Origin of the sequence: Pseudoramibacter faecis (genome assembly GCF_036289405.1) — a bacterium.
GTDB classification, from domain to species: Bacteria; Bacillota; Clostridia; order Eubacteriales; family Eubacteriaceae; genus Pseudoramibacter; species Pseudoramibacter faecis.
In genome coordinates this window covers 1-102,707 of the sequence record NZ_JAYFFI010000006.1, presented here as the reverse complement: position 1 = coordinate 102,707, position 102,707 = coordinate 1, and the positions used below count along the sequence as shown (strand labels likewise).

Below are 102,707 nucleotides of genomic sequence, written 5' to 3'. Positions count from 1 at the left end.
CTGGAAGAGCTCAAGAAGATCGCCAAATATCTGGCGGGCTTCGACGGGGTGGACTGTCCGCGATACGAACGGGCGACGGCGACGCCGCGGGCCATGCTCGACCGCTTTAAGAAAACGCAGAAATAGCGCGCCCATGTCCCGGGACGAGGCTGCGCTTCGCCCCGAGACAAGTATGCTCTGGCTCGGTGCAAATGCCTTAGGAGAGAGAAAATGAACGCAGAATATAAGACATTTGAAAGTAAAAAAACCCTGTATTATATCGCGGGGCTGGTGGTTTGCTTTATCTTGGGGATCGGGTATACCTGGTCTGTCGTCCAGACACCCTTCGTGCAGGCGCTGGGCGGCGAATCGGTGACGGCGACGGTGGCGCTTTGCTACACGCTGACGGTCTTATGCTCGACCATGTCGCCGACGATCTTGGGCGGCTTCACCAAGCATTTAAAAGCGAATCAGCTGGTGGTGATCGGCGCGGCGCTCTTCGGCGTCGGTTATATTTTAAGCGGCTTTGTGGCGAACATCGCGATGCTCTTTGTCGTGTACGGCCTGATGACCGGCGTCGGCACCGGGCTGATGTATCCCACGATGATGGGCTATTCGGCTTCGGTCTTCCCGGAAAAAACGGGGATCGCCTCCGGGCTTTTCGCTGGGGTTTACGGCGGATCGGCCATGATCTGGTCGCCGGTGCTCGCCAATATGATCGCGGGCCAGGGCATGCGCCAGGCCTTTATCGTCATCGGGGCGGCCTGCCTGATTGTCCTCGCGATCTGCGGGGCGATCATCCGGCCGGTGCCGGAGGGCTATGTGGAATACAAACGCGCCCAGGGCAGCGGCGGCGCTGACAAGGCGGCAGACGCCGACGATGTGCCGAAGACCCGGATGGTGAAGGACTTAAACCGGGGCCAGATGGTGAAGACCAGCATGTTTTATGTGGCGGCGGTGACCTTCGCCTTCGGGCTGACCTCCGGGATGATGGTCATCAGCCAGTGCACACAGATCATGAGCAGCGGCTTCGGTCTGACGATGACGCGGGCCGCGATTTACGCTTCGCTGCTCTCTTTCATGAGCATGATCGGTCGGATCCTGTGGGGCGCGGTGACGGACCACACCGATAAATACGTGACGATCTGCATCATCTGCGCCATTCCGGCGGTAGCGATGGGGCTTTTGGCCACTTCGCCTTCAAAGACGATGACGGTGGTGTGCATGGCGCTGGTTGCGCTTTGCTACGGCGGCTTCGGCGGGACGATCACCCCGATCACGGCCGACTTGTTCGGTTCAAAATACATCACCGAAAACTACGGCGTGATGTATTTGATGTTCGGGATTGCCGGTCTGATCGGGCCGCGGGTCGCGGTCACCATGAGTCACGGCGGCGACTATTCGGCGGCGTTCATGGTGGGCTGCGTGCTGGCGATCATCTCATTGATCGCAGCATTTGTCGTCAGAAAGAAAGTGAAGAGCAACGGATAGGCCCGCGAAAAATAAGAAGGGAATTCCAATGGAAACATGTCATCGGTCTAAAGATTTAACCGAGCATCCGGAACGTTTTGAGCAATGGACGTTTTGCGAATTGCTGAAAGCGACGGTCAGGTGTTACCCGGATAAAATTGCGGTGAAGGAGGCCAATCGCAAACTGACCTATCGACAACTGGAGGAAGAAACAAACGCATTGGCCTACGCGCTGGTGGAGGCCGGCATGCAGCCGGGAGAGATCGTCGGCATTGCGGCCGGGCAGTCTGTTTGTTCCGTCGTGGCCATGATCGGCATCTGGAAAGCCGGCGGCGCGTATACCTATATCGATTATAATTATCCCGCCGAGACCAAGAAAAGGATCGTGGAAGAGTGTCGCTGTCGCTTCATTTTGGATAAAGATTTTTATCGCCGGGTGGACCCTTCAAAAAAAGAACACATTGATTTATCGCTTCGCGACGGACTGGCCGTGCTGATTTATACGTCCAGCACGACAGCCAGTCCCAAGGGCGTGATGATCGAACATCGCAATGTGATGGCGTCCATCGGCAATTTTGATCGGTTTGGGTTAACGGATGACGACATCTATGCCATTTTCCCGAGTTTTAGTTTTGTCGCGTCGGTCTTTGATTTGTATGCCGCGCTGTGTCTGGGATGCACGGCCGTGATCATTCCCCGAGAGGTGAGAAGACATATCGACGAACTGCAGCGGTTTTACAAATCGGAAGCGATCACCATCACCTTTTTGCCGCCCCACATGGCCGTCAAGTTTCAACAGATTGACGACGGCCAGACGAAGCTGCGCCTTTTGATCGTGGGCAGCGAGATGGCCAGAAATTTAAAGAAAGCCTCCTATCGCATCCTCAATGTTTACGGCTCGTCGGAGCTGACGGCCATGATCGCCGCCTACGAAATTACCGACACCCGAAGTGCCTACCCCATCGGCCGATTAAATGATGATATTCGCGGCTACGTGGTGGATGCGTCTGGGGTCCCGGTGCCAGCCGGGGCAGAAGGCGAATTGTGGCTCGCTTCGGAACAAGTGGCTCGGGGCTATCTGCACAACGAAAAGAAGACGGCGGAGCATTTTATTCGCAACCCGTTTTCTGACGAGCCGGCCTTCAGCTGGCTCTACAAAAGCGGCGATATTGTGCGGGCGGATACCGACGGCATTTATCATTATGTTTGCCGAAAGGACAACATGGTGAAGATTCGCGGGTTTCGCGTCGAGATCGACGAGGTCGAACGGCAGGTGCGCCAGTTTGAGGGCATCGGCGAGGTCTGCGTTAAATCCTTCACGGACAGAGGCGGCACCAATATTCTCTGTGGGTATTTTGAAGCAGACACGACACTCGATGTGAAGGCGATCAAAGCCTTCTTGAAGGAAAAAATGCCCTATTACATGGTGCCGACGGCGCTCTTCCAGTTGGAGCGCCTGCCGCGGACGCCAAATGGCAAAATCGCCCGCCGGGCTATCGCGGCGCCGGCCGAGCTCGACGACCATCGCCTGCTGAAGGAGCGGTATTAAAAAATCATGAAGACAAGGATCACGGAACTTTTAGGCATCGACTACCCCATTTTGCAGGGCGGCATGTTTTATGTGTCGACGCCGGAGCTGGTCGCCGCGGTTTCAAACGCCGGCGGCATGGGGTTTTTGAGCTCGGCGATGTATCCGAAGGCGGAAGCTTTTCAAAATGCGCTTCAAAAAACGCGGGCGCTGACCGACCGGCCCATCGGGGTCAACATGAGCTTTTTGCCGGATGCCGACCAGCGGGAGGCCGCCCGGGCGGTGATCGCAGACTGCAAGGCGGCCGGGGTGACGGCCGTCGAGACCTCCGGGGTCAAGCCGGATTTTATCGAACCGCTCATCCACGGCGCGGGCCTGATGCACATCCACAAGGTGCCGGCGGCTCGCTACGGGCTCAGCGCGGAAAAATGCGGCGTCGACGCCGTGTCGGTGGTGGGATTTGAATGCGGCGGCCATCCGGGAAAGGATGAAAAGGGCACGATGGTGCTCATCGACGAAGCGTCCCGAGCGCTTTCGGTGCCGGTGATTGCCGGCGGCGGCATCGTCGACGGGCGGGGTGTCGCCGCGGCGTTGATGCTCGGGGCGGATGCCGTCGTGATGGGCACGCGCTTTCTGGCTTCAGAAGAAGCGCCGATCAGCGAAGCCCACAAACAATGGCTGTGCGCGGCGGGCGAACGCAGCACAGTGATCGTCCAGAAGAGCGTCGGCAACATGGCGCGGGTGGCCAACAACGCCGCCGCGAGGCAATGCCTTGCGATGGAGGCTCAGGGCGCGAACTTTGAAGCCCTGCAAAGCGTGACATCCGGCGCGCGCACGCTTAAAGCCTATCAAACGGGAGATGTCGATGGCGGCATCAATCCGGTGGGGCAGGGCGTGAGCCTGATCCGAGAGGTGAAAAGCGTCTTGGCGATTGTGCAGGAATTGGTGGCGGAAACGCAAACCCAATTCAAACGCTTTGAACACATTTTGTCATAAACATTCATCAAGACAGTGATTCGAATTCATTTTCAATATTTTTATAGGGAGGACATTCAAATGGCCAATGAAGCATACGCATTACCAAAATTTGACTTAACGGGAAAGGTTGCCATTGTGACCGGCGGGACCAAAGGTTTGGGCCATGGCATCGCGCTGAAATTGGCGGCGGCCGGCGCCAAGGTGGTGGTGACCAGCCGCCATCAGGACGATTGCGACGCGGTGGCCAAAGCCATTAACGAGTTGGGCGGCGAAGCCATCGGCGTGAGCACCGACGTGCAGCAAGTCGAGGCCATCAAAAATTTGGTGAAGCAAACCGTGGCGGCCTTTGGCCGGCTGGACATTATGGTGAACAACGCCGGCGTGGCGCTGACCAAGAAGGTCAAAGACATGTCGGAATCCGATTGGGACCGCGTGCTCGACTCCAACTTGAAGGGCGTTTTCTTCGGCTCGAAAACCGCGGCCGATCAGATGATCGCCCAGGGTGACGGCGGCAAGATCATCAACATGTGTTCTATCGGCGGGATCAAGGGGAACAACGGCCTCTCGGCCTACGGGGCCTCCAAGGCCGGCGCCATCAATCTGACTAAAACCCTCGCCTGGGAATACGCCCGCTACGGCATCCACGTCAATGCGATCTGCCCGGGCTACGTCAAGACGGCGCTCAACGCGGATACCCTGGAAAATCCGGCCTTTAAAGAAAAAACATTGAAAAAGATTCCGGAAAGACGCTTCGGGACGGTGGACGAAATCGCCAATCTGACCCTGTTTTTGGCCTGCGGGTTGTGCGACATGCTCGACGGCGAATATATCGTGGCCGATATGGGGGCAACCCTCGGCGGCGATGTCTAAAGTGAATCGGCTTTAATGGGGGCGTCCGTGGCGGCGGCCGCCATCCCAAACGGATCAGTGACATTTTTGGAGCAAACGTGGAGAGAGAAAGGAAAACGCGACATGCAGGATTTTATTTTAACGGATGAACAAAAGGATTTGGTGGAAGTTGCGAAGGATTTCGCCGAGCGAGAACTCGCCCCCGTCGTCGAAGAATGCGACGCCAAGGGCGAATTCCCGATGGATGTGTATCAAAAATTTGTGGAACAGGGCTTCTCGACCATGTTCATCCCGGAAGCATACGGCGGCATCGGGGCCGGAGCTCTGGATCTGGTGTTGGTCAACGAACAATTCGCCAAGGTCGACGCCGGGTTTATCGTCTCGGCGACGACGGCGGAATTCGGGGTGACGCCGCTGCGCATCGCCGGCACGGAAGAACAGGTGAAGTATTACTTCGAGCGCGTGATGGACGGTCAGCTCGGCGCCTTCTGCCTGACGGAAGCCGACGCCGGCTCCGACGCCTCCGCGACACGCACCACTGCAGTGCGCGACGGCGACGACTATATTTTAAACGGGAGCAAATGCTTTATCTCCAGCGGCGGCATCGCCGACATGTTCACGGTGTTTGCAGTGACGGATAAAGAAAAGGGCGCCCACGGGATTTCCTGCTTCCTCGTCGAAAAGGAACGGGAAGGCGTCAGCGTCGGGAAAGAAGAAAACAAAATGGGCCTGCGCCTGTCCAACACCACGAGCTTAAGCTTCGACGATGTGCGCATCCCGGCGAAGAACCTCATCGGCGAGGAAGGCCAGGGCTTTATGATCGCCATGCAGTCCCTCGACAGAAGCCGCGGCGTCAATTCCTACGGCTGCCTCGGGATCGCGGAACGCGCCATCGACGAAGCCACCAAATACGCCATGGTCCGCAAGACCTTCGGCAAGCCCATCATCAAAAACCAGGGCATCTCCTTCATGCTGGCCGACATGGAAATCCAGACCACGGCTGCCCGCACCCTGCTCTATCACTGCGCCGATATGATCGACAAGACCGGCCAATACGACACGCGCCTCGGCTCGGTCACGAAGACCTTCGTGTCCGACGTGGCGATGAAGGTTACCACCGACGCGGTGCAGATCCTCGGCGGCTACGGCTACAGCAAGGAATATCCGGTGGAAAAATTGATGCGCGACGCGAAAATCTTCCAGATTTTCGAAGGCACCAACCAGATTCAGCGGATGGTCATCGGCCGGGAAATGCAGCGCCGCTACAAAGTCTGAGCGACCTTTTAAAATTCCCTTCATCCACAACGGCACTTCGCGTGTCGTTGTGGCTTTTTTATATCAGCAAACCGTTTTGAAAAGTGAAAGGAGTGAACCATGCCATATCAGAATATTACTTATGACGTGAAGAACGGCGTCGCGCGCATCGCCATCGACAAACCTCAAACGATGAACGCGATCAACGACGATGTGATCGAAGAACTTTGCCGGGCCTTTGACGCGGCGGAGCGGGACGATGCGGTGCGGGTGATGGTGCTCACGGGAACGGACAAGGCCTTTTGCGCCGGCGGCGAGCTGGACAGCTTTAAAGCCGGACTGGAGGACGGGAGTTTAGACATGGCGGCGAACATGGATAACTCCGCCCGCCTGGTGTTCGCGATGAAGATTTCGGCAAAGCCGATCATTGCGGCGGTGCGCGGGGCCGCCGCCGGCGCCGGCTGCAGCCTGGCGCTGTGCAGCGATTTTTGCATCGCTGCGGAAAGCGCCAAATTTATCGAGGCCTTTGTAGGCGTCGGCCTGATCCCGGATACCGGCGGGCTTTACGCTCTGGCTCAAGCCGTCGGCGTGAGCCGGGCTGTGCAGCTGTGCATGACCGGTGAAGCGGTGGACGCCGAACGGGCCATGGCGATGGGCATGGTTTACAGGGTGGTGCCCGACGACGAGCTGGAAGCGGCTGTGGAAAAATTGGCCAGAAGGCTCGCCGCCGGGCCGTCGAGCTGCTACGCGGCGATCAAGCGCATCGCCTGGGAAGTCGAATGGCGGGACTACCGGGAATACCTGGCCATCGAAAAGCGGGAGCAAGCGGCTTGTGCGGCGTCGCCCAACTTCAGGGAAGGGGTGTTTGCCTTTTTGGAAAAACGGCGCCCGGTGTTTGAATAGCATTTGGCTCAATGCCGGAAGAGGCACTGCAAGACAAGAGAAAGGAGTGCGTCATGATCGATCATTTAAAAGGAATTTAAGTGGTTGAATTGGGAACCTATGTGGCCGCGCGCTTGGTTGGCGCTGATAACGCGGCCGTCTTTACAGCCTTGGGTTATGCGCCGGAGGCCATTGCCGGATTCACAAAATAACCACCGCATAGCACCAAAAAAGCGCCTGCCGATCGGCAGGCGCTTTTTTGGCTTTTTCGGGCTCACGCCCAGTCAACGGTGACCTCCTCTTTGTCCCCCGCTTCAAAAAAGGGCGTAGTGGTAATGGTGTAAAGACAAGGGGCATCGGTCTCGTTTTTAATCACGTGCACCTCGCCGGGATCCATGTGGATAAAGTCTCCGGGTTTGCTAACGTGGGTCTTTCCGTCGATAATAAAGGTTGGATGCCCCTCCAGCACATAAAAATCCTCTTCCATCCGCGGATGCCTGTGGGCGGTGTACACCTCGCCGGGCAGCACCCGAGCGATGCCGAAATTGAGCTTTGGCCCGTGGATAAAATACTTCGGGCCGGAATCGCCATGGCGAAACGCATGATCTTGTTCATTGGTAATAAACATCGGAACCTCCTTGCCAATGATGGCCGCTTTAATCCTCATGGCTATCATAGCCGATGCGGCGACAAAAGAAAAGACAGAAAGAATTTGCGATATCAACAAAGCCGAAGATCCGGCATCGGTTTTACCGTCGCGCGCGCATTCCGGAGAGAAATTGCAGCTTGGTCTCGGAGATGATGACGGCGAGGAAAATGACGGTGAAGCCGATCACCAGACGCAAGGTCAGGTGCTCGCCGTAAAAGATCAGGGAAAAAAGGACCCCGAAGACACATTCCAGGCTCAGGATGATGGCCGCGGCGGCGGGTTCCTCGTGCTTGAGGCCGAAGTTCTGGCAAAGATAGGCCAAGGTCGAGACGAAAAGCGTCAGGTAAATCAATTCGCCGAGGACAGATCCGGGAATCTGCGGGGGAAAGCGCTCAAAAGCGAGGGCGCAGACCCAGCAGCAAACGGCGGCCACGGCAAATTGAAAAATCGTCAGCACGATGAGATCGATCTTCTGGCTGAACTTGGCCACGGCGACGATGTTGCAGGCGAAAAAGAAGCCGCAGACGAGGGTTAAAGCGTCGCCCCAGCCCATGGACAGATCGCCGTCGAGACTCACGAGACCGATGCCGAGCATGCACAAAAAGGCGGCGGCGATATTAAAGCGATCCGGCCGTCTCCGGTCGATCAGCCAATACAAAAAAGGCACGATCACGCAATAGATGGCCGTCAGAAAGGCGTTTTTGCCCGGTGTGGTGCCGGTGAGGCCAATGGTTTGAAAGGCGTAGGCGATGAACATTGTGCCGCCGACCGCAAGTCCGGCCAAAAGCGTTTGGCGGCCCGGGCGGTACAGCCGTTTGCGAAAGATTATGGCCAAAAGCACGGCGGCGACCGTGAAGCGGATGGCCAGCAGATAATGGGTGGGGAAGACGGCGACCACATGTTTCATCATGAAGAATGAAGACCCCCAGATCAAAGCGGCGGCGAAGAGCATGGCCCGTGGCAGCGCGGGATGTTGGGTCAGTCGGTTGGGCATAAAATCTCCTTTCTGTCAAATGACGGCGCACATTTTTTGAGCGATCCGCGAAATGTCGACGCCGGTTCGAAGCGCGAATGCCCTGCGGGTTGGCGCCGGTGCTGAGCCTTTATTATAACGAATAGGCGTCTCGGCGTAAAGACGGCGCGGACCGTCCGGCTTAAAAGATCTCGGCCGATGCGCGGGAAGGCTATACAATCGGGATGAAAAAGAGTATAATGAGGGCGATTTAACCGGTGCGCGAAAGCGCAGCGAAGATCAAGACGAAGACGAACGGGAGGATGGCCATGGCCTATATGGCGTTGTACCGCAAATACCGTCCCCAGACCTTTGACGAGGTGGTCGGGCAGGATTTTGTGACCCGCATTTTAAAAAATCAGATCATCAGCGACCGCGTCGGCCATGCCTATCTTCTAACGGGGATCCGGGGAACCGGCAAGACGACGATCGCCAAAATTTTCGCCCGTGCCATCAACTGCACGGACAATCACGACGGCAATCCTTGCAATGCCTGTGCGGTGTGCCGCGAAATCGAGAAGCCCGGCGTCATGGATATCATCGAAATCGACGCGGCATCCAACCGCGGAGTCGATGAGATTCGGGATATCCGCGAGAAGGTGAAATACCCGCCGACCCTCGGTGCGTACAAAGTGTATATCATTGACGAAGTGCACATGCTCACCCGGGAGGCCTTTAACGCCCTGCTCAAGACGCTGGAAGAGCCGCCGGCTCACGTGGTGTTTATCCTGGCGACGACGGAGCCCAACAAGCTGCCGATGACAATTTTGTCCCGCTGCCAGCGCTTTGATATCCGCCCCATCGATCAGGAGATGATCGCCGATCGGATGCGGATGATCCTGCAGGATATCGGCGTGGCCATGGACGAAGATGCGCTGCAATTCGTCGCGGCCCGGGGGGATCACTCTATGCGCGACGCCCTGAGCATCCTGGATCAGATCATCGACATCCGGGAAGACGGCGCGGCCATCACCCAGGAGCAGGTGCTCGCGTTTCTGGGCATGGCCGACCGGCAGACGATTCTGGCGCTGGCCCGGGCGATGATTGACGGCGCGGCCGATCAGGCGCTGCTGACGCTGCAGACCCTGCGTGCGGAAGGCAAGGATGCCGCGCTGATTTTGGACCAACTGATCACCTGCTTCCGGGAGATGCTGGTGGCGGCGACCGCCGGGCCGGCAGCCATGCGCATTCTGGGTATCGGCGAAGCGGCATTTGAAACCCTCTCGGCTACGGCGAAAGCCGCAGGAAAAAATCGGCTGTTCACCATGGTCGACACCCTTCTGGGCGATCAGGAAAAGCTGCGTTACAACGATATGAGCGCCGTGATTCTGGAAATGAGCGTGCTCAAAGCCTGTTCGGGCTATGTGCCGGCCGCGGAAGCAACCGCGCCGCAGTCTGCCCGCCCGGCGACAGCGCAAGCGGCACCTGTTCCGCTCGAAACGTCTGTGCAGCCGAAGGCAGCGGCCGATCGCCCAATGGCTCATTCAGTCGCGAAGGGAAGCGCCCCACAACCGGCGGCGGACGAAGCGCCTTCGGCGCCATCCAAACCGACGGGGTCCCGAACGGCGAAACCGGAAACGCAATCAGATGATTCGGCGGAGATCAATGCGGACCGCCTTTTCCGTTTGATGCACGACCAGCTGGCCGAGACCAATCCGCTGCTGCAGCACTTTTTCAGCGAAGGGCGGCTGGCTCAGGTGTCTGGACATCACCTGGAGCTGCGCTTTGCCGGTTCCAATGCGGCGATGCAGGCCGATATGCTGGGGCGGGAAAAGGCAAGTCTTGAAAAGATGGCACAGACGCTTTCCGAGAATGTCAATCTCACATTGGATATCTGCGTGGTAAAAAAAAACGCTGAGATCATGAGCTTTGCCGAAAAAACGGCGGCCATTGTCGGCGACGTGCCCACTGAATCGCAATGAGAAAGGGCATTAAGAATTGAGGCATCGAACGATTTTAGGCTTTTAAACCCAGGGATAAAAGTGTTATAATAAAATGAAAAGGAAAACAAACGAAGGATAAAGGAGAATCTCATGTCGAGAATGAAAAGACGGGCGCCGCGGAGCGGCGGCAAGGTTAACCAGAAAAATATGATGAAGCAGATCCAGCAGATGCAGGCGCAAATGCAGCGTGCCCAGGAGGATCTGGAAGAACAGGAAATCGAAGGCAGTGCCGGCGGCGGAGCGGTTAAGGTGGTGATGACGGGGGCGAAAGTCGTTAAATCAGTGAAGATTGATCCGGATGTTATCGACGAGGACGATGTGGAAATGCTCGAGGATCTCATCGTGGCCGCCGTCAACGAAGCGAACAGCCGCGTGGACGAACTGACCGGCTCAGAAATGGGCAAACTAACCGAGGGCATCGGCATGCCGGATATTCCGGGGTTGTCCTGAGTTGGGACTGTATCCGAAGGCGATTGAGCGGCTGGTTGCCGAGCTGTCCAAATTGCCGGGCATCGGCGAGAAAACGGCCCAGCGGCTGGCCTTTCACCTAATTGATGCCCCAAAGGAAGATATCACCGGGCTATCCAGGGCTCTCCTAGATGTTAAAGAGAAGGTTAAACTTTGTCCCGTTTGTTTTTCGATTACGGACGGGGATCGCTGTGATATCTGCGCCGACGCATCCCGGGATCGCTCTGTGCTGTGCGTGGTTGAAAACACGCGGGATATTTACGCCATCGAGCGCACGCGGGAATATCACGGACTTTATCATGTGCTCCACGGTGTGATTTCCCCGCTGGAGGGGATCGGCCCTCAGGACATTAAAGCCAGAGAGTTGATGTTGCGCCTGGCGGACGGCACGGTGACGGAAGTGATCATGGCGACTAATCCAACGCCGGAGGGCGAAGCGACGGCGGTTTACCTGGGCAATCTGATTACGCCGATGGGCGTGACGGTAACCCGGTTGGCCAAGGGCATTCCGATTGGCGCCGATGTAGAATTTACAGACGAGGTCACTTTGATTAAAGCTTTTGAAGGCCGAAAACAAATTAAATAAGCAGCGGTCATCAGATAAAGAATAAACTTTGGATGGGAGCAGAATATGATTAAAAAAGGGATTAATGCCTCGCCGGGGATCGCCATTGCCAAGGCGATTGTTTATGTCAAAAAAGAATTGGATATCGTGCGCAGGCAAATCGATGATGTGGTTGCAGAATGTGCCCGTTTCGATGAAGCCGTGGCGCAAAGCCGGGAACAGCTGAGCGCATTGCAGGCAAAAACAGCTTGGGAACTGGGTGAAGAGGAAGCGGCGATTTTTGAAGCTCACGCCATGTTCCTGGACGATCCGGAATTTGTCGGCGCGATTAAAACGAGCATCGAAAGTGAACAGCGAAACGCGGAGGCCATCACTCAGCAGATTGTCGATCAGTTTTATGCCATGTTTGATGCGATGGACGATCCTTATTTCAAGGGGCGTGCAGCCGATATCCGCGATGTGGGAAACCGGGTACTGCACAACTTGATGGGCATCGACATCATGGATATCTCCAATCTTTCGGAGGATACGATCATCATCGCTGAGGATCTGGCGCCTTCGGATACGGCGATCATGGATAAAGCCCATGTGAAAGGGTTCGCCACCGATATCGGCAGCCGCACCTCCCACTCGGCGATCATGGCTCGCGGGCTTGAAATCCCAGCGATTCTCGGCCTGGGGGACATCACGGCCACGGCTCAGGATGGCGACACGGTGATTGTAGACGGCAGTGCCGGTGTGATTGTCGTCAATCCGACGGCAGGCGAGCTTGCCATGTATCGGGATAAGCAAAAGGCCTACGAAGTTTATATGGTGGAACTTGCCCAGCTGAAGGATCAAAAGGCGGTGACCACCGACGGGCATGAAGTGATTTTGAGCGGGAACATCGGCAATCCCAAAGATGTCGAGGGCGTCAACCACAACGGCGGCATGGGTGTCGGTCTTTACCGCAGCGAATTTCTTTATATGGACGCAGATACCATGCCCAGTGAAGAAAAACAATTTGCGGCCTATAAAACCGTGGTGGAAGATTTTAGGAATCGTGAAGGGGTGATCATCCGAACCCTGGATATCGGCGGCGACAAAAAACTGCCTTATCTGCCGCTGGAAGAAGAAATGAATCCCTTCCTCGGCCTGCGGGCGGTCCGACTTTGTTTTGCAAAGGAAGATCTTTTCCGCACGCAACTGCGGGCGATTCTCCGGGCTTCGGCCTTCGGCAAGACCCGGGTGATGTTCCCGATGATCGGCAACGTGTCGGAAGTGCGTCGGGCCAAGGCGCTGGTGAAGGCCTGTATGGCCGAGCTCGACCGCGAAGGCATAGCCTACGATCGCGATCTCGAAATCGGGATCATGGTGGAAATTCCTTCGGCAGCGCTGACGGCGGACATCATCGCGAAGGAAGTGGATTTCTTTTCCATCGGCACCAACGATCTCTGCCAGTACACATTGGCGGTGGACCGGATGAACCAGACGGTGTCTTATCTTTACGATCCGCTGCATCCGGCGATTTTGCGCCTGGTGAAAAACGTGATCGAGGCGTCTCATAAGCTGCCGGATAAATTTACGGGGATGTGTGGCGAAATGGCCGGAGATCCCAGCGCGACATTGATTCTTCTGGGGTTGGGCCTCGACGAATTCTCGATGAGCGCTTCGTCCATTCCCCAGGTGAAGAAAATTGTGCGTTCGGTTAGCTTTGAGGAGGCCAAGGCCATTGCCGATGAAGCACTGACCATAGAAACCGGCGATGAAATCCGGGCGATGGTCGAAGCCAAGATGGCGGCACTGGGCATTCAGATTTTATAAACGCTGGCAAAATCAGGGAGGAGTTGTGCCGATGAAACGAAAACAAATCACGATTATCAACAAAACAGGATTACATGCGAGAGCTGCGTCTCTTTTCGTCTCGGCGGCCGGCGGATTTTCCTCGGATATTGATGTGATCAGCGGGGACACCCGGATTAATGCCAAAAGCATCATGGGCATTATGTCCGGTGGCATTGCTCAGGGCGATCAGGTGATCATCGAAGCCGACGGCGACGATGAGGACGAAGCCCTGGCAGCCTTGGTGGCGATGATAGAAGACGGTTTTGGCGAAGCGTAATAATTAAAAATACAATAGATATGTTATAGATTTAAGAGAGGAATGACATGGCAAATAAAGAAGGTTATTTTATCGGCGGACTTTTCGCCGGGGCAATGATCGGCGCGGCGGCGGCTCTGCTTCTGGCGCCGGCATCGGGAGAAGAAATCAGAGAAAACCTGCAGGAACATATTCGTGGGACTTTTGGCGATGTGCACGATCAGGCGCTGGAATATACTGAGAGCCTGAAGGGGCAGATTCAGGATGCGGCGGATACCTTGACAGATCGCGTCAACCAATACAAGGCTCAGATTGAAGACAAGATCGAGGAAATTCAGGACGATGTTTCGGCCAGCATCGACGAGCTCAATGACGAGCTGGAAGCGATCAAAGCTGAAGACGAAGAAATGCCGGAAGCTGAAGCAGAAGATGACGGGGAACCGGCATGATCCATATCAGTATGCATTGGTGGGAGCTGGCGCTGATCATCATCGCCATTGCAGTGATTTACGGCACAGTTCATCTGGTGAGGGTGTTTAAGAATCTGGCCGAAACGCTCAAGAAGGTCAACCGCCTGCTGGAGGACAATGAAGAGCAGGTGACCCATATTGTCACGAATGTGGATTCCGTGATGGAAGATGCCAAGACCTCGGTTGATACGGTTAAAAACGGTGTGATTGAACCTTTGTCGGCCAATGTCGGCAAGTTCGTCAGCATTCTCGGGCGGCTTAATGCCAGTGGCGAACGCAAGGCTAATAAACGCGAAAAGAAACTTGAAAAGGCAACTCGCCGTGCAGAACGCGCGGCGGCGCGGCAAAAACAAGCTTAATAAAAACGGGATGCATTGGAAGGCACCGGCGAACGCCGGTGTCTTTTTTATGGGAAGTCGTGCATATCGGCGAAAAATGAGAAATTTAATCGGACGGAAAAAGGGGCGATCCAGGAGATGATGCCCTTTACATTTTTCAGGAATTACATGTTGAAAACAATGACAATATTAGGTACAATGATAACGTAATACTAGAAAGTTGACCAGCAAGGGGGAAATTGCATGAAGACTTATCCGACAAGCAATGTCAGAAACGTTTTGCTTTTAGGCCATGGCGGCTCCGGGAAGACCTCACTGATCGAAGCGATGGCATTCAATGCCGGCGCCATCGACCGAATGGGCAGAATCGACGAGGGCAATACTTTATCCGATTTTGACGAAGAGGAAAAACGCAGAATGTTTTCCATTTCTTCGACGATTATTCCGGTAGAATACGGCGGTCACAAGATCAATTTGATCGACTCACCGGGCTATTTTGACTTTGTCGGAGAAGCGGCGGCGGCCCTGCGCGCTGTTGACGCCATCATCGTCGTGGTGGATGCGCTGGCCGGGGTGCAAGTCGGCACCGAGAAAGCCATTGACATGCTCAAGCAGATTGATGTGCCAGCCTTTTTTGTCGTGAACAAGATGGACCGGGAAAACGCCAAGATCAGCAAGGTAATGGATCAATTAAAGGAAGCTTTTGGCAACAAGGTAGTGCCTTTTATCCAGCCTTGGGGCGAAGGGGAAGAAATGCACGGGATTGTCAACGTTGTCGACATGAACGGCCGCGAACGCAAGGACAACCGTTGCTTTGACGCCGAAGTGCCGGAGGATCTGAAAAATACCCTGGCGCCTTATCGCGAAATGATCATGGAAAGTGTGGCTCAGACATCCGAAGATTTAATGGAAAAGTATTTTGACGGCGAAGAACTGACCACCGAAGAAATTCACTATGGGCTGCGCACCGGGGTGCTCGCCGGCGATCTGATCCCGGTGATGTGCACCTCCGCGGTGCAGAACATCGGGGTGGAAACTGTTGAGAACATGATTATCGACTATCTGCCCGCACCGGACGACGGAGAAGGCATGGTGGGCACAGATCCGCGGGATTCTCGAGAGATTGTCCACAAGTGTGAAGCGTCGGTGCCGTTTTCGGCTCAGGTATTTAAAACCGTGGTGGACCCCTTTGTGGGCAAGCTGTCGATCTTTAAAGTGATGAGCGGCGTCCTCGAAAGCGGCGCTGAGGTGGTCAACGCCAACAAAGACACCCGCGAAAAGACGAACCATATTTACGTGTTGCGGGGCAACAAGCAGATTGAAGTAGACAATCTGATCGCAGGGGATATCGGCGCGTTCAGCAAATTGAACGACGTCTCCACCGGGGACACCCTGTGCGATGCATCCAATCCCATCGTATATCCGCCGATCGATTTCCCGAAACCGGTCATTTCCATGGCGATTGAAGCCACGAACAAGAGCAATATCGACAAGCTCTCCACCGGCCTCCACAAACTTATCGAAGAAGACCCGACGATTAGTGTCACGCGCAATCCTGAAACCAAACAGACCATTATCTCCGGTCTGGGAGAAATGCAGCTGGAAATAGTCAGCCATCGCCTAAAACAAAAATTCGATGTGGACGTTACCCTTGAACCGATGAAGGTGCCCTACCGCGAAACCATCCGCAAATCGGCCGACGCGGAGGGCAAACACAAAAAACAATCCGGGGGCAGCGGTCAATACGGGCATGTCTTTGTGAAATTTGATCCCCTGCCGGATGCCAACGACGATTTCCGCTTTGTGGACAAGGTGGTCGGAGGTTCGGTGCCGCGCAATTTTATCCCTGCGGTCGAAAAGGGGCTGGCGGACTGCATGGCCAGCGGCGTGCTCGCCGGCTACCCGGTGACCGGGGTGCAGGCCACCCTTTACGACGGGTCCTATCACGCGGTGGACTCCGACGAAATGTCCTTTAAAATGGCGGCGGCGCTGGCGTTTAAGAAGGGGCTCAAAGAAGCGGATCCGATTTTGCTTGAGCCGATTTACAGTTTGCGCATCAGCATCCCAGAAGTCTATATGGGCGATGTGATGGGCGATCTGAATAAAAAACGCGGCCGCATCCTCGGGATGGAACCGGCGGATAATGGCAGACAGATCATTACCGCGGAAGCGCCGCTTTCGGAGCTGGCCAAATACGCTACGGAGCTGCGCTCGATGACCCAGGCCCGGGGCTCCTTTGAAATGAGCTTCGCTCGCTATGAAGAAGCGCCGGCGACGGTGGCCGAAAAAGTGATCGCGGCGGCAAACGGCGACGATGGCAAAGCGTTGAAAGACAAGGATTACAAAAAGAAAAAATAATGGCGGATGATGGCCAAAGCGGTTTTAAACGGCGGTGCCCGGCGGCACGGCCGTTTTTTATGTATGAGCGCGCTAAGTTTTGCCAAACGCGGCACAAACGGGTATAATGGGAAAAATGAAGCATAAGGGGAAACATATGTCAGAAGCATCACAACAAGCCGCAGCGACTGCGGCAAAAGACAAAAAAATTATTTACTCCGCCATTCAGCCGTCGGGGATGTTCACCATCGGCAATTATTTCGGCGCCATGAAAAACTGGGTGACGCTGCAGGATCAAAACGACTGTCTGTTCGCTCTGGCCGATCTGCACGCGATGACGGTGTTCCAGGTGCCGGCGGATCTGCGGCGGCGCACCTACGAATGCCTGGCCCTTTTGATGGCCATCGGCATCGATCCGGCAAAATCCATTCTTTATGTGCAGTCTCAGGTGCCGGCCCATTCGGAGTTGGCCTGGATTCTCAACTGCAACAGTTATATGGGCGAGCTTTCCCGAATGACCCAATACAAGGCCAAATCCCAAAAGCAGCAAAGCCAAGGCAGCAATATCCGCGTCGGGCTCTTCGATTATCCGGTGCTGATGGCGGCGGACATCCTGCTCTACCAGACGGACCTGGTGCCGGTGGGCAGCGATCAGAAACAGCATGTCGAGCTGGCCAGAGACATTGCCGGCCGCTTCAACCAGACCTACAGCCCTGCCTTTAAAATGCCGGAGCCCTGGTTCGGGACCGCCGGGGCACGAGTCATGAGCCTGCAGGATCCCGCGGCGAAGATGAGCAAGTCCGATGATAATCCCAACGGCTTTATCTCGATGATCGACGACCCGAAGACCATTGTGAAAAAATTCAAGCGCGCCGTGACCGATTCGGAAACGGAGGTGCGCCACGACCGGGAAAACAAGCCGGGCATTGCCAATTTGATGGAAATTTACGGCTGTGCCACCGATCGGAATATGGCCGCCATCGAGCGGGAATTTGCCGGCAAAGGCTACGGCGATTTCAAAACGACCGTCGGCGAGGCCGTGGCCGAAACCCTGCGCCCGATCCAGGCGGAATTTGGCCGATTGATGGAAGACAAGGGCTATCTCGAATCGGTGATGGTCGCTGGGGCCGATCAGGCAGCGCGCATCGCGGGAAGGACCCTCTCAAAGGTGCGCCGCAAGGTGGGCCTGGTGACGCCGAAGCGCTGAGCAAAAAAAGTGACCGTTAAAAAAGCTGAGTTTGAGACTCAGCTTTTTTTTTATTGCCGGTTATTCTTCTTGGTTGTCGTGTTCGCGGTGCCACGCCTTGATTTGGGCCAGGCGATTTTTAAACGAGCCCTCCCGCCCCTCTTCGGTGGGAAAATAATATTCGTGGCCGATGAGTTCATCCGGGAAGGTCTGCATGGCGGTGAGCTTATCCTCGAAATGGTGAGCGAGCTGATAGCCGCGGCCGTAGCCCAGCTCGCGCATCAACTTGGTGGTGCCGTTGCGGATGGCCATGGGCACGGGGGCATTCATTGTGGTCTTCACATCCTGGGCAACGTTTAACGTCGCTTTATAGACCGCGTTGGATTTGGGCGCCAGGGCGAGATAAATCACAGCCTCGGTGAGGTGGACGTTGCACTCTGGCATGCCGATAAACTGACAGGCTTGGAAGACGTTAACGGTCAGGTTGAGGGCGCCGGTATCGGCCAGGCCGATGTCCTCGCTGGCAAAGCGGATCAGGCGGCGGGCGATATAAAGCGGGTCTTCGCCGCCCTCGAGCATGCGGGTGAGCCAGTAAATCGCCGCGTCGGCGTCGCTGTTGCGCATGGATTTGTGCAGGGCGGAAATCAGGTTGTAATGTTCTTCGCCGTCCTTGTCATAGCGGAGGGTCTTGCGGCCTAACAGCTGGGCGAGCAGGGCTTTGTCTGCTGCAAGCCGGCCGTCGGTGACCGGGCTGTTGTCGACGAGCATCTCGAGGGTATTGAGCGCCGTGCGGGCGTCGCCGTCGGCAAAGGCGCCGATGGCGCGCAGGATTCCGGCATCGGCGGTGAGGGGCGTGTCAAAGCCTTCGGCCAGGGCGCGGGTCAGCAGGGTGACGATGGCCTCTGGCGTCAGCGGCTTGAGCAAGAAAACCCGGCAGCGGGAGAGCAGCGCCGCATTGACCTCGAAGGAGGGATTTTCTGTCGTGGCGCCGATGAGCACAATGCTGCCGTCCTCGACATAGGGCAGAAAGGCATCCTGCTGGGCTTTGTTGAAACGGTGGATTTCGTCGATGAAGACCAGGGTGCGCCGGCCGAAAGCGGCGTGGGTCCGAGCGTCGCCCATGATCTTCTTGATGTCTTTGATGCCGCTGTTCACGGCGCTGAAGGCAACGAAGGCAGCCGAGGTCTGCCGGGCGATAACCTGAGCCAGGGTGGTCTTGCCGACGCCGGGCGGCCCCCAGAGAATCATCGAGGGGATGTCGTCGCGGTCGATGAGGCGGCGCAGGGCTTTGCCCTCGCCGAGTAGATGCTCCTGGCCGACAATGGCGTCGACGGTTTGCGGGCGGATGCGGCTGGCCAAAGGCTCGTGGATCGAATGCGGGAACAACGATTCCTGATGCGGTTTAAACATAACTTTTCCTTTTTTTGAATTAATAAAATAATAAATGTCCGCAAAATGATGATATCCATAGTGTATCCCAAAAGAAAGGGCGGTTGAATAAAAATTTGAAAAAATTAGCGATCGATGAGCTTTCTTTAAATTAAAATAAATCGGTTCGGAAAACGAAAAAAATGACCGCTTAGCGGTCATTTAGAAGTGGTCGTTCCCCGAAGCTGCGAAAAAGACGGCACGACGCCGGCCCATTTTCAGGACACGCCCAGGAAGGCAGCGATTCTTTTCGCCACCGCCGGGGGATCCAGCGCCAACTCCCGAAGCAGGGTGTCGGGAGCGCCGTGCTCGACAAACCGATCTTCAATGGCGAGAATTTTGATGGTGGCCCCCGGGACATTTTCGGTAAGCCAGGCCGCTGCCCGCTCACCGAAGCCACCCGCCCGTATGTTGTCTTCCAGGGTGATCACCGGGCCGATCTTCGCGCAGGCTTTGAGCATCTCCTCATCCATCGGCTTTAAAAAGCGCACGTTCGCCAGGCCGCAGGCAATGCCGTACGTCTGGGCGAGCAGCCGCACGGCCTCTGCCCCGACGGCGTTCATGTGACCGACGGCCAGAAGGGTCGCGTCTTTCCCCGCGAGCAGCGGCTCCGAGCGCTGCCCGGTAAAGGGAAGGCTTCGGTCGGCAAAGACCTGGGATGCGGGCCCCCGCCCGTAGCGGATTGCGACCGGGCCGTTGCACGCGTGAATCGCGTAATGCAGCGCCGCTTCAAGTTCCGGGGCGTTTTTCGGCGCGATCACGGTCATATTGGGCATTTCGGAAAGAAAACCGACGTCAAAAATGCCTTGGTGGGTCTCGCCGTCCTGCCCGACGATGCCGGCCCGGTCGATGGCGAAGACCACGTGAAGCTTCTGAAGGCAGACGTCTTCGAGGATCTGGTCGTAAGCCCGCTGAAGAAAAGTCGAATAAATTGCGACGATCGGGATGCGTCCTGCGGCGGCGAGCCCCGCCGCAAAGGTCACCGCGTGCTCCTCCGCGATGCCCACATCGAAAAAGCGTTCGGAGAAGCGGCGCCCGAAAGTCTTCAGGCCGGTGCCGTCGGTCATGGCCGCCGTGATAGCCGTAAGTTTTTGGCAGGTCTCGGCCTCTTTTATCAGCGCATTCGCGAAGACATCGGTCCAGCTGGGCGCACTTTTTGCCTGCTTCGGCTTCCCGGTTCGAATATCAAAGGGCGCAATACCATGAAACCGATCTGGATGGCGCTCGGCCAGAGCGTAGCCGCGCCCTTTTTGGGTGACAGTGTGGATGATCACGCTTTTGTTCAGGCGGCGAGCATCCTGCAATGTGTGCACCAACTGATGGATATTGTGGCCGTCGACCGGCCCCAGATAGGTAACGCCGAGGTTTTCAAACATCATCTCCGGGAGGATCAGTTTCTTGATGCCTTCCTTCATGTTGCCGATCCCGGCGGTCATTGGCTCTCCGACTCTAGGAAGGCGGGCCAAGTTCTTTTTGATCTGATTTTTCAGATCGTTATAGGAAGTGGCAGTGCGCAGGGAGCTCAGATAGCAGGCCAGGCCGCTGAGGTTTCGGGAGATCGACATTTCGTTGTCGTTTAAAATGATGATGAAATTGCTTTTCAGGCGTCCGGCGCAGTTGAGGGCCTCATAAAACATACCGCCAGTCGAGGAGCCGTCCCCGATAACCGATACGACGGCGTAATTTTCTCCGGCCAGATCGCGGGCACAGGCCATGCCGAGTCCTGCCGAAACGCTGTTGCCCCCGTGGCCCGTGTCGAAGCAATCGGTCGGGCTTTCCTTTTTTTTCGGAAAACCGCTCAGTCCGCCGTACTCGCGCAGGGTGTCAAAAGTATCTTTCCGGCCGGTCAGAATTTTATGGACATAGGCCTGGTGGCCCACATCCCAAACGATTCGGTCTTTTGCAAAATCAAAGACAAGGTGCAGCGCCATCGTCAGCTCCACCACCCCGAGATTGGAGGAAAGATGGCCGCCGTGGGCACTGACCTTTTCGATCAAGAAGCGGCGGATTTCGGCCGCCAGATCCCCGAGTGCCTCCGGCGGGATGTTACGGATATCGCCGTTTTTACAGATTCGCTTGAGCAGCGGCTTTTCCTGCGAATGTGGCTTCGCAGTATCGTTTAATTTCGTTTTCAATGTTCACTATTTCCTCGACGGTCGGCTCAGGCACGATACGGTGCCGGTCCATGACCTGTTCAATCACGTCATAGATCTCCAGAAAGCGGATCCGGCCTTTCCGGAAGGCCGCATTCGCCCATTCATTGGCAGCATTCAGCGCACAAGGCATGGATCCCCCCGTGCGAATCGCCCGAACGGCGAAGGGGATCCCCCGGAAAGTGTCGTTGTCCGGAATTGCGAAGTCAAGCTTGGTGAGCGTCTCAAAATCAAGGGGCGCCGCGGGTGAAGGGAGATGGTTCGGCCAGGTGAGAGCGAACTGGATGGGAATGCGCATATCCGAGCTTCCGAGCTGCGCAAGAATCGATCCATCTTCATAGGCCACCATCGAGTGGATGACGCTTTGAGGTTGAATGACCACTTGAATGCGGTCGACATCCACGTTGAACAGCCATTTCGCCTCGATCACCTCGAGTCCTTTGTTGACCATCGTGGCCGAGTCGATGGTGATCTTCGGTCCCATGGACCAGGTGGGGTGGGCGAGGGCATCTCTGACGGTCACCCGGGCAAGCTCGCGCCGGGTTTGACCACGGAAGGGACCGCCCGAGGCCGTCAGGTAGATTTTGTGGATTTTGGAGTCCGCTTTTCCCTGAAGGGCCTGAAAGATCGCGGAATGCTCCGAGTCGACCGGAAGGATTTTCACGCAGTGCTGCTCGGCGAGGGGCATGATCACGTGCCCCGCCGTTACACAGGTTTCTTTGTTGGCGAGGGCAATGTCCTTGCCGGCCTCGATGGCCGCCACCGTCGGCCGAAGGCCGATCATGCCGACGATCGCCGTTACCACAATGTCTGCCTGGGGCAGCTGGGCGAGGGCGATCAACCCCGCCATGCCGGCGACGACGCAAATGCCGGTATCTTGCAGACGCGTCTTTAAAATGGCGGCCTGGTCTTTTTGGTACACAGCGACAAGGCGCGGCGCAAATTCACGCGCCTGTCTTTCGATCAGGTCAATATTGGATCCGCAGCCGAGCGCCTCCACGCGGAAAAGCTCGGGATGTTGGCGGACAACATCCAAGGTCTGCGTTCCGATTGAGCCCGTGGATCCGAGCACGGATAGTCTTCGCATCAAACCGTCATCACTCCTTTATCTTTGATTCGACGGCTTCGGCGATCCGCCGGCTTCTGAGCGCGGCGATCGCCTGTAGCCTCTTTCAGTCTTCTGCCCCGCGTCGGCATTTAAAGAATTTTCGCGTTCGCGGGCTGTAGTTATTATATCATATTCAACCGCTTCTTGAAAAATGCAGTTATGCCGGGGTTTCGGCAGGCGCCGCGATGCAATACCTCAAATAAAAAAGCGCCGGCCGGCAAAGAGAATGCCGGCCGGCGCGGCGGGGCGTCAGAGGTTCAGCGTTAAGGAAATCGGGCAGTGATCCGAGCCCGTCACATCGGTGTGGATGGCGGAATCTGTCAGCAGATCCTTTGCGTTGTCGGAGGCAAAAAAATAGTCGATGCGCCAACCGGCGTTGTTCTTGCGGGCGTTAAAGCGATAACTCCACCAGGAGTAGGTCACCTGTTCGGGATAAAAATAACGATAGGTGTCAATATAACCGCCGGCGAAAAAGCGATCCATCCATTCCCGTTCGATGGGGAGGAAGCCCGAGCGCTTGGCGTTGGATTTGGGATTTTTCAGATCGATTTCCCGGTGGGCGGTGTTCACGTCGCCGCAGATGATGACTTTTTCACCCCGGGAGACCCGCTCGTCCACATCGCGCCAGAAGCAGTCGTAAAAATCCATTTTGAACTGCAGGCGTTCGTCGCTTTGGGAACCGTTGGGAAAATAGATATTGTAAAGGGTGAAGGCCGGATACTCGAGGATGATGGTGCGCCCCTCGTGGTTGAAGTGTTTATCGGAGAGACCGGTGAGGATGCGTTTGGGTTCGCGTTTGTAATAGACCGCTGTGCCGCTGTAGCCTTTGCGCTCGGCCGGATTGAAGAAGACGCGGTAGCCCTCGACGTCTTTAAGGGCGTCGGAGAGCTGATCCGGTTCGGCCTTCAGCTCCTGAATGCCGAGGACGTCCGGCTGCTCGCGTTGCAGCCAGTCGACAAAGCCTTTTTTTTCGGCGGCGCGAATGCCGTTGACGTTCCAGGAATAGAGTTTCATTGTGTTACCTTCGCTTTCATTGTTAGGCCCATTATAAAGGAAGGGAAAAGCCTTGTAAAGCGGCTGAATCTGTGGATTTTTTTACAGGCTTCTGCTATACTAAAACCCATTAAGGCGCGGCACCGGACAAGGTGGGCGCATCAAAAATGAGACGAGGAGGCCGGCGCGATCATCGCCGGGCAGCATCATGAAATATATTATTGCTTTAGACGGAGGAAATACCCAAATCAAGGCCGTTTTGTTTGATCTTCGGGGCGAGGAGATCAACAAGGTGCTGATGGAAAATGATGTCATCGTGAAGGGTGAGTGCCGGGAGCTTAACATGCTGGCCTTTTGGGAAAAGGCGGCTGCTGCGGTTTATGCGCTGATGGCGGAGGGCCCGGTCCGGTCGGAGGATATTGTCGGCATTGGTCTGACGGGGTCGCCGGAGGGGCTTTGGGCCGTCGGGCACGATGGCAAGCCTGTAGGTAACGCCATTTTAGGGATCGACGGCCGTGCTCGGGAGGAAGCAGCCTATGTGCGGGAGAAAACGCCGGGTATGGGCAAACTCATCCACCGCAATCTTGGCTGCCCGGTGAACGCTGGAAGTCCGCTTATGATTTTGCGCTGGCTGCGCAAAAACCGTCTGGATCAATACCGTAGGATTAAAGTGGTGCTGATGGCCAAGGATTGGCTGCGTTATTGCATGACCGGACGCATGGTGACGGATTTCTCCGATGGGGTGGCGGCGTTTTTGCGCTTTCCCACCGGGCGGATCCCCAGTCAGATGCTGACGGTGCTCGAACTGCGGGACACGGTTGAAAAACTGCCGGGAGTGCTGGACGCCACGGTGATTGCCGGGCGTCTCGGTGAAGATGCCGCGGATCAAATGGGTCTTACGGCGGGGATTCCCGTTGCCGTCGGGGCGATGGACATGGTTTCGGCGGCACTGGGAGTTGGCGCGGTCGATCGCGGCGAAATGGCCGTGATTTTGGGAAAGGCGCCGGCGGCCATGACGGTTTACGAACGGGAGACCTGCGATCCGACGCGTTATTGGCGGCATTTCCTTTGCCATGTGCACGATGACCGCGCCCTTGAGCTGATGGCGACGCTGGATATCGCCGCGAACATCGAGTGGGCTTTGAAAGAACTGACCGGATCGGTGGATTACGCTTTGGCCGATCAATTGGTGGAACAGGCCGCGTCGGGCAGCGGCGGCGTGGTTTTTCTGCCCTACCTGTCGACGCGGCGGGAGCGGGTGATCCGGGCGCCGAAAAACGCGACGGGCTGCTTCTTTGGCATGACAGAGAGCACGACCAAACAGGAAATGCTCCGGGCCGTTTATGAATCGGTGGCATATGCCCTGCGGGACATCAGCATGGATGCCCGATCCGTCAAACAGATCCACCTTTCCGACGGAGCGGCGGCCGGCGGGTTATTGCCCCGAATGATCGCTGATGTGATGGATGCGCCGGTCGCGGTGGCATCCGGCAGTGCGTTTGCCGCTAAAGGCGCAGCGATGGCCTGCGGTATCGGTCTCGGGATTTATCAGAATTGCGAAGACGCGGTGAAGCACTGCTGCGGCGTAGCCCATCAGTATCAGCCGCGCCCCAAACCCGTTTATCAAAGCGGCTTTATGCTCTACCGCAATTTAAGACAGTCCTTTGGGGATCTATGGCAGGAACGCGAGCGGATGATGCGTCAGATGAAACGCGTCTGAGCCGGTGCGCGGCATAAAAGTTTCGCTTGCACTTTTCTGAAAAATCGTTACAATAGAATTGGGCTTATTAAAAGCGCCGATCATTTGGTTATGAAGTGTCACTGCAAAAAAAAAACCCAATTTTTGCAGTGACTTTTTTATTTTTAAGCGGAGGCATCATGAAAACAAAGTATATTTTCGTTACGGGCGGCGTGGTTTCATCTTTGGGCAAGGGCATCACGGCGGCGTCCTTGGGACGGCTGCTCAAAATGCGCGGGTTCAAGGTTTCGATCCAGAAATTCGATCCCTACATCAATTATGATCCCGGCACCATGAGTCCGTATCAGCATGGAGAAGTCTTTGTGACGGACGATGGTGCCGAAACCGATTTGGACCTCGGACACTATGAGCGTTTCATCGACGAAAGCCTCGGGCAATACAGCAATGTGACCACCGGGAAGGTGTATTGGAACGTCATTAACAAGGAACGCCACGGCGATTACCTGGGCGGAACCGTGCAGGTTATTCCTCACATCACCAACGAAATCAAAGAGAGCGTGCAGAAGGTAGCGGACAGCGACCTCAGCCCCGATGTGGTGATCACGGAAATCGGCGGGACGGTCGGCGATATCGAAAGCCAGCCCTTTCTCGAGGCCATTCGTCAGTGCCGGGGGGATCTCGGCATCGAAAACACCCTTTACATTCACGTGACGCTCCTGCCCTATCTGCGGATGTCCGGCGAGTTGAAAACCAAGCCGACGCAGCATTCTGTTAAGGAGCTGCGGTCCATCGGGATTCAGCCCGATATCATCGTGCTGCGCAGCGAACACGAAGTGGAAGAGAGCATGAAGGACAAAATCAGTCTCTTCTGCAATGTGGATAAAAATGCCGTCGTCAGCAATCTCGACGCACCGGAGCTTTATGAAGTGCCGCTGATGCTCGAAAAGGAAGGGCTGGCGGAGCTCGTGGTGAAAAAACTGAAGATGCCGGAACGCAAACCCCAGTTGGACGAATGGCGGGCGCTGGTCAGTCAGGCCAAAAATCTTGAAAACAGGATGTCCGTGGCTATCGTCGGCAAATATGTGGAGCTTCACGATGCCTATCTTTCGGTTGCGGAAGCCCTGCGCCATGCGGGCATTGCTAACAACGTGGAAGTGACCATCAAATGGGTGCACTCCGAGGACCTCAACCGGGAAAATGTCGACCGCATTCTCGGCGATCAGGAGACGGTGATCGTGCCCGGCGGTTTTGGCAATCGCGGCATTGAGGGCAAGATTGAAGCGATTCGCTACGCCCGAGAAAACAAGCTTCCGTTTTTAGGGCTTTGCCTCGGCCTGCAATTATCGGTGATCGAATTTGCGCGCGATGTGGCAGGCCTTACGGGCGCCAACTCCATCGAGCTGGACGAAGCCACCCCCTATCCGGTGATTTCGCTGATGGAAGAACAAAAGAAAAACCAGAATATGGGCGGCACCATGCGGCTGGGGGCCTATCCTTGCGATTTGAAGGAAGGCACGCTAGCCCGCAGGGTTTATGGGCAGCCCCATATTGAAGAGCGGCATCGCCATCGCTATGAAGTGAACGATGAATACATTCCCCAGCTGGAAGCGGCGGGACTGGTATTCTCCGGCTTATCCCCGGACGGCGTGCTGGTTGAAATGGTCGAACTGAGAGATCATCCGTATTTCATTGCGACCCAGGCCCATCCGGAATTTAAATCCCGTCCCAATCGACCGCACCCGCTGTTTGATAAACTCATTGCGGCGGCGTTGAAAATCAGATAAGCGATGATTCATCAGAATCGAGGGCTGGCAGGCCGCTGCGTTTTGCGGCGGCCTGTTTGCTTGTGGATGAGGCTTTATTTATTACAAAATCTGACAGATAAATCAGCATTTTGTCACAAGTTTGTTACAAAAAAAGGCTTGACACAAGATGTAGATAACTTGTGAAAATGTGGATAACTTTGGTTGCGCGGGCAAATATCCCGGTGTAAAATCAGGCTATTTGTGGATAAAGCGCTGGATAACTGTTGAAAATGTGGATAAAATCGGCGAATATCCGAAAAATCGCTGTTTTTCAACAAAAATAATTGTGCAAAAAAATGAAGGATAGTTGTATCCGGATTTGTGGATAAATGTGCATAAAGTGGAAAGAAATTTAAGGCATTTTTCAAGAAAAAGAGCTTGACACAAGATATGGCATGAACGAAACGGAGGCGTATATGAAAGCTTATGGCATGGTCAGAACGGCATTGGCCATTCCGGAAATCCGGGTGGCGGATCCGGCGGCCAACACGGCGGCGATGATGGCATTGGGAGAAAAAGCGGCGGCGGCAGGCGTCGGGATTTTGCTCTTTCCGGAGCTGGCGGTGACCGGCTACACCTGCGGGGATCTGTTCGCCCAATCTGCCTTGCTCGCGGGGGGAGAGGCCGGGCTGGCAGCATTGGCTGAGTGGAGCCAGGCGGCGAAGGTGCTCGTGGTGGTCGGCGCGCCGATTCCCGTGGGCTCGGCGCTTTATAATTGTGGCGTGGCCATGAATCGCGGGCGGATTCTCGGCGCAGTGCCCAAAACCTATATCCCCAATACCCACGAGTTTTATGAAAAGCGCTGGTTTGCGGCTTCGCGGCAGCTGCAGGAAAACTGGGTCACCCATGCGGGGCAGACCTTTCCGATTGGAACGGATTTGCTCTTTGTGGATCAGGACGACGCGTCGGTCGCGGTCGGCCTTGAAATTTGTGAGGATCTTTGGGCGCCGGCACCGCCCTCCGGGGAGCTGGCCGCGGCGGGGGCGACGCTGGTGCTCAATCCCTCGGCCAGCAATGAGCTGACCGGGAAGAGCGAATACCGGAAGGATCTGGTGGTGCAGCAGTCGGCGCGGTGTAATGCGGCCTATCTTTATGCCTCCTGCGGGATCGGCGAATCGACGACAGATCTTGTGTTTGGCGGGGAAGGACTGATCGTTGAGAAGGGCCGCGTGCTGGCGCAGTCGGAGCGCTTTGTGCGGGAAGGCCGGCTGATCGTTGCCGATGTGGACGTCGAGGCGCTGGTGCACGACCGCCAGACCCAGTCGAGTTTTGCCGATGCGGGCCCGGCGAAGCCCTATCGGCGGGTGGCCTTTTGCTGTCAGGAGGCGAAGGACTGGCGGCGCCCGGTGAATCCGGCGCCCTTTGTGCCGGCGGACCCGGCCAAACGAACCGCGCGCTGTGAGGAAATTTTCGCCATCCAGTCGGTGGGGCTGATGAGCCGGATCCATCACATTGGGGATTGCCCGATGGTGCTGGGGATTTCGGGCGGGCTCGATTCCACCCTGGCGCTTTTGGTCTGCGCAGAGGCCTGCGACCGGCTGGGTCTGCCCCACAGCGCGATTCACGCGGTGACCATGCCCGGCTTCGGGACCACCGATCGCACCTATGACAACGCCGTCGCCCTGATTCGCGGTTTGGGGGCGACCTTCCACGAAATCGGCATCAGCCGGGCGGCGGCCGAACATCTGGCGGATATCGGTCACGACCTGGCCGTGCACGATGTGACCTACGAGAACGCCCAGGCCCGGGAGCGCACCCAGATTCTGATGGATCTGGCCAATCAGGTCGGGGGCATCGTGGTGGGCACCGGCGATTTGTCGGAGCTGGCTTTGGGCTGGGCGACCTACAGCGGCGATCACATGTCGATGTACGGGGTGAACGCCGGCGTCCCCAAAACCCTGGTGCGCTATCTGGTGGCCACCGTGGCCGATCAAGCCCGTTTTGCGGGGATTCGGCAGATTTTAATGGACGTGCTGGACACGCCGGTGTCGCCCGAGCTTTTGCCGCCGGACGCCGCCGGCAAGATCGCCCAGAAGACCGAGGATTTGGTCGGCCCTTATGCGCTGCATGACTTTTTCCTCTATCACGTGGTGCGCAACGGCTTTTCGCCCAAAAAGGTGGATCGGCTGGCCCGGGCCGCTTTTGCCGGAACCTACGATGCGGCGGTGATTCGCAAATGGCTGCGCCATTTTTATCGGCGATTTTTTGCGCAACAGTTCAAGCGCTCCTGTCTGCCCGACGGCCCGAAGGTCGGAACGGTCGCGCTTTCGCCCCGGGGCGACTGGCGCATGCCCTCCGATGCCAAGGCGAGCCTTTGGATAGCGGAGGTGGAAGCCCTTTAAACGCGGCGGTGAGAAACCGACGGCAAAGACGATGAGGCCCGGGACTCCGGGCTTTTTTTATTGCCTTTAGGAGGCGGGCACAATGGGCCGGGCCGTGATGAAAGAAGAAGGAAGACACGGGAATGAAGCTTTGCCGGATGAAAAGTTCACCGAAAACTGAAAGCTTCTGCATCGACGGAAATGGATGAAATTTAATTCATATTGATTGCAATTAATTTTATTTTAAGGTATAATGTTTTCATATTATATTTTTTATGATGACGCGATGGCGGGCAGGGGTCTGCGGCGCGGGTCATCGTGCAATAATCAAAGGAGGATCGTTTGTTTTATGAGTAAACAAGAGACATTTAAACCCTTTGTGCCGGCCGATCAGGTCAAACCGGAGATCACCGTGACATCGGTGATTATCGGGATCGCGCTGGCCGTGATCTTCGGCGCGTCCAATGCATACCTGGGGCTTCGCGTGGGCTTGACCATCTCGGCGTCGATTCCGGCCGCCGTGATCTCCATGGGGATCATCCGCATCATCATGCGGCGGGATTCCATTTTGGAAAACAATATGGTGCAGACCATCGGATCGGCCGGGGAATCCCTGGCGGCCGGGGCCATTTTCACCCTGCCGGCGCTTTTTATGTGGGCGGAGGAAGGCGCGACACAACTGCCGTCGATCGTGACCATTTCCCTCATCGCCCTGCTCGGCGGGATTCTGGGGGTGTTGTTTATGGTGCCGCTGCGGGATGCGCTGATCGTGCAGGAACACGGCACCCTGCCCTATCCGGAAGGGATGGCCTGCTCCGAGGTGCTCATCGCCGGGGAGGAAGGCGGCTCCAAGGCCAGCCTCGTTTTTATCGGTCTGGGGATTTCTGCGGCGTATAAATTCATCACCGACGGGCTCAAGGTTTTCCCGAGCGAAGTGACCTACGATTTTAACAGCTACAAGGGCGCGGGCATCGGCATGGACGTGCTGCCTTCGCTGCTCGGCGTGGGCTATATCTGCGGGCCGAAGATTTCGTCCTATATGATGGCCGGCGGCGCGGTATCTTGGTTTGTGCTGATGCCGCTGATCTACATGTTCGGCGTGGCCAATCCCCACGCGCTTTTCCCGGCATCTCAGGCGATGGCCAAGCTGGGCACCTCCGATATCTGGGGGTCTTACATCAAATACATTGGAGCCGGCGCCGTGGCGGCCGGCGGGATTATGAGCCTGACCAAATCGCTGCCGCTGATCGTTCGGACCTTTGCCAAGGCCTTCAAGCAATACGGCAGGGGCATGGCGGATGAAGTGACCCGAACGACCAAGGACCTGCCGATGAAGGTGGTGCTCATCGGTATCGCGGTCGTCGCCATTGCGCTTTGGCTCTTCCCGGATGTGCCGGTGAATCTGCTCGGCGCCATCATGATTATCATTTTCGGCTTTTTCTTCGTGACGGTTTCGGCCCGGATGGTCGGCATCGTCGGCAGCTCCAACAACCCGGTGTCGGGGATGACCATCGCGACGATGCTCATCGCGACGATCATTCTCCGGGCGACGGGCAATATCGGCAATAAAGGGATGGTGGCGGCCATTGCCATCGGCTCGGTCATTTGTATCGCGGCGGCCATTGCCGGCGACACATCCCAGGACTTGAAGACGGGCTATATCGTCGGCGCGACGCCCTACAAACAGCAGATCGGCGAGATCATCGGCGTCTGCGCTTCGGCGGTGGCCATCGGCGGTGTGCTCTACCTGCTCAACTCGGCGTGGGGCTACGGCACCGAGCAGCTGCCTGCGCCCCAGGCCGGCATGATGAAGATGGTTGTCGAGGGCGTGATGCACGGCAATCTGCCGTGGTCGCTGGTGTTTGTCGGCGTTTTTCTGGCGGTGGTCGTCGAGATTCTCGGCGTGCCGGTGCTGCCCTTCGCCGTGGGGCTTTACCTGCCGATTTATTTGAGCACGCCGATCATGGTGGGCGGGCTCATTCGTCTCTTTGTGGACCAGCGCCGCAAGGTTTCCGACGAAAACCGCAAGGAACAGGTGGAAAACGGCACCCTCTTTGCCTCGGGGATGATCGCCGGGGAAGGGCTCGTGGGGATTTTGCTCGCCGTGTTCGCGGTGGCCAATATCAACCTGCAGGTGCCCTTTAGCATCGGGCGCATCGGCGGCGTGGTGTGCTTCGCCGCGCTGTGCGCCGTGTTTTTGCATTTTATCAACCGCAAGCACGCAGCCTGATGAAGGCCGCGGTGAAGGCCTGCTTCGGCAGGCTTTTCTTGCGGTCGGTGGAAAGGTGACTTGCGATGAGCCATAAAAACCAATCAAAAGAAAATTATCTCGACTACGTGCCGAGGCCCAACCAATTGTTTCCCGCTGCGGTGAACGCCGGCGGTCATATCGAGATCGCCGTGCAGAACAAGGGCTTTTTTAATAAAATCGCCCAGGTGGTGTTTAAGCGGCCGAAGGTCAGCCATATCGAGCTCGACGATTTCGGAAGCTTTGTGTGGCGGGCGATGGACGGCGAGCGCTCGATTTTTGAAATCGGGCAGATGGTGAAGGAGCGTTTCGGCGAGGCGGCAGAGCCGCTTTACGAACGGCTGTGCCGCTATATTAAAACGCTCCACGACAATCATTACGTGGTCTATGTGAACAAATTAAAAGCCTGAGGCGGCAAGAATCAGAAAGAAGGGATTCCATGCGTGTTTTAGAAAATCTTGAACCGAAAAATGTCTTTCGCTTTTTCGAAGAGCTGACCCAGATTCCCAGACCTTCCCATCAGGAGAAGGCCGTCAGCGATTATCTGGTCCGCTTTGCGAAGGCGCGCGACCTGGAAGTCCATCAGGACGCGATTTATAACGTGATCATTATCAAGGAGGCCAGCGAAGGCTATGAAAGCGAGGCGCCCATTATTCTGCAGGGCCATATGGACATGGTTTGTGAAACGGCGCCGGGCTGCACCAAGGACATGAGCCGGGAAGGGCTGGATCTCGTGGTGGACGGGGATTATATCTCGGCGAAGGGCACGACCCTCGGCGGGGATGACGGCGTGGCCGTGGCCTATGCCCTGGCGCTGCTCGACGACGAAACGCTTTCCCATCCCCGGCTGGAATTTGTCTGCACCGTGGCCGAGGAGGTGGGCATGGACGGTGCCCACGCCATCGACTGCTCCCCGCTCAAGGGGCACCTGCTGCTCAATATGGATTCGGAGAATGAGGGCGTGGTGCTCGCGGGCTGTGCCGGCGGCGGATCGGCCAAAGTGCGTCTTCCGGCCGAGCGGGCGGGCTCGCCCTGGGAGCGGGTAACCCTGCAGGTGACGGGCCTGACAGGCGGGCACTCCGGCACGGAGATCAACAAGGGCCGGGCGAGCTCGGTCGCAATATTAGGCCGGGTGCTGCGGGAAGCGGCCGAGCAAACTGGGCTGCGGCTTTTGGCGATGACAAACGGCAGCAAGGACAACGCTATTTCCCGAGAGGGCGCAGCCCTGGTGGCTGTCGAGAATCGGCAGGTTTTTGCCGGCGCGGTACGGCAATCGGAAGCGGCGATTGCGGCGGAAGTCCACGTGGCGGATCCGAAACTGACCATCGCTGTGACGAACGGACGGCCTGTCGCCGGGGTCTCGCCGGAGGCCGATGTGCTGAGTGCCGCGGCGACGCGGCGCGCGCTCACCCTGATGGCGGCATTGCCGGCCGGAGTGCAGCGTATGAGCGACAACGTGGCGGGCCTGGTGGAGACCTCGCTCAACTGGGGCGTGGCCACGCTGGACGGCAACGGGCTTTTGATGCGGGCGGCGCTTCGCAGCTCGGTGGGCACGGCCTATCAGGCGCTGGCCGCCAAGGTGCGCTGGATCGCCGAGGCCTTTGGCGCCCGGGTGCAGATGAGCGGGGAATACCCGGCCTGGGAATGGGTGGAGAACTCCGTGCTGCGGGATAAAATGGCGCGGATCTACCGCGATATGTTCGGCAAAGAGCTCGTGATTGAAGCCATTCACGCCGGCGTGGAGTGCGGGCTTTTGGCCGGCAAGATTGCGAATCTGGACGCGATTTCCATGGGGCCCAATATTTTGGATATCCACACGCCCCAGGAACGGCTTTCCATCTCGTCGACCAAACGGATGTACGATTTTATTGTTAAAATCATCGAAGCCAAATAAAAACGGCAACGAAAAGCGCCGGCTGTCAGTAGACAGCCGGCGCTGAGCCGTTTTACCTGGTTATTTGTGGCGATAGCGGCAGTTGATCGATGACTTTGGCTAAATATTCAATCATGAGAACCAAAAGGCATTTGGATCTACTTACGGTGTTTCCAAGGGCGATGGTTGTATATGATTATAACAACGAAGGGATCCATAAAAAAACAAAAACGGATGCTCCTCCTGTAAAGGACAGGGAAGCATCCGTTCGTCAGCCCTGATTCATCTATTATGAGTCAGTTTTTTGAGGACAAATTATTAACACAGGATTTTTATTGCTCGAGCGGAAGTCGCCGGCGATGCGATAGGAACATTTTGGTAATTAATAAAGCCGATAATGGCAAGGACAAGCATGACGGCAAGCAGTGACAGGATGCAAATACCGATTATTTTAAAGAATTTGTTCCAATTCATTTTGCTCTCCAAAAATGAGAAGTCGAGTTTTCATTAGGGTAACTGGTCATTCGGCCGTACATTGTCCCCACCTGAACAGAAAGTCCTTTTATAGGGCCGATTTTATAGAAGTAGGAAGCTCTCGAATAAACTTTGTTGCCGCTGATGTAACCGGATTTGCTGGTAGGGTTTGTTTGAACGAGCGGATTAAGATTTTTTACGACATGAGCATTCGTATAAACAACAGAACGTATCCTGTTATTTTTCACACGGTAGCCGGTTTCCAAACGGTATTGTAAAGTGGTTATTCCTTTGATTTTCATCGAATGGGTCGCGCTCGTTCGACGAACAATAGCGCTTGCTTTTGATTTTTCCAGAAGCGAAGGCGCTGATGAAACAGCCTCAGAATATTCACTAACGGCGATATCCGGATTTTGAGATGACGGATTTAAATAAGTATCTGGATTTAATAGTAGTAGTACAGAAATATTTTTTGCAAATTGTCATTTTAGAAGTTCCTTTTATAGCTAACTTATTAGGATATCTTAATTAAATTATACAACCATGTGAAATCGAAGTCAATTAAAAAATAATAAAATACTATCGGCATGGATTAAAAGTTGAATCAAATCGACGCTCAGACTGCCGACAAAATCCGAGATTTTATATTTTTAAGCTTTGTTGATCATCTGAGGCATTAGCAAATCAGGGCGCAAGTTCGGCCAGAGCTCGGGCTGTGGCCAGATCGGTGATGAGCATATTCACATACCCGCCGCGAAGGGCGCCGCGGATGGCGCGGGCCTTTTCCGGGCTGCAGCACACGCCGATGGCATAGGGCGTGCTGCGCAGGGCTTCGAGGTCGACGCCGAAGACCTTTTCATTAATGGGAAAGGGGGCGCAGGATCCCCGTTCGTCGAAGAAATGCATGCAGATATCGCCGCAGACCCCGGCAGCCTGCAGTTCGGCGATCATTTCGCCGGTGAAATAGCCGGTGCGGATGATGGTTGAGCGGCTGTCCGGCAGGTTGATGGACGTTAGGGCGACGCCGAGCCGGACGGCTTTTTGAGCACCCGCCGGATGCTTTGCTCCTTCATCAGCTCGCACTTGGCCTCGGAGCGGGAGGCCATGGCCGGGGCGTGCATGAGCAGGCGATGGCCGCCGAAATTTTCGGACGGGGCGGCCGCGATGGTGTTGCCGCGGGGCTCGTTGGCGGCGTGGCGCCGGCGGTTCGCACGGGGGAGGATTTAATGGTGGTGTTCGCGTAAGCGAGCGGCAGGTATCGAAAGATGCCTGTTTTTTTGTGTGCGCAGGCTAAGAAGGTGCGCGGGCACCATGGAATGGCCGGACAGAAAAATTTTCATTGAAAAATGAAAACGATATGCTTATAATTAAAGAAAAGAACGATGCCCGCCGGCGTTTTACGACGTGCCAGGTTGCGGGCGAAAGGAGAAAAAATGACAGATGATCAATGGTTATGGGCGAAAAAGCAGGATAAAGAGGGCGCGTTTTATTGGCTGCCGCTGCCGGTGCATCTGCGGGACACGATGCAGGTGGCCGGGCTTTTGTGGGACCATTGGCTGAGCGGCGGCGTGCGGCGGCAGATCAGTCGCTCGCTGGATGAGCCCGATGAAGAGCGGGCGCGGGCGCTGGTGTGCTTTTTGGGGGCCGCTCACGATATCGGGAAGGCCACGCCGGCCTTCCAAACCCAGCAGGGATACGCCAATGCTGAGGATTTAGATCAGCGCTTGCTCGAAAGGCTGGAGCGCGCCGGCTTTGGGGTGCTCAGCATGCTGCCGCCGTCCTCGCCGAGGGCGAGCCATCACGCGCTGGCGGGGCAGGTGATTTTGAACGAAGCGGGGATTCGTCCCGACATCGCCTCAATCGTGGGGGCGCATCACGGCAAGCCGGTGGATAGCGAGAAAGACGTTCGGGATCAATTAAACGGGTATTCGGCCAACTATTATCAGGTGGAGAATTCCCGGTCCCCGGTGCATCAAAAATGGCAGAGGGTGCAGCAGCAGATTTTGGCCGATGCCCTGCAGGCGAGCGGTCTAACGATGGAGACGCTGCCGCGGGTGTGCCAGCCGGGGCAGGTGCTGTTGTCGGGACTGCTGATCATGGCGGACTGGATCGCCAGCAACGAGCGCTACTTCCCGCTGCTTTCGCTGGGAGAAACCGATGCGGCGGATCCGGCGGCGCGGCTGCAGGAGGGCTTTGAGCGATGGTTTAAAAACCGGCCGTTGACCTTTCAGCCGGATGCGGATGCCACGGCCTTGTATCAGGCGCGGTTTGGATTCGATCCGCGGGTCCTGCAGCAAAGGGTTTACGCGGCGATGAATTCGGTTCTCTCGCCGGGGATTGCCATCCTCGAGGCGCCGATGGGCTGCGGAAAAACCGAAGCGGCCCTGGCCATGGCCGAGCAGATGGCGGCCAAAACGGGGCGAAGCGGGCTGTTTTTCGGCCTGCCGACCCAGGCGACCTCCAACGGGATCTTTCCCCGGGTGAAAGATTGGCTCGAGAAGGTCACGGCAGCAGGGGACGAAAAGGCGGTGTCGCTGCGGCTTGCCCATGGGAAAGCGGCCCTCAATCCGCTGCAGGCGGCCCTGGCCCGAAAGCAATGGCCCGATTTGATGCACGGCCAATCGGCACTGAATGACGGCTCAGAAGAAGGGGCGGATACCGACGCGGACGGCCAGGGCGGCGTCTTTGCCAACGAATGGTTTTCCGGGCGCAAGACGGCCCAGCTGGACGATGTGGTCGTGGGTACGGTGGATCATTTTTTGCTCACCGCCCTCAAGCAAAAGCATCTGGCGCTGCGCCATCTGGGGTTTAGCAAAAAAGTAGTGGTGATCGACGAGGTGCATGCCTACGATGTTTATATGGGGCAATATTTGAAGGAGGCCCTTCGCTGGATGGGGGCCTACGGCGTGCCGGTGATTTTGCTCTCGGCCACGCTCCCGGCGGTCAGCCGGCAGGCGTTGATTGCCGAATATCTTTATGGACGAGGCCTGCCAATTCCCAAAAAGGCATTTGAAAAAAAGTACGACGCCCTACTGACATCTCAGGCCTATCCCCTGCTGACCTATTCCGACGGTGCCGAGATCAAGCAGCTGGCCGATTTTGAAGTGGAGAACCCGAAGCAAGTGGCAATTGAAGATCTGGCGGAAGACGACCTCTATGACAAGATCGCCGATTTGACAGCGGACGGCGGGGTGGTCGGCGTTATTGTGAATACCGTCAAGCGGGCGCAGACCATCGCGCGAACTTGTGCCGAGCGCTTTGGGGAGGACAATGTGGCCCTGCTGCATTCCCAATTTATCGACGCCGAGCGCATTGCCAAAGAAAAGGCACTGACCGAGATGATCGGCAAAGGGGCCCGTCGTCCGGAGCGCAAAATCATCGTCGGCACCCAGGTGATGGAGCAGTCGCTGGATATCGACTTTGACGTGCTGATCAGCGACCTTTGCCCGATGGATTTGTTGATTCAGCGCATCGGGCGGCTGCACCGCCACGCTATCGATCGGCCAAAGGCGCATCGAAATCCGGTGCTTTATGTCATGGGCCAAAGCGCGGCGTTGGATTTTGAGCGCGGCGCATCGGCGGTATACGGCGATGATCTGCTGATCCGCACCCAACATTTTTTGCCCGAAACGCTGAGGATCCCCGAGGATATTTCGCCGCTGGTGCAGCAGGTGTATGGCACGGCGGCAGTCGATTTTTCGGATCCGGCGTTGCAGGAAAGAGCTTTGGCGTGTCGGCAGGAAAATCAAACCAAGCAGAAGAATAAAAGTCAAAAAGCGGATGTGTTTCGTTTGGATAAGCCAAAACTCAAATGCAAACCGGAAAAAAATACCTTAATCGGCTGGTTGAAAAATCCTGATATGGGCGAAAGTGAAGAACGAGCCATTGCCCAGGTGCGGGATATTCAGGAGACGGTTGAAGTGATCGCAGTCAGGCGCTGCGGTACCGGCTACACCTGCTTTGGAGAGAACGAGGATGTCTCCGGACGCATCGGTGAGGCAAAAATCGCGAAGAAAATTGCACAGCAGACGCTGCGGCTGCCCCATGGAATCGTGGCGGCAATCGGTGCCGACCAACTGATCCGCCAGCTGGAGCAATACAATCGTGAGTTTTTGCTCTCCTGGCAGGAGCAGCCGTGGCTTAAAGGCTGTTTGGGGATTATTTTTGATGAAAGCAATTATTTTCAGCTCAATGGGATCGATTTATATTATAATGAAACATATGGATTGCAAAAGCTTTAAAGCAGGGAGGCATGTGAATGGGGCGATTTAATTTATTGGACGAACCGTGGATCGCCGTGATGCCGGCGGACGGCGGCCGGGCAGAGACGGTGTCTCTTTTGACGCTGTTTCGCGAGGCGCACCGCTATCAGCGGTTGGCGGGAGAGATGGTTACCCAGGATTTTGCGGTGCTGCGGCTGTTGCTCGCGGTACTCACGACGGTGTTCACCCGGTTTGATGTGGATGGCGAGTCCTATCCCTTTGTGGAACTGGACGAACGCGATCGGCAGACGAACGATGTGGACGAGGACGATTTGGAGGAAGACGAATACGAAGAAACCATGGCAGCGACCTGGGAGACGCTTTGGCGGCGCGGGCGCTTTCCCGAGATCGTGACGGCCTATCTCGAAAAGTGGCGGGATCGGTTTGACCTGTTTGACGAGACCTATCCCTTTTATCAGGTGCGCGAGGAGGATTTTGAGCGGTATGGGTTGAAAAAGAAAAAGGATGACAAGGAACCACCAGATAAGTGGAAAGGGACGGAAAAATATGGCACACTTTTTACAGGAAGCAATATGAATCGCTTAATTTCTGAAAGCAGAAATAAAAAGGCTCTCTTTTCACCTAAGAACGATTTGGAAAAAGATGTAATGGACTCAGCAGAACTGGCCCGATGGCTGATGATGCTACAAGGCTATGTTGGAACAGGGGATAAAGGGAAATTTCGAAAAAAGGGGAGTGAAGAAACTTGGTCTAAAGGATGGTTATACGATATTGGCGGTATCTGCATGGCGGGAGACAATCTTTTTGAGACATTGATGATGAATTTGGTGCTCTGCCATCCGGAGGAAAAGGATGTTTGGCATCGGCAAAGACCCTGCTGGGAATTTGAAATCGGAGCGTTTTTGGATAAGCTTTTGCGCGGGGAGCAGCCGGATAATTTAGCAGAGCTTTATACCAATTGGGCGCGGGCAATACGGATCGACCTGAAAACACAAGCAAGCGCAGATATTTGGCTGGATATGGTTAAAGTGCCGGAGATCATCCACGAAGAGCAGGTTTTGGAGCTGATGACCTTGTGGAAGACGCCGCCAAAGAAAGGGGATCAAACGTGTTCACCCCGTAAACACACCCCGGAACAAGCCATGTGGCGATCTTTTGGATTAATCACCTTGAACAAGGCCAGTGATAAGCAAAGACGGCCGGGCATCTTGGATCAATACGATGCGATTCGGGATTTGGTTGGCAACCGAATCGTTCATCTTTGGGCGGTGAGCATGCGAGATGACGGTGATCCACGATCTCGGGCGCCGGTGGATGAAATCGTAGACGTGCTTAATCTGAATGAGATGGTGGTCACCGATCAGAGCGAAGATGGTTGGTGTGTGCGGATTAACGAAGCGGTGGCTATCACCAAAAAAGTGGTGGAACAGGTCTATCGAACATACATTCAAGAGGTCGCTGCTGTCAGGAAAATCGGGAGAGAGGACTCAAAAGGAAGGCTTGACGCGATAAGAAAAGCATATATTGAAAGCAAAAAAGAAGATATGTATGCGGAAATTGATAGACCCTTTCGCGATTGGCTTGAGGCGATTCGGCCGGAGGACGACAAGGATGCGCAGATCAAGATTTGGAAGGAAAGCCTTAAAAGATTAGTGTCGTGGCAGGCGCGCCAGATTTTGGAATCGGGGAGCCATTTGGATTATGCAGGCCATACGATTGAAATAAAAGGCAAAAAAGGAAAGGATAAAGAGAGCAGGGTGATCAATATCGCGACGGCCTATAATCGTTTTTGTGCCAAATTAAATCAACTTATTCCGTATTCATAAGATTAGGAGGTAGCCTATGATCATTCAAGATACAACAGGCAGCGCCAAAGATGTCGATCGTGTAACGGCTGAAATCATTCACAGGTTTGAAAGCCAGCGGGAGTCAGGAACGGCGAAAGCGGCGTTGGCCGAGCTTCGGCGCTCGGCGGGGCAATCCTTTGCCGAGGCGCAGGCCGTGTGGCCCATGCTGCTCGCGCAGATGCCCGAATCCATGCTGTCAAGCAGCGGCGAGCCGACGGCGGAAGAAAATGCCGTTTTTGCCGCGCTGCAGTTTTACGCCTTGTGCCAGCAGGGGAGCCGCCGGGTTTCCGGCTTGCCGGAGAGCGATAAACCGGCGGAAGCAAATGAAAAGCGGCAACGGCTCAATATGGGCGCATCGCTTAGAACCCTGCGCAGCGATGCAAACGAAAAGGCCTTGGACCGGCGGTTTAACGCGATGCTAACGGCGGAGTCTTTTGACGAGCTGGCCTATCATTTGCGGCAGCTGATCAAATTGGCGAAGGCCGCCGGCGTCAGGGCGATCGATTTTCCCCAGCTGGCCGAGGATTTGTTTTGGTTTCAGCGGGGCAGTGATCAACAGGTGAAGCTGCGCTGGGCCACCGCCTATTATCGAATGAATCAAGATGACAAAGAAACGAAACAGGAGGAAGCAAGCCATGCAGAATAAGCGCTTATTTTTAGATATTCACGCCATTCAGACACTGCCGCCGTCGAACATCAATCGGGACGATACCGGCAGCCCCAAGACTGCGCAATACGGCGGGGTGACCCGGGCGCGAGTCAGTTCCCAGGCGTGGAAAAAGGCAATGCGCGATAGTTTTTTAAAGGAAAGCAAACGAACTTTTGATGTTGTGAAATTAATTGTGAAACAAATTCAGATAATAGATCCGTCGTTATCAGAAGAAGAGGCTATCAAGTATTCAAAGAATATTTATGATCTTTTAGAGATTAAGTTAACTGGGAAAAAGAAAAAGGACGATCCTTATGATAAAGCAACTGTTTTGCAGTTCATTAGCGAAAAGCAAGTAAAGGGCTTGGCAAAAAAAGCATTAGAACTATCTGGAAAAAAATTAAAAGGAAAAGAGAAAACAGACACTAAAAAGGACATAGTAGAAAAATTTAATAAAGATCCAGGCATCGATTTAGCTCTTTTTGGGCGGATGGTGGCGGAAAACACAGATTTAAATATCGATGCCTCGGCCCAGGTGGCCCATGCCATTTCAACGCATGCTGTGCAGACGGAGTTCGATTATTTCACGGCAGTGGATGACGTTAAAGAAGAGGAAGGTATTCAAGGCGCGGGCATGATTGAATCAAAGGAATTCAATTCATCGACATTGTACCGCTATGCCAATGTGGCATTGCATGAATTGGCGAATCAATTGGGGAGCGAACAGCAGGCAATAGACGGAGCAAGACGTTTTATTGAGGCGTTTATTAAATCAATGCCAACCGGGAATATCCATTCTTTTGCCAATCAAACGATTCCGGAAGTTTTGATGATTACCCTGAGAGAGGATCGCCCGGTGAGCCTGGTGACAGCTTTTGAAAATCCTGTTAAATCCTGTGGAGATGGCTATGCTAAAGAATCTGTTAAGCGGCTGGTCGAGGAATACAATCAGGTTAAAAGATTTGTTCAAGATCCGCTTTTCACCTTGTATATAACGAAAGATGGCAAAGCATTGAACATGGATGGGGTGAAAGAAAATACAGATTCTGAGTTATTGAATGACCTGGTAGATCAGTTATTTCAGGAAAGCCGTTAAAACGATGAAGACCATTTTGTTAAAGCTCGCCGGGCCACTGCAAGCCTGGGGCACCGATGCGCATTTCGAGACGCGCCACACCGATCGGCATCCTGCCAAAAGCGCGGTGATCGGCCTGATCGCGGCGGCCTTCGGCTACCGGCGCGAGGAAGATGAGCAGATTCAAAAGCTGGGCGCCCTGCACTTCGCCGTGCGGGTGGATCAGCCCGGGCGTCTGGCGAAGGACTACCAAATTGCGGCCAAGAAAAATCTTAAGAAGGAAGACGCGGTTGAACATACCTATACGACGACCCGCTATTATCTTGAAGACGCACTGTTTGTCGCGGCGGTCGGCCATGAGGATGGCGCGTGGGTCTCGGCCATTGCCGACGCACTGCGCGCGCCGTATTTTCAGCCTTTCATGGGGCGGCGCTCGTGCCCGGTGCCGGCGGATCTGCTGCTGGACGTGGCGGATGCCGATGTGCTGAGCGCGCTCAATCAGCTGCCCTGGCAGGCGGCGGATTGGTATCGTCGGCGCTACGTCCGGGAGCATCCGGATGCCAAAGCCGCAAAGCTCGAAGTTTTTGCGGATGCAGCGTTGGTCGCTTCGCCTAAGGGCCGGCAGATGCGCAGGGACGAGGTGATCTCCTTTTCGCAAAGCAATCGCCGCCATCGCTTCAGGAATGAAGCGCGCACCCAAGTCACTTTGGATATGCCCGAGATGGCTGCCGCCGGGCACGATGCCTTTGCCGCGTTGGGAGGTGTGTGAGATGTTTATGTCGCGGGTGGCGATCGACACGGAAAATCGAAAAAAGCTGCGGGAACTTTCTCATCTCGGCGCGTACCACGCCTGGGTGGAGGACAGCTTTCCGGAAGAAAGAGATCAACCGAAAGCCGAAAGAAGCCGCAAGCTTTGGCGCATCGATCGCCTGCAGGGCGCGCCCTATTTGCTGGTGGTCAGCCCGACACCGCCAGCTCTTTCTGCTCTGGAAAAATACGGCGTGGCGGGATCGGCCGCGTGTCGAGATTACGCGCCGCTTTTGGACCGATTGGCCGCCGGACAGCGGCTGCGCTTTCGGGCGACGCTTAATCCGGTGGCGTCCGTCATGCACTCCGGAAAAAAGCGGGGAAGGGTCATTCCTTGCGGAACGGTCGACGCGGAAATGAAATATTTGTTCAAACGGGCGGAAAAGAACGGCTTCACTCTGGAGGCAGACAACTTCACCATCACCGATCGCGGTTTCGCCCTGCTCAAAAAAGGCGGGGAAAATATCCGCCTGGCCAGGGCGAGCTATGAGGGAATGCTTGAAGTGATCGACGTGGCGCAGTTTCGCCGGACGCTGACCGAGGGCATCGGCCGAAAGAAGGCCTATGGCTTCGGGCTGATGACGGTGATTCCGGAGGCCCGGCCGTGAGCCGTATGGCCGGTGCGAAAAAAGCGGAACTGCCCGAGCTGCCGCGCATCGAAGACCGGGTCAGTTTTATTTATATCGAACACGCGAAAGTGAACCGCCAGGACAGCGCCATCACCGTGGCGGAGAGCCGGGGCATCGTCCGCATCCCGGCGGCGATGATCGGCGTGCTCTTGTTGGGGCCGGGCACAGACATCAGCCACCGCGCGGTGGAGCTGTTGGGCGATACCGGAACGGCGATGATCTGGGTGGGCGAGCGGGGCGTGCGGCAATACGCCCACGGCCGCTCGCTGGCCCGCACCACCCGCTTTCTCGTAAAGCAGGCGGGGCTGGTCAGCAATACCAGAAGCCGGCTGGCCGTGGCCAGACAGATGTATCAAATGCGCTTTCCGGACGAAGATGTGTCTGCGCTGACCATGCAGCAGCTGCGCTCTCACGAAGGCGCCCGGGTTCGAAGGACGTATCGCAGGCTGTCCCAAGAATACCATGTGCCTTGGAAACGGCGAGACTACAATCCGGAAAATTTTGAGGGCGGCGACCCGGTGAATCAGGCATTGTCCGCGGCCAACGTGGCGCTGTATGGCCTGGCGTACAGCGTGGTGGCGGCTCTGGGGCTGTCGGCCGGCCTCGGCTTTGTGCACACCGGGCACGATCGCTCCTTCGTGTATGACGTGGCCGATTTGTATAAAGCCGAGACGACCATCCCGATCGCGTTCCAAGTGGCGGCGGCTTATGAAGCGGGTCAGGACATCGGGCGAATCACCCGGCGGCGAGTGCGGGACGCCTTTGTCGATGGCCAATTGATGACGCGCATGGTTCGGGATTTGCAGCAGCTGTTGGCCATCCCGGCGGACGAGCAGATCACCGCGGCGCCGATCAGCCTCTGGGACGATAAAGCGGGCCTGGTGGCCCACGGCGTGAATTACAGCGAGGCACCGCCATGCCCCTGACCATCATCACCGTGAAAAACGTGCCGATCTCCCTTCGGGGCGATCTCTCCAAGTGGATGCAGGAGATCGCGACCGGTGTGTTCGTAGGCAATTTCAATGTCAGAATTCGGGAATTGCTCTGGCAGCGCGTGCAGGAGGCAGCCGGCGTCGGCGAAGCGACGCTGGCCTATCCGGCGCGCAACGAAATCGGCTATGCTTTTCAAACGAGCGGTGGCGCCCGGGAGGTGATCGACTGCGACGGGATCCCGCTGGTGATGATGCCGACGCCCGAACGTGCGGGGAAACCCGATACCCTTCGGCCAGGTTTCAGCCGGGCATCCAAGATGCGTCGGGCGCGTCGATTGGCGCCGGGAGAAAAGCAGCGCGCGGCCCCTAAGCCCTATGTGGTGATCGATCTGGAAACGGATGGCCTCGACGCGGCAAAGAACCGAATCATCGAGATCGGCGCCGTGAAGGTCGACGGGCAAACCGTGTCGACCTTCGAACAGTTGATCGTGCATCCCCGGGCGCTGCCGAAAAAAATCACCGAGCTCACCGGCATCACGGATGCGATGCTGGCTGATGGCGGCCGGACAGAAGCCGAAGCGATCAAAGCGTTTCTGGCTTTTATCGGCAGCGATGATCTCGTCGGGTACCATGTCGATTTTGATGTTCAATTTATCAATCAAACTTTGCGCCGAATGGATATGGACCCGCTACATCATAAGGTGTATGATCTAATGGGAGTCGTTAAAAAAGAAAAAATGTTTCAGGGGAATTATAAGTTCGAGACGTCACTGCAATCTTACGGGATCAATGAAGAGGTGCCGCACCGTGCGCTGGCGGATGCGAAACTGATCTATGCGCTTTCGACAAAAGTGAAGAAATTTCGCTGAGGGGGATTAGAGGAATGGCTTAAAATGGGGGATCTATTACTGTCTTTCCCGCATACGCGGGGGTGATCCTGACCGCCGGCCTTTTCTAATTGTTGCATATACGTCTTTCCCGCATACGCGGGGGTGATCCTAAAATCATCGCAATTGAAGATGGTACAAAAAAGTCTTTCCCGCATACGCGGGGGTGATCCCAGGTCCTTTCAAGTAATTTGCCGCCTCATAAAGTCTTTCCCGCATACGCGGGGGTGATCCTATTCTTTTGTCACGCCGAGCTTCATCCCCATAGTCTTTCCCGCATACGCGGGGGTGATCCTAAGCTTTGTTTCGCAAGCGTTCGGGAGGATGAGTCTTTCCCGCATACGCGGGGGTGATCCCAAAGCCTAATATCGCAATCGCGATGGCGATTCGTCTTTCCCGCATACGCGGGGGTGATCCCGACGCGGCCGTCCTTTCCCGCCGCGGGGTGAAGTCTTTCCCGCATACGCGGGGGTGATCCTAAAAAAGTATTCACGAAGTATCGCCCACCTCAGTCTTTCCCGCATACGCGGGGGTGATCCTATTGTTTATGTTTCTTCATCGTTTCCTCCTGTGTCTTTTCCGCATACGCGGGGGTGATCCTTATAGCACGAAAGCGTGAAGAGAAACTATGATGTCTTTCCCGCATACGCGGGGGTGATCCTACGTCGCTGTCCTTTCCGCCGCTATAAGCTACGTCTTTCCCGCATACGCGGGGGTGATCCTGGCGGTGCTTTCTGCCTTTAGGTCTTTGATCCGTCTTTCCCGCATACGCGGGGGTGATCCTTTGCGGCTTCTTTTCCGGTAGCGCCGGTCATTGTCTTTCCCGCATACGCGGGGGTGATCCCGCATTTTCCCCAGAAAAGAGCCCTTTTAAGGTGTCTTTCCCGCATACGCGGGGGTGATCCTCGGGCAACGACGTCCCCCGCTGCGTTGTTAAAGTCTTTCCCGCATACGCGGGGGTGATCCCCGACTGGCACAGCTGGGGATCAGCGAGCGCAATCTCAAGAAGTGGATTGCCGAAGCACTGGGAGTTGGCCAGAAAGAGGCCAATCGCATCCTCAGCGATGAGGTTTATGCGGAGTACAATCAGCATGCCAGAGCCTATCAACTCAGCGGATTAAAGCAAACACCCTTTGCGGAAAACGCCGAGCTGCAAAGCCTGATCCAAGCGGTGACCCGGCAAACGCATGGCACCTTCCAAAGCATTACTCAGTCTTTGGGCTTTGCGACCAAGGGGCCGCTGGGCAAAGTCAACGTGCAACGCTTGCAGGAATTTTATACCCAAACCCTTGATGACGCGATGATGGACATTGTCAGCGGGGCGTTTAGCTATAACACGGTGCTGGAGCGGACCATTAACACGATGACCAAAAGCGGGCTACGGTCCGTGGATTATGCCACGGGGCACAGCAACCGCATCGAAGTGGCCGTTCGGCGGGCCCTGATGACCGGATACAGCCAGGTGCAGCGCTATAACGCTGAGCAGGTCGCCGCTGAGCTGGGCACCGATTATTTCGAGGTTTCCGCTCATGGCGGGGCCCGTCCGTCCCATGCTGAGTGGCAGGGACGGGTGTACAGCCGAGCAGAGCTGTACAGCGTTTGCGGGCTGGATACGGCTGCCGGGCTTTTGGGGATTAACTGTTATCACAGTTATGATCCGTTCATCCCCGGCATATCGGTCCGGCGATACAGTGACGACGATCTGGACCGTATCCGCGAGGAAGATGCCAGACCGCGGGAGTACGATGGCAAGTCTTATAACAAGTATGAGGCCTTGCAGCACCAGCGCAAGCTGGAGACGACACTGCGCAAATACCGCCGAGACGTGCATCTGCTGGAAAAGGGCGGCGCCGATCCGGATACGATCTTAAACAAGAAGATCAAATACCAGGTGACTTATGGCCAGTATAAGAACTTCAGTAAGGCCATGGAGCTGCCGATGCAGCGCGCTCGGATTTATCAGGATGGGCTCGACGTGAACATGTACGCGAAACGCGTTGCAAAACCGGGAAAAAGTGCTATAATAGTAACAAGAGAAGCGGGGCCAATCCAAATGAATCTTCAGTTATTTGCCGAGGAAAAAGGCCTCAGTAAACAAACAGATAAAAACCTCAAAAAGGGAATAAAATCCTTGGAAGAGGAGATCGCAAAGCATGAAAAGAAAATTCAAAATCCTGCAGCCATTTATGAAGATTGGGACCAAGTCCCTGAGATTGTGCGGCAAGGAAGATTAGAGCATTGGAGAAAAGAGATTAGGGCCTTTGAAAAAGGGGGTTCTGATCGCAGAGTAGAGCTCAAGAGGAGGAAAAAAGAATGAAGGACAACAATCTATTGACAAAAGATGGTATTGCCTACATTGTTTCACGAATCCTTGATTACGCAGTGGATGCTAAAAGTGCGGTTGAAAAAGAGCCTCAGAATCTGTTCTATCAAGGCAAACGGTTGGCATATACTGAAATGCTGGATGTTATTAAGAATGAGCTTACCGTGCGCGGAGAAGATATTAAAGCGTATGGTTTAGATTTCGATATTGATAATTTTAAATTTGATGTCCAAGATAAGAGACGGATTTCGTAAAGTGTAAATTCTAAAGCACCTTCGGGTGCTTTTTTAGTACTCAGATTTTGAATAATCAAACGCCGACGGGCGTTTTTTTATTGCCTGGACAGCGGAATCAGTCCTAAAACAGTTCCGTCGCGGGCATTGGTAAAGGCCCTAATAACACCTATATGCGAAAGGAGAACGCAGATGAAAACAGAATTTTTGACAGGTCTCGGTTTGGAAAAGGACGTGATCGACAAGATCATGGCCGAAAACGGCAAGGATATTAACGCGGCAAAAGAGGCGGCAACAGAAGAGCTGACGACCACCAAGGAAGAACTCAAGCAGACCCAGGAGCAGCTTAAGACGGCCAACGCCACCATCGACGGCTTTAAGGACTATGACGAGATCAAAGAACAGGTGGCAGATTACAAAGCCAAGTACGAACAAGCCGAAGCCGACAAGCAGAAGATTCAGGATGATTACGCGTTCAACAGTAAGTTTGAAGCCGCAGCCAAAAAGGCCGGCGCGCGGGCGATCAAGGCGGTTTCGCCGTTTATGGATATGGATGCCCTGAAAGCATCGAAAAACCAGGACGCGGATATCGAAAAAGCCTTTGCGGATTTGAAAGCCGGGGAAGAAACCAAGTTCCTTTTTGCGGCGGACGAAGTATTTTATCTTAATCATCTCGGGGAGCGGGGGCCTTGAATAAATAGTTATACAGCATTTCGGCAAATTCGCTTATGACCTTTTCCTCATCATGCGCTTCGCCGGGGAAGAACGAAAGCTCGTGAACAATGGCTTCAATGCTCGTATGAATCATGAACGCGGCGGTAGAAAGATCCTTTATCTTGAGACTTGACTTATAAAACTCGAGCAAAGACAATATTTTATTTATTGCAAATGTACGGTATGGATTTTCCAACCGGCGAAAATCATCGCTTTGATACGATAAAGACGTAACTTCCTTTTGAAACGGAGTTAAATATTTGTGGCTTTCCATGACGGAAAAAATATATTTTTTTATCAGCGCAAGCGGAGAGAGCCGGGAAATATCCTCCGGGATAATTTTTTCTAAAACATCCGAATATAAATCATCGACCAGCTCGTCGTAGATTTCTTTCTTAATTGGGGAAATAGCTGTATAATGAGCCGATAGAAACGTTGGCCGCTTTTGCGATTTCGTTAGTGCTTACATTTGAATAGCCCTTTTCCGAGAACAGCCTCAGAGCTGTTTTTTTTATGAGCCTTTTTCTTGCGATGCTTCTTTTTTGTTTTGGTATGCGGGTTTTTTCTGAGTGCATTTATTAAACCTCTGTTATTTTACGCAGACAGTAGCAACAATTTCTTTGATTTTATCACAAATTGTCAAATATCAGTCTGATTATGCCATATAAAAATACGGCGGTCGATATAATGCGAGCAATAGCTCATATTCTATCGACAAATCGTCGTCGGCGTGCAACAATAGACAATAAACATGAGCAATAGTTCGTTTTTATTCCGTTGATTGTCGCATAAGAGCGCCGGATTAAATACAGACGGAGAAAGGATCGAGATATGAGCTTTATTCGTTTTAGAAAGGTAACGAGGAAATACCGCACGGGAAATCACATAATAAAGGCGCTTGACTGTGTTGACATGGACATTGAGCAGGGTCAGTTCACGGTGATTTTAGGCCCCTCTGGCTCCGGTAAATCGACCTTTCTGAACCTTTTGGGCGGAATGGATTAAATAACAAGCAGGGAAATTGATGTGGGCGAGAAAATCGTATCGAGCCTGACCGAAAAGGAAAGAACGCTGTACAGAAGACGGGATATCGGCTTTGTCTTTCAGTTTTACAATCTTATCCCGACGCTTACGGCTTACGAAAATGTTGATATGGTCTCCAAATTGTCCGAGAATGCGATCGGCGCAGAGAAAGCTTTAGAAGCGGTCGGGCTGCTGACGCGTGCGGATAATCTGCCGTCGCAGCTTTCGGGCGGCGAGCTTCAGCGGGCATCCATCGCAAGAGCTATTTGCAAAAATCCAAAATTACTTCTCTGCGATGAGCCCACCGCGGCGCTTGACAGCGAAACCGGCAAAAGCGTGCTGGTCATGCTTCAGTCCTTAGCGTAAAAATACGGGAATGCGGTTGTCCTGATGACGCACAATGCCGCCGTAGCGCCGACCGCGGACAGATTGGTCCGGCTAAGGGACGGCAAAATCAATGAGGTCGCCAATCAGCCGAATCCGGTTCCGGGGGCGGAGGTTGTGTGGTAATGAGATATCTAAATAAAAATTCAGGCGGGATTTCTTCAGACTGCTTCAGTTTATTGCCGTGGCCGCTCTGTCGATCGCGGTTTACTGCGGCATGAGCGCCGTATGGACAAGCATGGAACATGTCTATCGCGATTACAAAAACGAGACAAAACCAGCAGATGCCTATGTCGCCGGCACGCATATCGAGGACAGCGTCACGGACAAAATCAGGAAGCTGCCGTATGTGCGCGAAGCCGAAGGCGCGATGCTGGTTAAATATAACGCCGTCATCGATCGCAATCAATCGGATCTTTACGTTCATTCTTTTAAGCAAAGCACCAAAAAGGTGCTCAATCCGCCTATCAGAAGCGGGGAGCGCTTAAAGGAGGATGCGGAGGGTCTCTGGATTGACGAGGATTATGCAAGGGCAAACGGGCTGAGAGCGGGAGATGAAATTTCAATAGCATACGACGGCGCCGAGCATCGGGTGAAAATATTGGGAACGGTGCTTGATGCCGAAAATATCTATTTTGTCACGGCTTATTCGGAGACTGTTCCGGACCATGTCCGCCACGGATACGGTTATATGAGCGAAAAATACGCTAAAAAATAATGGGAGGCGTTTCCTATAATCAGATAAGAATAGCCTTATCCGGCAAAGCCGTATCCGAAGAAAAGCTCCAACGGGAGGTTGAGGCTATCATGGGCGGGGCTTTTTTCCCTTACGATAAAAGAGGACAAGGTGTCTGTAAATCAGGTCGACGAAGAAATTGCCCAGATAAGAAAGATGGCCGTGCTGTTTTCATTCGTTTTTATTCTGATCCATTTGGTCGATTTATGCGACGATGAGCCGATTGATCAGCAAGCAGATCGTTCAGATCGGGACGTTAAAATCTCTGGGCTTCTACGAGGCAGATTTACCTGCATTACGGGCTGCACGGTTATTTCACGGCCGCACTCGGAAGCATAATCGGAATGGCGGCGGGATATTCCGTAGTCGCAGATTTGGTTATGGCAATTAAAAAATCCACTTTGACCCTGCCGACCTGGGATAAGCGCGCCGGCGCCGACAGTATTTTGTTAATTCTGCTGATGATTCTGATATGCATGGCGGCCGTCGTCGTCACGACAAGAAAGGCCGTAAAAGACAATCCGTCGTTTACGATACACGGTGTGATGGAGAAGAAGTCGGATATAGGCAAGAAGCAAAAAAGGACAAAGCATTCCTTTGACGTCATATGGACAATTCGGAGCATGAAAATACATCCGGTGCGCACTGCGATGAGTATCATCGCCATTATCGGAAGCGTGGTGCTGATGGTTGCCGGTCTCGGTGTTTGGGATTTACTGTACAGCGCCTATAATTAGGTGTACAAAGAGGAATTCCGCTATCGGCGTTGTTTCTATGGACAGCATGGAGTGGACGCCGACAATAACGGGAGGGCATTTTTGCCGGTTGTCGGCAGCGTTATTTGTTTTTCTATGCTGATCGACCTGATTGTCTTCAGAAAGGTTAAAAGGGTGGATATGGTCGAATCGTTAAAAACCGTAGAATAGCCGACGGCCGCTGCGTGTATGCTTGGCGCGCCGTTATAGGGAAGGAGTGGTTGCGGTATGAATATCATGGATTATTTTGCGGTTCGCATCGTTCCGAGGCTGTATCGGGGAAAGGGGGCGCTTCACCCCGAGGAAACGGGTGCGCTCACCGATTACGGTAAGCTGTGTCCGGGAAAATGACGTCAATCTCTTTTTTATACGCAAGGGTGACACGCAGATAGCCGTCGATGCGGGATATCAGAGCCATGAGGGCTTTCCGACGGTGTGCGAGGGGATAGGCGTAAGCCCCGAAAAAACGGAAGCGCTGTTTCTTACCCATGTCGATCCCGACCATGCGGGCGGGCTCGATATCGGACAAAAAAATCATTTCGGCAGCGCGAGGGTCTATCTCGGGAAAATCGAAGAAAATTATCTGAAAAATACTTATCATCGTAAGAAAATAGGCCCCTTCGGCTTTAAAAATTCCGTGACAATAAAGCGCGGATATCGTCTGCTCGAGGATGAAGCGGTCGTTCGGATCGGCGATATCAAAGTTCAAGCCTATCTGGTACCCGGGCACACGCGGGGACATCTTTGCTATCTCATCGACGATTTGATGCTTTTTACGGGTGATGCCATCGCGCTCAATCAGGAGGGCGGCTGGTGCTTTTTCGCTCTCTTTAATGATGACAGCACGATGAATATTCAATCGCTTAAGCGTCTTAAGAGGCGGATCGATTTGTCGCAGGTGAAGTATGTTTTTACCGCTCACAGCGGGTTTACAGATGACGCGGAAAAAGCGTTCCGTCACATTGACGCAATTCCGAATTTGAAGGATAAAGGATTTGTTTTTGACTGCACAGCGCCTTATGATTGTTTTTCAAAAGAAAAATAGTATCCTGGCCAGCATCAGTTGCCCGGTTTCCATGAGCGGAGCTTTTGAGGCGTCTGCTCTTTTTTGTTCGATTCAAAGGCGCGCTCTGCTTTTCCATCCCGGTTGAAACTGCCGGAATTATTTGCTGCAGTTAAAGAAGCCCTCGTCTGTCTTGCCGCCGAGCTTGCCGTTCTGATCATCTTGCGGAGGAGGACGCGCGCGTTGTCCTTGGGGGCGCCGAGCTCAAGCCGAATGGTTGCAGCCGAGCTTCATGGCCGTATCGACAGTGACGATGTGTCGGAAGGCATCAAGGCTTCCGGCATGAGGATGGCCAAGCGTTGCAAATAAAGCCTTTTTGCCGCCATATCGCCGTTGCCATCGCCGTTGCCGCCTTAAAAAAGAATCAGCAACCGCCAAGGAAGAACTGAAGCAGGTCAAAGCGCAGCTGTAGGCGGCAAACGCCACTACGGCGATTTTGAGGACACGACGATATCAGAGAGTGGGCGGCACAGACAAAGCCAAGTACGAACAGGCCGAATTTTTTTGGTCTGATCAATTCTTTAAATTTCCTCAAATGAAGCGGCTGCATTTGGAAAAACATTGAAAAAACCCATCGAACATGTTAATCTATTAACAAACAATCAAGCCGTTCATTAGTCAGTGAAATGGAGGCGGATGATCAAAGGAGGACAATTATGCAGCGATTTACATTGCCCAGAGATTTATATCATGGCGAAGGCGCATTGGCCGTTTTAAAAGAACTCAAAGGCAGCAAGGCCATGGTGCTGGTAGGCGGCGGCTCGATGAAGCGCGGCGGCTTTTTACAGCAGGCCTGTGATTATTTAGTGGAGGCCGGCTTTGCGATCAGCGTTTATGAAGGCATCGAGGCGGATCCCTCCATCGAAACGGTGATGCAGGGCGCCCAGGCCATGCTGGATTTTAAACCGGACTGGATTGTAGCCATGGGGGGCGGCTCCGTCATCGACGCGGCCAAGGCCATGTGGATTAAATACGAAGTGCCGGACATCACCTTTGAAGACATGCAGAAACCCCTGCCAAAGCTGCGCCGGAAAGCGCATTTTGCGGCGATTCCATCCACTTCCGGCACGGCGACGGAAGTCACGGCGTTTTCCATTATCACGGATTACAGCAAGGGCATTAAATATCCCATCGCCGATTACGAAATCACGCCGGATATTGCCATTGTCGATGCGGCGCTGGTGGCGGCGCTGCCTCAAAAGCAGGTGGCCCACACCGGAATGGATGCCCTGACCCACGCCATCGAGGCTTATGTTTCCACGGCGAACAGCGCTTATTCCGACGGGCTGGCGCTTTACGCTATCGAATTGGTGCACAGTCATCTGATCGCTTCTTACAACGGGGATCAGCAGGCCCGCGCCGTCATGCACGACGCCCAGTGCCTGGCCGGCATGGCGTTCTCTAACGCGCTGCTGGGCATCGTCCATTCCATGGCGCATAAAACCGGCGCGGCCTTTGCGGATCACGGGGCCCACATCATTCACGGGGCGGCCAACGCCATGTATCTGCCCAAGGTAGTGGCCTTTAATGCGGCGGATCCGGCGACGAAGGCGCGTTACGGCCGCATTGCGGACACGATGGGGCTGGCCGGCAAAGACGACGACGAAAAGGTGGCGAGCCTGATTGCCGAGCTGCGGGCTATGAGCGACGCGCTGAACATTCCCCACGGGATCGGCACTTACGGCGCCGACGCTTATCCGGCGGAACAGGGCTTCGTGCCGGAAGCCGTATTTCTGGAACGCCTGCCGGAAATCGCGAAGAATGCCATTGCGGATGCCTGCACGCCCTCGAGCCCGCGCCAGCCGTCCCAGGAAGAGATGGAAGCGCTGCTCAAATGCTGCTATTACGACACCGAGGTCAATTTTTAACGATGATTGAACGGCGGGACAGGCAGGGACTGACGGAAGCCGAATTTTTGGCGGCCTACGACCCGGACCGCTACCCCAAGCCGGCGGTCACTGCAGATATTGTGATTCTAGGCGATCAAGACGAGGTGCTTTTGGTGCGGCGGGGCGGCCATCCTTTTTTAGGGCGCTGGGCGCTGCCCGGCGGCTTTGCCAATCCGGATGAGCCGTTGGCGCAGACGGCGGCCCGGGAGCTTTTCGAGGAAACCGGCCTGACCGGATTGCCGCTCACCTTAATCGGCGTCTTTTCGGAGCCGGACCGGGATCCCCGGGGTTGGACCATCTCGGCGGCCTATGGCAGCCGCGTCCGGAAAGCGGCGGTTATTCCCCGGGCCGGAGACGATGCGGCGGCCGCCGCCTGGTGGCGGATCGACGCGGCGGGGAAAACTCTGCATCGCGGCGATGCAGCGATGGCCTTTCAGGATTTGGCCTTTGACCATGCCGCCATATTAACGGCAGCCTTGGCACAGCGCGCATGGGAAGAATGAAGCCGTTTTTCACAGGACAGCTTGCTTCGGCAGGCTGTCTTTTTTATGCGATTCGGCGACGGCAAAGAAATGATCCCGCGGCAAAGCTGACATGAATAGAAAGCTCAAAAAAGGGGGACAAGAAAAACTTAATAAAAGCTTGACAGGAGCAGCGGAATGTTTTATAGTTTAAAACATAGTTAACAAATGGATAAACCACGGATTCAATGGAGGAGGAAGCCATGCACACGACGATTTTGGTTGCCACCAATATTAAAAATCAGCGAATGTGCTGTTCATATCATAGGATTAAAGGTTAAAAAATAAAATTTCAAATGGAGGAGCATTGATGAAAAAATTATTTGGCAAAAAAGCATTGGCGGCACTGGCATTGACAGCGGCCATTGTATTGGTCGGACTCGGGCTCACAGCCTGCGGCGGAAACAAAGAACTGACCATCGCGGTGCCCAACGACACCACCAACGAAGCCCGGGCGCTGCTGCTTTTGCAGGATAAGGGTTATATCACCCTCAAGAAAGACGCCGGCATCCAGGCCACCATTAAAGACATCAAGAGCAACCCGAAGCATATCAAATTCAAGGAAGTGGAAGCAGCTCAGGTGCCCAACGTTTTGAAGGATGTGGACTACGCGGTGATCAATTCGAACTACGCCATTGAAGCGAAACTCGATCCGAAAAAGGATGCGCTGACCCAGGAAGGCTCGTCTTCGCCCTATGCGAATATCGTTGCCGTGAAGAAGGGTAACGAAAAGACCGCGAAGACCAAGGCTTTGGTCGCCGCCCTCGAAAGCAAACAGGTTGCGGATTATATCAAGACGAAATACAAGGGTGCCATCGTTTCGACGGTGAAAAACCCGGGAAACGGTTACGACAGCACGGTGGACTATGCGGCGCTCAAGGGCCGGACGATTACGGTGGCCGCTTCGCCGACCCCGCATGCCGAAATTCTGGCCCAGGCCAAGAAGATCTTATCGAAAAAGGGCGTGACCCTGAGCGTGAAGGAATTCACCGACTACGTGCAGCCCAACAACGTCGTGAACAGCGGCGAAATGGACGCCAATTATTTCCAGCATAAGCCTTATCTCGACGATTTCAATAAAGAAAACAAGACGGCGATCGTCTCGGCGGGGGCCATTCACGTGGAGCCCATGGGTCTTTACGGCGGCAAGCAGGATTCGCTGAACGCGCTCAAATAAGCGGGCAGCGCATCTGAAAAAGTTTTGAAAAGACATTCGGGAATCGGTATAATATATGCGTCGGCTGCTCATGGGCAGACCGGCGCATTTTATTACCTGCGTTTGACAGCATCGCGCCGAGGCCGCACAGCGGGCGCACTCGCGTGCATCGCGCGATTGGGTTGATGAGGAGAAAAGCAATGATTGCGATCAAAAATCTGTCGAAAACCTTCGAGACGGCGGACCGCGAGGTTCACGCCCTGAAGCATATCGACATCACCATGGACGACGGCGATATTTACGGGATCATCGGCATGAGCGGCGCGGGCAAGAGCACCCTTGTTCGCTGCATCAACATGCTCGAGCGGCCCACGGAAGGCAGCGTGACCATCGACGGGACCGATGTCGGCACCCTGTCGGAAAAGGATCTGCGCCAGGTGCGGCGCGGCGTGACGATGATTTTCCAGAATTTTAATCTGCTGATGCAGCGTACCTGTCTGAAAAACGTTTGCTTTCCGTTGGAGCTGACGGGGACGCCCAAGGCGAAAGCCGAAACCCGTGCCAGGGAGCTGCTGGAGACGGTCGGCCTGCCGGACAAGGCGGGGGCCTATCCGGCGCAGCTTTCCGGCGGGCAGCAACAGCGTATCGCCATCGCCCGGGCACTGGCCACCAATCCCAGGGTGCTGCTTTGCGACGAAGCAACCAGCGCCCTCGATCCGAAAACTACCCAGCAGATTCTCGCGCTCATCCAGGAGATCAACCGCAAGCTGGGTATCACCGTCATCATCATCACCCACCAGATGTCGGTGGTGGAGGCCATCTGCAACAAAGTGGCGATTTTGGACCGGGGCACCGTGGTGGAGAAGGGATCGGTGCGTTCGGTCTTTGCCAATCCCCGGAGTGATGCGGCTAAACGCCTGGTCAATCCGGACCGGGATGACGAAAACTTTGTGATTCCCGAAGGTTCTCGGGCCATGCGCCTGTCCTTCGACGATTCGGAGACCACGGAGACACCGCTCATCGCGAAGCTGGCCATCGAGAAGGGAATTCAGGCCAATATTCTCTCGGCCTCGACCCGTTCGGTGGCAGGGAAGGCCTTTGGCAAAATGATTTTGAGCATTGAGGACCGGGAGAACGATTTTGAGGACGCCCTGGCCTATCTGAACCGAAGCGGCGGTGTGCGCGCTGAGGAGGTGAGAGCATGAGCGGTTTGTTGGTATCGGCGGCGTCCCGGGAGGCGCTTGCCATCATCCAGACGGAATTTCCCCTGGCATTGTGGGAAACGGTTTATATCACCTTTGTGGCCACGGCGCTGGCCATCGTCATCGGTCTGCCGCTGGGTATTTTGCTGGTGGTGGGTGATAAAGACGGCGTGCTGCCCCTGCCCCGCGGCCTGATGCACGGGCTGGGCATCGTCATTAACCTGCTGCGCTCGGTGCCTTTTTTGATTCTGATGATCCTCGTGATCCCGCTGACTCGGGCCATCGTCGGCACCTCTATCGGGACCACGGCCTCCATCGTGCCGCTGGTGATCGCGTCCTTTCCCTTTGTGGCGCGTCTGGTGGAAAGCAGCCTGCGGGAGGTGGATCCGAATATCGTGGAGGCGGCCCAGAGCATGGGCGCGTCCCCGTTTCAGATTATCACCAAGGTGATGATCCCGGAAAGCGTGCCCTCGCTGGTGTCTAACGCGACCATCGCCATCACGACCATTTTGTCCTATTCGGCGATGAGCGGTATCATCGGCGGCGGCGGCCTCGGGAAAATCGCCATCAACTACGGCTATTATCGCTATAAATATCTGGTGATGGTGGCGGCGGTGATCCTGCTGATCGTGCTGGTGCAGATTTTCCAGACGGTGGGCGATCACTGGGCGATCGCCAGCGATAAGCGACTGAAGAAGTAACCGGCAGGCGACCGGGGAGACGCAAACCGCGGCAAAAAGAATTTACAGGGGAGGTTAACGGATGATTGGTATTGCAGTAAACGTATTGGCGGTGGTGCTCGGGGGGCTGATCGGCTCCGGGTTGGGGCCGAGGATCCCCGAGGCTTTTATGGAGAAGATCAAGTTGGCTTTCAGTGTCTGCGCGGTGGGGATGGGTGTGGCCTCCATTGTGATGATGAAGAACATGCCCGCGGTGATTCTGTCCGTGGTGGTGGGCACGGTGCTCGGTTTGATTTTCGGGCTGGATGTGCTGATCCGCCGGGGCGGCACGGGCTTGCAGCGGCTGGCTGCGCGGGTTTTTCCCCGGCCGCAGAAAAAAGGCCTCTCGGAAGAGGTCTTCAATATGCAGCTCTTGACGGTGATCGTGCTGTTCTGCTCCAGCGCGACGGGGATTTACGGCAGTCTGAATGCCGGTATGACGGGAAATATCGCCATTCTTCTGTCCAAGTCGGTGCTCGATTTCTTCACGGCGATGATTTTTGCGACCAAATTGGGACCGGTGATTTCGGCCGTGGCGATTCCGCAGCTGGCCGTATTTTCGTTGATGTTCGTGCTGGCGCGGTTGATCTTGCCGGTGACCACGCCGATGATGATCGCAGATTTTAAAGCCTGCGGCGGCATCCTGCTCATCGCGACAGGACTGTGCATTGCCGGCATCAAGGAATTTCCCATCGCCAACATGCTGCCTGCCATGGTTCTGGCCATTCCATTCAGCTGGGCGTGGACAACCTATCTGATGCCGCTGCTTTAACGGCTGACGGCCGCGCGAATCGGCGCACAAAAATAAGGGATTGCAGTCCCTTATTTTTGTGCGTTTATTGTTGATGGACCAAGACAGCTTCGACGGCTTCGATGCTGTCGGCAATGACGATCTTGTCCCGGCCGGGCTGATCGAGGAAATCCTTGGCGACCATTTCGTCGTAAAGCGTCTTAAATGAGTCGTAAAAGCCCTTTTGATTAAAAACGATGCAGGGCTTGCGGTGCCGGTTGAGCTTGGCCAAAGAAATCACCTCGGTGATTTCTTCCATCGTGCCTGGGCCGCCGGGCAGGGCGATAAAAGCGTCGCCCAACTTGCGCATGATGGTTTTGCGCTCGGTCATGGTTTCCACGGTGATGGTTTTGTTGATGAGTTCGTGAGGCTTTTCGATGGCCTTGAGAAATTCGGGAATAACGCCGATCACCTGACCGCCGGCATCTAAGGTCGCGTCGGCAACGGTGCCCATCAGGCCGGTCCAGCCGCTGCCGTAAATCAGGCAGTGGCCGTTTTTGCCAATCCAGGTGCCCAGATCGGCAGCTGCTTGTTTAAAGTCAGGGTCGGTGCCGAAGCGCGATCCGCAGAAAACAGTGATGTTCATGATTTGCTCCTTGTTAGTCGATGAAATTGAGTACTATATAAAATAGCAGGTGTGGCTGAACGCTGGCTTAATTGCCCGGCGGAAGCCGGCGCATTGACAGGCCGCAAACGCCAAAGGTATAATGGGCGAAAAAAGAGAGGGGATCTTCTTTGTTCAATCGGAATAAAAACTATTCGAAACAGCAGGCGATGAGCAGCATGCTGGCGAATCTGGCCTTTGGTTTTTTGCTGCTGCTTTATGGCGGGGGCAAGGCGGCAGCGGGTACCGAACGCGGTGTGGCCATCTTTTGTTGCGCGGCCGGGGGCGTTTTTGTGCTTCTGGGCGTGGTGTGGCTCATTCGCTGGCTGAGGGCCGCGTGCTAAAGCAGGCGCCGTTTCCGAATCATCGAAGGGTGAAAAAGGAAGCGGCGTTTTTTTATTGAAGAAAATCATTTTAAACTCAAAAACGCGCAGCAGTTGCCCCGGCGCTCGCCGGCGGCGCGGTGGGAGAAGAGTAGCTCGGAGTTGCAGCGGGTGCAGATATCGGTGACGGCGATGGCGGCGGAGGGCACGCCGGCATCCTCGAGGATCAGGCGGTTGGCGGCCCAAAGATCGAGCAGACAGTGGCCTGGACGCGCGGGTGTGAGCAGTGACGCGGCATCCGCGCCGAAAGCGCCGCGGAAGGCATCGGCCACATCTTCGGAGATTTCATAACAATCCCGGCAGATGGACGGGCCGATGGCGCAGATGCACTCTGCAGGGTTCGTGCCGTAGGCCGCGTGCATGGCGGCTAGGGTTTTAGTTGTGATTTTGGCGACGGTACCCCGCCAGCCGGAATGGGCCAGGCCGATGGCCCGGTGCACCGGGTCCACCAGATATACGGGCACGCAGTCGGCGGTATAGGCAGCGAGAATAATGCCGGACTCGTTGGTGATCAAGGCGTCGACGGCGTTGTAGTCCGCCGGCCGGGCAACGCCCTGTCCTCGGTCGGCCGCGGTCACGCGTCGGATATGATCGCTGTGTGTCTGCCGGGTGATGACAAAGTCAGAGATGGTGCGCCCGCCGCCCAGAATGGCAGCGGCCCGGCGATAGTTGGCAGCGACAGACCGGGCGTCGGCCTCGCGGTGAAAGTTAAAATTCATTTCGGCGCAGTCGCCGGTGCTGTGGCCGCCGATGCGGGTGGAGAAAAAATGATCGACGATGCCGGTGGCATCGAGGCTGGGGAAGGTCAGGATTTCGGTGGCGATGCCCTCGGCTTCGTAAACCTGCTGACGCATTACCGGGCGGGGACCTTTGCGGCGAATGGGATGAAAGCGGTGCATGATAACCTCACATGTGCTCGAATGAAATTTTAAGTCCGGATGGGATGGCCTTATTGTATGCAAGACGGGTTGGTTTTGCAAATAAAAAAGACACGCGGCGCGTGTCAGATGAAGGATAAAAGGCCGCGCCCCGCCATGGCCGCCGCGAGCTCGTGATCGTCGACGGTATAGACGTTGTCGATTAAAGCGGCGCGAAGGCAGCCGGGAGCCGAAGTGGTTGCCGCCGCGCGCTCGGCGCAAAGCTTCCAGAAAGCGGATGCGGTGACGGCCGCCGTGAAGGCATCGGCCACCGTGGCGAAGGCGCCGCAAAGGCAGGAGAGCATATCGCCGCTGCCGGTGATTTGACTCATCAGTGGGGAGCCGCCGGCAATGCAATAGGTTCTTTGGCCGTCGCTGACAGCGTCCAGCGTACCGGTGAGTAAAACCACGCAGCGCCGGATTTGGGCGAGGCGCCGCGCCAGGGACGTCGCCTGATCGCGGGGAAGTCCCTTGGGGCAGTCAACGCCCTGGCTGCGGCTGTCCATACCCAGGAGGGTTTGGGCTTCGCCGGCATTGACCCGCAAAATGGCTGGAGACCGGATGGCGAGCAATTGGCGAATGGCCGTCTTGCGCCAGGGACTCACGCCGACGCCGACCGGATCGAGAACGACGGGATGATCGGCGGCGCGAAGACAGGTGCAGCAGGCGGTCCATTTGGCGGCATCCGGGGTGCCGGTATTGAGCACGGTGGCCTGGGCTGCGGCGGTGACAGCGGCCATTTCCTCCGGAGCGTGCGCCATGATGGGGCTCGCTCCGAGGGCCAGCAGCAGGTTGGCACAGCTCTCGGAGGAGACCGTATTGGCGACGCAATGCACCAGCGGCCGGGCCGCGCGCAAAGCTTTTAGACGGTCGCTCATGCGCGAGGACGAAGGCTCAGTTGCATCCTGCCCAAGGCGCCGCTCTTCTGCAGGGCAGCAACCAGAATACCGGCGAGGATGGCGCCGCCGATTGTGGAAATCAGAAAGGGCACCACAAAGGCGTAAAATGCAACGGAACCGGCGGCAATCCCCATGAAGGTCACAGCGACGGGATAGGACAGCAGACCGCCGACGATGCCGGTGCCAAAGATTTCTGCTGCCAGGGTGGCAAAAAGATTTTTAAAGCGCCAGTAAACCAAGCCGCAAAGCAAAGCGCCGCACATGCTGCCGGGGAAGGCCAGCACCGTGCCGAGGCCGAAGAGATTGCGCAGAAGGCTTGCGGCAAAGGCGACGAACACGCCCCAGAAAGGCCCGAGCAGGACGGCACAGAGAATATTGACCATGTGCTGCACCGGTGCGCATTTGGAACCGAAAACCGGAAAAGAAAACAAAGAGCCGATGACGGCGAGGGCACAAAGCAGGGCCGCAATGGCAAGCTTGCGCGTATTAAAAGTAGATTGAGACACGAGAACCTCCTGAAGGAAAACATTCAAAGCGGAGCCGCCAAGAGCAGCGGTCTTCCAAAGACGACAGATCGCCCGGGCCGGACGACGTTTCTCGGTCGAGACTCGCTGGTCTCCTCTCACGCCGGAACACGGCTTCCCATCGCTGGTATCGGCTCGGACCCGAGGCGCTCCCCTCCGGCCCGCTCCCGCGGCTGCAGGTGCCTATCTTCCCAATGGTCACATCCTTTCGCGCTGTGCGCAGATTGAATCAAACAACAAAAACGGCAGGAGCGCCATCGCGGCCTGCCGTTTTGAGCATCGTTGTGATCCAGGCACTTCCTACGTCGGCATTATCCGCATCAGGTGAAGGGTCGAAGCAAAGGCTTCCTCTCAGCGCGTGGCTCCCCTGTGTGAAACAAATTGATTATCCCACGGAGAACGGCGATTGTCAAATTGTCAAAGACGGGGTATCCGCGTCGGGGAATCAAAGAAACATAAGAAAAAAATAAAAATCCAAAAATAAAAGAAAGGAAAATAATTTAAAAAATAATTAAAAACGACTTGAAATGGATTAAATGAGCTGATAGAATAGATGATGAAGAAAATTGAAACAATAAACGAAGAAAAAAGAAAACAAACGAAAGGACTTTAAAATGGCAACACAATTTAAACCCGTTATGGCCATTACCATGGGCGACCCGGTCGGCATCGGCCCTGAAACGGTAATTGGGACGATGCTGAATCGCGATATTCATGCCTGCTGCAGGCCCTTTGTGATCGGCAGTGTAACCGTGCTTGAAAAAGCCGCAGCCGTTTTGGGCAAAAGCGTTCAGTTCCACCGGATCTCGAATCCCACCGAAGCCGAATACACCTTCGGGGTCATCGACGTTATCGAAACCGGGGATTACGACACCGATTCGCTGCAGTGGGGCACGGTTCAGAGGCTGGCCGGACAGATGGCCATTGATTTCATCATGAAATCCATCGAGCTGGGTTTGGCCGGGAAGGTCGACGCGGTTTCGACGGCGCCGATTAACAAGCAGGCGATTAAACTGGCCGGCGTGAAGGAACCGGGCCACACAGAAATTTATCAAAATGCGACCAAATCCCCTTACGCGCTGACAATGTTTTCCTGTCACAAGCTGCGGGTGTTTTTCGTCAGCCGGCACATGTCGCTCATCGACGCGGTTCATTTTGCCACTAAGGATGTCGTGCTCGATTATATCCGCAACATCGATAAAGAGCTGCGAGGCGTCGGCATCGACCATCCGCTTATCGCGGTGGCGGGGATCAACCCCCACAACGGCGATAACGGCTTGTTCGGCCGGGAAGAAATCGACGAAATCGAACCGGCGGTTGCAGCGGCGAAGGCCGAGGGCATCAACGCTGTCGGGCCCATTCCCGCCGACTCGATCTTCAATATCGGCAAGAGCGGCAAGTTTGACGCCATCTTGTCGGAATATCACGACCAGGGGCACATCGCCTGCAAGACCCTCGATTTTGAAAAATCGGTCACGATCACCTGGGGGCTGCCGTTTATCCGCGGCTCGGTGGATCACGGCACGGCCTTCGATATCGCCGGGAAGGGCATTGCGAATTGTGTCAGCCTGATCGAGTCGACCAAAGTGTGCGCGGAATACGCGATCAGAAAGCACGGCGGGGCGGCGGAATAATAAAACAAGGGGGGACGAGATGCCAAAAATAGGTGTGGTGGCCGATGATTTGACCGGCGCGACAACCACCGGGGTTTTGCTGGCAAGATCCAAAGCCAGGACGGCCGTATTTTTTAATGTGGATGAGGCCGAAGGCGCCGAGGATCTGTCGGCGCTCGACGCGGTTTTGATCAGCAGCAGCTCGCGAGCGCTTTCGGCAGAAGAGGCCTACGGACGGGTCGCCTCGGCGACAGACGCGCTTAAAAAGCTGGGGGCGCGCTACTTTTCGAAGCGCATCGACACGACGCTGCGCGGCGGCATCGGCACCGAAATCGACGCGATGCTCGACCGCCTGCCGGAGGACACGCTGGCGGTGGTCGTGCCGGCGATGCCGCAGTCAAGACGCATCATGGTCGGCGGTTTTTCGGTGATCGATAACGTGGCGCTGATTCGCACGCCGGTCGCGCAGGATGTGCGCACGCCGGTGACAGAAAACTATATTCCGAAGCTGATCGCCGGGCAAACCAGGCGCCGGACGGATTTGGTCACGCTGGAGACGGTGCTTGCGGGAGAAGCGGCTGTCAAAAAAGCGCTGGCAGGCAAAGCGGCAGCAGGCGCAAAAGTGATTTTGATGGATGCCATCGCCATCGAGGATATCGATGTGATCGCCCGGGCGGCCATCGGGCTGGGGCGGCCGATTCTGGCGGTGGATCCCGGCCCGTTCACGGCGAAGCTGGCTTTTCACCGAGGCCTCACAGAGATTGAGCAGCCCAATGTGCCGGATGTCCCGCCGGTGTCCGGCAAGACCGTGCTGATCGCCGCCGGCAGTGCGACCCCGGTGACCAAGCGGCAGATGGCTGTTTTATGCGAGGACGATCGCGTCGCGCATATCGAGGTGGACCCGCTGGCGCTGATTCACGGAGCGGAAACCGCGACGGCGGAAATCGCGAAAGCGGTTGAACAAACGGTGCGGCTTTTAAAGCAGCCGGAGCAGCCCCGGGCAATTTTGCTGGAGACGGCGCTGCACGGCGATCTGCTGGATCTTGACGAGGAGGACCGGCGTCATGGATACGCCCGGGGTGTGAGCGCCAATTGCATCAACGCCGGGCTTGGCAGCATCGTTGCAGACACCCTGGCTCAGGCGGGCAGAGACAAGGTGGCCGGGCTTTATACCACCGGCGGGGATACCATGGTCAACGTGTGCTATCAAATGGGCGTCGGCTGCATTGAAGTCCGCGATTACGTGATCCCCCAGACGGATATCGGCTGCCTGACGGGAGAGTACGCCGGCCTGCCCATCGTCGGCAAGGGCGGCCTGACCGGGGACGATCAGATCGCAGGGAAGATTGTCGACCGCTTGTTTTTGGAAGCGGCGCGTCAGAGAGAAAATTAATTGCACAGGAGAGAGGAAAAAATGGACAAAGAACAGACAACGAATCAGGAACACAAGCGGCGGGATTTTCAGATTCTCAAGAAGATGGGCGAGCTGCCGGGCGGCCTCGTCATTATTCCGCTGGTCATCGCGGTGCTGCTGGCGACCTTTGTGCCGCAGTTTTTTAAGATCGGCGGCTACGTCACCGCGCTGTTTTACGAGGGAAATGCCTGCATGATGGGCTTCTTCCTGATCGTGTGCGGGTCGATGATCGACATCAAGCAGGTCGGGATGCCCCTTTATAAAGGCGTCACGATGACGGGCTTTAAATTTATTCTCGGCGTGCTGGTCGGGCTGATCGTCGGCAAATTGTGCGGTCCCGCCGGATTTCTGGGCATCGCGCCCTTTGTGTGGATCGCGGCGATCACCAATTCCAACGGATCCTTATATATTTCGTTATCCAGTCAGTTCGGAAACGCGACGGACACCGGCGCCATTTCGATCTTGTCGCTCAACGACGGACCGTTCTTCACCCTGGTGGCCCTCGGCGCGACGGGCCTGGCCAATATCCCGCTGATGTCGCTCGTCGCGGTGCTGATTCCGATTCTCGTCGGATTTGTCTGGGGCAATCTGGACAGCCACTTCCGCGCGGCCTGCAAAACCGCGCAGCCCATCGTCACCTTCTTCATGACGATTTCCATCGGCGCCAAGACGGACATCAAGACGATTTTGACGGCGGGGGCTTCGGGGATCATCCTCGGTTTGATTTCGGCGGCGACGGCGGTGATCTTCTTCTTCCTGATCAATCTGATTTTGCCCAGGAAGGAAAGAAACGCCATGGGCGCGGCCATCGGGACGACAGCGCTCAATTCCGCGATGACGCCGGCGGCGGTGGCCGAAGCGGACCCCTCCATGAAAAAATACACGGGCATCGCCACCGCCCAGTGCGCGACGGCATCCATCATCACGCTTTTCCTGTGCCCGTTCATCACGGCGGCGTTCGACCGTTACATGATGAAGCGGCAGAAGGGCATTTATTCTCCCGAAGGCTGGGCCTATCAAAAGGGCCTTGAAACCATCGCGGACACGACACGCTGAGCGCGGCAGGTTTCCCTTTGATATGAAAGGGGGCACAGACGGATGGACGAATCCATGCATAACGAACCGATGGACGCGAAGGCCGTGGCCGAGGCGATCGATACCGGCAAGCCCTTGCCGGACCTCACCTTTCGCGTTCAGATGACGGTTCCGGCGCTCTTTGATTTTTATTTGTTTCACGCCTATTCCAAGGCGTCGGGCTTTGCTGCGAACGTGCTGGGGCTCGCCGTGGCGTTTGTCGGCGTTTTCCGGCATGTGAACGCCGGGATCGGCGCGGCGGCCTGCGGTCTTTATATGGCTGCGGCCATCGTCTTTCTGGGATATACGCCGCTGACCCTGCAGTGGCGTGCGCGAAAAGCCATGCGCGAAAGCCGTTATCGTTTGCCGGTTCGGATGACATTTTCTGAAAAGTGTGGTATTATTGGCGAGCAGGGAGCAAACCGGAAGATTTATCCGTGGAGCGAGATGCGCCGGGCCGTGGTCACGCCGAAAACCATCGGCATTTACCTCGACAGCGACGAGGCGATCGTGATTCCGAAGGGCGATTTCGGCGATCGGTTTGTCCCCGCATTTACGATGATCACCAGGCAATTGGGCCTGAAAAACGTCAGGATGCCATAACAGGGGAAAAAGTTGGACGAAAAAAAGATCAGAATTCTTCAGATGCTGCAGCAAAAGGGCAAGGTCAGCGTTAAGGAGCTCAGCCGGGAGCTGGCGTGTTCTGCCGTCACGGTCCGCACAAAAATCAAGGAACTGGACGAAGCGGGTCAGCTGATCCGGGTTCACGGAGGCGCATTGCGCATCGACGAGGCGCAGGAAGATTTTGATCAGAAGTATCACGGCCGGCATATTCACCAGCACGTGGCGGAGAAAAAAAGCATCGCCGCCTGTGCCTATGGCTACATCGAGGATCAGGACATCATCTTGCTCGACGATTCGACAACCTGTTTTTATCTGGCTTTGATGATTAAAGCGCACTCGGAAAAAAATGTGGCGGTTGTGACCAATTCGCTGGCATCGGCCAATGAATTGGCCAATCTGCCCCATGTGGAGCTTTATATGATCGGCGGCAACGTCGGCGGGTTTTTGCCGGCGACGATGGGAGAACTGGCCGAAAGGAGCATTGCTGGCTTCAAGGTGGACAAGGCCTTCATCGGCGTGCACAGCATCAACTTTGAAATCGGCCTGACGTCCATCGCGGCGCCGCAGATGCAGATCAAGCAGGCGATTCTCCGGACGACCGATCGGGTTTATGTGCTGGCGGACAGCAGTAAATTCGGCAACGGCTATTTTTCGGTGATTTGCCCGATGGCCGAAGTGCATCAGATCATCACTGACAATCGCATTTCCGAAAGCGACCGCCAAAAGGCCGCGGCACAGCAGATCCATTTGGTGGTGGCAGAATAGCGCGCGCGTTAAAAAGGGCTTTAACGCGGGCGCTTTTTTTGGTAAAGTAATGGTAATCGAAAAATTCATCGCATTGGGGAGTCTGCTGGCGCGGGCTGAGAAAAAACCAGCCAGGTTTTGACCCACAACCTGATTTGGATCATGCCAACGGAGGGAAATCATCGAACTTTTTAACGCAGGCACGACCGTGCCTGTTTTTTATTGGCGAGATTTGGGGCTTTGCGATGAAGGCCGGCGCATTGGGGGCACCACCTTGCGTCGGGGCAAATGGGATGCTGCAAAACAACCACAAGGAGGCATTGAATGAAAACAGCATTGACAATCGCCGGTTCTGATACCAGCGGCGGCGCCGGTATCCAGGCGGACTTAAAGACCATGACCCTGAACGGGGTTTATGCGATGAGCGCCATTACGGCGCTCACAGCCCAGAACACCACCGGCGTCACCGCCATCATGGACGTGACGCCCGATTTTCTCAGGCAGGAGCTCGACGCGGTTTTCACGGATATTTTCCCCGACGCGGTGAAAATCGGTATGGTCTCGTCGGAGGAATTAATTGCGGTGATCGCCGAGAAATTAAAGACCTACCGAGTGCGGCACATCGTGCTCGATCCGGTGATGGTGGCGACTTCCGGCGCGAAGCTTTTGCAGGATGACGCCATTGAAGCCCTGAGGTGTGGGTTGCTGCCTTTGGCCGAGGTGATCACGCCCAATATTCCCGAGGCCCAGATTTTGTCCGAAATGCCCATCGAGACGCCGGTAGCGATGGAACGTTCTGCGGCAAAAATCGGTGAGCGCTGCGGATGTGCCGTGCTGGTAAAGGGAGGTCACAGCATCAGCGACGCCAACGATTTGCTCTGGCAGGACGGGCGGCTGCGCTGGTTTAACGGACGGCGCATCAATAACCCCAATACCCACGGCACGGGCTGCACCCTCTCGTCGGCCATCGCGGCGAATCTGGCCAAGGGCTATGCGCTGGCCGAATCGGTGGCACGGGCCAAGGCCTATCTCTCCGGCGCGCTGGCGGACGGCCTCGATCTGGGGCAGGGCGCCGGTCCGATGAACCACGCCTTCGACATCAAGGCGGCGTATCGTGAGGAGGTCTCGGATGAATGAATCAAAGCGGACCACCAGCTTTCAAAACGGTCTGATCTGGTTCGGCGCGGCGGTATCCATCGCCGAAATTTTAACGGGGACCTATTTTGCGCCGCTGGGTTTTGGTCGGGGGCTTCTGGCCATTGTCGTCGGGCATCTCATTGGCTGCGGGCTGTTCTTTCTGGCCGGACTGATCGGCGGACGGACCCGTCGCTCGGCTATGGAGACGGTGAAGATGAGCTTCGGGAAGAAGGGCGGTCGGCTCTTTGCCGCGCTTAATGTGCTGCAATTGGCGGGCTGGACGGCCATCATGATTTATGATGGGGCTCAGGCGACCGGCAGTGTTTTTGCCGTGGGGCATTGGGTGTGGTGCCTGGTGATCGGCGGGCTCATCGCGGTGTGGATCCTCGTGGGCATCACCAATCTGGGGGCGATCAACAAGGCGGCGATGGCAGCGCTCTTTGTGCTCACGCTGATTCTCTGCAAGGTGATCTTTTCGGGTGATGGAGCGTCTGCGGCGGCGGCTTCGGCAGGAAGCCTGAGCTTTGGCGCGGCGGTGGAGCTGGCCGTGGCGATGCCGCTGTCCTGGCTGCCGCTGATCTCGGACTATACCCGGGAAGCCGATAGGCCCTTTGCGGCGACCCTGACGAGCACGCTGGTTTATGGGCTGGTCTCGGTCTGGATGTATATCATCGGCATGGGAGCGGCTATTTTCACCGGGGAAACCAATATCGCGGCGATTATGATCAAGGCGGGGCTCGGCGTCGCGGCGTTGATCATTTTGATTCTTTCCACCGTGACGACCACCTTTCTCGACGCATGGTCGGCGGGGATCTCGGCGGAAAGTTTGAATGCGCGGGTGGGCGGCAAGTGGCTGGCTATTGCCGTAACGCTGGCGGGGATCGTCGCGGCCATCTTCTTTAATATGGACGACATCACAAACTTTCTATATCTGATCGGCTCGGTCTTTGCGCCGATGATCGCCGTGCAGATCGCGGATTTCTTTATTTTAAAACGCAGCCGTTGGGACGCGGCCGTCGACTGGCGAAATCTTGCGATCTGGGCGGTGGGCTTTGGGGTCTACCGGCTTTTGATGCGGGCGGATCTTTCCGTGGGCAGTACCCTGCCGGATATGGTGCTCACCATGGTGCTTTGCCTGATCGCGGAGCGTATGGCCAAGGGGCGCGCCAAAACGGCCCGTTCTTCAAAATGAAAAATATAAAAACCGCAAAATAAAAAAGCGGTCACCTGAGGCGCGGGGAAAGATTCCCGACGCCCTCGGATGGCCGCCTTTTTTGTTTTGGCCGTATTTATTGAGGCGAGCCGGCCAGGGTGTTCACCCATTTGGGCTCGCCCTTTTCTAAAGAAAAGCGATCGTTGGTCGCCTCGGTGATAAAGGCGACAAAGGCCTCGCTCTCCTCCACCGGCAGCTCGAAATCCAGGGCGACTGTGTCGGCAAAGCGCTCTTGAACCGGCTGATAATGGGGCTGGTGCTGATCGCTCAGCTTTTGCCTGAGCCCGCCGTATTGGGTGTAATCGATGGTGATGCGCAGGGTGTCGCACCACTGCCGACGCACCGTCGGCACCGAATCGAGCACTTGATTGGCCGCGCCGGCGTAGGCGCGGATCAAGCCGCCGGCCCCGAGCTTGATACCGCCGAAATAGCGAACCACCAGCACCAGCACGTTTTTGAGCTCCCGCCGGGCGATGACGTCCAAAATGGGTTTGCCCGCGGTGCCGGAAGGCTCGCCGTCGTCGCTGGCCTTTTGGCGTTCGGGCTCGGTGGCGAGGATATAGGCAGAGCACACGTGGGTGGCCTTGTAGTGTGCCTTGCGGACCCGAGCAAGCACGCGCTCGACATCCGCTTCGCTTTCCACGTGGCAGGCGAGGCCGATGAAGCGGGATTTGTTGATGACAGACTCGGTTTCCCCCCGGGATAAAATCGTATTAAAATGGGTCATGCGTGGCCTCCAGATCGTCGGAATGGTCAGAAGCGATTAAAAAGGGCCGATAATCGGTATCGGGAAAAGCACTGCCGATTTTAACGGTGAGGCGAATGCCCTCGGGACTATCTTCCCGGGAAAGAATCTCGGCGTGACGGTAAAGCTGCTCGAGCCGTTTGCCATCATGGTAGGGCAGCAGATAGCTCCGGATCCGATCCTGGGCTGACAGGACTTCGCTTATGGCGGCCGTTAAAGCCGCCAGACCCTCCCCGGTTTTGGCCGAGATGGCAAAGGTGTCGCTCCGGGCGCATCGGACGAGAATCGAAGCGCGGGCATCCGGCGGCAGCCGGTCGATTTTGTTGTACACCAGAAGACGGGGCAGATGGACGGCCCCGATTTCGCTCAATACCCGTTCGACCACGGCGATGTTCCCGGTCGCCCGGGAATCCGAGGCGTCCGCGACGTGCAGCAGCAAATCGGCATCGGCCGCCGCGGCCAGTGTAGCGCGAAAGGCGCGGATCAGTTCGTGGGGGAGCTTGTCGATGAAGCCCACCGTGTCGGAAAGCAGATAGTATCCGTATTCAGGGTTGATTCTGCGGGTGGTGGTGTCCAGCGTGACGAAGAAGGCATCCCGGGTGTGCACGGCCGCGTTGGTCAGCCGGTTAAACAGAGTGCTCTTGCCGGCGTTGGTATAACCCACGAGGCTGACGGCGCGCACGCCGCCCCGCCGGCGTCTTTGGGCGCGGACGGCGCCGGTTTGGGCCAATTGATCGAGCTGGCACTGCAGGCGGTCGATCTGGCGGCGGATATGGCGCCGGTCGGTTTCGAGCTTCTTTTCGCCGGGGCCCCGGGTGCCGATGCCGCCGCCGGTGCGGGAGAGCACCTGCCCCAGGCCTTTCAGGTGGCTCAGGCGGTAACGCTGCTGGGCGAGCTCGACCTGGAGCTTGCCCTCCCGGGTGCTGGCGTGACGGGCAAAAATGTCGAGGATCAAGGCGGTGCGGTCGATGACTTTGCAGCCGGCGGCCGCTTCGATGGCGGCGATTTGTCCGGGGGTGAGTTCGTCGTCCGCGATGATCAGGTCCAGTTGATTGGCCGTGACGAGCTGGGCAGCTTCGGCGATTTTGCCTTTTCCCAGATAGGTTTTGGGACTCGGCTTTTGGCGGGGCTGCGCCAGCGTGGCAAAAACATCGCAGCCGGCGGTTTGGGACAGGCGGGCAAGCTCCGCCATCGCGCGGCCTGCGGCCGGGTCGCCGGCGGACGCCATGCCGATGAGTAACGCGCGCTCCGGCTGGGGCGCGGTGGTGTAAAAAGGTTGTTTCATAAGCAGCTGCACAAAAGCGCAGTGCCCTCACTGCGCTTAAAAAATATCCGTTGCCGTCAGTCGGCGATCATATCGGGATACAGCGGATAGTGGTCGGTCAGGGTTTTGACCTTAGCGCGGGCCGCATCAGGATCTTTTTTGATCAGCGCGTCTTCAAAGGCATCGGCGATAACCCGCATATCGGCTGCGACCAGTCCCCGAGTGGTCACCGCGGGGGTGCCGACGCGGACGCCGCTGGCAATGGCTGGTTTTTGTTTGTCGAAAGGAATGGTGTTTTTATTGGCGGTGATGTTCACGGCGCCGAGCATGTCGTCGGCATCTTTGCCGGTCATGCCGACGGCGGAGACATCGACGAGCATCAGATGGTTGTCGGTGCCGCCGGAGACGATGCGAAAGCCCTTGGCGGTGAGCGCCGAAGCCAAAGCCTTGGCATTGGCGACGATCTGTTTCTGGTAGACTTTGAAGCTGTCGCTCATGGCTTCTTTAAAACAGACGGCCTTGCCGGCGATGGTGTGCATCAGCGGGCCGCCCTGGGTGCCGGGGAAAACGGCTTTATCGATAGCGGCGGCGTATTCTTTTTTGCAAAGGATGAGCCCGCCGCGGGGGCCGCGCAGAGTTTTGTGGGTCGTGGTGGTGACAATATCGGCGCAGGGAACCGGGGAGACGTGCTCGCCGGCGGCGACCAGCCCGGCAATGTGGGCCATGTCCACCATGAAGATCACGCCGGCATCGTGACAGAGTTTACCGATGCGCTCGAAGTCGATGGTCCGGGGATAGGCGGAAGCCCCGGCCACGAGCAGCTTAGGCTGATGTTCGGCGATGAGCCTTTCGATGGCGCCGTAGTCGATCAATTCCGTTTCGGGATCGACGCCGTAGGGCACAAAATTGTAGAGTTTACCGGAGAGGTTGACCTTGGAGCCGTGGGTCAGGTGACCGCCTTGATCCAAGGACATGCCGAGCACTGTGTCGCCGGGCTTGAGCAGGGCGACATAAACCGCGGTGTTGGCCTGGGCACCGGAATGGGGCTGCACATTGGCGTGCTCGGCACCAAAAAGTTCACAGGCGCGGTCGATGGCCAGCTGCTCGACATCGTCCACAAATTCGCAGCCACCGTAATAGCGTTTGCCCGGCAGGCCTTCGGCGTATTTGTTGGTTAAATGGCTGCCCATGCAGTCCAGCACCGATTCGGAGACAAAGTTTTCCGACGCGATGAGTTCCAGATGGCTTTGCTGACGGCGCAGCTCTTTCACCATCAAATCGTAGATAGCCGGATCAGTGGCTTTGACGTGTTGATATCTCATGAATCCTCCTTAAAAATAAATTAAAGATATACCAAGGCTGTACATCGCAGCCTGAAAATGAACGATGGGCATGATAATCACATTTTATCAAGTGGATTGTTAAAATGCAACGATGGATTCGCAGGGGATCAGCCCCGGATTTGAGGACAAAAAAAGAGCCGCGAGAGCGGCTCCGCCGTTGGGTCAAAGAGAAAACTTGCCGTTGATGTCGCCGTTGATTACATAGTAGGCGACAGCTTCGTCCGCGTTGACATAAATCTTGATGTCGGTCAGATCGCGCACCAGATTGCCCATGTCCTTCGTCCAGATTTCCTTGACGTGATCCATCAGTTCAGAAACGCTGGCTTCGAAGTTGGTCCGCTGAATGATGACTTCGCTTTTGTAGCCGCTGCGCTTGGCGGGCTTTTTCTTCGCGGTCGCGGTGGACTTGTTTTTGATAGCAGCAGTTGTTTTGGGTGTTGTAGCCGGCTTAGTATTGACAGCAGCGGCTTTTTTGGATGATTTTCTTGCCATGATGAGACCTCCTGTTTGTCTTTCCGGGTCAGAGGCGCGGTTTTGAGTTCAGCAGCCGGAAACGTGACAATATCATAAACAATATAAAATAGACGGCAGAGCGACACAATGTCGCTTTGATACTTTCAATGTACCATAAAAGTAAAGAAAGATGAAGAGCTTTTAAAAATCAAAGCTTTTCAGAATGTCAAGGCGGCGTTATTGGCGTTTGGCCAGCGGGATATAGTCCCGGGGGCCGGACATCACGCTGCGATAAGCCGGGCGCATGATCTTGTTCGCATTGATGAGCTCTTCAAGGCGATGGGCGCTCCAACCGACGATGCGCGCGATGGCAAAAATCGGCGTGTAAAGTTCGATGGGAATGCCGAGCATGCTGTACACAAAACCGCTGTAAAAATCGACGTTCAGACAAACGCCCTTGTAGATTTTGCGTTTTCCGGCGATGAGCCGGGGAGCGGTTTCAGCAATGGTGGCATAGAGGGCGTAATCCTCATCGCGCCCCTTGGCGTGAGCCAGCTTTTCGACAAAGTCTTTAAAGACGACCGCCCGAGGATCGGAAAGGGAATACACCGCGTGCCCCATCCCGTAGATCAGGCCCTTGCGGTCGAAGGCTTCTCCGGCTAAAAGCTTGCGCAGGTAAGCTTCGACGGCTTCCTTATCGGTGATATCGCCGACGTTGGTCTTCAGGTCGCGCATCATTTCAACCACTTTCAGGTTGGCGCCGCCATGCTTGGAGCCCTTGAGAGAGCTGAGGGCCGCGGCAACGACGGAATATGTATCGGAGCCGGCCGAGGTGACGGCCCGGGTGGTGAAGGTAGAATTGTTTCCGCCGCCATGTTCCATGTGGAGGATCAGTGCGATATCGAGTACGTGGGCTTCAAGATCAGTATATTGCTTGTCCGGGCGCAGCATCATCAGCAGGTTTTCCGCGGTGGAAAGCTCGGGCCGTGGCCGGTGGATGTAGAGGCTGCCGTCGTTGATATAGTGATTATAAGCGTGGTAGCCGTAAACGGCAAGCATGGGGAAGGCGCTGATGAGTGCCATGCATTGACGCAGCACGTTGCCGAGGCTCGGATCGCCGATCCAGGGATCGTAGGAGGCGAGGGTCAGCACGCTCCGGGTGATGGAATTCATCAGATCCCTGGAAGGAGCCTTCATGATGACATCGCGGGCAAAGTTGCTGGGCAAGGTGCGCAGATCGACGAGCATTTCGTTGAATGTGCGCAATTGTTCGGCGTTGGGCAAATCGCCGAAGAGCAAAAGGTAGGCAGCCTCTTCGAAGCCATAGCGGCTGTCGCCGAGGCCCTTGATGAGCTCGATAGCATTGTAACCGCGATACCAGAGTTTTCCCTCGCAGGGGACGCGCTTGCCGTCGATCATATCAAAGCCGTCGACGCGGGAGATATTGGTGAGCCCGACGAGCACACCGTTTCCCTTTTGGTCTCTTAATCCGCGATTGACATGGTATTCCTGAAAGCGCTCTTCTGGGATTTGGTCTTTGTTTTTGCAGATATCGGCGTAGTATTTGGTATATTCGATAATCGGGTGGGGATGCATCATAATTTTCTCCTCGTTAATACAAGCCATGCAAATTGATCAAAATTTTGACACAGGTTAACAGAAAGAAGATGTTGAACAAACGATTTGTAGAAGTTGTATACAATATTGAAATTATTATATCGGATTCTTAAAAACCTGTCAATTTTTATGCATTTTTTAAAGTTAAATCAAAACATGGAAGAGAAAATGCAAAATGCCGAAACGACGCTTGAAGCAAAGCGGGAGAATTGGTGAAAAAGTCCCGTTTGAAAATTGTAGAAAAGCGGAAGAATATTCAGAAAAAAGAATGAATATGAAAAAATATCCTGTTTTTATACAAAATTTTATCTATAATTTAATAAGGAGCGAAAAGGATGGCTATAAGAAAAACGCCTCCTAGTTTTTAATGAATTAATTTGCACCGAATCTTAATAAATGGTAAAATAATAAAAAATTCATGCATGTGAGTATTTGGAGGATCAAGTAATGAAAAAAGGATTAAGATTTGGTTTGGTTATCGCCATGGCATTGGCAATGGTCATGGCGTTGACCGCTTGTGGTTCCGGTAACTCTTCATCCGGCAGTTCGAACAAGAAGTATATCATTGCGACAGACACCACTTTTGCTCCCTTTGAATTTGAAGATAAAAATGGGAAGCGTGTCGGGATTGACATGGATTTGCTAAAGGCTATTGCGAAGGATCAGCACTTCGATTATACCGTGAAGGCGCTGGGTTTTAATGCAGCGGTGCAGTCTCTCGAATCAGATCAGAGTGATGCGGTTATTGCCGGGATGAGCATTACTTCAGAACGTAAAAAGAAATTTGATTTCTCTGCCCCCTATTTTGATTCCGGGGTTGGCATGGCGGTCAAAGCCAACAACACTGCCATTAAAGATTACAGCGATCTGAAAGGCAAAACGGTCGCGGTTAAAACGGGAACGGAAGGCGCCGCTTTTGCTAACGAAAACAAAGCCAAATATGGCTATTCTATCAAAACATTTGAAGATTCCGCGAATATGTACGAGGATGTTAAATCTGGAAATTCCGCGGCTTGCTTTGAAGATTATCCGGTTTTGGGCTATGCGATTGCCAAGGGTCAGCCTTTAAAGCTGGTCGGCAAACTGCAGGCGGGCAATTCCTATGGTTTCGCTGTTCACAAAGGCAAAAATGCAGAACTGCTTAAGAAATTCAACAAGGGTTTAAAAAATTTGAAAGACAGCGGTGAATACGATAAAATTGTGAACAAATACGTTAAGAAAAAATAAGCCTCATCGTTTGGATTCAAACAATGGATGAGCTATGGAGGTCAATGTGAGTTTTACTGAGTTGCTCGCACAGACATTCCCCCGACTCTTGCAAGGTTTGGCAGTCACGTTAGAATCAACCCTGCTATCGCTCGTTTTGGCGGCGGTAGTGGGGTTGCTCTTTGGACTTCTGTCAGTTTCAAGAAACAAGGTGTCGCGGGCGATTGCGCGTGTGTACGTTGATATTATTCGGGGAACGCCAATTATCGTTCAGGCGTTTTTTATTTATTTTGGGGTGACCAGTGCGCTCAATATGCGCATGGAGCCCATGACAGCAGGGGTGATTACCCTGACGCTCAATGCAGGAGCCTATCTGGCGGAAATTTTTCGCGGTGGAATCCAGTCGGTCGATAAAGGCCAGATGGAAGCAGCCAGAAGCCTCGGCCTGCCCCACGGGATGGCCATGCGCAAAGTCATTTTGCCCCAGGCAATCCGCACGATGATTCCGGCCATTGTGAATCAGTGCATTATCACTTTAAAGGACAGCTCGATTCTTTCGGTGATCGGGATGGCAGAATTGACGCAAGTCGGGAAACTGATCATTGCCAATAATTTAGAATCCTTCAGAATGTGGCTGATCGTCGGCATTATGTATTTCATCATCATCATGATTTTGTCTTGGGTTTCCAAGCGCATCGAAAAGAGGTTGCAGAATGGCTAAGATTGAAATTAAAGATCTGAAAAAGCATTTTGATGATCTGGAGGTGCTTAAAAATATCGATATGACGGTGGAAGAGGGTGAAGTGGTTTGTGTGATCGGGCCTTCCGGCTCCGGAAAGAGCACCATGCTGCGCTGCATCAACGCGCTGGAAGATGCGACCGGCGGGACCATTGTCGTGGATGAACAGGAAATTACCAACCCGCAGGTGGATATCAACCAGGCCAGACGCAATATCGGCATGGTTTTCCAGCAGTTCAATCTTTTTCCGTTTATGACGGTTAAAAAGAACGTCACCTTTGCGCCGGTTTCTTTAAAGCTCATGAATCAGGAAGAGGCCGACAAGACCGCGGAAAAACTGCTCGAACGCGTTGGAATGCTCGACAAGGCCGACGCCTATCCGAAGCAATTGTCCGGCGGACAGCAGCAGCGCGTGGCCATTGCCCGGGCGCTGGCCATGAATCCGGATGTCATGCTCTTTGACGAACCGACTTCAGCCCTTGATCCGGAGATGGTCGGCGAAGTGCTTAACGTGATGAAAAAACTCGCCCAGGAGGGGATGACAATGGTCGTTGTGACCCACGAGATGGGTTTTGCTCGTGAAGTGGCGGACCGCGTGATCTTTATTGACGGGGGCGTGATTGTGGAAGAGGGCAAACCGGAAGATGTTTTTGGGAATCCGCAGAACGAACGAACACAAAATTTCCTGAATATGGTTCTCTAACGTGCATGGTGCGCAGGCACGATTCTGTTTTCGACAGCGCGGCTGTCGGAAGCGGAATTTTTTTATGCCTTGGGTAAAAAGAATCAAGAAGGCGGTGAAAAATGCAAAACTTAAAACAAACAGATGACCGGCTGCAGCAGCAAATGGATTTTGTATTGGCCATCGACCGGGAAAAGGCGATTCGGCGTCAAACCTGGCTTGCGGATGATTCCCGCCGAGAAACCGATGCGGAGCACGCCTGGCATCTGGCCATGATGGTGCTGGTGCTGAGCGAATACGCCGAAGAAGCGATCGATGTGACGCGGACCATGGCCATGGTGCTCTGTCACGATCTGGTGGAAATCGATGCCGGAGATACCTATGCCTACGACGAGGCGGCCAAGAAGACCCAGGCGGCTCGGGAGCAGGCGGCGGCCGACCGGCTTTTTCCGATCTTGCCGCCGGATCAAGGGCTTAAACTGCGCAGCCTGTGGGAAGAATTTGAAGCCTGGGAGACGCCGGAGGCTAAATTTGCCCACACCCTGGACTGCCTGCAGCCCACGCTGCTCAACCACGCGGTGGCCGGCAGGAGCTGGCGCCGACGAGGCGTGAGGCGCTCCCAGATTATGGCGCGCAACGCGCGCACGGCAGAAGGCTCCAAGACGCTTTGGAAATACGGTTACGCGCATTGGATCGCTCCCCACGTGGCGGACGGCAGCATTGTCGACGACCGGGAGCACACCCGCTAAATCACGTGGCGGAGCAGTTCCATCAGCGGCACCATGATAAAGTGGGGTACAAACTTGGCGACGAGCCGATGGATGGCGCAAACCGGTCCAGGGGTGGACACCCAGAGATTCAGCCGGCTGTCAACGAGGGCCCAGCGGGCGATGGTGTCGGCGCGGCTGGCGAGGAAAAAACGCCCGTAGCTGTGGCGGTCGTTCCCCTGCGCCCGGGGAATGAATCCCGTATCCTTGATCCAGTAGGGACAGACCGCGGTGACGTGAATGCCCGAGCACAGCAGCTCGTGGTGCAGGGTTTTGGTATAGCTTTGCAGAAAAGCCTTGGACGCGGCATAAACGCCGAGGCGGGGCATGGGCTGGAAAGCCGCGGTGGAGCAGATTTCGAGGATGCGGCTGCCCTTTTGCACATAGGGCAGGCAGGCGGCGGTGACGGCGACGGCGGCGCGGCAGTTCAGGTCAATCATATTGGTCTGCTCGGCGAGGGGAAGCTCGGCGGTTTTGGCGATTTTGCCGAAGCCCGCCGCACAGATCAGCACATCGACGGTTGGCCTTTCGGCAGCGAGGAGGGCCGCCAGCCGAGCGGTGGCGTCAGCGTCCGTCAAATCCATGGGGAGCGCTCGCACAGGTACCGCCGAGAGGGCGGAAAGGGCGTGCAGGTTGGCCTCGTTCCGGGCGATGGCCCAAATGGCATCGAGGGTGGTGTCGCGGCCCAGACGGCGGACAAAAGCCCGGCCCAAACCGCTGGATGCACCGGTAATGATCGCGATTTTCATAAAAACCTCCTTACTCAATAAAAGATCTTATTGTAACAAGCGCCTGATCCGGGCGCTTTTTTTATTATAGCACTGGAAGCCGGCGGTTGGACGGCATTAAAAAATCTGCCGGCTGAAAAGCTGAAAAAATGATAAACAAATTGGGCGATCGGCGAAAAAATTGGCAATCCGTATTGCTTTTTGGCGGTGAATAGCTATAATGGATTTAGCACTCAAAGAGAGAGATTGCTAATAAGCCGAGACAGTCGGCGGTCAAATCAATATAAAAGGAAAGTGAGTGGGACTATGGCCAAGAAAGCATTTCAGGCGGAATCCAAACGGCTTTTGGATCTGATGATTCATTCGATTTACACCAACAAGGAGATTTTCCTGCGGGAAATCATTTCCAACGCGAGCGACGCCATCGATAAGCGTTATTTTAAGGCGAGCAGCGCCGGGCAGACCGGGCTGAACCGCAATGACTACACGATCCGTGTGACGCCGGACAAGGACGCCCGGACGCTGACCATCGCAGACAACGGTATCGGCATGACCGCCGACGAACTGGAGGACAACCTCGGGGTGATCGCCCAGAGCGGCAGCTTTGAATTTAAAACCGAAAACGCTGAAGCGGACGGCACCGACGCGCTGGACATCATCGGGCAGTTCGGCGTGGGCTTTTATTCCGCATTCATGGTCAGCCAAAAGATCGCCGTGCTCACCAGGGCTGACGGCGCGGATCAGGCCTATCTCTGGGAATCGGAGGGAGTCGACGGCTACAGCATCGAGCCGGCGGAAAAGGAGGAAGTCGGAACGACCATTACCTTGCATCTGATGGATGACACCGACGACGAAAAATACGGCGAATATCTGGAAGAATGGCGCCTGCGCGATCTGATCAAGCGCTATTCAGACTATATTCGCTACCCGATCGTGATGAAGGTGGAAAAGCGGGAGCTGATCGAGGCCACCGAGGAAGAAAAGCAGCAGGACGATTACGAACCGCAATACAACGTGACTTATGAGGACGAAATCATCAACTCGATGGTGCCGATCTGGAAGCGCAAGAAATCGGATGTGACCACCGAAGAATACAACCAGTTCTATAAAGACAAATTCATGGACTGGGAAGACCCGCAGAAGATTATCACCACGAACGTTGAAGGGCTGCTGTCCTACAATGCGCTGCTCTTCATTCCGTCCCGGGTGCCCTATAATTTTTACGCTAAGGATTACAAGCGCGGCCTGCAGCTTTACTCCTCCGGCGTGCTGATCATGGACAAGTGCGAGGATCTGCTGCCGGATTACTTTGGCTTTGTGCATGGCCTGGTGGATTCCCAGGATCTGTCGCTCAACATTTCCCGGGAAATGCTCCAGCAGGACCGCCAGCTGAAGGCCATCGCCCAGCGCCTCGAAAAGAAAATTATCGCCGAGCTCAAGGATATGCAGCTCAAGGATCGGGAAGGCTACGAAAAATTCTTTAAGAACTTTGGCCTGCGCCTGAAATTCGGAATCTACGATCAGTTCGGCAGCAACAAGGATAAGCTTAAAGATTTGGTGATGTTCCACAGTTCGACGGAAGACAAGCCCGTGACCTTCAAGGAATACGCCGACCGGATGAAGGATGACCAGCAGTATATTTATTATGCGGCCGGAGAATCCATCGATAAGATCAAGAAGATGCCCCAGAACGAAATGCTCATGGACAAGGGCTACGAGGTGCTCTTTTGCACGGAAGAGGTGGATGAGTTCGCGCTGAAAGTGCTCCAGGAATACGACGGGAAGGCCTTTAAATCCACAGCGGAAGATGATCTCGGCATCGAAATGAGCGACGACGAAAAACAGGCGATCGAGGCGAAGACGAACGCTTCAAAAGCTTTGATGGAAGCCATTAAAGAAGCGCTGGGCGACAAGGTCGCGGAGGTGCGCCTGTCGGCTCGGCTCAAGAGCCATCCGGTGTGCTTTGCAGCCGGCGAGGGTCTTTCCATCGAAATGGAAAAGGTGCTGACGGAACAGGCCAAGGCCTTGGGGCAGCAGCCGGACGCCAATATGAAAGCGCAGAAGGTGCTTGAAATCAATGGCGACCACAAAGTGTTTGAAGGGCTTAAGCATGTCTTTGATGCCGACGACCAGGAGCGCCTGAAAGCCTATGCGGAATTGCTTTACGATCAGGCCTTGCTCATTGAGGGAATGCCCATCGAGGATCCGGTCGCTTTTTCTAATCGTATTTGTGAATTGATGCAGTAAGGGAATTTGGGATCGCGGACATAAAAAAGAGGATCACATTTTAATGTGGTCCTCTTTTTTGGCAGGTGCGGATCAAAGTCTGCACGCGTTAATCTTCATCTAATTCCAGGACGACCTTGTGATTGGCCCTGGCAGCGTCTTTAAAGGTCTGGAGCAGCAACTCTCCATATTGCCCCAGATTTTCGACAGCGGCATCCGGGTTGTTAAAATTGATGACGCTGGTTTTGCGGATAGCCATCAGTGCATCCCAAAGGGCGTCGAGATTTCTGCCATAGCTGTCTGGCAGTTCAAGGCGGTGGGCCAAGTGTTCGTGGGTTCGAGTTTTATCGGTCATCTTGCGACCTTCTAAGTTGTATTCACGCATAAGAAGCCTCCTGGTGGTGAAGTTTAAGTTTTCTGAATTGATAATAAATTATAGTTGAATTCTGTGAAAGTGTCAAGAATGAAGGCTTTGAGGCATTAAGAAAAGGAAAGTAACGGATGCGATTGCTTGCATTTGAAAATTTGTAGTGTTAAAATACAGAAACAATTAAAATTTTGGTAAAATTCATGCCAGAATGAATTGATTGTGCGGTATTATTTGAACGTGTTGAAATCATGGAATTATGTAATGAAAGAAGTGATGAATTATGGCAACATTTAAGTACAATCTTCAAAAATTTGGGATTGAACGAGTCGTTGGCTGGCTCGGCAAGAATCCGGAAAAGAATTTACCGAAAGTGATGAATTGGGTCGATAAATTTGCCCATGGCGAATTTGTCGGTCAGCGCAACGCGATCAGAGCGGCGATTAACGACCCGAACCATCCCTATCATTCTTTGGTGAACCGCGTGGTGACGATGGATAACAACGTTCTGAAAAAGGCTTTTGTGAATTTCTTCATGAATGCCAACCTGGTCGGTTGGGACCGTCAGGAATACTACCGCAATAAATACGGCTGCAATGTGCCTTGGGCTATTCTGCTGGACCCGACATCGGCCTGCAACCTGCACTGCACCGGCTGTTGGGCGGCGGAATACGGCAACAAGCTCAATCTGACCTTTGATGAAATTGACGATATCATTGAGCAGGGTAAGCAACTCGGTGTGTTTATGTACATCTATACCGGTGGAGAACCGTTGGTACGCCGGGACGATCTGATCAAGCTCTGTGAAAAGCACAGCGACTGCACCTTCCTGTCCTTTACCAACGGCACTTTGCTCGACGATCATTTTGCGGATGAAATGAAGCGCGTCGGCAATTTTATTCCGGCCATTTCTCTGGAAGGTTTTGAAGAAGCCACCGACGGCCGCCGTGGCAACGGCGTTTACGAGAAAGTGATTGCGGCGACCAAGCGCCTGAAGGAAAGAAATCTGCCCTTTGGCTTCTCTTGCTGCTATACCAAGCAGAATTTTGAATCGATTACCTCGGAAGCGTATTACGATAAGATGATCGATCTGGGGGCGCTCTTTGTCTGGTATTTCCACTTCATGCCCACCGGCATGAACGCGACACCGGAACTGATGGTCACCCCGGAGCAACGCATCGAAATGCATCGCCGCATCCGCGACTACCGCAACCGCAAGCCGCTGTTTGCCATGGATTTCCAGAACGATGCGGAATACGTCGGCGGGTGTATTGCCGGCGGCCGCCGTTATCTGCACATTAATGCCAACGGCGACATCGATCCCTGCGTATTTATTCATTATTCGGATTCGAATATCCACGAAAAGACCCTGCTTGAGGCGCTGACGTCTCCACTGTTCATGGCGTATCATGATGGTCAGCCTTTCAATGAAAACATGTTGAGGCCCTGCCCAATGCTCGAAAATCCGGAAATTCTGCCGGAAATGGTCAAAAAGACAGGGGCGCACTCCACCGACCTGGAAGCGCCGGAGGATGTGGATCATCTGGTAGCCAAGACCCAGGGATACGCTGAAAATTGGGCACCGGTGGCTTCGGATATGTGGGATGGCAGTCCGGAAGAAGCCCGCTACAAGGCGAAAAAAGAACGCCTTGAAAAAGCTTCGGCCGCGCGTCAGGCTGAACTTGCGGAAGAAGACAGCAATATCGCTTAAAGGCGATCAAATAGAAGCCGTGTCCATTGGGGCACGGTTTTTTGATGTGCTTTTGAGACGGCAGGCAGAATGGCCCGGGCGAATCCGAAAGCATGTGGTATAATAAGGCGCATCAACGCGCAGCAAGACAAACGATGGGAGGGACGGGATGCCGGATCAACATCAAAACGGCACAAAGCAACAAGGCACAGCCACGCCGGTTGAGGCGGTGAAATCAAGGAAACGCCGCCATCACCGTCGGCGCAACAGCAGTCAGCAGCGCAAGGCCAAGCGCCGGCAATTTGCTCAAAGCGAAGAAAACGGGCAGATCAAGCGGGCGATGCGTGACGCCGTTTATCCCACGCGGGAAGCGGTGCGGCAGCTTGCGGCGGCGATGTACGACCAAAAGCTGAGCACCCAGCGGCTGTTTGCCGGCTCCTTCCGTCATCGTCGCCCGATCGATGAGCAGGTGGAGCTTGAATTGCGCCGCTGGGAGGCCAGAGGGCGGGCTCCCCTTGCCTATTTCTATTTCGGCGGGCGGCGGGAGCCGGGGCATCAGCGGCTGCGTCGGTTGTTCGACGAGCATAATCCGGCGCTGGTCGGCAAGAAAAAATTCGTGTCGGACCGAGGGCATTGGGTCGATGTAACAGAAACGGTTGACCGCCGCCTGGACCGGCTGTGGAAGACGGTGCTGGAGACGGATATCTTCGGCGGGTTCAGTGTTGCGCACATCCTGGCGCAGCTGGAAAAAAATCCCCATTATCCCTTTGTGCGCCAGCGGCTTCAGGCCCGGCAGGCGCTGCTTCGGCGCATTCCCGATCATATTCCAGATCTTTTTCCGCTGGCCCGGGAGCTAAACCGGCATTTTATTTTTCACGTGGGGCCCACCAATTCCGGCAAAACCCACGATGCGATCGCGGCCTGCGAATCGGCGTTGCGCGGGGTGTATCTGGCGCCGCTGCGCCTGCTCGCGATGGAAATCGCGGAGCGGATGAATGCCGACGGCGTAGCCTGCAGCATGGTCACCGGAGAGGAGGAGAACCGCATTCCGGGCGCGAATCACATGGCGAGCACCATCGAAATGATGTCGGAAGAGCAGGTGTATGATGTGGCGGTGATCGACGAATGCCAGCTCATTGCCGATCGGGAACGAGGCTGGGCCTGGACCCAGGCGGTGCTCGGCATCGCGGCGGCGACGGTGCACGTCTGCATGGCGCCGGAGGCCCTGCCCCTGATGCAGGCATTGGTGACGGAATGCGGGGATAGCTTTGAGGTGGTGCCTCATGAGCGGGCGACGCCCCTGGCAATGGAGCCGGCGGATGTTGCCTTTCCGGAGGATGTGCGTCCCGGGGACGCCCTGGTGGTGTTTTCCCGCCGTTCGGTACTGCAGGCAGCATCAATGCTCGAGGATGCGGGCCGGCGCGTCTCGGTGATTTACGGGGCGCTGCCCTATGCGGCGCGCCGGGCGGAAACCCATAAATTTCTGAGCGGAGAAACGGATATGGTGGTTGCGACGGACGCGATCGGCATGGGCATGAATCTGCCGGTGAAACGCATCATCTTCCTGGAGACCCGCAAGTTTGACGGGGTGGAAAAGCGCGAACTGACGATCCCTGAGGTCAAGCAGATTGCCGGTCGGGCCGGGCGTCGGGGCTATGCCGAAAAGGGCTGGGTCAACGCGAGCTTTGACCGGGAACGCATTGCGAGCCAGCTCGCCGGGGAAACGCCGGCCATCGCGATGGCGCGCACGACCATGCCGCGGTTTTTGGCGAAGATGGACCGCCCTCTGTCGGAGACAATGCAGGATTGGCAGGGCCTGCCTGACGAAGGCATCTATCAGAAGACGGACATGAGTCGGGCGATTGCCCTCTGCCTGTGGCTGGAGCAGCACTGTCCCCTCGACAAAATCTCGATGCTACGGGCGATTACTATTCCCTTTGCCGAAGATGACGAGGATATGCTCGCCATCTGGCGGCAGGCGATGCGCAACGTGCAGGCCGGTCGGCCGGTGCTCGACCGGCTTTCCCGGGTAGCCTGTCAGCCTGGGGACGGGCTGGATGCCCTGGAGAAAAAGCACCGTCTCCTCGATTTGTATTATTATTTGCAGCGCAGCTTTGGCGATCGGGAGCCTTATGCCGATCTGGAGAAAAAGGACATTCTCGACTGCAAGCAGGCGGTATCTGCGGCGATCGTCAGGCGGCTGAAAAAAGCGAAGCGTGTCTATAAACGCTGCCGGATTTGCGGGAAAAAGCTCCCTTGGAATGATCCCAAGCGCATCTGTGACGCCTGCGATCACAAAACGGTTTAAAACCATCAAAAAAGTTGATCCCATCAAAGGATCAGCTTTTTTTGTGCGATCGGCAGGGACCATCGGTGCCGTAAATGGCGTTGACGATATCGGAATAGCGGCCGTCTTCGCGGTAAATGGTGATCGGCGGCACGATGGTCAGGCCCGGACGGCCTTTTTTCATCGCTTCGTAAAGCACGAGGTTGGCGGGTTTATCCGGCTTGGGATGGACAGCACACAGCCGTTTGAGCTCGAGACCGTGCGCGCGCAGGGTTACGGCGATATCCGCCAGGCGGTCGGCGCGGTTCACGAGAAAGAGCTTGCCCCGGTCTTTGAGCATGGTTTGGGCAAAGCAGGCAATGTCTTCGAGGGTGCAGGTGATTTCGTGGCGGGCGATGGCCAGGGCGTCGTCGGAATTGACGCCGCCGCGGCCCACCGGCATAAACGGCGGGTTGGAGATTACCGCGTCATAGGCCGAAGTGTGAAAGGCCGTCCCGGGCTGCCGCAGGTCGCCGCAGTGGATATGGATCACATCGGTCAAATAGTTGATGGCGACGGATCGGGCGGCCATATCGGCGACGGCGGGCTGAAGCTCCAGCGCGTCGATGTGGCGCACACCGGTGCGGCCGTAGAGCAGTAGGGGCAAAATGCCCGTGCCCGTGCCCAAATCCACCGCTTTGGAGGAAGGGTGAATGGCAGAGGCGGCGAACCAGGCCAAAAGCACCGCATCGATGCTGAATTTAAAATAGCGGGGGCTTTGCAGGATCTGAAGGCCGGCAATGCCAAGATCTTCAAGTTGTTCGTCGGGATAAATGGGAATAGAAGAGGTCATAGGGGAGCTCCGTGATCAAAAAAATTATGCACATCTTGTGGATAAGCCCAAATGGGTTGTTTTGGGCCTTTGCGGATAAACAGGGCGGAGAAAACCTGTAAACAGGCGGGTGGATAAAACTGTGGATAAATAAGGGACTGCGCAAGCATTATCAACAGGCTTTATCCACAGATGTGCCTAAAAGCCTGAAAATTATGCTAATTTTATCATATTTTATGTGGAAAATGGGAACTTTTTAGTGATAATCCTTTTTTAAAGGTTCTATTTTTGTTATAATGCTAAATAAATACAGCAGATGATTGTTGCCGATTACATGCGATTGGGCGTCAATCTTAAGCCGGATTCAGAAAGCTGGTGGAAACATGGATGACAAAAAATATAACGACAACGATTTGGCTAAAATCGTTGAAAAAGCGGAGAGTTTGAAGTCTCTGCTGTCAGATCATAAAACGGCAACGCCGGAAGCCGATGCATCGGTGACAACCCAGGCGGCAGCCGATCGAGCAGTATCGAAAGAAACAACAGCACCGAAGCGCCCGCTGCACGTTCCGTCGGCATCGGTTCACCAAGCTTTCGATAAACGACAGGCCGTGGCCGATCTTTTTGCGCAGGCCGTCGACCGCAGTCAAAAATCCCGAAAGGAATTGGTGGAAGAAGCGGTGACAGCCCGGTTGGAAAAAGAAAAAGCGGCATTGATGCAGGAACAAGAAGCCCGGACGGAAGCCCTTCGTGCCGAAGTGGAAGCTAAGATTGCCAAAGAAACCCAGAACCGCAAAGCTGTCGAGAAGGAAATGGCCGCGCTCAAAGAGGCGGCGGAGGCCAGAGCTCAAAGCGAAGCTGAAGCTCGGGAGGATTTGGAAGCCCTTCGTACCGAAACTGAAGCCAAGATTGCTGAAGCAACCCAGAACCGCGAGACCGTCGAGAAGGAAATGGCCGCATTCAAGGAGGCAGCGGAGGCCAAAGCCCAAAGCGAAGCCGAAGCTCGGGAGGATTTGGAAGCGCAATTATCCGAAAAGGATGAACAGCTGTCGGCCATGGAAACTGAAAAGCAAGCGGCGGAAGAAAAAGTCGAAGCGGAAACCAAAGCGTGGGAAACGGCCCGCGCTGAAGCCGAAGCCCGGGCTAAGGCTCAGGATGAAGCACTGGCCGCTCTCCGGGCGCGTTTAGAAGAAAACGAAGCCCGACTTGTAGCCCTCGAGGCCGAAAGAGCCAAGCTGGCCGATGCGGTTGAGGAAACGTCGGCCGATGATGCGGATGCATTCGTGATTCCGAAGTCGTTGCAAGCCTCTCCTTCGGCGACAGAAAGTGCAGCGAAAGCCATTGAAAAAGCACCGGTGTCGGCAGGGATCGCTGCAGGTGATCGTCAGAAAACGGTTCAAGTGTCGAAAAGCGCTGAGCCAAAGACAGCTTTTGATTCTTGGGAAGACGATGAGGCAGGGCTTTTCGAAAGCGAATCCCTGTCGGAAGAAACCGAAGAAGCTGCGGAGAAAATGCCCAAAACGGTGGAATCGCCCAATGTGGATCTGGTGACAGATCATACGGCGTTCAGGACCCATCAGCCTCAGGAGGCGGTGGCGCTGAGTGAAGACATCCCCTGGATTTCGCCGAGCATATCTGAAAAACGTCGCGAAAGACGGCTGGATTGGCTTGAAGCAGAAGACCAGGATGAAACGGAAACGCCCCAGACGGTAGAAGCACCGGCAGCAGAGGCGGAGCCGATGGACCGCAAAACCGAAGAAGACCGCGATGTCCTGGATGTGTTGCGAAGGCTCGCCAATGCCAAGCCCGTCCAGAGTGAAACCGGCGTTGCGGATACGGATGCACAGTCGACCGATGCGGCCGTTGCAGATTGGCTCTTCGAGGAAGATGAGATTTTGCCGGAAACGGACACGGCAACCGAATCCGAATTGTTTGAAACGGAAATGTTGCCGGATGAAAAGACGGTCGAAACAGTAGAATCAGGAGCGTCGGCCGATGTGCCGGCAGAGCCGGAAAAAGACGATTTCTGGCAGGCCGAATCCGAACCCGAACCGGCGACCGACGCGGTTGAGACGACCGAAGAAACATCGGATTTCTGGGGAACAAAGGCATCCGAAGCGACGGCGGTTGTTACAACTTTGGATCAAGACGACGACCTTTGGAACGATGCGGCGCCGGCATCGGCAGGTGTTGCCGAAGAAGCATCGACAAAGGAAAAAACAGCAAATATTCCGGCGAGAGCGGATGAAATCGTCGAAGGTTTTGCGATTGAGGACACCCAGGTGTTGGACAGCGAGGCGATTGATCATTTCTTTGCGATGTCCGAATCCGATGATGAGGTTCCGTCCATCCTCGACGAAAAGGCCGAGGAAGCTCAGGCTGAAGATGCCGTGAACGTGGCCGAAACAAAAACAGAAGCAGCGCCGGAGGATTTTGACGATTTATTTGAAGATGTCGAAACGATCGAAGCGGATGCAGCGGTACCGGCGGCAGATGCAGCAGACGACCTTTTCGAATCAGTGGAAATCGAACCGGAAGCAGCCGATGGGCTGTTTGACTTGGCAAAGGACAAGGCCGACGAGACGAAGACGGCAGCGAGAGATGCCTTTGACGATCTTTTCGATGAATCCGAGGCGGATGATGAACTCACAAAGGCCATTGATCGCCGGGCCATTCACGAAAAATTGAAGCCGTCTGAGCAGGCGGTTTATGACGATCTTTTCAATGAGGATGACGCCGATCTACTGGATGAAGAAACGGGGGAAAAACCGCGTCGGCGCGGTCTCTTTGGCAAAAAACGCTGATAAAAGCGGCGAGATAAAAATTGATAGGCGATGTTTGGGCATCGCCTATTTTTACGTAAACCCACGGGAATGAAAGGAGAGCCATGCGCACATCCAAAAGAAAAACCATGCGTCGCAAGGTGATGCGGCGTATCCTTGTGTTGTGGCTCATCGTCAGCCTGACGGGGGCCATCGGGCTGGTGACCGTCAGCCGCTCGATTCGCCATCGGGCGCCGAATACCCAGCAGTCGTCGAAGCAAAGTGTCAAGGCATCGGGAAAAGCATTGCGGGGCAACTGGATCGAACGGCAAAGTCAGGCCGTTCTCGCTTTCGGCAAAGGGGGGATACTGCGCGTGATGGACGAAAAAGTCGGCACGTATCGGGTCAGTCAATCCAAGTCAATGGTCACCCTGCAATTCGATTCGGCTTATGGCGGGCGAACGGACCACCGGCGCTATCACATCAGGGGCAATCACCTGACGTTAGTGGATCAGGCGACGGGAAAACGCCAGAGCTACCAGCGTCGGGAGGCTGTTTCGAACTAAAGGAAAGGCGGCGTTGATGTAGTATCAAAAGGAGATCGCCATCAATCGGCTGCAGCTAATCAATCGTTTGGTGATGGCTCCGATGGCGACCAATCAGGCGGCGGATCTGATCGGTATCGGGCGCGCCGTGCTGGAAGATCCCGATTGAGGCTGGCGCAACAGCTCTGACGGCCAAAGCAGCCGATAAAAAAGAAGCAAGGCAATAAAAAACGGACACCGCGGTGTCCGTTTTTTGTGAAGATTATGCTGAAAGCCAGGCCATCAGGCCTTGCCGATGGAGCCGAAGACGTTCATTTTTTCGGCGACCTTGGCTTTGATGGCTTCGGTGCCGTCTGCCAGCAGTTTGCGGGGGTCAAAGCCCTTGCCGACTTTGTCCTTGCCGGCTTCAATATAACCGCGGGTCGCATCGGCGAAGACCAGCTGGCATTCGGTGTTGACGTTGATTTTGGCAATGCCGAGGCTGATGGCCTTTTGAACCATTTCGTCCGGAATGCCGGTGCCGCCGTGAAGGACCATCGGCAGCTCGCCGATTTCCTTTTGAATATTGGTCAGCACGTCAAAATTCAGGCCCGGCCAGCCTTCCGGATAGACGCCGTGGATGTTGCCGATGCCGGCCGCGAGGAAATCGATGCCCAGATCGGCAATTTGTTTGCATTCTTTGGGATCGGCAAATTCGCCGGCGCCGATGACGCCGTCTTCTTCGCCGCCGATGGTGCCGACTTCGGCTTCGATGGACAGCCCGAGGATATGGGCGGCCGCGACGAGTTCGCGGGTCTTGGCGACATTTTCTTCAAAGGGCAGGTGGGAGCCGTCGAACATGATGGACGAAAATCCGGCGTTGATGCAGGCCTTAGCCCCTTCATAAGAGCCGTGATCCAGGTGCAGGGCGACCGGCACGGTGATGTTTAGCGATTCGATCATCGCCTTGACCATGGCGGCGACGGTTTTAAACCCGGTCATGTATTTGCCGGCGCCTTCGGAAACGGCCAGAATGACCGGGGAGCTGTTTTCCTGGGCGGTTTCGAGAATGGCCTTGGTCCATTCGAGGTTGTTGATATTAAAGGCACCGATGCCGTAATGGCCGGCGCGTGCTTTGACGAGCATATCTTTTGCGGATACTAACATGTGAAAGACCTCCATCAATTAATTGACTTTATTATATCCTTTTTTGCGGTGATTGACAATCGCTATCGCCGAAAAAATCAAAAATGTTCAAAAATAATCAAAAATAAAAATAAATAATCAAAAGTGACCGCATTTTTTCGCGGTCTGCCGGCGATTCTTGCGTGCCTCTGGGAAAAAGCCTATAATACCAATAGTCACTTTAGCAAATGAATAAGGAGCAGGATTGATGTTAAAAGGAAAAAATATCGCGATTATCGGCCTGGGGCTGATGGGCGGAGCTCTTGCCATGGGGCTGCGCCGGCAGGAACCGGCGATGATCGGCGCTTATGACCTCGACGGGGAGGTGCTGGAGTCTGCGCTGGAAAAGGGTGTGATCGACCGCGGAGAGAACGACCCGGAAGGAGCGGCGGATTTGCTCAGCTTGGCGGATCTGGTGATCTTTTGTTTGTATCCGCGGCAGACAGTCGCCTTTTTTGACGAACATATGGGCGATTTTAAAAGCGGTGCAGTGATTACCGACATCACGGGCGTCAAGGGCATTCTGGTGGATCGGGTGCTGCCCAATCTCCGGGATGATCTGGATTTTATCATGGGGCATCCCATGGCCGGCAGCGAAAAGGAGGGCTTCGGCGGGGCGACGGCCGATATTTTTGTGGATCACAATTATATTCTGGTGCCGACGCCGAAGAACAAACCGGAAAATATTGCCTGGCTCAAAACCGTCATCCGCGGCTTGGGCTTTAACAATATTGTGGAGACAAGCCCTGAGGGTCACGACAGCAAGATCGCCTTTACGTCACAGTTGTGCCATGTGATCGCCTGCGCTTTGATCGATTGCAAGGAAGACCGGCACATTTCTGATTTTGAAGGGGGCAGCTTTTGCGATCTGACCCGCATCGCCATGATTAATGCGCCGATGTGGTCTGAGTTGTTTGTCACCAATAAAACGCCGTTGCTCGAGCAAATCGACAGCTTTGAACAAAGCCTGAAGGTCATGCGGCGGCTTATCGAGGCGTCTGACGAAGCCGGTCTGCAGACGATGATGCAATCCGTGCGAACCAAACGCGTCATCATGGAAGTGGACCGCCAGAATAAGACCAGACGAAGCCGACAAGCATCAAAAGACTTAACAACTTCTTAATAACAAGCGGAATAATATCGTTTTCAACAACATGAAACAGATTACAATAGATTGAATTAAAATTACATTGTTTCATCACTTGACGTTTTTTACATAAGGGTTTATACTGTAATCACATCAAAGATAATCATTCAGTTGATCACACACCCGATTGGATGGTTTGATGTTCTTCCTGCTGAGCGGCGAGAACTCAGCGAGGAATCATAATATTACCCCCTCTCTCCATAGAACTCCGAACGCCTCCCCCTTAATTGATGTTCGGAGTTCTTTTTTTATTTCGTGAAGAGGCAGCACATATTTCCTATGATATAATAACGGCGAAAAGAGAATCAGGAGGCCCTTTGACGATGAAAGCAAAACGAAAAAACACGATGGAAGCCTATTTATATTGTGTCAATTGTGACCGGGAGACGCTCCACGAGGTGGAATATCGCAATGATCAGATTCACAAGGTCACTTGCTCCGAATGCGGCATGTCTTTGCAGATGGATCAGCATTATATCAACCGCCATTATAAAGAGGAATTTGTGAAGCGGGTGATGTCCAAGCCGGCGCGTATGACGCAGGAAATGCAGGAGGATCTTAATGGCTTTTTAAAATCGCTGCCTTTCCGGGTGATCACCAAACCGTATCGGATTTATAAAGAGATAGAGAAAGAAAAAAAAATAAGGGATCTTCCAATCAAAAGGAACCTCCTTCGGAGGTTTCTTTTTTGAATCAAGAAAACAATAAAAAATCCCCTGCCGAAAAGGTTCGGAAGGGGATTTTTCTAAAAGCTATGCCGAATGTTTAGGCTTTGATCTGTTTGATCGCTTCGGTCAAAGCGGGAACGACGGTAAAGAGGTCGCCGACAATGCCGTAGTCTGCGATATCGAAAATCGGAGCGTCCGGATCTTTGTTGATGGCGACGATCACATCCGAGCTGCTCATCCCGGCAACATGCTGAATGGCACCGGAAATCCCGCAGGCGATGTAAAGTTTCGGACCGACGGTTTTACCGGTCTGCCCAACTTGGTGGGAATGGGAGATCCAGCCGGAGTCGACGCAGGCACGGGAGGTCCCGAGGGTGGCGCCGAGGACGTCGCAGAGTTCTTTCAGCGGTTCAAAGCCTTCCGGTCCGCCGACACCGCGGCCGCCGGAGACGATGATGTCGGCGCCGACCAGATCGACGAGTTCGGAAGCGTCTTCCTGAATTTCTTTAATCAAGCGTGTGTGAATGTCTTCCGGAGCGACGTGGAAGTCTTCCTTGATGACTTCGCAGGTGCGGCCTTCTTCCGGTGCCGTTGCTTTAAAGACGCCGGGGCGGACGGTCCCGAGCTGTGGACGGTGATCCGGGCAGAGGATCGTGGCCATCAGATTGCCGCCGAAAGCCGGACGAGTCCAGGCGATGTTGCCGGTTTCTTCGTCGATGGCAAGGCGGGTACAGTCGGCGGTTAAGCCCGTCTGCAGACGGCAGGATACGCGCGGCCCGACATCGCGGCCATTGTTGGTGGCGCCGATGAGCATAGTGGTCGGTGCGTATTTGGTGAGCATTTCGCAAATGGCGTTGGCATAAGCGTCGGTGGTGAAATGGGTGTATTCCGGACCGTCGACGACGATCAGCTGATCGGCACCGTGTTCGGCGGCGGATTTAACCGCGGCATCGACATTAGTGCCGATGACCAAACCGACGAGCTTGCCGCCTTGTTTGTCAGCCAATTCGCGGCCGGGATTTAATAATTCAAGGCCCACGTTTTGAGCGGAGCCATCAGGGTTGGTTTCAATAAATACCCAAAGGTCTTTTGTTTTTGGTTCCATTTCTGATCTCCTCTCTTAAAGCACGTTATCTTTGTCGAGCAATTCGGCCAGTTTCTGAGCGGCTTCTTCACCGGTTTCCGCATCGATTTTCATGCCGCCCTGTTTGACAGGGGGAACAAAAGTCTTTTTAACCTTGGTCGGGGATCCGCCAAGACCGCAGAGTGAAAAATCGCAGTCCAGATCGTCTTCAGAGAGAACGGTGATTTCTTTCTTTCTGGCGGCCAGTTTATCTTTGATCTTCGGCAGGCGAGGATCAAAATTCGGTTTGGTCGCGGTGACCAGGCACGGGAAATCCATGGCGAGAATTTCCTGGCCGTCTTCGGTTTCGCGGGTGATCTGGATTTCGTCATCGACGATTTCAGCGGTTAAACCGTAGGTCACCTGGGGCAGACCGAGGTGTTCGGCCAGTTCCGGACCCACCTGAGCGGTATCGCCGTCGATCGCCTGCTTCCCGCAGAAGATGGCGTCAAACTTGCCTTCGGTTTCTTCGATTTTAGCAATCCCTCTGGAAAGGATGTAGCTGGTCGCCAAAGTATCGGATCCGCCGAATTTGCGGCCGGAGATCAGATAAGCGGCGTCACCGCCGACAGCCAGGCAGTTTTTGAGCGCTTCCTTGGCTTGTTCTGGCCCCATTGAAACGACGACAATTTTGACATCGTCCCTCTCATCCTTAATGCGAGCAGCCATTTCCAGGGCATACCCATCGAAAGGATTGACAATGCTCGGCACACCGTCGCGGATCAACCGGTTCGTTTCCGGATCAATGCGGATTTCGGTGGTGTCTGGCACTTGTTTAACACACACGAGAATGTTCATGATATTACGTAGCCTCCTTATATCATAGTTGCAGTTGGGAATAGGTTTACATCCAACCATCGACTGATTCTGATTATAGCATAGAGAATGAAGCGCCGTAAAGGGCTTTTTGCTTGGAAAGTGAAAAAAATATCAAACTTTTGAATTATTATAATTAACGGCTTTGACGATCAGTAAAAATGCCGGCCTAAAGGCGATGGCTAAAAGGACAGAGGGCATGGCGCGATGGCTCTTTAAGCGCTCACTGCGTGAATGCGCATTGCGGGCGCACGGCTGCTTTTAATCGTGCGCTCAAAAAACGCATTGCGTTTTTAAAATGCGTTTTTAAAATGCGTTTTCGATGAGCAATCGCACAATCGCTGCTTGATGCGGCGCCGCTTAGAGCGTATAATAAAGCATGATAACGATGGATTGCCGGCGACGCGAAACGGACTGCGCGCGTTTCGGCAATCGATGACGGCCGCCAGCGATGAAGCGAAAAGGGGCTGCGCGATGCGTTTCGGAGACGCTGATTCGTCATGGATGATTTATAGAAGGGAAAAGACGATGGATCTTTTACGAGTGGGGATCGGCTACGACGTGCACCGATTGGTGGCCGATCGACCGCTTTTTATCGGCGGGATGGCCATCCCCTGCGAGAAGGGACTGCTCGGCCATTCGGACGCCGACGTGCTGCTTCACGCGATCATGGATGCGATTCTCGGCGCGCTCGGCCTGGGGGATATTGGCGCCCATTTTCCGGACACGGATCCGCGTTATGCCGGGGCCGACAGTCGGGACCTCTTGGCCGAAGTGGGGGCGATGATGCGCCGGGAGGGCTATCGCGTCGGCAATATCGACAGCATCATCGTGGCACAGGCCCCGAAGATGAGCCCGCACATTCCCGGGATGCGTCAAAATATTGCGAACATGCTCCGCACGGAGGCGTCGCAGATCAATGTGAAGGCGACGACTGAGGAGCATCTGGGCTTTACCGGACGGGAGGAAGGCATTGCGGCCAAGGCGGTTGCGTGCCTGTACCGCCGATGATCGGCGTGATTGCAGCACTTCCGGAGGAAGCGGCCGTTATTGCCGGGGCGATGCGGGAAAGCCGGGCGTCCAGGTCCGCCGGGGTCGCCGTGACCTGCGGCGTCATCAGCGGCCGGGAGGTGGTGCTCGCCCGGTCTGGTGTCGGCAAGGTGAACGCGGTTCTCCGCGCGCAGGCGCTGATCAGCGTGTACGCGGTGGACTGCGTGATTAACGCGGGGGTTGAGGGCGCGCTCGACAGCCGGCTTGCCGCGGGCCAGCCGGTGGTTGCCAAAGACTGTGTGCAGTACGATGTGGATGCGACGGCGGCGGGCTTTGACCTGGGGGAAGTGCCCGGGATGCGCCAAGTGGCGTACACAGCGGCGCCGGATCTCGTCGCGCTGGCCGAAGCGGTTGCGCACAAACTTAGCGTGACGACTCGGATCGGCCGGGTGTTGACGGGTGATCGCGTTGTGGTTTCTGCCATGCTCAAACAGGCGCTGGCCGATCATTTCGGCGGGCTTTGCGCCGAGATGGAAGGCGCAGCCGTCGGACAGGTCGCCGCGGTGAATCGGGTCCCCTTTGCCGTGATCCGGGGCATTTCAGATTTGGCGGATGAAGCGCTGAACGAGACTTATCAAACGCATTACGCTCGGGCGGCGGTCAATGCTGGACTGGTGGCAGCCGCGATGATCGCGCTGATGCCGGCGCATTGATAATAAAGAACGGAAAAGCAATTGCTATGAGTGAAATGAATGAAAAGAACAAAAAGAACAAAAAGAACAAAAATAACAATCGGTTTTTTGCGGTTGAAAGTGACATGAGCGCTTTCATGGCAGGGGCATTTGATTTTGACGAATTGGGCATCAAAGTGCCGGTGCCGGCTCATCGCCCGACCTGGGCAGAAATTAATCTGGACAATGCGGTGAGCAATTTGCACGCGATTCAAAAGCATGTGGGCCCCGGGGCGGCGATTATCGCTGTGGTCAAGGCCGACGCCTATGGCCATGGGATTGAGTTGGTGCAGACCCTTCAGGATGAAGGGATCGAGCGCATGGCAGTGGCTTTTCTGGACGAGGCCATTGCCCTACGGCAGAAAGGCATCGACCGCTGTGACATCATGCTCCTCGGGGTGACCATGGAGGACCAAATCCCGGAGATTGTGGAGTGGGATATCGAGCCCACCGTGGATTCTCTGGATTTTGCCGGGGCCCTTTCGGAATATGCCGTAAAAAATGACGTTGTGGTGAATGTGCATGTGAAGGTGGACACGGGCATGGGGCGCATTGGCTTTCGCTGGGATGAAGCGGCCGAGGCAATCGCAGCCATGGCCGAGCTGCCCGGCATCAATCTGTTGGGGCTGTTCACCCATTTTGCCACGGCCGATGAGGCAGACAAGGCCTTTACCCAACTGCAGATGAAACGCTACCTGGACGTGACCCGGGCACTCAACGCTCGGGGCATTCAGATTCCGCTGAAGCACGTCGAGAACTCGGCGAGCATCATCGATTTTGGCAAGACCGTGTTTAATGCGGTGCGTCCGGGGATCATTCTTTACGGGCTTTATCCCTCTGACGAGGTGAAGAAAGCGCAGCTTCCCCTGTGCCCGGTGATGACGTTCAAAACGCGGATCATCCACTTGAAGACGGTGCACGCGGGGGATTCCTGCGGCTATGGCCGGCGGTTTATCGCCGAAGGCGAACGGAAGATTGCGACCTTGGCAGTAGGCTACGCCGACGGCTACACGCGGATGCTCTCCGGCAAAGGGGCCGAGGTGTGGATTCATGGGCATCGGGCCCCGGTGGTCGGCAATATCTGCATGGACCAATGCATGGTCGATGTGACAGACGTGCCGGAGGTAGCCCTGTTTGACGAGGTAGAACTCTTCGGCGAACATTTGCCGGTGGAAGAACTGGCGGCAAAACTGGACACCATCAATTACGAATTGGTGTGTATGGTGAACAAACGGGTGCCGCGACTTTATCGGTTCATGGGGGATGCACACCTGGAGGTGGAAATTTTAAACGATGGGTTTTACGGGGCGTTGTAGAATCGAAAATAAAAATCTGCTGCATGATAGCAGCAGATTTTTTTCGGCTTATTTTTTTAAAACGGCCCTGGCGTATTTAATGGGAATGCCCTTGGCGCCGAACATGATTTCGTGTTCTGTGACGGCGTAGCCTTCAATGGAAGCTGCGGCAAGGTCTCGGCGTAGATCCGCAACCGCAAAACCGGCCGCTGCGAAATAGCCGAGGGAGTCTTTGAACAAGTTATCGTCGTCGGTTTTAAAATGAATGACAGCCTGCGATGCGAGAAAGACCTTGTATTTTTCGAGCTGACGGATATGGGTCAGCCGCTTTTTATGCTTTTGCCGTTTGGGCCAGGGATTGCAGAAGTTGATAAAGAGGCCATCAAAGTGCTCGCCTGGCCCGAAAATCTGCTCGATGCGTTCGATATCCCAGGCGGTGAGCAGCACGTTGGCGGGGTGTTCGGTGTTTTGGGCGATGGTAATTTTTCGCCGGGCTATGCCCAGCATCGTGTCGATCATATCGACGGCAATGAAATTCGTCTTTGGATGCGCGGCGGCCGTCTGCGCCATGAATTGTCCCTTGCCGCAGCCGAACTCGCCAAAAAGCGGGCGTTCGGGATGTGCGAAGTGTGTGCGCCAATGATTTTTTTCTTCCCAGGGCTTGGGAACAAAGATGGGGCTGGCCTCAAGCTCCGGCCGGGCCCAGGGTTTTGGTCTGATATGCATAAAGGCTCCTGAATCATTATTTGGTTGTGCTGGCATTGTAGCACGGCCGGCGGCGAATTGCCAATGCGAACGGATCAGACTGTTGAACGGGATATGATGGTGCCGACGGTGAAAAAAATCAAAAAGAGCTTTACAAAGCGTGAGCCCTTGTGTATAATAGGCAAGTAGTCAAGAATGATCCCTTAGCTCAGCTGGAAGAGCGCCACCTTGACGTGGTGGAGGTCACAGGTTCGAGCCCTGTAGGGATCACCATTTGGATGCACGCCACCGCAGCGTCGGTGGTTTTTTAATGCGAAAAAATCATTGTCAGTCGCTTGACAGATGGGCTTTAAAGTTTAAAGTCTGTATTTTAAAATAAAACGTTAAAGAAAAACGATGTCACAAAAAGACGGGCATGCGAGGTATTTAGGCTTCAATGTGGTGACATTTAAAACCTGTGGAAAAGGAGGTGTATCCATGCAGATAATGCTAACCGATGACTTTGATCTCGATAAGATGGCGGACAGCGGCCAATGCTTTCGCTGGCAGCCGCTGTCGGACGGCGGGTATCGTATCTGCGCCTTTCGCCGGGCAGTGACGGTACGGCAGGAGGGGCATCGGCTGACGCTTGATTGCCCAGAGGGCGCGTATCAAAGCGTCTGGCGGCGGTATTTCGACATGGAAACGCATTACGCGGCAATTCGCGATCGCATTGATCCCGGCGATGCCTATTTGCAAGCTGCGGCGAAGCTGAGCCGGGGCATCCGCATCTTGCGTCAGGATCCCTGGGAAACGCTGGTGACCTTTATTATTTCCCAGCGCAAAAACATTCCCGCGATTCGCAGCTGCGTTGAAAAGCTATGTGCGGTCGCTGGGGATTCGATTGGGGCAGCGGCGGGCGAGTCCCTATATGCTTTTCCCAGCCCGGCACAGGTGTTGGCCCTCGATTGCCGCAAAACGGGCAGCGGCCGCTGCAGCTTTCAGGAGGCGGGGGCGGGCAGCTGCTCGCTGGGCTACCGCATGCCCTATGTGCGAGCGGCGGCGCGGTGGATGATGGCCCATGACGTCGCGGCGCTTGACGCATTGGATGATGGCTCCCTGGAAACGGCGCTGATGCAGGTCAAGGGCGTTGGTGTCAAGGTAGCCGCCTGCGTGATGCTCTTCGGTTTTCACCGGATGAATGCCTTTCCGGTGGATGTCTGGGTGAAGCGCGCGTTGAAGGACGGCTACGGCGAAGCGGACTTCGATCCGGCGCGTTATGCCCCCTACGCCGGGGTGATGCAGCAATATTTGTTTTATGCCAGACGGCAGGCCGGCCGAACCCATTCAAACTGATGTGGCATTCAGCCGTTGCTTTGCGTGAGGGCCACGCGACGGCCGGCGGTGGACGACACGTGAAGAGAAAGCGAAGGGACGATGAACGAGATTTTTAAACAAACGCGGCAAACGCGGCGAAAAAGAAGATGGCCGGCGATGATGCTGTGCGTGGTTTTGGGGATGACGCTTTGCGGCTGCAGCCTGAGCACGGCTTCGGAGGAGCCGGAGACCAAGCAGGTCATCGCGATGACCACCATCATGAATCTGCGCGCTTACGGCAAAAATAGCAGTCGCGCATTAAACGACGGCGAGAAGGAAATCCGCCGGATTGATGCGCGGCTCTCCGTGGGAAACAGCGACAGTGAAGTGTCAAAGCTCAACGCGGCTGGCGGGGGCGCGGTGTCTGGCGATGTGGCGACGCTGATGCAAAAGGCGCTTGATATTTATCGCAGCACCGACGGCGCCTTTGACATTTCGATTTACCCCATCATGAAGCTTTGGGGTTTTACGGCGGTTTATGATGAGTCTGATCCTAAAACGAGCACCAAAGTGAAGCACATTCCGTCGTCGGCGGCCATCGGTCAGACGCTGACTAAAGTCGGCGCGTCGAAAATGCGCTACGATGCCAAGACGAAAATCCTCGCCCTGCCGGCGGGGATGCAGATTGATTTTGGCGGCATCGCCAAGGGTTACACCTCTCAGCGGCTGATCGACATCATGAAAAAGGACGGCGTGACGGCGGCGATGGTGGAATTGGGCGGAAATGTGCAGGTTTATGGCCAAAAGCCCGACGGCTCGCCCTGGCGGGTGGGCATCGCCAATCCGAAAAATCGGGAAAAAATGGTGGGGACCCTCAATCTGACCAAAAGCTGTGCGGTGATCACCTCCGGCGGCTACGAACGTTATATCACTGACGGCACCGGCAGGAAATATCATCACATCATCAATCCGAAGACCGGCTATCCGGCGGAAAGCGGTCTCGCCTCGGTGACCATTGTCTGCAAGGATGGCACCACCGCCGACGCACTCTCTACCGCGCTTTTCGTGATGGGCAAGGACAAGGCGATTGCCTATTGGCGGACGCATCGCCAGATGTTTGATGCGGTTTTGGTGGACCAAAATCAAAGGGTTTATGTGACGGCCGGTGCCACCAAGGCATTTCAAAAAAACTCGGGAGTTTCTGTCCAGACAATCAAAGTGAAATAATTTTTTGATCGCAATTCAACAGAATAAGAATAAAAAATCGGCAAACAAAAAGCAGCTCGCATAGCGAGTTGCTTTTTGAATAGCATGAAGCTGAAGGATGATAGAATATTAGTTGTTGCGTTTGCCCACGCTTTTGTTGAGGCTGAAAAGAGCGGCCTTGTCATCCTGAACAAATTCGACGGCCTGGAGCATGTCGTTGGCGTTAGTTTCTTCTTCGGCCTGTTCGTCGACGAACCACTGCAGGAAGCTGACGGTGCGATAATCATTGGCTTTGATCGCCGCGGCGACGATGTTGTTGATGGCATCGGTGATGTATTTTTCGTGTTCGAGGGCCGCCTTCACCGGTTCGACAAAATCATTAAAGGAAACCTTCGGAGCGTCCAGTGCGCCGAGTTCGACAGTTTCACCGTTGTCGTGCAGGTAGCCGTAAATCTTCATCGCGTGTTCCTCTTCCTCTTTGGCCTGTACTTCATACCAGGATGCAAAGCCGGTCAGCCCGGCTTCCTGATAGTAAGCAGAAATGGCGAGATAAAGATACGCGGAATAAAATTCTTTGGTGATTTGTTCATTTAATAAAGCAGAAATTTCTTTTTTCATGTTAATATCCTCCTATGAGCCGTGCTGTGAGGCACAGCGAATACTTTAATTTAGATTCATTATAACAACAAAAATAAAAAATTCAATTGAAAACAATAAAAAAGTGAACAAAAATTTAAAGTTTTGGAAAAATTAAGATTTGTGTCAAGAACACAGGAAAGGAATGAAGATGGCGATGAAAAAAGCATCTGTTTTTATGGCAGATGGCATGGAAGAAACGGAATGTTTGACGATTGTGGATTTGCTGCGCCGCGGCGGCGTGGCGGTGACCACCTTTTCGGTGATGCCGGATAAAACGGTTACCAGTTCTCACGGAGTCCGCATCGAGGCGGACGCCTTGTTTGACGCGGCGGCTGCGGCGGATGCCGATCTGCTGTTCCTGCCGGGAGGCGGCGATGGCGTGAAGCATCTTTATGCCCATCAGGATTTGTGCCGTTTGCTTGTTAATTTTCCAGCGGAAAGTAAAGGAGCCGAAAGCAAATATCTGGGTGCGGTCTGTGCCGGTCCCAGCGTCCTGGGACGTCTTGGATTGTTAAAGGGAAAGCGGGCTACCTGTTATCCCGGTTTTGAAGAACAACTTTTGGGCGCGGTTTATACGGGTGACGGCATCACGGTGGACGGGGCCGTAGTTACCGGGATTGGCCTCGGCTTTTGTGTCGACCTGGGACTGACCCTGGTGGCGCTGCTTTGCGGCAGGGAAAAAAGCGATGCGGTGAAGCGGCAGATTCAACATCCGGACGGATTTAAGATGCGCTAAAAAAAACCACGCGTTAAAATTGATATGTCCCCTCTTTACTGGACATAAAAATGTAGCAGTAAGGAGGGTGTTTTTATGCGATACAGTTATGAATTCAAGGGGAAATGTGTAGAAGTATATCGTCAGGGGAAATGGCCGGGCACCCCGGATAACATCAAGACAGAGA

Annotated in this window: 97 protein-coding genes, 1 tRNA gene, 1 pseudogene, 1 CRISPR repeat array and 1 riboswitch; of the genes and pseudogenes, 73 read left to right on the top strand and 26 right to left on the bottom strand. The window is 55.0% G+C overall.

Going from position 1 to position 102,707, the window contains the following annotated elements; all coding sequences use genetic code 11:
* Positions 1–210: 210 nt before the first annotated feature.
* The 6 genes from V3C63_RS06400 (at position 211) to V3C63_RS06375 (ending at position 6,961) form a co-directional block, all read left to right on the top strand.
* Complete coding sequence (locus V3C63_RS06400) at positions 211–1,470, top strand: OFA family MFS transporter (protein ID WP_329886970.1); 1,260 nt, start codon at positions 211–213, stop codon at positions 1,468–1,470.
* A 28-nt stretch (positions 1,471–1,498) separates the two neighbouring features.
* Positions 1,499–2,998: an amino acid adenylation domain-containing protein gene (locus tag V3C63_RS06395; RefSeq protein ID WP_329886969.1), complete on the top strand. Its 1,500-nt coding sequence runs from the start codon at positions 1,499–1,501 to the stop codon at positions 2,996–2,998.
* A 6-nt stretch (positions 2,999–3,004) separates the two neighbouring features.
* The gene (locus V3C63_RS06390; protein ID WP_329886968.1) at positions 3,005–3,973 is read left to right on the top strand and encodes an NAD(P)H-dependent flavin oxidoreductase; all 969 of its coding nucleotides are present in this window, start codon (positions 3,005–3,007) and stop codon (positions 3,971–3,973) included.
* A 60-nt stretch (positions 3,974–4,033) separates the two neighbouring features.
* Positions 4,034–4,825, top strand: coding sequence for an SDR family NAD(P)-dependent oxidoreductase (locus V3C63_RS06385; RefSeq protein ID WP_329886967.1), 792 nt, complete (start codon positions 4,034–4,036; stop codon positions 4,823–4,825).
* Between the two features lie 102 nt (positions 4,826–4,927).
* Positions 4,928–6,079, top strand: coding sequence for an acyl-CoA dehydrogenase family protein (locus V3C63_RS06380; RefSeq protein WP_329886966.1), 1,152 nt, complete (start codon positions 4,928–4,930; stop codon positions 6,077–6,079).
* Between the two features lie 99 nt (positions 6,080–6,178).
* Positions 6,179–6,961 (top strand): enoyl-CoA hydratase/isomerase family protein, encoded by a 783-nt coding sequence (locus V3C63_RS06375; protein ID WP_329886965.1) that lies wholly within the window; start codon positions 6,179–6,181, stop codon positions 6,959–6,961.
* Positions 6,962–7,214: 253 nt separating this feature from the next.
* Here V3C63_RS06375 and V3C63_RS06370 read toward each other — a convergent pair whose 3' ends face one another.
* Both V3C63_RS06370 and V3C63_RS06365 read right to left on the bottom strand, forming a co-directional pair.
* Positions 7,215–7,568, bottom strand: coding sequence for a cupin domain-containing protein (locus V3C63_RS06370; RefSeq protein ID WP_329886964.1), 354 nt, complete (start codon positions 7,566–7,568; stop codon positions 7,215–7,217).
* Between the two features lie 121 nt (positions 7,569–7,689).
* Positions 7,690–8,583 carry a DMT family transporter gene (locus tag V3C63_RS06365; RefSeq protein WP_329886963.1) on the bottom strand — a complete coding sequence of 298 codons (894 nt, stop codon included), beginning with the start codon at positions 8,581–8,583 and terminating at the stop codon, positions 7,690–7,692.
* 236 nt (positions 8,584–8,819) lie between these two features.
* Between V3C63_RS06365 and dnaX the strand changes: the two genes are divergently transcribed.
* The 9 genes from dnaX to trpS all read left to right on the top strand — a co-directional run bounded on the left by dnaX (position 8,820) and on the right by trpS (position 18,009).
* On the top strand, positions 8,820–10,523 hold the full coding sequence (dnaX, locus tag V3C63_RS06360) for a DNA polymerase III subunit gamma/tau (RefSeq protein WP_329886962.1): 1,704 nt from the start codon (positions 8,820–8,822) through the stop codon (positions 10,521–10,523).
* 111 nt (positions 10,524–10,634) lie between these two features.
* Positions 10,635–10,994: a YbaB/EbfC family nucleoid-associated protein gene (locus V3C63_RS06355; protein ID WP_329886961.1), complete on the top strand. Its 360-nt coding sequence runs from the start codon at positions 10,635–10,637 to the stop codon at positions 10,992–10,994.
* 1 nt (position 10,995) lies between these two features.
* Positions 10,996–11,598, top strand: a complete 603-nt coding sequence (gene recR / locus V3C63_RS06350) for a recombination mediator RecR (RefSeq protein WP_329886960.1) — start codon at positions 10,996–10,998, stop codon at positions 11,596–11,598.
* A 45-nt stretch (positions 11,599–11,643) separates the two neighbouring features.
* A complete protein-coding gene (ptsP, locus tag V3C63_RS06345) occupies positions 11,644–13,380 on the top strand; it encodes a phosphoenolpyruvate--protein phosphotransferase (RefSeq protein WP_329886959.1) in 1,737 nt (578 codons plus the stop codon).
* A 31-nt stretch (positions 13,381–13,411) separates the two neighbouring features.
* Complete coding sequence (locus V3C63_RS06340) at positions 13,412–13,678, top strand: HPr family phosphocarrier protein (RefSeq protein WP_329886958.1); 267 nt, start codon at positions 13,412–13,414, stop codon at positions 13,676–13,678.
* A 47-nt stretch (positions 13,679–13,725) separates the two neighbouring features.
* Positions 13,726–14,106, top strand: coding sequence for a YtxH domain-containing protein (locus V3C63_RS06335; protein WP_329886957.1), 381 nt, complete (start codon positions 13,726–13,728; stop codon positions 14,104–14,106).
* On the top strand, positions 14,103–14,486 hold the full coding sequence (locus tag V3C63_RS06330) for a DUF948 domain-containing protein (RefSeq protein ID WP_329886956.1): 384 nt from the start codon (positions 14,103–14,105) through the stop codon (positions 14,484–14,486). Before V3C63_RS06335 ends, V3C63_RS06330 begins: the two co-directional genes overlap by 4 nt.
* 222 nt (positions 14,487–14,708) lie before the next feature.
* A complete protein-coding gene (gene fusA, locus V3C63_RS06325; protein ID WP_329886955.1) occupies positions 14,709–16,823 on the top strand; it encodes an elongation factor G in 2,115 nt (704 codons plus the stop codon).
* Positions 16,824–16,959: 136 nt separating this feature from the next.
* On the top strand, positions 16,960–18,009 hold the full coding sequence (trpS, locus tag V3C63_RS06320) for a tryptophan--tRNA ligase (RefSeq protein WP_329886954.1): 1,050 nt from the start codon (positions 16,960–16,962) through the stop codon (positions 18,007–18,009).
* 60 nt (positions 18,010–18,069) lie between these two features.
* Here trpS and V3C63_RS06315 read toward each other — a convergent pair whose 3' ends face one another.
* From V3C63_RS06315 to V3C63_RS06300, 4 genes are all read right to left on the bottom strand, one after another.
* On the bottom strand, positions 18,070–19,398 hold the full coding sequence (locus tag V3C63_RS06315) for a replication-associated recombination protein A (RefSeq protein ID WP_329886953.1): 1,329 nt from the start codon (positions 19,396–19,398) through the stop codon (positions 18,070–18,072).
* Between the two features lie 236 nt (positions 19,399–19,634).
* Positions 19,635–21,551 carry a 1-deoxy-D-xylulose-5-phosphate synthase gene (dxs, locus tag V3C63_RS06310; RefSeq protein WP_329886952.1) on the bottom strand — a complete coding sequence of 639 codons (1,917 nt, stop codon included), beginning with the start codon at positions 21,549–21,551 and terminating at the stop codon, positions 19,635–19,637.
* Positions 21,481–22,656 carry a 1-deoxy-D-xylulose-5-phosphate reductoisomerase gene (locus V3C63_RS06305; RefSeq protein ID WP_329886951.1) on the bottom strand — a complete coding sequence of 392 codons (1,176 nt, stop codon included), beginning with the start codon at positions 22,654–22,656 and terminating at the stop codon, positions 21,481–21,483. The genes dxs and V3C63_RS06305 overlap by 71 nt, the downstream gene beginning before the upstream one ends.
* A 270-nt stretch (positions 22,657–22,926) precedes the next feature.
* Positions 22,927–23,691, bottom strand: a complete 765-nt coding sequence (locus V3C63_RS06300) for an exodeoxyribonuclease III (protein WP_329886950.1) — start codon at positions 23,689–23,691, stop codon at positions 22,927–22,929.
* Positions 23,692–23,878: 187 nt separating this feature from the next.
* On the opposite strand from V3C63_RS06300, the gene V3C63_RS06295 reads away from it, so the two are divergent.
* The 6 genes from V3C63_RS06295 (at position 23,879) to V3C63_RS06270 (ending at position 33,637) form a co-directional block, all read left to right on the top strand.
* On the top strand, positions 23,879–25,390 hold the full coding sequence (locus V3C63_RS06295; protein ID WP_329886949.1) for an FGGY-family carbohydrate kinase: 1,512 nt from the start codon (positions 23,879–23,881) through the stop codon (positions 25,388–25,390).
* A gap of 158 nt (positions 25,391–25,548) precedes the next feature.
* Positions 25,549–27,153, top strand: coding sequence for a CTP synthase (locus V3C63_RS06290; RefSeq protein ID WP_329886948.1), 1,605 nt, complete (start codon positions 25,549–25,551; stop codon positions 27,151–27,153).
* A 437-nt stretch (positions 27,154–27,590) separates the two neighbouring features.
* Positions 27,591–29,516, top strand: a complete 1,926-nt coding sequence (locus V3C63_RS06285; protein WP_329886947.1) for an NAD(+) synthase — start codon at positions 27,591–27,593, stop codon at positions 29,514–29,516.
* A 328-nt stretch (positions 29,517–29,844) separates the two neighbouring features.
* A complete protein-coding gene (locus V3C63_RS06280) occupies positions 29,845–31,725 on the top strand; it encodes an OPT family oligopeptide transporter (protein WP_329886946.1) in 1,881 nt (626 codons plus the stop codon).
* A gap of 65 nt (positions 31,726–31,790) precedes the next feature.
* Entirely contained in the window at positions 31,791–32,153 is a 363-nt protein-coding gene (locus tag V3C63_RS06275) for a PqqD family protein (protein ID WP_329886945.1), read from the top strand.
* A gap of 29 nt (positions 32,154–32,182) precedes the next feature.
* Positions 32,183–33,637, top strand: coding sequence for an aminoacyl-histidine dipeptidase (locus tag V3C63_RS06270; protein WP_329886944.1), 1,455 nt, complete (start codon positions 32,183–32,185; stop codon positions 33,635–33,637).
* A 297-nt stretch (positions 33,638–33,934) separates the two neighbouring features.
* On the opposite strand, the gene V3C63_RS06265 is transcribed toward V3C63_RS06270, so the two are convergent.
* On the bottom strand, positions 33,935–34,090 hold the full coding sequence (locus V3C63_RS06265; RefSeq protein WP_329886943.1) for a hypothetical protein: 156 nt from the start codon (positions 34,088–34,090) through the stop codon (positions 33,935–33,937).
* Positions 34,091–34,774: 684 nt separating this feature from the next.
* On the bottom strand, positions 34,775–35,173 hold the full coding sequence (locus V3C63_RS06260; RefSeq protein WP_329886942.1) for a sugar-binding domain-containing protein: 399 nt from the start codon (positions 35,171–35,173) through the stop codon (positions 34,775–34,777).
* On the opposite strand from V3C63_RS06260, the gene V3C63_RS06255 reads away from it, so the two are divergent.
* The 12 genes from V3C63_RS06255 to V3C63_RS06200 all read left to right on the top strand — a co-directional run bounded on the left by V3C63_RS06255 (position 35,152) and on the right by V3C63_RS06200 (position 48,388).
* Positions 35,152–35,334 carry a hypothetical protein gene (locus tag V3C63_RS06255; RefSeq protein WP_329886941.1) on the top strand — a complete coding sequence of 61 codons (183 nt, stop codon included), beginning with the start codon at positions 35,152–35,154 and terminating at the stop codon, positions 35,332–35,334. The genes V3C63_RS06260 and V3C63_RS06255 overlap by 22 nt on opposite strands.
* Positions 35,335–35,523: 189 nt before the next feature.
* On the top strand, positions 35,524–38,331 hold the full coding sequence (cas3, locus tag V3C63_RS06250) for a CRISPR-associated helicase Cas3' (protein WP_329886940.1): 2,808 nt from the start codon (positions 35,524–35,526) through the stop codon (positions 38,329–38,331).
* A 17-nt stretch (positions 38,332–38,348) separates the two neighbouring features.
* Entirely contained in the window at positions 38,349–40,139 is a 1,791-nt protein-coding gene (locus V3C63_RS06245) for a type I-E CRISPR-associated protein Cse1/CasA (protein ID WP_329886939.1), read from the top strand.
* Positions 40,140–40,155: 16 nt separating this feature from the next.
* A complete protein-coding gene (casB, locus tag V3C63_RS06240; protein WP_329886938.1) occupies positions 40,156–40,806 on the top strand; it encodes a type I-E CRISPR-associated protein Cse2/CasB in 651 nt (216 codons plus the stop codon).
* Positions 40,796–41,905 carry a type I-E CRISPR-associated protein Cas7/Cse4/CasC gene (cas7e, locus tag V3C63_RS06235; protein WP_329886937.1) on the top strand — a complete coding sequence of 370 codons (1,110 nt, stop codon included), beginning with the start codon at positions 40,796–40,798 and terminating at the stop codon, positions 41,903–41,905. The genes casB and cas7e overlap by 11 nt, the downstream gene beginning before the upstream one ends.
* Before the next feature lie 4 nt (positions 41,906–41,909).
* Positions 41,910–42,653, top strand: a complete 744-nt coding sequence (gene cas5e, locus V3C63_RS06230; RefSeq protein ID WP_329886936.1) for a type I-E CRISPR-associated protein Cas5/CasD — start codon at positions 41,910–41,912, stop codon at positions 42,651–42,653.
* 1 nt (position 42,654) lies between these two features.
* Positions 42,655–43,299 carry a type I-E CRISPR-associated protein Cas6/Cse3/CasE gene (gene cas6e / locus V3C63_RS06225; RefSeq protein ID WP_329886935.1) on the top strand — a complete coding sequence of 215 codons (645 nt, stop codon included), beginning with the start codon at positions 42,655–42,657 and terminating at the stop codon, positions 43,297–43,299.
* A gap of 5 nt (positions 43,300–43,304) precedes the next feature.
* Positions 43,305–44,246, top strand: coding sequence for a type I-E CRISPR-associated endonuclease Cas1e (gene cas1e / locus V3C63_RS06220; protein ID WP_329886972.1), 942 nt, complete (start codon positions 43,305–43,307; stop codon positions 44,244–44,246).
* Positions 44,237–45,121: a type I-E CRISPR-associated endoribonuclease Cas2e gene (gene cas2e, locus V3C63_RS06215; RefSeq protein ID WP_329886934.1), complete on the top strand. Its 885-nt coding sequence runs from the start codon at positions 44,237–44,239 to the stop codon at positions 45,119–45,121. The genes cas1e and cas2e overlap by 10 nt, the downstream gene beginning before the upstream one ends.
* Positions 45,122–45,162: 41 nt before the next feature.
* A CRISPR array of direct repeats spans positions 45,163–46,105; the repeat unit is 28 nt; unit sequence GTCTTTCCCGCATACGCGGGGGTGATCC.
* 4 nt (positions 46,106–46,109) lie between these two features.
* Positions 46,110–47,456, top strand: a complete 1,347-nt coding sequence (locus V3C63_RS06210) for a phage minor capsid protein (protein ID WP_329886971.1) — start codon at positions 46,110–46,112, stop codon at positions 47,454–47,456.
* Positions 47,453–47,716, top strand: coding sequence for a transposase (locus tag V3C63_RS06205; protein ID WP_329886933.1), 264 nt, complete (start codon positions 47,453–47,455; stop codon positions 47,714–47,716). The genes V3C63_RS06210 and V3C63_RS06205 overlap by 4 nt, the downstream gene beginning before the upstream one ends.
* A 171-nt stretch (positions 47,717–47,887) precedes the next feature.
* A complete protein-coding gene (locus tag V3C63_RS06200) occupies positions 47,888–48,388 on the top strand; it encodes a phage scaffolding protein (RefSeq protein WP_329886932.1) in 501 nt (166 codons plus the stop codon).
* A 416-nt stretch (positions 48,389–48,804) separates the two neighbouring features.
* Here V3C63_RS06200 and V3C63_RS06195 read toward each other — a convergent pair whose 3' ends face one another.
* Positions 48,805–48,984, bottom strand: a complete 180-nt coding sequence (locus V3C63_RS06195) for a TetR/AcrR family transcriptional regulator (protein WP_329886931.1) — start codon at positions 48,982–48,984, stop codon at positions 48,805–48,807.
* Between the two features lie 256 nt (positions 48,985–49,240).
* On the opposite strand from V3C63_RS06195, the pseudogene V3C63_RS06190 reads away from it, so the two are divergent.
* From V3C63_RS06190 to V3C63_RS06130, 13 genes and pseudogenes are all read left to right on the top strand, one after another.
* Positions 49,241–49,942: pseudogene (locus tag V3C63_RS06190) on the top strand (ABC transporter ATP-binding protein).
* 112 nt (positions 49,943–50,054) lie between these two features.
* Positions 50,055–50,534, top strand: a complete 480-nt coding sequence (locus V3C63_RS06185) for a hypothetical protein (RefSeq protein WP_329886930.1) — start codon at positions 50,055–50,057, stop codon at positions 50,532–50,534.
* A 129-nt stretch (positions 50,535–50,663) separates the two neighbouring features.
* Positions 50,664–50,891, top strand: a complete 228-nt coding sequence (locus V3C63_RS06180; protein WP_329886929.1) for a hypothetical protein — start codon at positions 50,664–50,666, stop codon at positions 50,889–50,891.
* On the top strand, positions 50,837–51,289 hold the full coding sequence (locus V3C63_RS06175; protein ID WP_425355359.1) for a hypothetical protein: 453 nt from the start codon (positions 50,837–50,839) through the stop codon (positions 51,287–51,289). The genes V3C63_RS06180 and V3C63_RS06175 overlap by 55 nt, the downstream gene beginning before the upstream one ends.
* 246 nt (positions 51,290–51,535) lie before the next feature.
* On the top strand, positions 51,536–51,658 hold the full coding sequence (locus V3C63_RS06170) for a hypothetical protein (RefSeq protein WP_329886927.1): 123 nt from the start codon (positions 51,536–51,538) through the stop codon (positions 51,656–51,658).
* On the top strand, positions 51,618–52,352 hold the full coding sequence (locus V3C63_RS06165; protein WP_329886926.1) for an MBL fold metallo-hydrolase: 735 nt from the start codon (positions 51,618–51,620) through the stop codon (positions 52,350–52,352). The genes V3C63_RS06170 and V3C63_RS06165 overlap by 41 nt, the downstream gene beginning before the upstream one ends.
* A gap of 63 nt (positions 52,353–52,415) precedes the next feature.
* Positions 52,416–52,679 (top strand): hypothetical protein, encoded by a 264-nt coding sequence (locus V3C63_RS06160; protein ID WP_329886925.1) that lies wholly within the window; start codon positions 52,416–52,418, stop codon positions 52,677–52,679.
* A gap of 347 nt (positions 52,680–53,026) precedes the next feature.
* Positions 53,027–54,238 (top strand): iron-containing alcohol dehydrogenase, encoded by a 1,212-nt coding sequence (locus V3C63_RS06155; protein ID WP_329886924.1) that lies wholly within the window; start codon positions 53,027–53,029, stop codon positions 54,236–54,238.
* Complete coding sequence (locus V3C63_RS06150) at positions 54,205–54,762, top strand: NUDIX hydrolase (RefSeq protein ID WP_329886923.1); 558 nt, start codon at positions 54,205–54,207, stop codon at positions 54,760–54,762. Before V3C63_RS06155 ends, V3C63_RS06150 begins: the two co-directional genes overlap by 34 nt.
* Before the next feature lie 328 nt (positions 54,763–55,090).
* Entirely contained in the window at positions 55,091–55,957 is an 867-nt protein-coding gene (locus V3C63_RS06145; RefSeq protein WP_329886922.1) for a MetQ/NlpA family ABC transporter substrate-binding protein, read from the top strand.
* A gap of 179 nt (positions 55,958–56,136) precedes the next feature.
* A complete protein-coding gene (locus tag V3C63_RS06140; protein ID WP_329886921.1) occupies positions 56,137–57,141 on the top strand; it encodes a methionine ABC transporter ATP-binding protein in 1,005 nt (334 codons plus the stop codon).
* Positions 57,138–57,839, top strand: a complete 702-nt coding sequence (locus V3C63_RS06135; RefSeq protein WP_329886920.1) for a methionine ABC transporter permease — start codon at positions 57,138–57,140, stop codon at positions 57,837–57,839. The genes V3C63_RS06140 and V3C63_RS06135 overlap by 4 nt, the downstream gene beginning before the upstream one ends.
* 61 nt (positions 57,840–57,900) lie before the next feature.
* Entirely contained in the window at positions 57,901–58,629 is a 729-nt protein-coding gene (locus tag V3C63_RS06130) for a DUF554 domain-containing protein (RefSeq protein WP_329886919.1), read from the top strand.
* 64 nt (positions 58,630–58,693) lie between these two features.
* Here V3C63_RS06130 and V3C63_RS06125 read toward each other — a convergent pair whose 3' ends face one another.
* Positions 58,694–59,233 carry an LOG family protein gene (locus V3C63_RS06125; protein ID WP_273270333.1) on the bottom strand — a complete coding sequence of 180 codons (540 nt, stop codon included), beginning with the start codon at positions 59,231–59,233 and terminating at the stop codon, positions 58,694–58,696.
* 149 nt (positions 59,234–59,382) lie between these two features.
* On the opposite strand from V3C63_RS06125, the gene V3C63_RS06120 reads away from it, so the two are divergent.
* Positions 59,383–59,595, top strand: coding sequence for a hypothetical protein (locus V3C63_RS06120; RefSeq protein WP_329886918.1), 213 nt, complete (start codon positions 59,383–59,385; stop codon positions 59,593–59,595).
* A gap of 65 nt (positions 59,596–59,660) precedes the next feature.
* Here the strand turns inward: V3C63_RS06120 and pgeF are convergent, their stop codons facing one another.
* The 3 genes from pgeF to thiW form a co-directional block, all read right to left on the bottom strand.
* Positions 59,661–60,533, bottom strand: coding sequence for a peptidoglycan editing factor PgeF (gene pgeF / locus V3C63_RS06115; protein ID WP_329886917.1), 873 nt, complete (start codon positions 60,531–60,533; stop codon positions 59,661–59,663).
* Between the two features lie 104 nt (positions 60,534–60,637).
* Positions 60,638–61,429, bottom strand: coding sequence for a hydroxyethylthiazole kinase (gene thiM, locus V3C63_RS06110; protein WP_329886916.1), 792 nt, complete (start codon positions 61,427–61,429; stop codon positions 60,638–60,640).
* Complete coding sequence (thiW, locus tag V3C63_RS06105; protein WP_329886915.1) at positions 61,426–61,956, bottom strand: energy coupling factor transporter S component ThiW; 531 nt, start codon at positions 61,954–61,956, stop codon at positions 61,426–61,428. The genes thiM and thiW overlap by 4 nt, the downstream gene beginning before the upstream one ends.
* A gap of 632 nt (positions 61,957–62,588) precedes the next feature.
* Between thiW and pdxA the strand changes: the two genes are divergently transcribed.
* The 7 genes from pdxA to cytX all read left to right on the top strand — a co-directional run bounded on the left by pdxA (position 62,589) and on the right by cytX (position 69,772).
* Positions 62,589–63,608 (top strand): 4-hydroxythreonine-4-phosphate dehydrogenase PdxA, encoded by a 1,020-nt coding sequence (gene pdxA / locus V3C63_RS06100; RefSeq protein WP_329886914.1) that lies wholly within the window; start codon positions 62,589–62,591, stop codon positions 63,606–63,608.
* A gap of 19 nt (positions 63,609–63,627) precedes the next feature.
* Positions 63,628–64,980 carry a four-carbon acid sugar kinase family protein gene (locus tag V3C63_RS06095; protein WP_329886913.1) on the top strand — a complete coding sequence of 451 codons (1,353 nt, stop codon included), beginning with the start codon at positions 63,628–63,630 and terminating at the stop codon, positions 64,978–64,980.
* A 21-nt stretch (positions 64,981–65,001) separates the two neighbouring features.
* On the top strand, positions 65,002–66,057 hold the full coding sequence (locus tag V3C63_RS06090) for a 2-keto-3-deoxygluconate permease (protein ID WP_329886912.1): 1,056 nt from the start codon (positions 65,002–65,004) through the stop codon (positions 66,055–66,057).
* Between the two features lie 42 nt (positions 66,058–66,099).
* Entirely contained in the window at positions 66,100–66,678 is a 579-nt protein-coding gene (locus tag V3C63_RS06085) for a YcxB family protein (protein WP_329886911.1), read from the top strand.
* Positions 66,679–66,690: 12 nt separating this feature from the next.
* On the top strand, positions 66,691–67,464 hold the full coding sequence (locus tag V3C63_RS06080) for a DeoR/GlpR family DNA-binding transcription regulator (protein ID WP_329886910.1): 774 nt from the start codon (positions 66,691–66,693) through the stop codon (positions 67,462–67,464).
* Positions 67,465–67,528: 64 nt separating this feature from the next.
* Positions 67,529–67,637: riboswitch (TPP riboswitch) on the top strand.
* Between the two features lie 130 nt (positions 67,638–67,767).
* A complete protein-coding gene (gene thiD, locus V3C63_RS06075) occupies positions 67,768–68,580 on the top strand; it encodes a bifunctional hydroxymethylpyrimidine kinase/phosphomethylpyrimidine kinase (RefSeq protein ID WP_329886909.1) in 813 nt (270 codons plus the stop codon).
* Complete coding sequence (gene cytX, locus V3C63_RS06070) at positions 68,573–69,772, top strand: putative hydroxymethylpyrimidine transporter CytX (protein ID WP_329886908.1); 1,200 nt, start codon at positions 68,573–68,575, stop codon at positions 69,770–69,772. Before thiD ends, cytX begins: the two co-directional genes overlap by 8 nt.
* 97 nt (positions 69,773–69,869) lie before the next feature.
* Here cytX and V3C63_RS06065 read toward each other — a convergent pair whose 3' ends face one another.
* The 5 genes from V3C63_RS06065 to V3C63_RS06045 all read right to left on the bottom strand — a co-directional run bounded on the left by V3C63_RS06065 (position 69,870) and on the right by V3C63_RS06045 (position 75,197).
* Positions 69,870–70,520 (bottom strand): YigZ family protein, encoded by a 651-nt coding sequence (locus tag V3C63_RS06065; RefSeq protein WP_329886907.1) that lies wholly within the window; start codon positions 70,518–70,520, stop codon positions 69,870–69,872.
* The gene (gene hflX, locus V3C63_RS06060) at positions 70,507–71,823 is read right to left on the bottom strand and encodes a GTPase HflX (protein WP_329886906.1); all 1,317 of its coding nucleotides are present in this window, start codon (positions 71,821–71,823) and stop codon (positions 70,507–70,509) included. The genes V3C63_RS06065 and hflX overlap by 14 nt, the downstream gene beginning before the upstream one ends.
* A gap of 56 nt (positions 71,824–71,879) precedes the next feature.
* The gene (locus V3C63_RS06055; protein ID WP_329886905.1) at positions 71,880–73,124 is read right to left on the bottom strand and encodes a serine hydroxymethyltransferase; all 1,245 of its coding nucleotides are present in this window, start codon (positions 73,122–73,124) and stop codon (positions 71,880–71,882) included.
* A gap of 183 nt (positions 73,125–73,307) precedes the next feature.
* On the bottom strand, positions 73,308–73,637 hold the full coding sequence (locus V3C63_RS06050) for a DUF6465 family protein (protein ID WP_329886904.1): 330 nt from the start codon (positions 73,635–73,637) through the stop codon (positions 73,308–73,310).
* Positions 73,638–73,835: 198 nt separating this feature from the next.
* Positions 73,836–75,197, bottom strand: a complete 1,362-nt coding sequence (locus V3C63_RS06045; RefSeq protein WP_329886903.1) for a citrate/2-methylcitrate synthase — start codon at positions 75,195–75,197, stop codon at positions 73,836–73,838.
* Between the two features lie 193 nt (positions 75,198–75,390).
* Between V3C63_RS06045 and V3C63_RS06040 the strand changes: the two genes are divergently transcribed.
* The 5 genes from V3C63_RS06040 to V3C63_RS06020 all read left to right on the top strand — a co-directional run bounded on the left by V3C63_RS06040 (position 75,391) and on the right by V3C63_RS06020 (position 78,591).
* On the top strand, positions 75,391–75,576 hold the full coding sequence (locus V3C63_RS06040; RefSeq protein WP_329886902.1) for a hypothetical protein: 186 nt from the start codon (positions 75,391–75,393) through the stop codon (positions 75,574–75,576).
* An 86-nt stretch (positions 75,577–75,662) separates the two neighbouring features.
* On the top strand, positions 75,663–76,442 hold the full coding sequence (locus V3C63_RS06035) for a transporter substrate-binding domain-containing protein (RefSeq protein ID WP_329886901.1): 780 nt from the start codon (positions 75,663–75,665) through the stop codon (positions 76,440–76,442).
* 34 nt (positions 76,443–76,476) lie between these two features.
* Positions 76,477–77,142 carry an amino acid ABC transporter permease gene (locus V3C63_RS06030; RefSeq protein WP_006599151.1) on the top strand — a complete coding sequence of 222 codons (666 nt, stop codon included), beginning with the start codon at positions 76,477–76,479 and terminating at the stop codon, positions 77,140–77,142.
* Positions 77,135–77,863, top strand: a complete 729-nt coding sequence (locus V3C63_RS06025; protein WP_329886900.1) for an amino acid ABC transporter ATP-binding protein — start codon at positions 77,135–77,137, stop codon at positions 77,861–77,863. Before V3C63_RS06030 ends, V3C63_RS06025 begins: the two co-directional genes overlap by 8 nt.
* A gap of 101 nt (positions 77,864–77,964) precedes the next feature.
* Positions 77,965–78,591 carry an HD domain-containing protein gene (locus tag V3C63_RS06020; RefSeq protein ID WP_329886899.1) on the top strand — a complete coding sequence of 209 codons (627 nt, stop codon included), beginning with the start codon at positions 77,965–77,967 and terminating at the stop codon, positions 78,589–78,591.
* Here V3C63_RS06020 and V3C63_RS06015 read toward each other — a convergent pair.
* On the bottom strand, positions 78,588–79,358 hold the full coding sequence (locus V3C63_RS06015) for an SDR family NAD(P)-dependent oxidoreductase (protein ID WP_329886898.1): 771 nt from the start codon (positions 79,356–79,358) through the stop codon (positions 78,588–78,590). The genes V3C63_RS06020 and V3C63_RS06015 overlap by 4 nt on opposite strands.
* A gap of 285 nt (positions 79,359–79,643) precedes the next feature.
* Between V3C63_RS06015 and htpG the strand changes: the two genes are divergently transcribed.
* The gene (htpG, locus tag V3C63_RS06010) at positions 79,644–81,584 is read left to right on the top strand and encodes a molecular chaperone HtpG (RefSeq protein ID WP_329886897.1); all 1,941 of its coding nucleotides are present in this window, start codon (positions 79,644–79,646) and stop codon (positions 81,582–81,584) included.
* 88 nt (positions 81,585–81,672) lie between these two features.
* Here htpG and V3C63_RS06005 read toward each other — a convergent pair whose 3' ends face one another.
* Entirely contained in the window at positions 81,673–81,948 is a 276-nt protein-coding gene (locus V3C63_RS06005) for a barstar family protein (RefSeq protein ID WP_006599146.1), read from the bottom strand.
* 265 nt (positions 81,949–82,213) lie between these two features.
* On the opposite strand from V3C63_RS06005, the gene V3C63_RS06000 reads away from it, so the two are divergent.
* Positions 82,214–83,641: a radical SAM/SPASM domain-containing protein gene (locus V3C63_RS06000; protein ID WP_329886896.1), complete on the top strand. Its 1,428-nt coding sequence runs from the start codon at positions 82,214–82,216 to the stop codon at positions 83,639–83,641.
* Positions 83,642–83,789: 148 nt separating this feature from the next.
* Positions 83,790–85,928, top strand: coding sequence for a DEAD/DEAH box helicase (locus V3C63_RS05995; RefSeq protein WP_329886895.1), 2,139 nt, complete (start codon positions 83,790–83,792; stop codon positions 85,926–85,928).
* 31 nt (positions 85,929–85,959) lie between these two features.
* Here V3C63_RS05995 and V3C63_RS05990 read toward each other — a convergent pair whose 3' ends face one another.
* Positions 85,960–86,739: a tRNA1(Val) (adenine(37)-N6)-methyltransferase gene (locus V3C63_RS05990; RefSeq protein ID WP_329886894.1), complete on the bottom strand. Its 780-nt coding sequence runs from the start codon at positions 86,737–86,739 to the stop codon at positions 85,960–85,962.
* Between the two features lie 362 nt (positions 86,740–87,101).
* On the opposite strand from V3C63_RS05990, the gene V3C63_RS05985 reads away from it, so the two are divergent.
* Together V3C63_RS05985 and V3C63_RS05980 are read left to right on the top strand one after the other, a co-directional pair.
* Complete coding sequence (locus V3C63_RS05985; RefSeq protein WP_329886893.1) at positions 87,102–89,522, top strand: hypothetical protein; 2,421 nt, start codon at positions 87,102–87,104, stop codon at positions 89,520–89,522.
* Between the two features lie 83 nt (positions 89,523–89,605).
* Positions 89,606–90,046 (top strand): hypothetical protein, encoded by a 441-nt coding sequence (locus tag V3C63_RS05980; RefSeq protein WP_329886892.1) that lies wholly within the window; start codon positions 89,606–89,608, stop codon positions 90,044–90,046.
* A 261-nt stretch (positions 90,047–90,307) separates the two neighbouring features.
* On the opposite strand, the gene fba is transcribed toward V3C63_RS05980, so the two are convergent.
* Complete coding sequence (gene fba / locus V3C63_RS05975; protein WP_329886891.1) at positions 90,308–91,171, bottom strand: class II fructose-1,6-bisphosphate aldolase; 864 nt, start codon at positions 91,169–91,171, stop codon at positions 90,308–90,310.
* A gap of 226 nt (positions 91,172–91,397) precedes the next feature.
* On the opposite strand from fba, the gene V3C63_RS05970 reads away from it, so the two are divergent.
* Positions 91,398–92,312 (top strand): prephenate dehydrogenase, encoded by a 915-nt coding sequence (locus tag V3C63_RS05970; protein ID WP_329886890.1) that lies wholly within the window; start codon positions 91,398–91,400, stop codon positions 92,310–92,312.
* Positions 92,313–92,659: 347 nt separating this feature from the next.
* Entirely contained in the window at positions 92,660–93,028 is a 369-nt protein-coding gene (locus V3C63_RS05965) for a bh protein (RefSeq protein ID WP_329886889.1), read from the top strand.
* 73 nt (positions 93,029–93,101) lie between these two features.
* Here V3C63_RS05965 and V3C63_RS05960 read toward each other — a convergent pair whose 3' ends face one another.
* Both V3C63_RS05960 and V3C63_RS05955 read right to left on the bottom strand, forming a co-directional pair.
* On the bottom strand, positions 93,102–94,109 hold the full coding sequence (locus V3C63_RS05960) for an electron transfer flavoprotein subunit alpha/FixB family protein (protein WP_329886888.1): 1,008 nt from the start codon (positions 94,107–94,109) through the stop codon (positions 93,102–93,104).
* Between the two features lie 15 nt (positions 94,110–94,124).
* Complete coding sequence (locus tag V3C63_RS05955) at positions 94,125–94,925, bottom strand: electron transfer flavoprotein subunit beta/FixA family protein (RefSeq protein ID WP_329886887.1); 801 nt, start codon at positions 94,923–94,925, stop codon at positions 94,125–94,127.
* Between the two features lie 546 nt (positions 94,926–95,471).
* On the opposite strand from V3C63_RS05955, the gene ispF reads away from it, so the two are divergent.
* From ispF to alr, 3 genes are read left to right on the top strand one after another with little or no spacing between them, the layout of a single operon-like run.
* Complete coding sequence (gene ispF / locus V3C63_RS05950; protein WP_329886886.1) at positions 95,472–95,954, top strand: 2-C-methyl-D-erythritol 2,4-cyclodiphosphate synthase; 483 nt, start codon at positions 95,472–95,474, stop codon at positions 95,952–95,954.
* On the top strand, positions 95,936–96,646 hold the full coding sequence (locus V3C63_RS05945) for a 5'-methylthioadenosine/adenosylhomocysteine nucleosidase (protein WP_329886885.1): 711 nt from the start codon (positions 95,936–95,938) through the stop codon (positions 96,644–96,646). Before ispF ends, V3C63_RS05945 begins: the two co-directional genes overlap by 19 nt.
* 26 nt (positions 96,647–96,672) lie before the next feature.
* Positions 96,673–97,980, top strand: a complete 1,308-nt coding sequence (alr, locus tag V3C63_RS05940; RefSeq protein ID WP_329886884.1) for an alanine racemase — start codon at positions 96,673–96,675, stop codon at positions 97,978–97,980.
* A 48-nt stretch (positions 97,981–98,028) separates the two neighbouring features.
* Here the strand turns inward: alr and trmB are convergent, their stop codons facing one another.
* The gene (gene trmB, locus V3C63_RS05935; RefSeq protein WP_329886883.1) at positions 98,029–98,685 is read right to left on the bottom strand and encodes a tRNA (guanosine(46)-N7)-methyltransferase TrmB; all 657 of its coding nucleotides are present in this window, start codon (positions 98,683–98,685) and stop codon (positions 98,029–98,031) included.
* 176 nt (positions 98,686–98,861) lie between these two features.
* Here trmB and V3C63_RS05930 point away from each other — a divergent pair.
* The 3 genes from V3C63_RS05930 to V3C63_RS05920 all read left to right on the top strand — a co-directional run bounded on the left by V3C63_RS05930 (position 98,862) and on the right by V3C63_RS05920 (position 101,187).
* Positions 98,862–98,937: transfer RNA gene (locus V3C63_RS05930), tRNA-Val, on the top strand.
* Positions 98,938–99,141: 204 nt separating this feature from the next.
* On the top strand, positions 99,142–99,999 hold the full coding sequence (locus V3C63_RS05925) for a DNA-3-methyladenine glycosylase family protein (protein WP_329886882.1): 858 nt from the start codon (positions 99,142–99,144) through the stop codon (positions 99,997–99,999).
* 81 nt (positions 100,000–100,080) lie between these two features.
* Positions 100,081–101,187, top strand: a complete 1,107-nt coding sequence (locus V3C63_RS05920) for an FAD:protein FMN transferase (protein ID WP_329886881.1) — start codon at positions 100,081–100,083, stop codon at positions 101,185–101,187.
* A gap of 108 nt (positions 101,188–101,295) precedes the next feature.
* Here V3C63_RS05920 and V3C63_RS05915 read toward each other — a convergent pair whose 3' ends face one another.
* Complete coding sequence (locus V3C63_RS05915; RefSeq protein ID WP_329886880.1) at positions 101,296–101,784, bottom strand: ferritin; 489 nt, start codon at positions 101,782–101,784, stop codon at positions 101,296–101,298.
* A gap of 175 nt (positions 101,785–101,959) precedes the next feature.
* Between V3C63_RS05915 and V3C63_RS05910 the strand changes: the two genes are divergently transcribed.
* Complete coding sequence (locus V3C63_RS05910; protein WP_329886879.1) at positions 101,960–102,541, top strand: DJ-1/PfpI family protein; 582 nt, start codon at positions 101,960–101,962, stop codon at positions 102,539–102,541.
* The last annotated feature ends 166 nt before the right edge of the window (positions 102,542–102,707 follow it).

Excerpts from the sequence above, each read along its gene's own strand:
- V3C63_RS06130 (WP_329886919.1), top strand. The coding sequence starts at position 57,901 with ATGATTGGTATTGCAGTAAACGTATTGGCGGTGGTGCTCGGGGGGCTG.
- V3C63_RS06065 (WP_329886907.1), bottom strand. The coding sequence starts at position 70,520 with ATGACCCATTTTAATACGATTTTATCCCGGGGGGAAACCGAGTCTGTC.
- cas1e (WP_329886972.1), top strand. The coding sequence starts at position 43,305 with ATGGCCGGTGCGAAAAAAGCGGAACTGCCCGAGCTGCCGCGCATCGAA.
- V3C63_RS05985 (WP_329886893.1), top strand. The coding sequence starts at position 87,102 with ATGGATGACAAAAAATATAACGACAACGATTTGGCTAAAATCGTTGAA.
- V3C63_RS06375 (WP_329886965.1), top strand. The coding sequence starts at position 6,179 with ATGCCATATCAGAATATTACTTATGACGTGAAGAACGGCGTCGCGCGC.
- V3C63_RS06380 (WP_329886966.1), top strand. The coding sequence starts at position 4,928 with ATGCAGGATTTTATTTTAACGGATGAACAAAAGGATTTGGTGGAAGTT.
- V3C63_RS06365 (WP_329886963.1), bottom strand. The coding sequence starts at position 8,583 with ATGCCCAACCGACTGACCCAACATCCCGCGCTGCCACGGGCCATGCTC.
- V3C63_RS05920 (WP_329886881.1), top strand. The coding sequence starts at position 100,081 with ATGAACGAGATTTTTAAACAAACGCGGCAAACGCGGCGAAAAAGAAGA.
- V3C63_RS06055 (WP_329886905.1), bottom strand. The coding sequence starts at position 73,124 with ATGAGATATCAACACGTCAAAGCCACTGATCCGGCTATCTACGATTTG.
- V3C63_RS06315 (WP_329886953.1), bottom strand. The coding sequence starts at position 19,398 with ATGTTTAAACCGCATCAGGAATCGTTGTTCCCGCATTCGATCCACGAG.
- V3C63_RS05995 (WP_329886895.1), top strand. The coding sequence starts at position 83,790 with ATGCCGGATCAACATCAAAACGGCACAAAGCAACAAGGCACAGCCACG.
- ptsP (WP_329886959.1), top strand. The coding sequence starts at position 11,644 with ATGATTAAAAAAGGGATTAATGCCTCGCCGGGGATCGCCATTGCCAAG.
- trpS (WP_329886954.1), top strand. The coding sequence starts at position 16,960 with ATGTCAGAAGCATCACAACAAGCCGCAGCGACTGCGGCAAAAGACAAA.
- V3C63_RS06200 (WP_329886932.1), top strand. The coding sequence starts at position 47,888 with ATGAAAACAGAATTTTTGACAGGTCTCGGTTTGGAAAAGGACGTGATC.
- V3C63_RS06295 (WP_329886949.1), top strand. The coding sequence starts at position 23,879 with ATGAAATATATTATTGCTTTAGACGGAGGAAATACCCAAATCAAGGCC.
- cas7e (WP_329886937.1), top strand. The coding sequence starts at position 40,796 with ATGCAGAATAAGCGCTTATTTTTAGATATTCACGCCATTCAGACACTG.
- cas6e (WP_329886935.1), top strand. The coding sequence starts at position 42,655 with ATGTTTATGTCGCGGGTGGCGATCGACACGGAAAATCGAAAAAAGCTG.
- V3C63_RS06340 (WP_329886958.1), top strand. The coding sequence starts at position 13,412 with ATGAAACGAAAACAAATCACGATTATCAACAAAACAGGATTACATGCG.
- V3C63_RS06285 (WP_329886947.1), top strand. The coding sequence starts at position 27,591 with ATGAAAGCTTATGGCATGGTCAGAACGGCATTGGCCATTCCGGAAATC.
- V3C63_RS06185 (WP_329886930.1), top strand. The coding sequence starts at position 50,055 with ATGGAACATGTCTATCGCGATTACAAAAACGAGACAAAACCAGCAGAT.
- fba (WP_329886891.1), bottom strand. The coding sequence starts at position 91,171 with ATGTTAGTATCCGCAAAAGATATGCTCGTCAAAGCACGCGCCGGCCAT.
- V3C63_RS06390 (WP_329886968.1), top strand. The coding sequence starts at position 3,005 with ATGAAGACAAGGATCACGGAACTTTTAGGCATCGACTACCCCATTTTG.
- V3C63_RS06030 (WP_006599151.1), top strand. The coding sequence starts at position 76,477 with ATGGAGGTCAATGTGAGTTTTACTGAGTTGCTCGCACAGACATTCCCC.
- V3C63_RS06275 (WP_329886945.1), top strand. The coding sequence starts at position 31,791 with ATGAGCCATAAAAACCAATCAAAAGAAAATTATCTCGACTACGTGCCG.
- V3C63_RS06355 (WP_329886961.1), top strand. The coding sequence starts at position 10,635 with ATGTCGAGAATGAAAAGACGGGCGCCGCGGAGCGGCGGCAAGGTTAAC.
- V3C63_RS06095 (WP_329886913.1), top strand. The coding sequence starts at position 63,628 with ATGCCAAAAATAGGTGTGGTGGCCGATGATTTGACCGGCGCGACAACC.
- V3C63_RS06125 (WP_273270333.1), bottom strand. The coding sequence starts at position 59,233 with ATGAACATCACTGTTTTCTGCGGATCGCGCTTCGGCACCGACCCTGAC.
- V3C63_RS06300 (WP_329886950.1), bottom strand. The coding sequence starts at position 23,691 with ATGAAACTCTATTCCTGGAACGTCAACGGCATTCGCGCCGCCGAAAAA.
- V3C63_RS06400 (WP_329886970.1), top strand. The coding sequence starts at position 211 with ATGAACGCAGAATATAAGACATTTGAAAGTAAAAAAACCCTGTATTAT.
- V3C63_RS06280 (WP_329886946.1), top strand. The coding sequence starts at position 29,845 with ATGAGTAAACAAGAGACATTTAAACCCTTTGTGCCGGCCGATCAGGTC.
- V3C63_RS06085 (WP_329886911.1), top strand. The coding sequence starts at position 66,100 with ATGGACGAATCCATGCATAACGAACCGATGGACGCGAAGGCCGTGGCC.
- V3C63_RS05960 (WP_329886888.1), bottom strand. The coding sequence starts at position 94,109 with ATGGAACCAAAAACAAAAGACCTTTGGGTATTTATTGAAACCAACCCT.
- V3C63_RS06195 (WP_329886931.1), bottom strand. The coding sequence starts at position 48,984 with ATGCACTCAGAAAAAACCCGCATACCAAAACAAAAAAGAAGCATCGCA.
- V3C63_RS06305 (WP_329886951.1), bottom strand. The coding sequence starts at position 22,656 with ATGCGAAGACTATCCGTGCTCGGATCCACGGGCTCAATCGGAACGCAG.
- V3C63_RS06090 (WP_329886912.1), top strand. The coding sequence starts at position 65,002 with ATGGACAAAGAACAGACAACGAATCAGGAACACAAGCGGCGGGATTTT.
- V3C63_RS05915 (WP_329886880.1), bottom strand. The coding sequence starts at position 101,784 with ATGAAAAAAGAAATTTCTGCTTTATTAAATGAACAAATCACCAAAGAA.
- V3C63_RS05910 (WP_329886879.1), top strand. The coding sequence starts at position 101,960 with ATGAAAAAAGCATCTGTTTTTATGGCAGATGGCATGGAAGAAACGGAA.
- V3C63_RS06045 (WP_329886903.1), bottom strand. The coding sequence starts at position 75,197 with ATGATGCATCCCCACCCGATTATCGAATATACCAAATACTACGCCGAT.
- V3C63_RS06395 (WP_329886969.1), top strand. The coding sequence starts at position 1,499 with ATGGAAACATGTCATCGGTCTAAAGATTTAACCGAGCATCCGGAACGT.
- cytX (WP_329886908.1), top strand. The coding sequence starts at position 68,573 with ATGAATGAATCAAAGCGGACCACCAGCTTTCAAAACGGTCTGATCTGG.
- V3C63_RS05925 (WP_329886882.1), top strand. The coding sequence starts at position 99,142 with ATGCAGATAATGCTAACCGATGACTTTGATCTCGATAAGATGGCGGAC.
- fusA (WP_329886955.1), top strand. The coding sequence starts at position 14,709 with ATGAAGACTTATCCGACAAGCAATGTCAGAAACGTTTTGCTTTTAGGC.
- pdxA (WP_329886914.1), top strand. The coding sequence starts at position 62,589 with ATGGCAACACAATTTAAACCCGTTATGGCCATTACCATGGGCGACCCG.
- V3C63_RS05990 (WP_329886894.1), bottom strand. The coding sequence starts at position 86,739 with ATGACCTCTTCTATTCCCATTTATCCCGACGAACAACTTGAAGATCTT.
- V3C63_RS06040 (WP_329886902.1), top strand. The coding sequence starts at position 75,391 with ATGCCGAAACGACGCTTGAAGCAAAGCGGGAGAATTGGTGAAAAAGTC.
- V3C63_RS06290 (WP_329886948.1), top strand. The coding sequence starts at position 25,549 with ATGAAAACAAAGTATATTTTCGTTACGGGCGGCGTGGTTTCATCTTTG.
- alr (WP_329886884.1), top strand. The coding sequence starts at position 96,673 with ATGAGTGAAATGAATGAAAAGAACAAAAAGAACAAAAAGAACAAAAAT.
- V3C63_RS06145 (WP_329886922.1), top strand. The coding sequence starts at position 55,091 with ATGAAAAAATTATTTGGCAAAAAAGCATTGGCGGCACTGGCATTGACA.
- V3C63_RS06005 (WP_006599146.1), bottom strand. The coding sequence starts at position 81,948 with ATGCGTGAATACAACTTAGAAGGTCGCAAGATGACCGATAAAACTCGA.
- V3C63_RS06140 (WP_329886921.1), top strand. The coding sequence starts at position 56,137 with ATGATTGCGATCAAAAATCTGTCGAAAACCTTCGAGACGGCGGACCGC.
- V3C63_RS06370 (WP_329886964.1), bottom strand. The coding sequence starts at position 7,568 with ATGTTTATTACCAATGAACAAGATCATGCGTTTCGCCATGGCGATTCC.
- V3C63_RS06050 (WP_329886904.1), bottom strand. The coding sequence starts at position 73,637 with ATGGCAAGAAAATCATCCAAAAAAGCCGCTGCTGTCAATACTAAGCCG.
- V3C63_RS06015 (WP_329886898.1), bottom strand. The coding sequence starts at position 79,358 with ATGAAAATCGCGATCATTACCGGTGCATCCAGCGGTTTGGGCCGGGCT.
- V3C63_RS06025 (WP_329886900.1), top strand. The coding sequence starts at position 77,135 with ATGGCTAAGATTGAAATTAAAGATCTGAAAAAGCATTTTGATGATCTG.
- V3C63_RS05965 (WP_329886889.1), top strand. The coding sequence starts at position 92,660 with ATGAAAGCAAAACGAAAAAACACGATGGAAGCCTATTTATATTGTGTC.
- thiM (WP_329886916.1), bottom strand. The coding sequence starts at position 61,429 with ATGAGCGACCGTCTAAAAGCTTTGCGCGCGGCCCGGCCGCTGGTGCAT.
- V3C63_RS06035 (WP_329886901.1), top strand. The coding sequence starts at position 75,663 with ATGAAAAAAGGATTAAGATTTGGTTTGGTTATCGCCATGGCATTGGCA.
- V3C63_RS06330 (WP_329886956.1), top strand. The coding sequence starts at position 14,103 with ATGATCCATATCAGTATGCATTGGTGGGAGCTGGCGCTGATCATCATC.
- V3C63_RS06170 (WP_329886927.1), top strand. The coding sequence starts at position 51,536 with ATGAATATCATGGATTATTTTGCGGTTCGCATCGTTCCGAGGCTGTAT.
- V3C63_RS06245 (WP_329886939.1), top strand. The coding sequence starts at position 38,349 with ATGGGGCGATTTAATTTATTGGACGAACCGTGGATCGCCGTGATGCCG.
- thiD (WP_329886909.1), top strand. The coding sequence starts at position 67,768 with ATGAAAACAGCATTGACAATCGCCGGTTCTGATACCAGCGGCGGCGCC.
- ispF (WP_329886886.1), top strand. The coding sequence starts at position 95,472 with ATGGATCTTTTACGAGTGGGGATCGGCTACGACGTGCACCGATTGGTG.
- V3C63_RS06150 (WP_329886923.1), top strand. The coding sequence starts at position 54,205 with ATGCTGCTATTACGACACCGAGGTCAATTTTTAACGATGATTGAACGG.
- cas3 (WP_329886940.1), top strand. The coding sequence starts at position 35,524 with ATGACAGATGATCAATGGTTATGGGCGAAAAAGCAGGATAAAGAGGGC.
- htpG (WP_329886897.1), top strand. The coding sequence starts at position 79,644 with ATGGCCAAGAAAGCATTTCAGGCGGAATCCAAACGGCTTTTGGATCTG.
- V3C63_RS06270 (WP_329886944.1), top strand. The coding sequence starts at position 32,183 with ATGCGTGTTTTAGAAAATCTTGAACCGAAAAATGTCTTTCGCTTTTTC.
- V3C63_RS06265 (WP_329886943.1), bottom strand. The coding sequence starts at position 34,090 with ATGAATTGGAACAAATTCTTTAAAATAATCGGTATTTGCATCCTGTCA.
- casB (WP_329886938.1), top strand. The coding sequence starts at position 40,156 with ATGATCATTCAAGATACAACAGGCAGCGCCAAAGATGTCGATCGTGTA.
- V3C63_RS06205 (WP_329886933.1), top strand. The coding sequence starts at position 47,453 with ATGAAGGACAACAATCTATTGACAAAAGATGGTATTGCCTACATTGTT.
- cas5e (WP_329886936.1), top strand. The coding sequence starts at position 41,910 with ATGAAGACCATTTTGTTAAAGCTCGCCGGGCCACTGCAAGCCTGGGGC.
- V3C63_RS06000 (WP_329886896.1), top strand. The coding sequence starts at position 82,214 with ATGGCAACATTTAAGTACAATCTTCAAAAATTTGGGATTGAACGAGTC.
- V3C63_RS05980 (WP_329886892.1), top strand. The coding sequence starts at position 89,606 with ATGCGCACATCCAAAAGAAAAACCATGCGTCGCAAGGTGATGCGGCGT.
- hflX (WP_329886906.1), bottom strand. The coding sequence starts at position 71,823 with ATGAAACAACCTTTTTACACCACCGCGCCCCAGCCGGAGCGCGCGTTA.
- V3C63_RS05970 (WP_329886890.1), top strand. The coding sequence starts at position 91,398 with ATGTTAAAAGGAAAAAATATCGCGATTATCGGCCTGGGGCTGATGGGC.
- V3C63_RS05955 (WP_329886887.1), bottom strand. The coding sequence starts at position 94,925 with ATGAACATTCTCGTGTGTGTTAAACAAGTGCCAGACACCACCGAAATC.
- V3C63_RS06335 (WP_329886957.1), top strand. The coding sequence starts at position 13,726 with ATGGCAAATAAAGAAGGTTATTTTATCGGCGGACTTTTCGCCGGGGCA.
- V3C63_RS06135 (WP_329886920.1), top strand. The coding sequence starts at position 57,138 with ATGAGCGGTTTGTTGGTATCGGCGGCGTCCCGGGAGGCGCTTGCCATC.
- pgeF (WP_329886917.1), bottom strand. The coding sequence starts at position 60,533 with ATGCACCGCTTTCATCCCATTCGCCGCAAAGGTCCCCGCCCGGTAATG.
- V3C63_RS06020 (WP_329886899.1), top strand. The coding sequence starts at position 77,965 with ATGCAAAACTTAAAACAAACAGATGACCGGCTGCAGCAGCAAATGGAT.
- V3C63_RS06155 (WP_329886924.1), top strand. The coding sequence starts at position 53,027 with ATGCAGCGATTTACATTGCCCAGAGATTTATATCATGGCGAAGGCGCA.
- V3C63_RS06385 (WP_329886967.1), top strand. The coding sequence starts at position 4,034 with ATGGCCAATGAAGCATACGCATTACCAAAATTTGACTTAACGGGAAAG.
- cas2e (WP_329886934.1), top strand. The coding sequence starts at position 44,237 with ATGCCCCTGACCATCATCACCGTGAAAAACGTGCCGATCTCCCTTCGG.
- trmB (WP_329886883.1), bottom strand. The coding sequence starts at position 98,685 with ATGCATATCAGACCAAAACCCTGGGCCCGGCCGGAGCTTGAGGCCAGC.